113 protein-coding genes and 3 tRNA genes (1 of these 116 only partly in view) are annotated in these 115006 nt (G+C 52.3%); 72 read left to right on the top strand and 44 right to left on the bottom strand.

The features are described from left to right. The first annotated feature begins 65 nt into the window (after positions 1–65). Positions 66–419 carry a DUF4156 domain-containing protein gene (locus tag AC791_RS03165; protein ID WP_049839026.1) on the top strand — a complete coding sequence of 118 codons (354 nt, stop codon included), beginning with the start codon at positions 66–68 and terminating at the stop codon, positions 417–419. A gap of 109 nt (positions 420–528) precedes the next feature. On the opposite strand, the gene epmB is transcribed toward AC791_RS03165, so the two are convergent. After that, positions 529–1557: an EF-P beta-lysylation protein EpmB gene (gene epmB / locus AC791_RS03160; RefSeq protein WP_049839025.1), complete on the bottom strand. Its 1029-nt coding sequence runs from the start codon at positions 1555–1557 to the stop codon at positions 529–531. Between the two features lie 40 nt (positions 1558–1597). Here epmB and efp point away from each other — a divergent pair, with 40 nt between their 5' ends. After that, positions 1598–2164, top strand: a complete 567-nt coding sequence (gene efp / locus AC791_RS03155; protein WP_049839024.1) for an elongation factor P — start codon at positions 1598–1600, stop codon at positions 2162–2164. A 224-nt stretch (positions 2165–2388) separates the two neighbouring features. Next, complete coding sequence (gene ecnB / locus AC791_RS03150) at positions 2389–2535, top strand: lipoprotein toxin entericidin B (protein WP_049839023.1); 147 nt, start codon at positions 2389–2391, stop codon at positions 2533–2535. Between the two features lie 48 nt (positions 2536–2583). Here ecnB and AC791_RS03145 read toward each other — a convergent pair whose 3' ends face one another. Beyond that, positions 2584–3189 (bottom strand): response regulator transcription factor, encoded by a 606-nt coding sequence (locus AC791_RS03145; RefSeq protein ID WP_049839022.1) that lies wholly within the window; start codon positions 3187–3189, stop codon positions 2584–2586. Between the two features lie 256 nt (positions 3190–3445). Here AC791_RS03145 and sugE point away from each other — a divergent pair, with 256 nt between their 5' ends. Next, positions 3446–3763, top strand: a complete 318-nt coding sequence (gene sugE, locus AC791_RS03140) for a quaternary ammonium compound efflux SMR transporter SugE (RefSeq protein ID WP_049839021.1) — start codon at positions 3446–3448, stop codon at positions 3761–3763. Here the strand turns inward: sugE and AC791_RS03135 are convergent. The 5 genes from AC791_RS03135 to frdA all read right to left on the bottom strand — a co-directional run bounded on the left by AC791_RS03135 (position 3760) and on the right by frdA (position 7691). Continuing rightward, the gene (locus tag AC791_RS03135) at positions 3760–4290 is read right to left on the bottom strand and encodes a lipocalin family protein (RefSeq protein WP_049839020.1); all 531 of its coding nucleotides are present in this window, start codon (positions 4288–4290) and stop codon (positions 3760–3762) included. The two genes, sugE and AC791_RS03135, sit on opposite strands and share 4 nt — an antisense overlap. Positions 4291–4397: 107 nt before the next feature. Then, entirely contained in the window at positions 4398–4757 is a 360-nt protein-coding gene (frdD, locus tag AC791_RS03130) for a fumarate reductase subunit FrdD (protein WP_049839019.1), read from the bottom strand. Between the two features lie 10 nt (positions 4758–4767). Next, positions 4768–5163: a fumarate reductase subunit FrdC gene (gene frdC / locus AC791_RS03125; RefSeq protein ID WP_049839018.1), complete on the bottom strand. Its 396-nt coding sequence runs from the start codon at positions 5161–5163 to the stop codon at positions 4768–4770. Positions 5164–5173: 10 nt separating this feature from the next. Further along, on the bottom strand, positions 5174–5908 hold the full coding sequence (locus AC791_RS03120) for a succinate dehydrogenase/fumarate reductase iron-sulfur subunit (RefSeq protein ID WP_049839017.1): 735 nt from the start codon (positions 5906–5908) through the stop codon (positions 5174–5176). Beyond that, positions 5901–7691, bottom strand: coding sequence for a fumarate reductase (quinol) flavoprotein subunit (gene frdA / locus AC791_RS03115; RefSeq protein WP_049839016.1), 1791 nt, complete (start codon positions 7689–7691; stop codon positions 5901–5903). The genes AC791_RS03120 and frdA overlap by 8 nt, the downstream gene beginning before the upstream one ends. 295 nt (positions 7692–7986) lie before the next feature. Between frdA and epmA the strand changes: the two genes are divergently transcribed. Further along, complete coding sequence (gene epmA, locus AC791_RS03110) at positions 7987–8964, top strand: elongation factor P--(R)-beta-lysine ligase (protein ID WP_049839015.1); 978 nt, start codon at positions 7987–7989, stop codon at positions 8962–8964. Between the two features lie 174 nt (positions 8965–9138). Further along, on the top strand, positions 9139–10641 hold the full coding sequence (yjeM, locus tag AC791_RS03105; protein ID WP_049839014.1) for a glutamate/gamma-aminobutyrate family transporter YjeM: 1503 nt from the start codon (positions 9139–9141) through the stop codon (positions 10639–10641). Positions 10642–10676: 35 nt separating this feature from the next. Here yjeM and AC791_RS03100 read toward each other — a convergent pair whose 3' ends face one another. The 5 genes from AC791_RS03100 to rsgA form a co-directional block, all read right to left on the bottom strand. Then, positions 10677–11510: a DUF6708 domain-containing protein gene (locus AC791_RS03100; protein WP_228136867.1), complete on the bottom strand. Its 834-nt coding sequence runs from the start codon at positions 11508–11510 to the stop codon at positions 10677–10679. A gap of 19 nt (positions 11511–11529) precedes the next feature. Continuing rightward, a complete protein-coding gene (locus AC791_RS03095) occupies positions 11530–14619 on the bottom strand; it encodes a T6SS effector BTH_I2691 family protein (RefSeq protein WP_148677740.1) in 3090 nt (1029 codons plus the stop codon). Between the two features lie 235 nt (positions 14620–14854). Continuing rightward, on the bottom strand, positions 14855–18181 hold the full coding sequence (mscM, locus tag AC791_RS03090; protein WP_049839012.1) for a miniconductance mechanosensitive channel MscM: 3327 nt from the start codon (positions 18179–18181) through the stop codon (positions 14855–14857). 20 nt (positions 18182–18201) lie between these two features. Further along, positions 18202–19170 carry an archaetidylserine decarboxylase gene (gene asd, locus AC791_RS03085; protein WP_049839011.1) on the bottom strand — a complete coding sequence of 323 codons (969 nt, stop codon included), beginning with the start codon at positions 19168–19170 and terminating at the stop codon, positions 18202–18204. A 96-nt stretch (positions 19171–19266) separates the two neighbouring features. Beyond that, on the bottom strand, positions 19267–20319 hold the full coding sequence (gene rsgA / locus AC791_RS03080; RefSeq protein ID WP_049839010.1) for a small ribosomal subunit biogenesis GTPase RsgA: 1053 nt from the start codon (positions 20317–20319) through the stop codon (positions 19267–19269). A 129-nt stretch (positions 20320–20448) separates the two neighbouring features. Between rsgA and orn the strand changes: the two genes are divergently transcribed. From orn to AC791_RS03060, 4 genes are all read left to right on the top strand, one after another. Beyond that, positions 20449–20994, top strand: coding sequence for an oligoribonuclease (gene orn, locus AC791_RS03075; protein WP_049839009.1), 546 nt, complete (start codon positions 20449–20451; stop codon positions 20992–20994). A gap of 191 nt (positions 20995–21185) precedes the next feature. Then, positions 21186–21261, top strand: a tRNA-Gly gene (locus tag AC791_RS03070). Positions 21262–21327: 66 nt separating this feature from the next. Beyond that, a tRNA-Gly gene (locus AC791_RS03065) sits at positions 21328–21403 on the top strand. 66 nt (positions 21404–21469) lie between these two features. Next, positions 21470–21545: transfer RNA gene (locus AC791_RS03060), tRNA-Gly, on the top strand. A gap of 272 nt (positions 21546–21817) precedes the next feature. On the opposite strand, the gene queG is transcribed toward AC791_RS03060, so the two are convergent. Further along, complete coding sequence (queG, locus tag AC791_RS03055) at positions 21818–22957, bottom strand: tRNA epoxyqueuosine(34) reductase QueG (protein ID WP_049839008.1); 1140 nt, start codon at positions 22955–22957, stop codon at positions 21818–21820. On the opposite strand from queG, the gene nnr reads away from it, so the two are divergent. The 25 genes from nnr (at position 22956) to rlmB (ending at position 49824) form a co-directional block, all read left to right on the top strand. Then, entirely contained in the window at positions 22956–24482 is a 1527-nt protein-coding gene (nnr, locus tag AC791_RS03050; protein WP_049839007.1) for a bifunctional ADP-dependent NAD(P)H-hydrate dehydratase/NAD(P)H-hydrate epimerase, read from the top strand. The two genes, queG and nnr, sit on opposite strands and share 2 nt — an antisense overlap. Then, positions 24475–24936, top strand: a complete 462-nt coding sequence (gene tsaE, locus AC791_RS03045) for a tRNA (adenosine(37)-N6)-threonylcarbamoyltransferase complex ATPase subunit type 1 TsaE (protein WP_049839006.1) — start codon at positions 24475–24477, stop codon at positions 24934–24936. Before nnr ends, tsaE begins: the two co-directional genes overlap by 8 nt. Positions 24937–24952: 16 nt before the next feature. Beyond that, positions 24953–26317: an N-acetylmuramoyl-L-alanine amidase AmiB gene (gene amiB, locus AC791_RS03040; protein ID WP_049839005.1), complete on the top strand. Its 1365-nt coding sequence runs from the start codon at positions 24953–24955 to the stop codon at positions 26315–26317. 9 nt (positions 26318–26326) lie between these two features. Further along, entirely contained in the window at positions 26327–28162 is a 1836-nt protein-coding gene (gene mutL, locus AC791_RS03035) for a DNA mismatch repair endonuclease MutL (protein WP_049839004.1), read from the top strand. 37 nt (positions 28163–28199) lie between these two features. Beyond that, positions 28200–29105 (top strand): tRNA (adenosine(37)-N6)-dimethylallyltransferase MiaA, encoded by a 906-nt coding sequence (gene miaA / locus AC791_RS03030; RefSeq protein ID WP_416202286.1) that lies wholly within the window; start codon positions 28200–28202, stop codon positions 29103–29105. Positions 29106–29193: 88 nt separating this feature from the next. Beyond that, positions 29194–29505 (top strand): RNA chaperone Hfq, encoded by a 312-nt coding sequence (gene hfq / locus AC791_RS03025; RefSeq protein WP_049839002.1) that lies wholly within the window; start codon positions 29194–29196, stop codon positions 29503–29505. Positions 29506–29579: 74 nt separating this feature from the next. Continuing rightward, on the top strand, positions 29580–30860 hold the full coding sequence (gene hflX, locus AC791_RS03020) for a ribosome rescue GTPase HflX (RefSeq protein WP_049839001.1): 1281 nt from the start codon (positions 29580–29582) through the stop codon (positions 30858–30860). Between the two features lie 100 nt (positions 30861–30960). Next, positions 30961–32217, top strand: coding sequence for an FtsH protease activity modulator HflK (gene hflK / locus AC791_RS03015; RefSeq protein ID WP_049839000.1), 1257 nt, complete (start codon positions 30961–30963; stop codon positions 32215–32217). Positions 32218–32219: 2 nt separating this feature from the next. After that, positions 32220–33224: a protease modulator HflC gene (hflC, locus tag AC791_RS03010; RefSeq protein WP_049838999.1), complete on the top strand. Its 1005-nt coding sequence runs from the start codon at positions 32220–32222 to the stop codon at positions 33222–33224. A 79-nt stretch (positions 33225–33303) separates the two neighbouring features. Beyond that, entirely contained in the window at positions 33304–33501 is a 198-nt protein-coding gene (locus AC791_RS03005; protein WP_049838998.1) for a DUF2065 domain-containing protein, read from the top strand. Between the two features lie 100 nt (positions 33502–33601). Continuing rightward, positions 33602–34900 (top strand): adenylosuccinate synthase, encoded by a 1299-nt coding sequence (locus AC791_RS03000; RefSeq protein WP_049838997.1) that lies wholly within the window; start codon positions 33602–33604, stop codon positions 34898–34900. A gap of 168 nt (positions 34901–35068) precedes the next feature. Further along, positions 35069–35494 carry a nitric oxide-sensing transcriptional repressor NsrR gene (gene nsrR / locus AC791_RS02995; RefSeq protein WP_049838996.1) on the top strand — a complete coding sequence of 142 codons (426 nt, stop codon included), beginning with the start codon at positions 35069–35071 and terminating at the stop codon, positions 35492–35494. A 38-nt stretch (positions 35495–35532) separates the two neighbouring features. After that, positions 35533–37998 (top strand): ribonuclease R, encoded by a 2466-nt coding sequence (rnr, locus tag AC791_RS02990; protein WP_049838995.1) that lies wholly within the window; start codon positions 35533–35535, stop codon positions 37996–37998. Between the two features lie 238 nt (positions 37999–38236). Then, complete coding sequence (locus AC791_RS02985; RefSeq protein WP_049838994.1) at positions 38237–39235, top strand: D-cysteine desulfhydrase; 999 nt, start codon at positions 38237–38239, stop codon at positions 39233–39235. After that, on the top strand, positions 39232–39960 hold the full coding sequence (locus AC791_RS02980; RefSeq protein ID WP_049838993.1) for an aspartate/glutamate racemase family protein: 729 nt from the start codon (positions 39232–39234) through the stop codon (positions 39958–39960). Before AC791_RS02985 ends, AC791_RS02980 begins: the two co-directional genes overlap by 4 nt. 23 nt (positions 39961–39983) lie before the next feature. Next, a complete protein-coding gene (locus AC791_RS02975; RefSeq protein WP_077264587.1) occupies positions 39984–40985 on the top strand; it encodes a glycine betaine ABC transporter substrate-binding protein in 1002 nt (333 codons plus the stop codon). Further along, positions 40982–41752, top strand: coding sequence for an ABC transporter permease (locus tag AC791_RS02970; RefSeq protein WP_049838992.1), 771 nt, complete (start codon positions 40982–40984; stop codon positions 41750–41752). The genes AC791_RS02975 and AC791_RS02970 overlap by 4 nt, the downstream gene beginning before the upstream one ends. After that, positions 41752–42531, top strand: a complete 780-nt coding sequence (locus tag AC791_RS02965; protein WP_049838991.1) for an ABC transporter ATP-binding protein — start codon at positions 41752–41754, stop codon at positions 42529–42531. Before AC791_RS02970 ends, AC791_RS02965 begins: the two co-directional genes overlap by 1 nt. 55 nt (positions 42532–42586) lie before the next feature. Next, the gene (locus AC791_RS02960; protein WP_049838990.1) at positions 42587–43804 is read left to right on the top strand and encodes a M20 family metallopeptidase; all 1218 of its coding nucleotides are present in this window, start codon (positions 42587–42589) and stop codon (positions 43802–43804) included. A 23-nt stretch (positions 43805–43827) separates the two neighbouring features. Then, the gene (locus AC791_RS02955) at positions 43828–45390 is read left to right on the top strand and encodes an ABC transporter substrate-binding protein (protein ID WP_049838989.1); all 1563 of its coding nucleotides are present in this window, start codon (positions 43828–43830) and stop codon (positions 45388–45390) included. A 12-nt stretch (positions 45391–45402) separates the two neighbouring features. Further along, a complete protein-coding gene (locus AC791_RS02950; RefSeq protein WP_049838988.1) occupies positions 45403–46359 on the top strand; it encodes an ABC transporter permease in 957 nt (318 codons plus the stop codon). Then, positions 46356–47216 carry an ABC transporter permease gene (locus AC791_RS02945; protein ID WP_049838987.1) on the top strand — a complete coding sequence of 287 codons (861 nt, stop codon included), beginning with the start codon at positions 46356–46358 and terminating at the stop codon, positions 47214–47216. The genes AC791_RS02950 and AC791_RS02945 overlap by 4 nt, the downstream gene beginning before the upstream one ends. After that, on the top strand, positions 47209–48201 hold the full coding sequence (locus AC791_RS02940; RefSeq protein WP_049838986.1) for an ABC transporter ATP-binding protein: 993 nt from the start codon (positions 47209–47211) through the stop codon (positions 48199–48201). The genes AC791_RS02945 and AC791_RS02940 overlap by 8 nt, the downstream gene beginning before the upstream one ends. After that, positions 48198–48998, top strand: coding sequence for an ATP-binding cassette domain-containing protein (locus AC791_RS02935; protein ID WP_072094277.1), 801 nt, complete (start codon positions 48198–48200; stop codon positions 48996–48998). The genes AC791_RS02940 and AC791_RS02935 overlap by 4 nt, the downstream gene beginning before the upstream one ends. Before the next feature lie 94 nt (positions 48999–49092). Beyond that, complete coding sequence (rlmB, locus tag AC791_RS02930; RefSeq protein WP_049838985.1) at positions 49093–49824, top strand: 23S rRNA (guanosine(2251)-2'-O)-methyltransferase RlmB; 732 nt, start codon at positions 49093–49095, stop codon at positions 49822–49824. 122 nt (positions 49825–49946) lie between these two features. Here the strand turns inward: rlmB and yjfN are convergent, their stop codons facing one another. Beyond that, positions 49947–50210 (bottom strand): DUF1471 family protease activator YjfN, encoded by a 264-nt coding sequence (yjfN, locus tag AC791_RS02925; protein ID WP_049838984.1) that lies wholly within the window; start codon positions 50208–50210, stop codon positions 49947–49949. Between the two features lie 146 nt (positions 50211–50356). Further along, positions 50357–50668, bottom strand: a complete 312-nt coding sequence (gene bsmA / locus AC791_RS02920; protein ID WP_049838983.1) for a biofilm peroxide resistance protein BsmA — start codon at positions 50666–50668, stop codon at positions 50357–50359. A gap of 205 nt (positions 50669–50873) precedes the next feature. On the opposite strand from bsmA, the gene yjfP reads away from it, so the two are divergent. After that, positions 50874–51593 (top strand): esterase, encoded by a 720-nt coding sequence (gene yjfP, locus AC791_RS02915; protein WP_049838982.1) that lies wholly within the window; start codon positions 50874–50876, stop codon positions 51591–51593. Here yjfP and ulaR read toward each other — a convergent pair. Both ulaR and ulaG read right to left on the bottom strand, forming a co-directional pair. Further along, positions 51590–52348 (bottom strand): HTH-type transcriptional regulator UlaR, encoded by a 759-nt coding sequence (gene ulaR, locus AC791_RS02910; protein WP_049838981.1) that lies wholly within the window; start codon positions 52346–52348, stop codon positions 51590–51592. The genes yjfP and ulaR overlap by 4 nt on opposite strands. A gap of 120 nt (positions 52349–52468) precedes the next feature. After that, the gene (ulaG, locus tag AC791_RS02905) at positions 52469–53533 is read right to left on the bottom strand and encodes an L-ascorbate 6-phosphate lactonase (RefSeq protein WP_049838980.1); all 1065 of its coding nucleotides are present in this window, start codon (positions 53531–53533) and stop codon (positions 52469–52471) included. A gap of 357 nt (positions 53534–53890) precedes the next feature. Between ulaG and ulaA the strand changes: the two genes are divergently transcribed. The 10 genes from ulaA to rplI all read left to right on the top strand — a co-directional run bounded on the left by ulaA (position 53891) and on the right by rplI (position 60075). Beyond that, positions 53891–55291, top strand: a complete 1401-nt coding sequence (gene ulaA / locus AC791_RS02900; protein WP_049838979.1) for a PTS ascorbate transporter subunit IIC — start codon at positions 53891–53893, stop codon at positions 55289–55291. Positions 55292–55302: 11 nt separating this feature from the next. Continuing rightward, complete coding sequence (gene ulaB / locus AC791_RS02895) at positions 55303–55608, top strand: PTS ascorbate transporter subunit IIB (protein WP_049838978.1); 306 nt, start codon at positions 55303–55305, stop codon at positions 55606–55608. A gap of 9 nt (positions 55609–55617) precedes the next feature. Further along, on the top strand, positions 55618–56085 hold the full coding sequence (ulaC, locus tag AC791_RS02890) for a PTS ascorbate transporter subunit IIA (RefSeq protein ID WP_049838977.1): 468 nt from the start codon (positions 55618–55620) through the stop codon (positions 56083–56085). Positions 56086–56097: 12 nt separating this feature from the next. Then, positions 56098–56748, top strand: coding sequence for a 3-keto-L-gulonate-6-phosphate decarboxylase UlaD (ulaD, locus tag AC791_RS02885; RefSeq protein ID WP_049838976.1), 651 nt, complete (start codon positions 56098–56100; stop codon positions 56746–56748). A gap of 9 nt (positions 56749–56757) precedes the next feature. Next, a complete protein-coding gene (locus AC791_RS02880) occupies positions 56758–57612 on the top strand; it encodes an L-ribulose-5-phosphate 3-epimerase (RefSeq protein ID WP_049838975.1) in 855 nt (284 codons plus the stop codon). Continuing rightward, the gene (locus AC791_RS02875; RefSeq protein ID WP_049838974.1) at positions 57612–58298 is read left to right on the top strand and encodes an L-ribulose-5-phosphate 4-epimerase; all 687 of its coding nucleotides are present in this window, start codon (positions 57612–57614) and stop codon (positions 58296–58298) included. The genes AC791_RS02880 and AC791_RS02875 overlap by 1 nt, the downstream gene beginning before the upstream one ends. A 337-nt stretch (positions 58299–58635) precedes the next feature. Then, the gene (rpsF, locus tag AC791_RS02870) at positions 58636–59031 is read left to right on the top strand and encodes a 30S ribosomal protein S6 (RefSeq protein WP_049838973.1); all 396 of its coding nucleotides are present in this window, start codon (positions 58636–58638) and stop codon (positions 59029–59031) included. A gap of 6 nt (positions 59032–59037) precedes the next feature. Further along, a complete protein-coding gene (gene priB, locus AC791_RS02865) occupies positions 59038–59352 on the top strand; it encodes a primosomal replication protein N (RefSeq protein WP_049838972.1) in 315 nt (104 codons plus the stop codon). Between the two features lie 4 nt (positions 59353–59356). Beyond that, positions 59357–59584: a 30S ribosomal protein S18 gene (gene rpsR, locus AC791_RS02860; protein WP_000135199.1), complete on the top strand. Its 228-nt coding sequence runs from the start codon at positions 59357–59359 to the stop codon at positions 59582–59584. A 41-nt stretch (positions 59585–59625) separates the two neighbouring features. Beyond that, complete coding sequence (rplI, locus tag AC791_RS02855) at positions 59626–60075, top strand: 50S ribosomal protein L9 (RefSeq protein WP_049838971.1); 450 nt, start codon at positions 59626–59628, stop codon at positions 60073–60075. A gap of 99 nt (positions 60076–60174) precedes the next feature. On the opposite strand, the gene AC791_RS02850 is transcribed toward rplI, so the two are convergent. Continuing rightward, positions 60175–60810: an OapA family protein gene (locus AC791_RS02850; RefSeq protein ID WP_049838970.1), complete on the bottom strand. Its 636-nt coding sequence runs from the start codon at positions 60808–60810 to the stop codon at positions 60175–60177. A gap of 228 nt (positions 60811–61038) precedes the next feature. Between AC791_RS02850 and fklB the strand changes: the two genes are divergently transcribed. Beyond that, on the top strand, positions 61039–61659 hold the full coding sequence (gene fklB, locus AC791_RS02845; RefSeq protein WP_049838969.1) for an FKBP-type peptidyl-prolyl cis-trans isomerase: 621 nt from the start codon (positions 61039–61041) through the stop codon (positions 61657–61659). Positions 61660–61966: 307 nt separating this feature from the next. Further along, the gene (cycA, locus tag AC791_RS02840; protein ID WP_049838968.1) at positions 61967–63379 is read left to right on the top strand and encodes a D-serine/D-alanine/glycine transporter; all 1413 of its coding nucleotides are present in this window, start codon (positions 61967–61969) and stop codon (positions 63377–63379) included. Between the two features lie 85 nt (positions 63380–63464). On the opposite strand, the gene ytfE is transcribed toward cycA, so the two are convergent. From ytfE to AC791_RS02820, 4 genes are all read right to left on the bottom strand, one after another. Continuing rightward, a complete protein-coding gene (gene ytfE / locus AC791_RS02835) occupies positions 63465–64127 on the bottom strand; it encodes an iron-sulfur cluster repair protein YtfE (RefSeq protein WP_049838967.1) in 663 nt (220 codons plus the stop codon). 82 nt (positions 64128–64209) lie between these two features. After that, positions 64210–65169, bottom strand: a complete 960-nt coding sequence (locus AC791_RS02830) for a DMT family transporter (protein ID WP_049838966.1) — start codon at positions 65167–65169, stop codon at positions 64210–64212. 73 nt (positions 65170–65242) lie between these two features. Then, a complete protein-coding gene (locus AC791_RS02825) occupies positions 65243–66067 on the bottom strand; it encodes an AraC family transcriptional regulator (protein WP_049838965.1) in 825 nt (274 codons plus the stop codon). 81 nt (positions 66068–66148) lie between these two features. Continuing rightward, positions 66149–66997: an SDR family oxidoreductase gene (locus tag AC791_RS02820; RefSeq protein WP_049838964.1), complete on the bottom strand. Its 849-nt coding sequence runs from the start codon at positions 66995–66997 to the stop codon at positions 66149–66151. 90 nt (positions 66998–67087) lie between these two features. Between AC791_RS02820 and AC791_RS02815 the strand changes: the two genes are divergently transcribed. After that, positions 67088–67468, top strand: a complete 381-nt coding sequence (locus AC791_RS02815) for a winged helix-turn-helix transcriptional regulator (protein WP_049838963.1) — start codon at positions 67088–67090, stop codon at positions 67466–67468. 145 nt (positions 67469–67613) lie between these two features. Here the strand turns inward: AC791_RS02815 and AC791_RS02810 are convergent, their stop codons facing one another. Then, complete coding sequence (locus AC791_RS02810) at positions 67614–69548, bottom strand: bifunctional 2',3'-cyclic-nucleotide 2'-phosphodiesterase/3'-nucleotidase (RefSeq protein WP_049838962.1); 1935 nt, start codon at positions 69546–69548, stop codon at positions 67614–67616. Positions 69549–69737: 189 nt separating this feature from the next. Here AC791_RS02810 and cysQ point away from each other — a divergent pair, with 189 nt between their 5' ends. Next, positions 69738–70481, top strand: coding sequence for a 3'(2'),5'-bisphosphate nucleotidase CysQ (gene cysQ, locus AC791_RS02805; protein WP_049838961.1), 744 nt, complete (start codon positions 69738–69740; stop codon positions 70479–70481). Positions 70482–70525: 44 nt separating this feature from the next. On the opposite strand, the gene AC791_RS02800 is transcribed toward cysQ, so the two are convergent. Then, on the bottom strand, positions 70526–71083 hold the full coding sequence (locus AC791_RS02800) for a YtfJ family protein (RefSeq protein ID WP_049838960.1): 558 nt from the start codon (positions 71081–71083) through the stop codon (positions 70526–70528). Between the two features lie 325 nt (positions 71084–71408). Between AC791_RS02800 and AC791_RS02795 the strand changes: the two genes are divergently transcribed. After that, positions 71409–71615: a DUF1107 domain-containing protein gene (locus AC791_RS02795; protein WP_049838959.1), complete on the top strand. Its 207-nt coding sequence runs from the start codon at positions 71409–71411 to the stop codon at positions 71613–71615. Positions 71616–71715: 100 nt separating this feature from the next. Here the strand turns inward: AC791_RS02795 and AC791_RS02790 are convergent, their stop codons facing one another. The 6 genes from AC791_RS02790 to AC791_RS02765 form a co-directional block, all read right to left on the bottom strand. After that, complete coding sequence (locus AC791_RS02790) at positions 71716–73053, bottom strand: hemolysin family protein (protein ID WP_049838958.1); 1338 nt, start codon at positions 73051–73053, stop codon at positions 71716–71718. Between the two features lie 178 nt (positions 73054–73231). Further along, positions 73232–74779 (bottom strand): MFS transporter, encoded by a 1548-nt coding sequence (locus AC791_RS02785; protein WP_049838957.1) that lies wholly within the window; start codon positions 74777–74779, stop codon positions 73232–73234. Between the two features lie 79 nt (positions 74780–74858). Beyond that, positions 74859–75881: a Gfo/Idh/MocA family protein gene (locus AC791_RS02780; protein WP_049838956.1), complete on the bottom strand. Its 1023-nt coding sequence runs from the start codon at positions 75879–75881 to the stop codon at positions 74859–74861. Between the two features lie 10 nt (positions 75882–75891). Continuing rightward, on the bottom strand, positions 75892–76959 hold the full coding sequence (locus AC791_RS02775; protein WP_049838955.1) for a Gfo/Idh/MocA family protein: 1068 nt from the start codon (positions 76957–76959) through the stop codon (positions 75892–75894). Then, positions 76956–78140, bottom strand: a complete 1185-nt coding sequence (locus AC791_RS02770) for a Gfo/Idh/MocA family protein (RefSeq protein WP_049838954.1) — start codon at positions 78138–78140, stop codon at positions 76956–76958. The genes AC791_RS02775 and AC791_RS02770 overlap by 4 nt, the downstream gene beginning before the upstream one ends. A 16-nt stretch (positions 78141–78156) precedes the next feature. Then, on the bottom strand, positions 78157–79311 hold the full coding sequence (locus AC791_RS02765) for a Gfo/Idh/MocA family protein (protein ID WP_049838953.1): 1155 nt from the start codon (positions 79309–79311) through the stop codon (positions 78157–78159). 191 nt (positions 79312–79502) lie between these two features. Here AC791_RS02765 and AC791_RS02760 point away from each other — a divergent pair, with 191 nt between their 5' ends. The 3 genes from AC791_RS02760 (at position 79503) to AC791_RS02750 (ending at position 84154) form a co-directional block, all read left to right on the top strand. Then, positions 79503–80573, top strand: coding sequence for a LacI family DNA-binding transcriptional regulator (locus AC791_RS02760; protein ID WP_049838952.1), 1071 nt, complete (start codon positions 79503–79505; stop codon positions 80571–80573). 306 nt (positions 80574–80879) lie between these two features. Beyond that, positions 80880–83474: a hypothetical protein gene (locus AC791_RS02755; RefSeq protein ID WP_049838951.1), complete on the top strand. Its 2595-nt coding sequence runs from the start codon at positions 80880–80882 to the stop codon at positions 83472–83474. A gap of 278 nt (positions 83475–83752) precedes the next feature. Then, positions 83753–84154, top strand: a complete 402-nt coding sequence (locus tag AC791_RS02750; RefSeq protein ID WP_049838950.1) for a hypothetical protein — start codon at positions 83753–83755, stop codon at positions 84152–84154. A gap of 127 nt (positions 84155–84281) precedes the next feature. Here AC791_RS02750 and msrA read toward each other — a convergent pair whose 3' ends face one another. Then, positions 84282–84920, bottom strand: a complete 639-nt coding sequence (msrA, locus tag AC791_RS02745) for a peptide-methionine (S)-S-oxide reductase MsrA (RefSeq protein WP_049838949.1) — start codon at positions 84918–84920, stop codon at positions 84282–84284. A 211-nt stretch (positions 84921–85131) separates the two neighbouring features. Between msrA and tamA the strand changes: the two genes are divergently transcribed. From tamA to mtgA, 6 genes are all read left to right on the top strand, one after another. Beyond that, a complete protein-coding gene (gene tamA, locus AC791_RS02740) occupies positions 85132–86865 on the top strand; it encodes an autotransporter assembly complex protein TamA (RefSeq protein ID WP_049838948.1) in 1734 nt (577 codons plus the stop codon). Continuing rightward, complete coding sequence (tamB, locus tag AC791_RS02735; protein WP_049838947.1) at positions 86862–90638, top strand: autotransporter assembly complex protein TamB; 3777 nt, start codon at positions 86862–86864, stop codon at positions 90636–90638. The genes tamA and tamB overlap by 4 nt, the downstream gene beginning before the upstream one ends. 2 nt (positions 90639–90640) lie before the next feature. Continuing rightward, the gene (locus AC791_RS02730; RefSeq protein ID WP_049838946.1) at positions 90641–90985 is read left to right on the top strand and encodes a gamma-glutamylcyclotransferase family protein; all 345 of its coding nucleotides are present in this window, start codon (positions 90641–90643) and stop codon (positions 90983–90985) included. A 130-nt stretch (positions 90986–91115) separates the two neighbouring features. Beyond that, positions 91116–93443: an aerobic respiration two-component sensor histidine kinase ArcB gene (arcB, locus tag AC791_RS02725; protein ID WP_049838945.1), complete on the top strand. Its 2328-nt coding sequence runs from the start codon at positions 91116–91118 to the stop codon at positions 93441–93443. Between the two features lie 240 nt (positions 93444–93683). Further along, complete coding sequence (gene elbB / locus AC791_RS02720; RefSeq protein WP_049838944.1) at positions 93684–94337, top strand: isoprenoid biosynthesis glyoxalase ElbB; 654 nt, start codon at positions 93684–93686, stop codon at positions 94335–94337. Then, complete coding sequence (gene mtgA, locus AC791_RS02715) at positions 94334–95062, top strand: monofunctional biosynthetic peptidoglycan transglycosylase (protein ID WP_049838943.1); 729 nt, start codon at positions 94334–94336, stop codon at positions 95060–95062. The genes elbB and mtgA overlap by 4 nt, the downstream gene beginning before the upstream one ends. Here mtgA and yrbL read toward each other — a convergent pair. The 11 genes from yrbL to kdsD all read right to left on the bottom strand — a co-directional run bounded on the left by yrbL (position 95059) and on the right by kdsD (position 102889). Further along, positions 95059–95694: a PhoP regulatory network protein YrbL gene (gene yrbL / locus AC791_RS02710; RefSeq protein WP_049838942.1), complete on the bottom strand. Its 636-nt coding sequence runs from the start codon at positions 95692–95694 to the stop codon at positions 95059–95061. The genes mtgA and yrbL overlap by 4 nt on opposite strands. Before the next feature lie 241 nt (positions 95695–95935). Next, complete coding sequence (npr, locus tag AC791_RS02705) at positions 95936–96208, bottom strand: PTS phosphocarrier protein NPr (protein ID WP_049838941.1); 273 nt, start codon at positions 96206–96208, stop codon at positions 95936–95938. Then, the gene (rapZ, locus tag AC791_RS02700; RefSeq protein ID WP_049838940.1) at positions 96208–97059 is read right to left on the bottom strand and encodes an RNase adapter RapZ; all 852 of its coding nucleotides are present in this window, start codon (positions 97057–97059) and stop codon (positions 96208–96210) included. Before rapZ ends, npr begins: the two co-directional genes overlap by 1 nt. A gap of 45 nt (positions 97060–97104) precedes the next feature. Next, positions 97105–97593, bottom strand: a complete 489-nt coding sequence (ptsN, locus tag AC791_RS02695; protein ID WP_049838939.1) for a PTS IIA-like nitrogen regulatory protein PtsN — start codon at positions 97591–97593, stop codon at positions 97105–97107. Between the two features lie 57 nt (positions 97594–97650). Beyond that, a complete protein-coding gene (gene hpf / locus AC791_RS02690; protein ID WP_049838938.1) occupies positions 97651–97938 on the bottom strand; it encodes a ribosome hibernation promoting factor in 288 nt (95 codons plus the stop codon). Positions 97939–97960: 22 nt separating this feature from the next. Next, positions 97961–99394 (bottom strand): RNA polymerase factor sigma-54, encoded by a 1434-nt coding sequence (gene rpoN / locus AC791_RS02685; protein WP_049838937.1) that lies wholly within the window; start codon positions 99392–99394, stop codon positions 97961–97963. A gap of 100 nt (positions 99395–99494) precedes the next feature. Then, complete coding sequence (gene lptB, locus AC791_RS02680) at positions 99495–100220, bottom strand: LPS export ABC transporter ATP-binding protein (protein WP_049838936.1); 726 nt, start codon at positions 100218–100220, stop codon at positions 99495–99497. Positions 100221–100226: 6 nt separating this feature from the next. Then, positions 100227–100781 (bottom strand): lipopolysaccharide ABC transporter substrate-binding protein LptA, encoded by a 555-nt coding sequence (gene lptA, locus AC791_RS02675; protein WP_049838935.1) that lies wholly within the window; start codon positions 100779–100781, stop codon positions 100227–100229. Next, positions 100750–101325, bottom strand: coding sequence for an LPS export ABC transporter periplasmic protein LptC (gene lptC / locus AC791_RS02670; protein ID WP_049838934.1), 576 nt, complete (start codon positions 101323–101325; stop codon positions 100750–100752). The genes lptA and lptC overlap by 32 nt, the downstream gene beginning before the upstream one ends. After that, positions 101322–101888, bottom strand: a complete 567-nt coding sequence (gene kdsC / locus AC791_RS02665; protein ID WP_049838933.1) for a 3-deoxy-manno-octulosonate-8-phosphatase KdsC — start codon at positions 101886–101888, stop codon at positions 101322–101324. Before kdsC ends, lptC begins: the two co-directional genes overlap by 4 nt. Positions 101889–101902: 14 nt before the next feature. After that, positions 101903–102889, bottom strand: coding sequence for an arabinose-5-phosphate isomerase KdsD (kdsD, locus tag AC791_RS02660; RefSeq protein ID WP_049838932.1), 987 nt, complete (start codon positions 102887–102889; stop codon positions 101903–101905). A gap of 584 nt (positions 102890–103473) precedes the next feature. Between kdsD and mlaF the strand changes: the two genes are divergently transcribed. The 7 genes from mlaF (at position 103474) to murA (ending at position 108395) form a co-directional block, all read left to right on the top strand. Beyond that, positions 103474–104286 (top strand): phospholipid ABC transporter ATP-binding protein MlaF, encoded by an 813-nt coding sequence (gene mlaF, locus AC791_RS02655; protein WP_049838931.1) that lies wholly within the window; start codon positions 103474–103476, stop codon positions 104284–104286. Between the two features lie 7 nt (positions 104287–104293). Beyond that, the gene (gene mlaE / locus AC791_RS02650; RefSeq protein ID WP_049838930.1) at positions 104294–105076 is read left to right on the top strand and encodes a lipid asymmetry maintenance ABC transporter permease subunit MlaE; all 783 of its coding nucleotides are present in this window, start codon (positions 104294–104296) and stop codon (positions 105074–105076) included. 4 nt (positions 105077–105080) lie between these two features. Beyond that, entirely contained in the window at positions 105081–105632 is a 552-nt protein-coding gene (mlaD, locus tag AC791_RS02645) for an outer membrane lipid asymmetry maintenance protein MlaD (RefSeq protein ID WP_049838929.1), read from the top strand. Between the two features lie 18 nt (positions 105633–105650). Beyond that, the gene (gene mlaC / locus AC791_RS02640; protein ID WP_049838928.1) at positions 105651–106286 is read left to right on the top strand and encodes a phospholipid-binding protein MlaC; all 636 of its coding nucleotides are present in this window, start codon (positions 105651–105653) and stop codon (positions 106284–106286) included. Next, positions 106286–106579 (top strand): lipid asymmetry maintenance protein MlaB, encoded by a 294-nt coding sequence (gene mlaB / locus AC791_RS02635; RefSeq protein ID WP_049838927.1) that lies wholly within the window; start codon positions 106286–106288, stop codon positions 106577–106579. Before mlaC ends, mlaB begins: the two co-directional genes overlap by 1 nt. A 125-nt stretch (positions 106580–106704) precedes the next feature. Next, on the top strand, positions 106705–106959 hold the full coding sequence (ibaG, locus tag AC791_RS02630; RefSeq protein ID WP_049838926.1) for a BolA family iron metabolism protein IbaG: 255 nt from the start codon (positions 106705–106707) through the stop codon (positions 106957–106959). A gap of 176 nt (positions 106960–107135) precedes the next feature. Then, positions 107136–108395, top strand: coding sequence for a UDP-N-acetylglucosamine 1-carboxyvinyltransferase (gene murA / locus AC791_RS02625; protein WP_049838925.1), 1260 nt, complete (start codon positions 107136–107138; stop codon positions 108393–108395). Positions 108396–108912: 517 nt separating this feature from the next. Here the strand turns inward: murA and sfsB are convergent. Next, positions 108913–109194, bottom strand: a complete 282-nt coding sequence (sfsB, locus tag AC791_RS02620) for a DNA-binding transcriptional regulator SfsB (protein ID WP_049838924.1) — start codon at positions 109192–109194, stop codon at positions 108913–108915. Positions 109195–109383: 189 nt separating this feature from the next. Beyond that, positions 109384–110355, bottom strand: a complete 972-nt coding sequence (gene ispB / locus AC791_RS02615; RefSeq protein ID WP_049838923.1) for an octaprenyl diphosphate synthase — start codon at positions 110353–110355, stop codon at positions 109384–109386. Positions 110356–110612: 257 nt separating this feature from the next. On the opposite strand from ispB, the gene rplU reads away from it, so the two are divergent. The 5 genes from rplU to opgB all read left to right on the top strand — a co-directional run. Beyond that, positions 110613–110924: a 50S ribosomal protein L21 gene (gene rplU / locus AC791_RS02610; RefSeq protein ID WP_015960603.1), complete on the top strand. Its 312-nt coding sequence runs from the start codon at positions 110613–110615 to the stop codon at positions 110922–110924. Positions 110925–110943: 19 nt separating this feature from the next. Beyond that, the gene (gene rpmA, locus AC791_RS02605; RefSeq protein WP_049838922.1) at positions 110944–111201 is read left to right on the top strand and encodes a 50S ribosomal protein L27; all 258 of its coding nucleotides are present in this window, start codon (positions 110944–110946) and stop codon (positions 111199–111201) included. A gap of 98 nt (positions 111202–111299) precedes the next feature. Beyond that, positions 111300–112271, top strand: coding sequence for a DMT family transporter (locus AC791_RS02600; RefSeq protein WP_049838921.1), 972 nt, complete (start codon positions 111300–111302; stop codon positions 112269–112271). Beyond that, positions 112268–113443, top strand: coding sequence for an Obg family GTPase CgtA (cgtA, locus tag AC791_RS02595; RefSeq protein ID WP_049838920.1), 1176 nt, complete (start codon positions 112268–112270; stop codon positions 113441–113443). Before AC791_RS02600 ends, cgtA begins: the two co-directional genes overlap by 4 nt. Before the next feature lie 289 nt (positions 113444–113732). Continuing rightward, positions 113733–115006, top strand: the 5' portion of a protein-coding gene (gene opgB, locus AC791_RS02590) for a phosphatidylglycerol--membrane-oligosaccharide glycerophosphotransferase (protein ID WP_049838919.1). Its footprint extends 1057 nt past the window's final position; 1274 of the gene's 2331 nt are visible here — the first part of the coding sequence; its start codon is at positions 113733–113735; its stop codon lies off the right edge, out of view.

Below are 115006 nucleotides of genomic sequence, written 5' to 3'. Positions count from 1 at the left end.
CATCTTTTTAGTATAAGGTTTAGACACGGACACATTTGTCCCGCTAATTGAAAATGAGGAATAACATGCGCGTAAAAGTCTCAGCAGGGATCGTGGGTGCGGCGTTACTGCTGGCAGGATGTAGCTCCGGCAATGACCTGTCCGCAGGCGGGCAGAGCGTTCGCTTTGTGGAAGATAAGCCAGGCGCGGAGTGCCAGCTTATCGGTATGGCGACGGGTAAGCAAAGTAACTGGCTGTCCGGGCAACATGGTGAAGAGGGCGGTTCAATGCGCGGTGCAGCTAATGCACTACGTAATCAGGCAGCTCAAATGGGCGGTAACGTGCTTTATGGCGTGAGTAGTCCCACACAGGGAATGCTGTCGAGCTTTGTGCCAACCGCAAGTGAAATGCAGGGCCAGGTATATAAATGCCCTAACTGATCGTTTGTCAGGCCCCCACGCGTTGAGGGCTTGCTACACTAACCCGGGATGCTCAGGCCTTTTATTATTCAGGCTGAGCATCCGGGATAAAGACCTAAATAAGCAGCCTTTATTTTTGACGAAGATGTAAATCGATAGGCGTTTTACTGGGCTCACCACCGATCTCACGCGCCAGTTTCGGCACCATATAACCGGAAACCAGCGTCAATAATTCGCGCATCAGCGCTCTGGCCTCATCATCACTCACCATGAAATGAGCCGCACCCTGAACTTTATCCAGCACGTGCAGATAATAGGGCATTACGCTCGCATCAAACAGCGCATTACTCAGTGCTGCCAGCGTGCTGGCATTGTCATTGACCCCGCGCAGCAGAACGCTCTGGTTCAATAGCGTTACGCCAGCCCTGCGCAGCAGCGCCATTGCAGCACGAAAATCATCATCAATTTCATTGGCATGGTTGATATGGTTAACCAGCAGGATTTGCAGCGAGGAGCGGGCAAAGCGTGCGGCCAGCGCGTCTGTGATCCGCGCGGGGATCACTATTGGTAAGCGACTATGAATGCGCAGACGCTTAATGTGGGGGATTGCCTCAAGCGCATCGAGCAACCAGTCCAGCTCGTGATCTTTTGCCATGAGCGGATCGCCGCCGGAGAAAATAATCTCATCAAGTTCGGGATGGGCCGCGATATAGTCCAGCGCGCGTTGCCAGCTACGCTTATTGCCCGGGTTATCAGCGTAGGGGAAGTGGCGACGGAAGCAGTAGCGACAATTTACGGCACAGCCTCCTTTCACCAGCAAGAGTGCACGATTCCGGTATTTATGCAGTAAACCGGGCACCACGCTGTGCTGTTCATCCAGCGGATCGGCGCTAAAACCGGGCGTGACGATAAACTCGTCCTGCGAGGTAAGTACCTGACGCAGCAAGGGATCGTGGGGATTGCCTTTCTCCATTCGCGCGGCAAAAGCACGCGGCACGCGCAGAGCAAAAAGACGTTTTGCTTCGATTCCTGCAAGCATCGCGTCATCAGCGTCTATATTCAGAAGACGCAAGAGTTCATCGGGATTGGTAATAACATCGGCAAGTTGCGTTAACCAATCTTCTCTGGACGGGGTATTTAGGGTTACAATATGCGCCATTTTGTGGCTTAGCTACCATTTAACAATTTCAGAGGGCCTTATGGCGACTTACTATAGCAACGATTTTCGTGCTGGTCTTAAAATCATGATGGACGGTGAACCGTATGCGGTTGAAGCCAGCGAATTCGTTAAGCCGGGTAAAGGTCAGGCGTTCGCACGCGTTAAGCTGCGTCGTCTGCTGACCGGTACCCGCGTTGAGAAAACCTTCAAGTCTACCGACTCCGCTGAAGGCGCAGACGTTATCGATATGAACCTGACGTTCCTGTACAACGACGGCGAGTTCTATCACTTCATGAATAACGAAACTTTCGAACAGCTGGCTGCCGATGAGAAAGCCGTAGGCGAGAACGCTAAATGGCTGCTGGACCAGGCTGAGTGCATCGTGACCCTGTGGAACGGTCAGCCGATCTCCGTAACGCCGCCGAACTTCGTTGAGCTGGAAATCGTTGAAACCGATCCAGGCCTTAAAGGTGATACCGCAGGTACCGGCGGTAAACCGGCTAAGCTGTCTACGGGTGCAGTGGTTAAGGTTCCGCTGTTCGTGCAGACCGGTGAAGTCATTAAAGTTGATACCCGCTCTGGCGAATACGTTTCCCGCGTGAAGTAATCACGCACCGCGTTCGCTTGCATCACCGTTTTTTCGATGTGAGCGAGTGCATATTCCTGGCGTGGTACCAGACTGCGCCAGTATTTTCAGCCATATCTGTTCTTTCCTTACCGCTTCGTTTCTTCTAATACTCCGAAAAATTTTTCCCCCGCCGCCATTTCTCAGAATTTTGTCTATGCTTAAGTTGCTATACACAAATAACACTGCGAATAAAGGAAGAAACTATGTTTAAGAAAACAATTGCTGCGATCTTTTCAGTGCTGGTGCTTTCTTCAGTATTAACCGCTTGTAACACTACTCGTGGTGTTGGCGAAGATATTTCTGACGGTGGTAGCGCAATCTCTGGTGCCGCAACCAAAGCTCAGCAGTAGGGTTATTCCGCGAAATACGCCATGCGGTACGGCTTTTTAGCCGTATCGTTATGACAAGTGTGCTATTGCATTCTCGCCCGATGATAAAAAAGGCGAAAAACGATTATCCATTCGTAGTTTAAGTCGGATATTCCTTTTATAGGTATAGACCGTCTTTCCGCTAATACTGAGCATTCCGGCAATCAGCGGATTGCTGACCCCCTCCAGCCACAGCGATAATACTTTCTCTTCCTGTCGGGTAAGCAATGGGCTTATGGTATGCGTGTAATTCAGCCACGGACGCGCGCTAAGTGCAGACTCAATCATATTCGTAATATGCTGCAATGGGGTTTTCTTCGACAGCGTTAACCGTACCGCATCGTGATTGGCGTAATGTCGGGCCGCACAGTACTGGAGTAAAATAACCTGGCTGCGTTCTCCACAGGCGGTAAAGAGCGCGTTAATCAAATTCGCCTGAGAGAGATCGGCCTGAAAACCATTTAAGTCTGCAATAACCAGGCTGGGTTGCCAGTGCTCAATATGCTCTTTGGCTAAAAAGAGACTGCTAAGGCTGGTGACCATAACGGGGGAATGAAAAGAGTGTCCCTGCGTAAGCCATTTCTCAAGCCCATGGCGACTAAACTGGCAGCGGTCAATAATCAGGATTTTATACATTGGGATTTCATAATGAATAGAAAACGGTAGGTGCTTATCGCGACGGTGATAACATCATCATATTCAAGACCGGGAAAGATAAAGGCGGGATTTACGCTGCGAAATAGAGGTATTTCTGACAATAAGGTTTTGAATAACACTTAAGGTAAATTATTGCGTTTTTATTCGGATTGCGTAAAGTAATGACTTCAATCAGCCTTATGGGACGACCCATAAGCGCTTTCTACAATGGGGACGGCCCCGCGATGGAGCCTATATGTCCTGGTTAATTCTTGTTATTGCAGGTCTTCTTGAAGTTGTCTGGGCGATTGGCCTGAAATATACCCACGGTTTCAGCCGTTTTACCCCAAGCGTTATCACGCTGATTGCCATGTTTTTCAGTTTCGGACTGCTGGCGTGGGCGATGAAAACGCTGCCGGTCGGGACTGCCTACGCCGTCTGGACAGGAATTGGCGCAGTCGGTGCAGCCATTACCGGCATCGTGCTGTTTGGTGAGTCGGCAAATCCGGCGCGCCTTCTAAGCCTTGCGTTAATTGTCGCCGGAATTATTGGTCTGAAACTCAGTACGCCTTAATGCGGCTGGTCGATCCAGAGTAGCTTGCTAACGTCAAAACCCTGCCGGGTCGCGGTATCCAGCATCTGCTGTTTTATCTCTCTGGAGATGGTCGGCGTTCTGGAAAGTATCCACAAATAATCGTGATTCGGCCCGCATACCAGCGCATGTTTATACTCTTTATCCAGCGCAATAATATTGTATCCGCCGTAGAACGGGCCAAAGAAAGAGACTTTCAGGGCGGCCCTGCTCGGATCGCCAGTAAAATACGCTTTACCTGTCGACTGCTGCCACATCCCGCGATCGGGGTTATAACCACGATTAATGACGCGTAACCCCCCATCATCACGCAGACTGTAGGTCGCGGTAACACGCTCTAATCCTCGCTCAAAGCGGTGATCGAAACGGGCAATTTCGTACCAGGTACCGAGATAGCGTTGCGTATCGAAATTATTAATGACCGTGACGCCAGAGGGAGGCGTTGGAGAACTACAGGCAACCAGCAAAAACGCAGCGGCGACGGTGGCAGCAACAGGCAGCAAACGCATAGTATTTTCCTTGCAGGTTTTTTAGCTAAGTGTAGAACCCGTCGGGAAAAATTGCTGTAGTAAACGTGAAAAATAGCCCTCTCACTGTTGCTGAGAGGGCGCGCGGATCACATAAAAATGACGCCGACCAGGGTCACGATCGACAGAATGGCGGCCAGACCGTAAAAAACCCATTTGCCGTGAGGTACGTGGATTTTCAGGTCGTGCATCATATGGTGAATGCGATGCAGGCCACACCATAGCGGCAGGGCAATCATCAGGAACAGGAAGGCACGCCCGATCAGGCTATGCGCAAAAGCCAGAACCCGATCGTAGCCGAGCGCGTCGCCAGGATAGAGGCCCAGCGGCAGCATGATACCGACCAGCAGGATCATCACCGGAGCGACAATGGCGCACCACATGCCGCCTGCGCCGAACAGTCCCCAGAATACCGGCTCGTCAGAACGTTTTGGATTGGGATGGATCATCAGTGTCTCCTTACCAGAACAGGGCAACAGCTAAAATAACGATAGTGACAATAATGGTCGCTATCCAGAGGCCGGAAATGACCGGTGCCGGCCCCAGTTTCTCATCCTTGACGATGATATTGGCCGCCTTCGGTGCCAGCTCGAACCAGGTTTTAGTGTGCAGCAGGGCAGCGGCCAGTGCGATCGCATTCAAAATAACGATCGCCGGGTTTTGCAGAAAACCAACGAATCCGGCCCACTGCTCGGGTCCGTGTTTTAGTGCAAACAGGCCATAAATCAGTTCAATACTGAACCAGACCGCCATGATTGCCGTGCCTTCACGCAGCATATAGAAGCGATAAAACGGCAGACTTTTCCACCAGTTTGACGGCATTGGCCGAACATAGGCTTTGCGTTTAGTCGTCATCGTGCACTCCTTAGCGTGGTTTCAGGGTAGCAATCAGAAAGTCTTTCGAGCTTTCGACTTTACCCTGCTGAATGGCGGCGGCGGGATCGACATGCTTCGGACAGACTTCCGAGCAATAACCGACAAACGTGCAGGTCCAGACCCCGTTTGGCCCGTTAAGCTGTGCCATACGTTCTTTTTTGCCGCGATCGCGGTTATCTTCATTGTAACGATGCGCCAGGGTGATGGCAGCGGGGCCAATAAACTCCGGGTTTAAGCCAAACTGTGGGCAGGCGGCGTAGCACAAACCACAGTTAATACAGCCGGAGAACTGATGGTACTTCGCCATTTGCGCGGGAGTTTGCGTGTTGGGTCCCTGATCTGGCGTGCGCGGATTGCCGATAATATAGGGCTTGATGGCTTCCAGACTCTCAATAAAGTGGGTCATATCGACCACTAAATCGCGCTCGACAGGGAAGTTACCCAGCGCCTCGACTTTCATGCCGCGGGTGTAATCACGCATAAATGTCTTACAGGCCAGTTTTGGCACCTTGTTGACCATCATGCCGCAAGAGCCGCAAATTGCCATTCGGCAGGACCAGCGGTAGCTTAGATCGGGGGCAAGATTATCTTTGATATAACCCAGCGCATCGAGTAGCGACGTTTGCTCGTCATAGGGCACGTCATAAAAGGCGCTGTGAGGTGCGGTATCGGTTTCCGGATTGTAGCGAACCACCTCAACCTTCATTGCTTGCATCTCAGCCATGCGTCGTCTCCTTCTTCTCGGCGGCTTCCGCCTCTGCGCCGTAAACACGTTTCGCCGGTGGCAGAGTCGTGATCTTCACGTCGCTGTAATCCAGACGAGTGGTGCCATCCGCATCACGGAAGGCGAGGGTATGCTTGAGAAAATTAACGTCGTCACGTTCAGTGCAGCCTTCATCAAGACGCTGATGCGCTCCGCGTGACTCTTTACGGGCAAGGGCAGAGTGCGCCATGCATTCCGCTACGTTCAGGCCGTGACCCAGCTCAATGGTGTAGAGCAGGTCGGTATTGAAGACGCTGGAGGTATCGGTGATGCGTACCCGTTTAAAGCGTTCCTGAAGTTCTGCCAGCTTATCGACGGTTTTTTGCATCAGCTCCGGCGTGCGGTAGATGCCGCAGCCTTCTTCCATCGACATGCCCATCTCGTCGCGAATGTTGGCCCAGTTTTCTGTGCCCTGCTGGTTAACCAGATCTTTTAGCCGCTGTTCTGCACCGGCCGCCTGCGCATTCAGCGCGCTATCGCTGGCTGTACCGACAGATGCCGCACGCGCCATCGCCTGTTCGCCAGCCAGTTTGCCAAAGACCACCAGCTCTGCCAGCGAGTTAGATCCGAGACGATTGGCACCGTGCAGGCCAACTGAAGAACACTCTCCGACCGCAAACAGGCCCTGAATGCGCGTTTCACAATTTTGATCGGTCTCAATACCGCCCATAGTGTAATGCGCGGTAGGACGGACCGGGATCGGATCTTTCACCGGATCGACACCAACATAGGCTTTCGCCAGCTCACAAATAAACGGCAATCGCTCAAGGATCTTCTTCTCGCCTAAATGACGCAGGTCGAGATAAACCACGTCACCGCGCGGGGTAGAGATCGTATTGCCCTTACGCCACTCATGCCAGAATGCCTGCGAGACTTTATCGCGCGGACCGAGCTCCATATATTTGTTTTTCGGCTCACCCAGCGGCGTTTCCGGCCCCATGCCGTAATCCTGAAGATAACGATAGCCGTCTTTATTGACCAGAATACCGCCTTCACCACGGCAACCTTCGGTCATTAAGATGCCGGAACCCGGCAGGCCGGTCGGGTGATACTGAACAAATTCCATATCGCGCAGCGGCACGCCATGCGCAAGCGCCATGCCCATACCGTCGCCGGTGACGATCCCACCGTTAGTGTTATAGCGATAAACGCGGCCTGCGCCGCCGGTTGCCATGATCACCGCGTTGGCCCGGATTTGCACCAGCGTGCCTTCCATCATATTCATCGCGACCAGGCCGCGCGCCTGACCGTCATCGACCAGAATATCGAGAACAAAATGCTCATCGAATCGCTGAATTTGCGGAAATTGCAGGGAGGTCTGGAAGAGGGTATGCAGCATGTGAAAGCCGGTTTTATCAGCGGCAAACCAGGTGCGCTCAATTTTCATACCGCCAAAACGGCGCACGTTGATGCTGCCGTCAGGGCGGCGGCTCCACGGGCAGCCCCACTGTTCAAGCTGGGTCATTTCTGTTGGACAATGGTGAACAAAGTAATCCACGACATCCTGCTCGCAGAGCCAGTCGCCACCGGCAACGGTGTCGTGGAAATGATATTCGAAGCTATCATGATCCTGGGTTACCGCAGCCGATCCCCCCTCGGCAGCAACGGTATGGCTACGCATAGGGTAGACTTTTGAGACCAGCGCGATTTTGGCGTCAGGTCTGGCCTGCGCGGCGGCAATAGCAGCGCGTAGTCCCGCGCCACCTGCGCCAACAATGGCAATATCGGCTTGAAAAGTATGCACGACGTTCCTCCAGATTATTGTTATTTCATCGCGCTCACGACGAATGCGATGAAAACGTACCCACTGCTCCTTTATAGGTAACGGATTATACCCGTGGTGAAAGAGGGGAAATTTGACGTGTTCGATTTTTTTGCGGTTCTTTATGATGATTTATCACTATTTCTGATGAATTTAGTGATTCATTCTGCTAGTGAATTATTTATGCCTGCTTTTGGGCAATGTCCTGTACAAAATTTGTCTCCGGATAGAGGAACGAGTAGACTTCGTGCCCTTAGCAAAAAACGGAGACAAAACCATGAGCGAAACGGCAACCTGGCAGCCGAGCGCATCCATTCCTAACCTGTTGAAACGTGCAAAAATTATGACTGAAATCCGTCGTTTTTTTGCCGACCGGGGCGTACTGGAGGTGGAAACGCCGTGCATGAGCCAGGCGACGGTGACAGACATTCACCTGTTCCCGTTTGAAACCCGTTTCGTGGGGCCGGGGCACTCCCAGGGCATGAATTTGTATCTGATGACCAGCCCGGAATACCACATGAAGCGTCTGCTCGCCGCAGGCTGTGGGCCGGTATACCAGCTGTGCCGCAGTTTTCGTAATGAAGAGATGGGGCGTCATCATAATCCCGAGTTCACCATGCTGGAGTGGTATCGTCCGCACTACGACATGTATCGCCTGATGAATGAAGTCGACGATCTCCTGCAGCAGGTGCTTGAGTGTCCGGCGGCTGAAACGCTCTCTTATCAGCAGGCGTTTCAGCGTCATCTGGACATTGACCCGCTGTCTGCGGACAAAACGCAACTTCGTCAGGTGGCGGCGAAGCTCGACCTGAGTAATATTGCCGATACCGAAGAAGACCGTGACACGCTGCTACAGCTCCTGTTTGCGATGGGTGTCGAGCCGCACATTGGTAAAGAGCGCCCGGCGTTCGTCTATCACTTCCCGGCCAGTCAGGCGTCGCTGGCGCAGATCAGTACCGAGGATCATCGTGTGGCAGAGCGCTTTGAGGTCTATTTCAAAGGACTTGAACTGGCCAACGGCTTCCACGAACTGACCGATGCCCGCGAACAGCAGCAGCGTTTTGAGCAGGATAACCGCAAACGTGCGGCCCGCGGTTTACCGCAGCAACCCATTGACCTCAATCTGCTAGAAGCCTTAAAGGCCGGATTACCCGATTGTTCTGGCGTGGCGCTGGGCGTTGATCGTCTGGTCATGCTGGCTTTAGATGCCGAAAGCCTTGCGGAAGTGCTGGCGTTTAGTGTCGATCGCGCCTGATGCGTTGGCCCTCCCTGGCGGAGGGCCAGTGTCGTGGAAATAGACCTTTCCCGTTATTAAAACAGCCATTGTTGCGCTTCACGCGCGCGCTTTCTGGCATGCCCTTTTAAGTCACAATAGTTGTCTGGCCTTCTGCTACCATCCGCCGCTGCTTTATACCCTATGGATGGTTTTATGAGTCATACAATAAAAAAGATGAGCCTGACCGGGCTTGTCCTGATGATATTTACGTCTGTTTTCGGCTTTGCCAATAGTCCTTCTGCATATCTTTTGATGGGCTACAGCGCCACGCCGTTTTATATTCTCTCCGCCCTGTTCTTCTTTATTCCTTTTGCGCTAATGATGGCGGAAATGGGTTCGGCGTATCGCAAAGAGGAGGGTGGGATCTACTCGTGGATGAACGATAGCGTAGGTCCGCGCTATGCGTTTATTGGTACATTCATGTGGTTTTCATCCTACGTCGTCTGGATGGTCAGTACGGCTGCCAAAGTGTGGGTACCGCTGTCGACGTTTCTTTTTGGCTCCGATAAAACGCAGATAGGGTCCTTCGCCGGCCTGAGTTCGACGCAGGTTGTAGGCATTCTGGCGGTATTCTGGATGCTGGTTGTCACCTCTGTGGCCTCAAAAGGCATTAATAAAATCGCCCGCATCACCGCAGTAGGCGGTATCTCCGTTATGTGCCTTAACCTGGTTCTCCTGCTGGTAAGCATTACGATCCTGTGCTTAAACGGCGGCCATTTTGCGCAAGGGATTAATTTTGTTACCTCACCTAACCCGCATTATCAATCCGGGCTGGCGATGCTCTCTTTTGTGGTGTTTGCTATCTTTGCGTTTGGCGGCATTGAAGCGGTCGGCGGGCTGGTGGATAAAACCGAGAAGCCTGAAAAGAACTTTGCCAAAGGGATCATTTTTGCGGCAATCATTATTTCTGTTGGCTATTCGCTGGCGATATTCTTGTGGGGCGTGAGCACCAACTGGCAGCAGGTCCTCAACAACAGCAGCACCAATCTGGGCAATATTACGTATATCCTGATGAACAGCCTCGGCGCAACATTGGGTCAAGCCATGCATTTGTCGCCGGAAAGTGCAGCAATCATGGGGATCTGGTTTGCCCGGATCACCGGTCTGTCGATGTTCCTCGCCTATACCGGCGCATTTTTTACCCTGATTTACTCGCCGTTGAAAGCCATTATTCAGGGCACGCCAAAAGCGCTATGGCCGGCAAAAATGACGCGTCTGAATCAGGGCGGTATGCCTGCCAATGCGATGTGGATGCAATGTACGCTGGTCTGCCTGTTTATCCTGCTGGTGTCTTTCGGCGGCGATACCGCGTCCGCGTTTTATGACAAATTGACGCTGATGGCGAATGTGTCCATGACGCTGCCGTACCTGTTCCTCGCGCTGGCCTTTCCTTTCTTCAAAGCGCGTCAGGGGCTGGATCGCCCGTTTATTATTTTCAAAAATCGTACCAGCACGTTTCTGGCAACCGGCATTGTGGTGCTGATTGTCACTTTCGCCAACATCTTCACGGTCGTTCAGCCTGTGATTGAAGCAGGTGACTGGAGCCGCGCAATGTGGATGCTCGGCGGGCCGATCTTCTTTTCGCTGCTGGCTACGGCGATTTATGAGAACTATCGTTGCAGAATGGCTAAGCAGCCTGAGCGGGCTGTTGGATAAGTGTAAAAGCGTCCGGCAGGGAGACCTGCCGGGCACTACCCCGTTTTATTTGAGCATTTATCGGGGGCTGTCATCGATTCGCGATCCAGATCGTCCGGCCAGCAATACTGATACTCTTCCGGCGTCCAGCTAAATGGCCGGGCAGAGAACATCGGCGTGGCGGGGACTTTGCGGCCCTGCATATACTGGCAAATGTGGCTCCACTCGGCCCAAATCATGCGGATATCGCCGACCACCCGCGTGACCGGAAAGCGGTGCAGCACCTGGCGGGTCCCGGGACTGCAGACGGCGCAGACCAGCTGGCTGCCGAAGGTATAGCGGCCTGGCCAGAAATGGCGCTCGCCATACACATCCTCCCAGTCAAAAACCTTCACCACCACGGGCCAGCGGGCCCACGGATTCCATCTGCGCTGGAACTCATACACGTAGACTTTTTGTCGCTTGCGGTTAAAGCGGATGGGGGTTGAGCGTGGGCTAAATACGACTTCTCGCCACGCAAATAACCAAAATGAAGAAAAAATAAAAAGCGCGAAGGAAAGCATTAAAAGAAAGGGTAAACTAAGAAGCATTTCAAAAGAAATTCCTCCACAAATATATATAGCTATGACAGCTGTTAGCATGAATATTAAGAACCACAGTACACCCCATGATTTATTGGTATAGCAGGGAATTTCCATCCAGGTGCCGTTCATTTTCGTGACCCGGATAAGCTGAGGTTTATAGCTCTGCTTTTCTTCCCGACCCGGCAGATCTTCCTCCCAGTAGTCGGCCTGCGGATACAGTATCGACCGGGCAGGGCGGCTGCGTCTGGCCTGCTCAATATCGGCCAGCTCCTGTGCGGTGATCGGAGGAAGCTTATGGTTTTTCATTGTTTTCTGCACTGTTAACCTACCACTCAGCCATAACTATTAAACTTTCCCGATACTGCGCATTGGTGACATCCGGCCAAAAATGCACGCTCAGCGCAGCGGATGGACATTGCGACTCTCTTATGCTGATACAAATCAGCATAATGACGGCCTCGTCAGTGACGATTCGCGTGCTTTGCGGATTGGTACAGCGGGGATGAATACGGGTAGTGTCTGGCTGTTGGGCAACGTTCAGGGAGACTGACGTCAGTTCCATATCACCGGACGCCAGGGTGTACTGTAAAGCAGATATCCCGTCTTTATAGCCGGGGAGTACCAGCTTAATTTTCACTTCACGATAATATTCGCCGTAAATAATCATCGGCGCACTGAATGCAATTTCTGCCACCGTGCCTGAAATCACGGCGTACCAGGCTTCAAGCATGCGGGGCAAGTCTTCTTTGACGTTGGCATGCCAGACCATATCACTGTCATGGCGATTTTTGCCAAAACAGCTGCAGCGTAGCCAAACTTCCAGCGGCGTGCTGCGATATTGTTCGGCGGCATAGGCAATTCCGGCTCCGACTAATATCAGGAGCGCACCGAGGCCTGCCATACCGGTAAGGGCAAAAACGCCGTTCCAGGAACTGATAACGCCTAGAGTGCCGCCAGCAATGGTACTAATACTACCGAACAAATATAATCCGGAAGACAACGTGTCTCCTGATTTATACGAGCTAAAAGACTGAATAAACATCCGTATCCCATCGATAACCGCAGCCGCCCCGGCAATAATCCCGCCCGCTTTTATCAGCGGATGCACAAATCCCGAATCGTCCAGCGCCTGCCAGCTCATCCGGGTCATCAGCATATGGCTGAATCCACCGATTTCTGACGCCGCGCTCAGCACCATCAAACGATTGATGGCCAGGGTCATCGAGGCATCGGTATGGTTGCCGACGGCCTGAGCGAGATTGTCAGAATTGTGCTGCCAGTCGCTGATTTGCAGGCCCAGCATGACCGCTGAAAGCACCAGTCCCACGCTGTTACCGCTGAGAAAACGACGATTGCGCTCAGTCAGCAGCGTCTCTGGGGGGACAGCGATCGGTGCATTGAGATTGCCTTTTAGCGAGACCGAGGACACGCGCAGGCCATGCATGGCTGATATTTTCTCTGGTAGTGAGGTGTTGTCAGGAAGTGCCTCTAATGCGGCCGTTGCCTGAAGATCGGTGGTCGTTATACGAATGGTCAACGGCAGGTTCAGCAACTTTTCGTCAGTGATGTTTATAAGGCCGCCTGTCGCAGCAGCAAATCCTGTCTCTCCCGGCATAAAGTCGCCGCCGAATGCCGCGCTATTGCGGGCAACGGAAAGGGTTGACCAGGAATTGGGGTGGAGATTTACCAGTCGCTGAAAGCGTTTGAGGGTTGTCTCCATCTCCAGAAGATGAACGGTCTCGCCGGTAATGCTATAAGCCGAACCCTGCAATATGCGGCTGTAACCATTCCGCGTGGCAATATCCAGCTTGCTTTGAAGTCGACTGTAAGCGGCGCTCAGTGCTGCGATGCGCCCCGTGACCAGTAACTGAACATCATCCAGTTTCAGGAAGCTGGCAAACTCATCAGATGCGCCCGCTGTTTTCAGATAAGAGTAGCCTGCCGCGCCGTCAAGAATGGCAGCGGTATCGGGAGCCAGTTCCTGCATGGCTTTCGCTGTCTGCAATTCATTTATACCCGCTATGCCGTCAAAAATAGCCGCATTCTGAGTATGATTTAGCCCCAGCAAGCCGACATAAGCCGGTGAGTCGGGCTTCTTCATCCACTCCAGCCAGACATTATCGCTGTGCTCGAGAGGCCCCCCCTGCAGGCAAACTGACAGTGTTTTCATGTGCAGAAGCCAGTCGCGATTATTTTTTTGCGGGGCATAGTCATGATTCATCGCGATTTGCCATGCCCGTCCTGAGTAGCATGCGGCCAGATCGCGGTCGATCGCCGAAATTTTTTCCTGCCAGCCACCAACACAGCTCTTATATTTTGTCTCGAATTCGAGGCGAGCCGATTCGTTATAACATGCATTTAGTCGGGCAAATTCAAAGGCGGTATTTCTGGTGGCAACGTCTGCGGCAGTAGTGGTCTGCTGCATCGCCACGGGATAGCCTGAATCCGGACGGCCATACTCAGGCTGGCTATTGTTATTAATAGCCTCCTGCACGATTTTAAAGGTATGAGAAATAGCTTGAGAAGTCATATGCTGATGACGAATATCTGTGCGGGAGGTCCAGGCGTGGCAGTCCTCGATAAGTTGCAGGCGACCATAGTTAAGTTCCTGAATGACCCCAACGGCATCATCCAGAATGACAGCCCCGGCAGTGCCATATTTGGCGATAATCTGCCCAACTTTACTGCGCATGGCATGCATTTTATCCTGATCTATCCGCGGATAAAAACCGTGCATTCCGCCTCGTGCGACGTGCTCGCAGGTACCCACGGCAAACCCCGGCTGTGGGGAGAAACCTGTACGAAATTCGGTTACATTTTCGGTTAATGAGGAGAGGCTGTAATCCAGCGCCATCCCGCGTTTCTGACTCTGCGGTGATTGCCTAAATGCTTTCAGGTCGATATGCGTAAAGCGGCCTTCCGGGCGTTTTTTCAGGTAGGCTGCCAGCACTTCCTTGCTCCACGGATCGCTGCTAAACGCTATCTCGGCATGGTTCCATTCGGGATCAATGTTGATAAAACTTGCCGTAATATCATGGTTGATCTCCCGGCAGGCCCGGCTCAGCAGCTCTACGCGCTCACCTTCCGGTCTGTTCTGGTAACAAAATGCACGCATGTGTCCCTCAGCGGTGACCTGATAAGCCTGCCAGACAATTTCATCAAGCAGCACGTAGAGATACCCTTCACGCAGTGTACGCAATGCATATTTATATTCACCGCCGGTCAACTGACTGGTTTGAGTGGGAACATCAGGTTGCCATGAGGGTGCGGTACGGCGGGTGATCGCAGCAATACGCAGCGGGAAGATAGCCAGCCCTTGACGCTGGCAGGCTTTACAGCCGGAGGGCAGTACGGCTGCCTGTCGAGCGGCGACGCTGATTCGCATCGCCTGGTCACGCATTGAGAGAGTATTCATTCCTTTTTACCTTGCAGGTAGAGTGGCGTCCTTGTGGCACTGCATGGCAGGAATATCGTAGGGTCAGATGATGTCCCGGCCTTTGCGGGAGCAGCTTATAGGGTAATTAAGCGACGGCCAATAACGCCTCGCTGAAATGACTCTTTAGCAAATCTTAAAATGTTCAGGAAAATTAATGAATAGGATGAGAGGTCAGTAAGCCTGCCTGTGGTCAGGCAGGCTTACTAAAGATGAGCTAAACGCTTCCTGCCGGACGCGTTCCTCTCCCCGCAGAGCTTAATGTGCGTCCGGTTTGCCGACCTGCCAACGTCTCGAGCCGCATCTGGAACGGCGGGAACGGCATATCAATCCCGTGCTCGCGGAAGCCCGCCAGAATCAGCTGGTGGATTTCGTGACGCAGCGGCATCCGGTGGCCCATTTCGGCCGCATAGATACGTAGTTCAAAGATTTGAATACCCTGCTGGAGATCGACCAGAAATACCTCCGGCGGCGGATTATCAATCACCAGCGAGCAGCGCTGGGCAGCGGTCAGCAGAATTTGAGTAACTTCCTCACTGTTCGCCTCCGACGGGGCTGGAATGGTAAGTACCACACGGGTCACCGAGTCCGACAGCGACCAGTTGATAAACTGCTCGGTGATGAACGCTTTATTCGGCACGATGATCTCTTTGCGATCCCAGTCGCTGATGGTCGTCGCACGGGTATTGATTTTAGTGATGCTGCCGGTCAGATCGCGAATGGTTACCGTGTCGCCAATACGGATCGGCTTCTCAAACAGAATAATCAGGCCGGAGATAAAGTTGGCAAAAATTTCCTGTAAACCAAAGCCCAGCCCCAGACCTAATGCAGCCACCAGCCATTGTAGTTTCGACCACTCAATACCGATCATCGAGAAGCCGACCAGGCCGCCCACCAGCATTAACAAGTATTTTGTGATGGTCGTAATGGCATAGCCGGTGCCGGGCGCAAGTTCCAGATGCTGTAGTAGCGCCAGTTCAAGCAGGGCAGGCAGGTTGCGTACCAGCTGTGTGGTAATAATAAACACCAGAATCGCAATCAGTACCGCGCCGAGAGTAATTGGCTCAATACTTTCCACGCCCTGAAGCGTGGAGGTCGCATCCCACAGCGTGATATTTTCGAGGAAACCAAACGCCGAGTGAATTTCTGACCACAGAACGATCACCGAGAGCAGGGCAATTAACATCAGGATCGAGCGCACCAGCCGCAGCGACTGGGTACTGATCGCATCTAAATCCAGCTCGCTTTCATCGATTTCGACCGCCCCTTCCAGGCTGGTGGCATGAGGCGCATCTTCTTCGCCGCGCGCACGCTGAGCAAGGATCTCCGCCCGGCGGTGTCGGGCACGATCAAAGGCCAGACGACGTCGCTGAATCAGCATCCAGCGGCGAATGATATGGTAAACCACCAGCAGCAGGAACCAGATAGCGACTGAGGTTTCCAGACGCGCCAGCAGCGCCTGCGCAGTGGCCAGATATCCCACTGCGGCGGCAAGAATAGCTATCAGCGGCGCGCCCATCATCATGTTCCACAACATGCTGTTGACCATATTGTCGCTGTTACCCTCTTTGTCGACGTACAGCGGGATACCGGCGCGTTTCAGGCTAAGGGTCACTATCGCCAGCGCGCCGCAAATCAGCATGAAACACAGACGGCCCAGCGAGGCAGAAAATTCCCGATCGTTAAGATTATCAAACATGATCAGCGCCATGATCAGCGGCACAATCAGTCCAATACTCATCAGGTAATAGCGCATGGCGCGGGCAACACGGTTACGCGGCCAGCCAAAGTGGACGACAAACAGGCCGGTTGGACGGGCAAAGGTGGCACAAATCATCACCACCCATAGCAGCGGTACAGTGGCAGTGACACCGTTACCAATGGCCACGGCCAGCGGATAAGGCCACGCTTCGCGCAACCCGTACCCCAGCGTTGCCCACAGTACCGGTAACGGTGAGGCGACCAGAATCGACCAGAATACCGTACGTAACGTCAGCCAAAAGTGATCCTGCGTGACTTTGCCAACGCGAGAGGCAGAGCGTTCCAGAAAGCGGGTAAAATGCCGACGCGAGTAGATACTAAAGCCCACCAGTACCAGCGCGGCAAACAGCGGTAAGAGCGTCTCTTTGCTGGTCAGCATCATAATGCTGGCTTTACCCAGTTGACTAACTGTATCCAGCGAGATCAGACGGCGTAAATCCTGCACAACTTCGAGCGGCCAGGAAATGGTCAGAGGATTGACATCTGCTGTCCAGAACAGGTAGCGATGGGTCGCTTCATTAACCTCTTTCAGCGCATCTTCAAGCTGGCTGTTGGCCACTTTCAGTTTGGTCAGCTCAAGGATCAGGGTATCCCCGCCCTGCAACAGAGACGAGAGCAATTCACGCTGGGTGCGCAGTTGCGCCTCAAGTATCCGACGTTGTTCGGCGGTCAGCGGCTGGCCGTCGGCCTGCTGCGTCTGGCGTAGCTGAGCCTGTTTATTCAGTAAATCCTCATAACGCATCCGGTGGACGCGCAACTGGGCCATTTCGGTATCAAGCTGCTGCGGTTTGGGCATTTCCGGCAGGCGTGCCACCTGCGCACGCAAGGCATCACCCAACATATTCGACATACCGAGCCACTGGGCCTGCTCGCGCAGCGTGTTAAGCGCCTGGCGAACCTGAAGCGTCTGGTTGGTAGCCTGGCGCTGCTGGGAGGCCACCAGGTCCATACGCTGCGCTTGCTGATTTAACGCCTGAGACAGATCGCGGTTGACGGCAAATTGCCTGACGATATCCGGCGGCAGGTTACCGCTGTTTTCAGCCAGCAGTTCGGTACTTTCCAGCGCCTTTTCTGCTTCGCGCTGGCGCTGGCTATTAACCTGATTACGCAGGGTTTGTAGCCAGGCATCCAGTTGCTCACTTTGCTTTTGGGCCAGCGCAGAACGCAGACGTGACAGCTCCTGGCGATTATTTGCCGATAACTGTGCCAGCTCCAGCTCATCAATTAGCGCTTTCAGTTTTGCCGATTCCGCCTGCACAGCCAGATTTTGTGCCTGACTTAGTGCGGCGTTGCCACTTTGCGTACCTGCCCGGCGCTCGACCTCATTAAGCTGACGGCGAGCGTCGGTCTGCTGTTGAGGAAGTTGATTGAGAGAATCAGCAATGTCACGCGCACGCTCCTGCTCCTGCTGCGCCTCGCGGCTTTTATCCAGAAGCTGACTGCTGACCTGAAGAATTTCCTGATTAAGCGCATCGGTCGACATGCCAGCCGGAACGCTACGCGGCTCGTCACGCAGGCTATTAAGCTGAGCGCGCAGGGTTTGCGAAAGTTTGGGGAAGTTATCGATAACCTGCTGATACTGTTGCGCGCGCTCAAGGGAGCCATTTCGCTCCTCAAGCGCGTTAAGTGCAGACTGGAGCGCCTCAATGGCTTCGGGCTGGGCGGGTTTTGCCGCTTTTGCCTGCTCCAGCTCCTGGGTTATCTGTTTGGCATCGGGGGCCGTCGCCGCGTACGCCCCCATACTGAGGCACCAGGCCATCAGAAAAGTGATAATCAGGCGCACGGAAAACCCTTTATGTTGAATTAAATAGTGTCTCGCTTATCGTCAACCAGCGGGCTGGCATCCAGCTCGGCGTTGACGTCTTCTTCCGCCAGCGGCGCGGGTTCCGCATCCGGTTGGACCAGCACTTCCGTTGAAACGGCGAGCGGCTGACCAATTTTTGTGACTGACAGACTGTGTAACGTGTCGACCAGATCCACTTTACCCGGGGCGAATAAGTTAATCACGGTTGAGCCGAGTTTAAAACGGCCCATCTCCTGACCTTTCAGCAGCGCAACCGCGCCTTCACTTTCGCCTTCCGGCCAGGTCCAGCGTTTAATGATCCCTTCACGCGGCGGGGTAATGGTGCCAGCCCAGACGGTTTCAATGCTACCTACAATAGTCGCGCCAACCAGAATTTGCACCATTGGGCCAAATTCCGTGTCGAAAAGACAGATAACGCGCTCATTTCGGGCAAAAAGATTAGGCACATTTTGCGCCGTCAGATGGTTTACCGAAAACAGGTCGCCCGGCACATAAATCATTTCACGCAGGATGCCGTTACACGGCATGTGGACGCGGTGATAATCGCGAGGTGAAAGATAGGTGGTGACAAATGAACCGTTACGGAAACGATCGGCTAACAGATAATTGCCTGCCAGCAGCGCTTCCAGCGAATAGTTATGGCCTTTGGCCTGCAGGATTTTATCGTTTTCGATTTTGCCTAGCTGGCTGATCACCCCGTCAGCCGGCATTACCAGGACGGCGGGATCGGTATTAAGCGGACGCACTTCGTCGCGCAGCGGACGGACGAAGAAGTCGTTAAATGTGCGATAGCTGGCGGTATCAGGCTTCTGCGCCTCTTTCATATCGACGTTGTAGTATTTGACGAACAGATCGATAACCAGTTTCGTCAGCCAGCCTGCGCGTTTGCTTGCGCCCCAGCCCGCCAGGCGAGTGAGCCACAGTTTCGGCAGGATATATTGCAGCGAAAGTTTAAGATCGTTTAACACGATAGCCTCCAGGCCTTTGTTTTGTCGTTCCTGTCCCCGCCTGGTATGCAGGGACATGAAAAAAGGGGACGATTTTAGCGGTGCTAAGCATAAATGTCAGTTATCGGTTTCAGAAAAGTTTTTACGCGTCTTTACCTGCGCCATCGTTTCCAGAATACGGTGATAATTGGCAAAACGGCTCTCGGCGATTTTTCCCTGCTCAACAGCTTCACGGATCGCACAGCCGGGATCGGTATCGTGCTTACAATCACGATATTTGCACAGGCCCAGATAGTCATGAAACTCAACAAAGCCGTGGGTGATCTGATCCGGCTCCAGATGCCAGAGGCCAAATTCACGTACGCCCGGAGAGTCAATGACATCGCCGCCGTGCGGGAAGTGGTACAGGCGCGCGGCTGTCGTGGTGTGCTGACCCAGACCGGAGTTATCAGAAACATCGTTTGTCAGGATCTCAACCGGCAATCCCAGCAGGGCGTTCAGCAGGCTGGATTTACCGACCCCGGACTGACCCGCAAAGATGCTGATACGGTCGGTAAGCGCTTCTTCCAGCGGCTTCAGACCGTCCTGGGTATAACTCGATACCATCAGGACCCGATAGCCAATATTGCGGTAGATATCCATCTGCTCATTCACAAAAGCCAGGCCAGCGTCATCCAGCAAATCAATTTTATTGAGCACGATGATAGGTTCTACATCCAGCGTTTCGCAGGCGACAAGATAGCGATCGATGATGTTGACGGATAATTCCGGCAGGATCGCCGAGACAATCACGATTTGGTTAATGTTGGCAGCAATTGGTTTCACGCCGTCGTAGAAGTCCGGGCGCGTCAAAACGGAGGTACGCTCGTGGACGGCTTCAACGATACCTTTGACGTTAACGCCTTCGGCCGCGGCTTTGCCGGGACGCCAGACCACGCGGTCGCCCGTTACCAGAGAACGGATCGTGCGGCGGATATTACAGCGGTGCGTTTCACCGTCGGCAGATTCAACATCGACATGCATACCAAAGCGGCTGATAACGATGCCTTCTGACGGTTCGCCAAACAGGTTGTCATCGTAATCGGGTTTCTCTGCCGTCGTCTTAAGTCGGCGCTGATGATTGGCATTAACGCGGCGCTGCTGACCTTTGGAGAGTTTATTTTTACTCAATCGTACTGACTCCTGGTCGCCCGTGAAGGGCAAAACCTCTATGATACATACTAACGATTAGGATTACCGACCCGTCATGCATCATACCGGTGACGAGTCCTGAATATAAAATTATGGGTGGAAAATAGCATGAGTGCAGATGAAAACAACCTGATTTGGATCGATCTGGAAATGACCGGGCTCGATCCCGAGCGCGATCGTATCATCGAAATTGCCACCCTGGTGACCGATGCGAATTTAAATATCCTTGCAGAAGGCCCGACTATTGCGGTGCATCAGTCGGCAGAACAACTGGCGTTAATGGATGAATGGAACGTGCGTACGCATACCGGCAGCGGGCTGGTTGAGCGGGTGAAAACCAGCCAGATTGATGACAGAGCGGCCGAACTGGAAACGATCGCCTTCTTGCAGAAGTGGGTGCCGGCAGGTAAATCGCCGATTTGTGGTAACAGTATTGGCCAGGATCGCCGCTTTTTATTTAAATATATGCCGGAACTGGAAGCCTATTTCCATTACCGCTATCTGGATGTCAGCACCCTGAAAGAGCTGGCGCGCCGCTGGAAGCCGGAAATCCTTAAAGGGTTCACCAAACAGGGCACTCATCAGGCAATGGATGATATCCGGGAATCGGTGGCCGAGCTGTCTTACTACCGCGAACATTTTATCCAGTTGTAAACGCCTGTTGGCGCTATGCGGGCAGATTGGCTTGCGAAGCGCCATATCTGACGTTAAATTGTACGCTTTGCTGATAAAAACAGCACTTAATCAAAAAGATTTAAAAATTGCGCTGCGAAGGCTTGCAGCATAAAGGATTTCTCGTATAATGCGCCTCCCGTACCGATGCAGAAATTGCAGCGTTACACAGAGCGGGAATAGCTCAGTTGGTAGAGCACGACCTTGCCAAGGTCGGGGTCGCGAGTTCGAGTCTCGTTTCCCGCTCCAAAATTTGATACCATCCTAATCACAGGATTTCAGGCCGCTATAAGATAGCCTGAAAAACCAGATTAAGCGGGAATAGCTCAGTTGGTAGAGCACGACCTTGCCAAGGTCGGGGTCGCGAGTTCGAGTCTCGTTTCCCGCTCCAAATTTGAATGTCATCCTAATCACAGGATTTCAGGTCGCTACAAGATAGCCTGAAAAACCAGATTAAGCGGGAATAGCTCAGTTGGTAGAGCACGACCTTGCCAAGGTCGGGGTCGCGAGTTCGAGTCTCGTTTCCCGCTCCAAATTTCTTACTCACAAAATACTTTATCCACAGCGGCAACGCCCGTTGAATGGGGTATTTGTTATTTCTGACAAACTTCTGTAAACAGACTTATCCACAGGCTGCTATTGACGCCGCATTGTCACGAAATATTCAACATGTAAATTATTTCGATCTAACTATTTGAAATAGATGCCAAAAATAATATTTCAAAATGTTAATTAGATCGCTTGACGATTTTTTGCGTGTTGAATATCAATAGGTTTTTAATTTTATTCACAAGCTGTGAATGGATCAGGCATCGCGCGGTAGTCCTTTTTCAATCACCCGTACCAGGCGCTGTTTTTTCGGTAATTGCACTTCAACAACGCAGTCATTTCGCTTCGTAATTTGCTGCGCAATCGCCCAGTCTATGTGTTCGTCAAGAAGTGGGTGCTCACCCCGGCGCGTTTCCAGCGCCTGGATATTCGCTTCATCCCACGGCGCATTTCCCAGCGCTACGGCAATATTACGCAGCCAGCGCAAATGACCAATCCGGCGAATAGCCGATCCCTCAGTCACTTTTAAAAACCACGCTTCGCTCCAGCTAAATAATTCAATCAGCTCCGGCGCGTGCAGAGATTTGCGCGGGCTAAAATCCTCTTCTTCGGTAAGTTGCGAATAGCGGTTCCACGGACAGATAAGCTGGCAATCATCGCAGCCATAAATACGGTTACCCATCAGCGGACGGAATTCTTCAGGAATGGCCCCTTCCAGTTCAATCGTCAGGTAAGAAATGCAGCGACGGGCGTCTACCGTGTAAGGTTCGACAATCGCGCCGGTGGGGCAAATGGTCATACAGGCCACGCAGCGGCCGCACCCTTCCTCTACCGGGCTGTCTACGGGCAGCGGCAGGTCGATCAGCAGTTCGCCGAGAAAGAAAAACGACCCGGCATCGCGGCTAAGGATAAGTGAGTGCTTACCTGTCCATCCAAGCCCGGCTTTCTCTGCCAGCGGACGTTCAAGTAGAGGCGCAGAATCGACAAAAGGTCTAAAATTCAGCGACGCGCACTGTTGCTGGATTTTCTCCCCGAGCTTTTTTAAGCGGTTGCGTAACAGCTTGTGATAGTCGCGCCCCAGCGCGTAGCGGCTAACGTAACCCAGAGAGGGATCTTTCAGCGTGCGGGCGAAAGCAGCATTGGCGGGGAGATAGTTCATTCTCACGCTGATCACGCGTAGCGTACCGGGCAAAAGCTCATGCGGACGAGCGCGCATCATACCGTGACGCGCCATCCACTCCATCTCGCCGTGGTATTGCTTATCGAGCCACGCCTGAAGTTTTGGCTCGCTGGCGCGTAAATCGGTGTCGGTAATTCCGACCTGCTGAAACCCGAGTTCAGTGCCCCATTGTTTAATATTTTGCGCTAACTGATTGAGATCGAGGGGCTGAGACATGACGGACCATAAGATGACGGCAAACTCTGCCAGTATACCACACACTGTCTGGCCTGCGCAGGCGCTGCCGCGTCTTGAGCAGGAGGGGGCAGATGCGCTCGGCGTCACATTATATGAATTAATGCAGCGCGCAGGGCAGGCGGCGTTTACCCTGGCCCGTGAGGCATATCCTCTCTCCCGGCACTGGCTTGTCCTCTGCGGCACCGGTAACAACGGTGGCGATGGCTATGTTGTTGCGAGGCTGGCACAGGCGGCAGGTATTCAGGTCAGCCTGATCGCGCTGGAGAATCACAGGCCGCTGCCGGAAGAGGCAGAAGCGGCGCGCCGCGCCTGGCTAAATGCGGGTGGGACAATTCATGCGTTGGATGCGGTATGGCCGGAAAGCATCGATATCATCGTTGATGGCCTGTCAGGTACCGGCCTGCGTAGCGCCCCGCGCGACGCGACTGCGACCCTGATCGATCATGCTAACGCGCATCCGGCACCCGTTGTGGCACTGGATATTCCCTCCGGTCTGCTGGCACAGACGGGCGCTACGCCGGGGGCCGTCATTAATGCCGCCATGACGCTCACGTTTATTGCCCTTAAACCGGGTTTGTTGACTGGCAACGCGCGCGATGTCGTTGGAAAGCTGCATTATCATGCGCTGGGTCTGGAGAAGTGGCTGGCCGGTCAGGAAGCACCCTGGGCTCGTTTTGACGGTATTCAACTGGCACACTGGCTGAAGCCGCGCCGTCCCACCTCGAATAAGGGCGATCACGGCAAATTGCTGATCGTTGGTGGCGATCACGGGACGGCTGGTGCTATCCGTATGACCGGTGAGGCCGCGTTAAGAGCCGGTGCAGGGCTGGTACGAATACTCACTCGTAAGGAGAATATTGCACCCATCATCACCGCACGCCCGGAGCTGATGGTGCAGGAACTGACGCCAGAGAACCTTGACGATAACCTGCAATGGGCGGACGTTGTTGTGGTGGGTCCCGGCCTCGGTCAACAGAAATGGGGCCAGCAGGCGCTGCATAAAATTGAGAATTTTCGCAAACTCATGCTCTGGGATGCGGATGCGCTGAACCTGCTGGCAATCAATCCGGATACACGTCACAATCGCCTGCTGACCCCGCATCCCGGCGAGGCTGCCCGGTTGTTAAATACCAGCGTGGCAGAAATTGAGAGCGATCGCTTACTTTCTGCCCAGCGTCTGGTAAAACAGTATGGTGGCACGGTCGTGCTGAAGGGCGCAGGCACGGTGATAGCCAGTCATGAAGGTGCACTGGGCATTGTCGATGCGGGCAACGCGGGTATGGCCAGCGGTGGCATGGGCGATGTTCTGTCCGGCATCATTGGCGCACTGCTGGCGCAAAAGCTGTCGCTGTATGAGGCCGCCTGCGCGGGATGTGTGGCGCACGGTGTTGCGGCTGATAAACTGGCAGCGCGCTACGGTACGCGTGGCATGCTAGCTACCGATCTTTTTTCCACGCTTGTGCGTGTTGTTAACCCGGATGTGATTGACCCAGACCATGATTAATCAAGTGCTTCCTTTACCCGACGAACAAGCCACCCTCGATCTTGGCGACCGAATTGCTAAGGCCTGCCAGGGGGCAACCGTCATCTATCTTTATGGCGATCTTGGCGCCGGTAAAACCACGTTCAGCCGCGGTTTTTTACAGGCCCTGGGGCATCGCGGCAATGTCAAAAGCCCAACGTATACGTTAGTTGAGCCTTATACGCTCGACGGCCTGATGGTTTATCACTTTGATTTGTATCGTCTTGCCGACCCGGAAGAGCTGGAGTTTATGGGCATTCGCGATTATTTCACCAGCGATGCAATTTGCCTGGTGGAATGGCCGCAGCAAGGGACGGGCGTACTGCCCGAACCCGATATTGAAATACACCTGGAGTACCAGGCGCAGAGTCGTGAGGCGCGTATTGTTGCTGTCTCTACATCGGGTAATTCGCTGCTGGCGCGTGTAGCCGGTTAACCTTAAGGGTGACGGGATGATTTATCGTATGCATAAGTGGTTAGTATCGCTGTTGGTTCTGCTGTGCACGCAGGCTGGCGCGGCAAACCTGTCTGATATCCAGGTCTCTAATGGCGATCGTCAGGCCCGTATTACCTTTAGTTTTATCGGCGATCCCGAGTATGCTTTTTCTCAGGACAACAATCGTACTGTGGCGCTCGATATCAAGCAGACCGGCGTGATCCAGGGATTACCGTTACAATTTAGCGGTGACAACCTGGTAAAAGCAATTCGGTCAGGGACGCCAAAAGATAACCAGTCGCTGCGGCTGGTGGTCGATCTCACGCAAAATGGCAAAACGCGTGCCGTGAAACAGCAAAACGGCGGGAATTATACCGTCGTATTCACCATCAATGCCGATGCGCCACCACCACCGCCACCTGCGCCAGTAGTGGTACAGCCGCGTGTCGTACCGCCTGTTGTGGCACAAAATAGACCGGTACAGCCGGTACAGCCGGTACAGCCAGCACAACCGGCGAAAAATCCGTTTAAAACAGACAGCGATCGTATAACCAGCGTTACCAGCAGTAATACGGTGACGCGGCCTGCGACGCGTGCACGTACCGCGCCGGGCGAGAAAATTATTATTGCCATTGATGCAGGGCATGGCGGACAGGATCCCGGGGCGATTGGCCCGGGCGGTACGCGTGAGAAAAATGTCACCATCGCTATCGCGCGTAAATTACGTACCTTGCTTAATAACGATCCTGCGTTTAAAGCGGTGCTGACCCGCGATGGCGACTACTTTATTTCGGTGATGGGCCGCTCGGACGTAGCGCGTCAGCAAAATGCCAACTTCCTGGTGTCGATTCATGCTGACGCCGCCCCCAATCGCGACGCGACAGGAGCATCGGTATGGGTGCTGTCAAACCGCAGGGCAAACAGTGAAATGGCAAGCTGGCTTGAGCAGCACGAGAAACAGTCTGAGCTGCTCGGCGGCGCGGGTGATGTGCTTGCCAATAGCCAGTCCGATCCCTATCTGAGCCAGGCGGTACTGGATTTACAATTCGGTCATTCACAGCGCGTCGGGTATGATGTCGCCGTGAATATGCTCGGCCAGCTTCAGCGTATTGGATCGCTGCATAAGCGACGTCCTGAGCATGCCAGCCTGGGCGTTTTGCGCTCGCCGGATATTCCGTCCGTGCTGGTGGAAACCGGATTTATCAGTAATAACGGTGAGGAGCGACTGCTCGGCAGCGATGATTATCAGCAGCAGCTCGCCAACGCGATTTACCAGGGCCTGCGCACTTACTTCCAGACGCATCCGATGCAGCCCGGTCCGCAGAGCGGAGCCGGGCAAGTTGCCAGCGCATCGTCGCCAGGTGGGATGCTACTTAACTAAGGAGATTTCATGCCGATTCAGGTTCTGCCGCCGCAGCTTGCAAACCAGATTGCCGCCGGTGAGGTGGTTGAACGCCCTGCGTCGGTAGTGAAAGAGCTGGTTGAGAACAGCATTGATGCCGGTGCAACCCGTATTGATATTGATATCGAGCGCGGCGGTGCAAAGTTAATTCGCATCCGCGATAACGGCTGCGGTATTAAAAAAGAGGAGCTGGCGCTGGCGCTGGCCCGTCACGCTACCAGTAAAATCACGACGCTTGACGATCTGGAAGCGATTATCAGTCTTGGGTTTCGTGGTGAAGCGCTGGCCAGTATCAGTTCGGTTTCGCGTCTTACCCTGACCTCACGTACCGCTGAGCAGACGGAGGCCTGGCAGGCCTACGCAGAAGGCCGTGATATGGACGTGACGGTCAAACCTGCTGCGCACCCCGTCGGGACAACGCTGGAAGTCCTCGATCTCTTTTACAATACCCCCGCCCGGCGCAAATTCATGCGCACGGAAAAAACGGAATTTAACCATATCGACGAGATCATCCGTCGTATTGCCCTGGCGCGTTTTGACGTCACCATCAACCTGAATCATAACGGTAAAATGGTACGCCAGTATCGGGCCGTACAGCCCAACTCGCCACGAGAACGTCGGATGGGGTCCATTTGTGGAACGGCTTTTCTTGAGCAGGCGCTGACCATTGAGTGGCAGCATGGCGACCTGATGCTGCGCGGCTGGGTGGCTAAACCACAGGGAACGACGGCGGCGCTGGCTGAGATCCAGTACAGCTATGTTAACGGACGGATGATGCGTGACCGCCTGATCAATCACGCTATTCGTCAGGCCTGCGAAGACAAGCTGGGAATCGATCAGCAGCCTGCGTTTGTCCTTTATCTGGACATTGATCCGCATCAGGTTGATGTCAACGTCCATCCTGCCAAGCATGAGGTGCGCTTTCATCAGTCGCGGCTGGTTCACGATTTCATTTATCAGGGCGTACTGAGCGTTTTCCAGCAGGACAGTGATGCCTCACTTCCGCTGGCCGAAGAGCACGCGCCTGCACCACGGCATATACCGGAGAACCGTGTCGCCGCCGGACGGAATCAATTTGCCGAACCGGCTCCGGCGCGTGAGGCTCCTGCTGCACGCTCTCCCGCACCTGCGGGCGGGGCAGGCTGGCCTGGCGCCCAGCCGGGCTATCAGAAAAAGCAAGGCTCGCTGTATCGCGAACTTCTGCAAACGCCTGCACCTGCGCGTGAAGCACGGGAACCGAAACCCTCAGCCCCGGCACTTGAAGGACACAGCCAGAGTTTTGGCCGGGTGCTAACTATTTTACAGGCCGAATATGCCCTGATGGAGCAGGAAGGCCGGCTCTATTTACTCTCGCTGCGCGTGGCAGAACGCTGGCTGAGACAGGCGCAGCTTACCCCCGGTAAAAACGAGATTTGCGCCCAGCCGCTGCTCATTCCGCTGCGTCTGAAAGTCGCCTCGTCCGAAATGGCCGCGCTCAATGCTGCGCAGGCGTTACTGGCAAAATTGGGGATTGAATTTCAATCAGATGCGCAATATGTGACAATTCGCGCCGTGCCTTTACCCTTACGGCAACAAAATTTACAAAACTTGATTTCTGAACTGATAGGCTACCTGGCGCAGCACACAACACTTCTTGTGGATGACATTGCGTTATGGCTTGCGCGTAATCTGGCAAGTGAACATAGCCAGTGGAATATGGCGCAGGCTATCGCCGTTCTGGCAGACGTTGAGCGTCTTTGCCCCCATTTAGTCGTGTCGCCGCCAGGCGGATTATTACAACCTGTAGAGATACACACGGCGATGAACGCCCTGAAAGATGAGTAACGTGAAACAAGCAGAACAACCCCAGGCAATTTTTTTAATGGGACCCACAGCTTCCGGTAAAACCGCGTTAGCGATTGAGTTACGTAAAGTTTTGCCAGTAGAGTTGATAAGTGTCGATTCCGCCCTTATCTATCGGGGGATGGATATCGGCACCGCTAAGCCGGACGCAGCAGAACGCCGCGCTGCGCCGCACCGCTTATTAGACATTCTCGATCCTGCACAGTCCTATTCCGCGGCCGATTTTCGTCGCGATGCGCTCAACGAGATGGCAGAGATTATCGCAGCGGGCCGTATTCCGCTGCTGGTCGGCGGAACGATGTTGTATTTCAAGGCGTTACTTGAAGGGCTATCGCCGCTGCCTTCAGCGGACCCACAGGTCAGAGCTACGATTGAACAACAGGCTGCAGAGCAGGGGTGGGACGCATTACATCGGCAACTCCAGGAGATAGATCCGGTTTCAGCCGCGCGTATTCATCCAAATGATCCGCAAAGACTTTCCCGGGCACTGGAAGTTTTTTTCATTTCGGGTAAAACTTTAACGGAACTGACGCAAACGTCAGGAGAGGCTCTGCCTTACAAGGTGCATCAGTTTGCCATCGCCCCGGCGAGCCGTGAACTGCTCCATCAACGCATTGAGCAGCGTTTTCATCAGATGTTAGCTTCAGATTTTGAAGCAGAAGTGCGAGCGCTTTTTGCTCGTGGAGATTTGCATACGGACATGCCTTCCATTCGTTGTGTGGGATATCGCCAGATGTGGTCTTATCTTGAAGGTGAGATTTCATACGATGAAATGGTTTATCGAGGTGTTTGCGCCACGAGGCAGTTAGCTAAACGCCAGGTAACCTGGTTGCGAGGGTGGGAAGGGGTTCACTGGCTGGATAGTGAAAAACCGGAACAGGCGCGCGACGCGGTGTTACAGGTTGTTGGTGCTAACGCTCATTGAATGTGTACAATTGAGTCGAATCGTGCGCAATTTGCAGAATCGTAAGGTTCTAAGTACAAAACAAGCATACATATAAGGAAAAGAGAGAATGGCTAAGGGGCAATCTTTACAAGACCCGTTCCTGAACGCATTACGTCGGGAACGCGTTCCGGTTTCTATTTATTTGGTGAATGGTATTAAGCTGCAAGGTCAAATTGAATCCTTCGATCAGTTCGTGATTTTGTTGAAAAACACGGTCAGCCAGATGGTGTATAAGCACGCCATTTCAACCGTTGTTCCGTCTCGTCCAGTATCCCATCATAGCAACAATGCAACCGGTGGCACTGGCAGCAACTACCATCACGGTAGTAACGCGCAGGGTTCTTCTGCGTCCCAGCAAGACAGTGACGATAACGAGTAAGTTATTCGCTGTTTTTCCAGGCAGGGGAGCTTGTAATTTCAGGTTCCCCGCTGGTCATTAATGAGGGTTTACGCTTGTTTGACCGTTATGATGCCGGTGAGCAGGCGGTACTGGTACACATCTATTTTACGCAAGACAAAGATATGGAAGATTTACAGGAGTTTGAATCCCTGGTCTCTTCCGCCGGTGTCGAAGCAATTCAGGTGATTACCGGTAGCCGTAAAGCACCGCACCCCAAGTATTATGTTGGTGAAGGTAAAGCAGTTGAAATTGCGGAAGCCGTAAAAGCGACTGGAGCGTCAGTCGTGCTGTTTGATCACGCCTTGAGTCCGGCCCAGGAACGTAATCTGGAACGCTTATGCGAGTGCCGGGTAATTGACCGTACCGGTCTCATCTTAGATATTTTTGCCCAGCGCGCCCGTACCCATGAGGGTAAGTTACAGGTCGAGCTGGCACAGCTTCGCCATATGGCAACACGCCTTGTGCGCGGCTGGACGCACCTTGAAAGGCAAAAAGGCGGGATAGGTTTGCGCGGCCCGGGTGAAACCCAGCTCGAAACCGACCGTCGTTTACTTCGCGATCGAATTGTTCAGATCCAGTCACGGCTGGCGAAAGTTGAGAAGCAACGTGAGCAGGGGCGTCAATCGCGTATTAAAGCCGACATCCCGACCGTTTCATTAGTCGGTTATACCAACGCCGGGAAATCGACGTTGTTTAATCAGATAACAGAATCTCAGGTTTACGCAGCGGATCAACTCTTCGCAACGCTGGACCCTACGCTACGCCGCATCGATGTCGCCGATGTCGGGGAAACCGTACTGGCGGACACCGTTGGGTTTATCCGCCATTTACCACACGATCTGGTCGCGGCATTTAAAGCTACGCTGCTGGAAACGCGTCAGGCGACGCTGTTGCTGCACGTTGTTGATGCTGCGGATGTTCGGGTACAGGAAAACGTAGATGCGGTGAATACGGTGCTTGAAGAGATTGACGCGCACGAAATTCCCACGCTACTGGTTATGAACAAAATTGATGCGCTGGACGATTTCGCGCCGCGTATCGATCGTGATGAAGAGAATAAACCGACCCGCGTCTGGCTTTCCGCGCAGACCGGAGCGGGCGTACCACTGCTTTTTGAGGCTTTGACTGAACGGCTTTCCGGTGAAATAGCCCAGCACACGCTACGGCTACCTCCGCAGGAAGGGCGTCTGAGAAGCCGTTTTTATCAGCTTCAGGCAATAGAAAAAGAGTGGTTAGAGGACGACGGCAGTATCAGTCTGCAAATTCGCCTGCCAATTGTTGACTGGCGTCGCCTCTGTAAACAAGAACCTGCTCTGGTTGATTATATTATTTAACCCGACTGAAGCTATTTTCCCTCTTTTGGAGGATGCCCGGGACATTTGCAGCACAGGTGTGCCGGGTATATCACCGCAATAACAAATATGGAGTACAGACATGGCGTGGAACCAGCCCGGTAATAACGGACAAGACCGCGACCCCTGGGGGAGCAATAAACCTGGCGGCAACCCCGGTGGGAATGGAAATAAAGGTGGTCGTGAACAGGGACCGCCCGATCTGGACGATATCTTTCGCAAGCTAAGTAAAAAGCTTGGCGGTTTTGGCGGCGGTGGAAAAGGCAATAGCGGTGGGGCACCACAAGGCCCGCGCACCCAAATGGGTGGCCGCATTGTCGGTATTATCGTTGTGGCGCTGGTTATTTTCTGGGCGGCCAGTGGTTTCTATACCATCAAAGAAGCGGAGCGTGGCGTAGTGACGCGTTTCGGTAAGTTCAGTCATCTGGTTGAGCCGGGTCTGAACTGGAAACCGACATTTATTGATGACGTGACGGCCGTTAACGTTGAAGCCGTGCGTGAACTGGCCGCTTCCGGCGTGATGCTGACCTCTGATGAAAACGTGGTGCGCGTTGAAATGAACGTGCAGTATCGAATTACCGATCCGCGTCGCTATCTGTTCAGCGTGACCAGTGCGGACGACAGTCTGCGTCAGGCAACGGACAGCGCCCTGCGTGGTGTAATCGGTAAGTACACCATGGACCGTATTCTGACCGAAGGTCGTACCGTTATTCGTAGCGATACTCAGCGTGAGCTGGAAGAGACGATTCGTCCGTACAATATGGGGATCACTCTGCTGGACGTTAACTTCCAGGCAGCCCGTCCGCCGGAAGCCGTTCAGGCGGCATTTGACGATGCAATCTCCGCCCGTGAAAACGAGCAGCAGTCAATTCGTGAAGCAGAAGCGTACAGCAACGAAGTACAGCCGCGTGCAAACGGTTCGGCGCAGCGTATTCTTGAAGAGGCCCGCGCTTATAAAACGCGTACCGTGTTAGAAGCACAGGGTGAAGTGGCGCGCTTTGCCAAAATGCTGCCGGAATATAAAGCCGCCCCGGAAATTACCCGCGAGCGTCTGTATATTGAAACCATGGAAAAAGTGCTGAGTCATACCCGTAAAGTGCTGGTGAATGACAAAGGCGGTAACCTGATGGTTCTGCCGCTGGACCAGATGCTGAAAGGTAATAGTGCGTCCTCAGCACAGAACGAGCGCAGCGGTGCGGATACGCTTCTGCGTCAGCCACCTGCGACATCGCGCGGCAACAGCGGTGCAAATAAAACATCGTCTGCCGATCAGAGCGATATCATGGACCAACGCCGCGCTAACGCGCAGCGTAACGACTACCAGCGTCAGGGGGAATAACGATGCGTAAGTCTGTTATTGCGATAATTATCATCGTGCTGGTAGTGCTTTACACCTCATTGTTTGTGGTGAAAGAAGGTGAGCGTGGGATTACCATGCGCTTCGGTAAAGTACTGCGTGACAACGATAACAAACCGCTGGTTTTTGAGCCGGGCCTGCACTTTAAGGTTCCGTTCATTGAATCAGTCAAAATGCTCGACGCCCGTATCCAGACCATGGATAACCAGGCAGATCGCTTTGTCACCAAAGAGAAGAAAGATCTGATTGTTGACTCCTATATCAAATGGCGGATCAGCGACTTTAGCCGTTACTTCCTGGCAACCGGCGGTGGCGACGTTTCTCAGGCAGAAGTGCTGCTGAAACGTAAATTCTCTGACCGACTGCGTTCTGAGATTGGTCGTCTGGACGTTAAAGATATCGTCACTGACTCCCGTGGTCGTCTGACCATTGAAGTTCGCGAAGCCCTGAACTCAGGTTCTTCCGGTGCAGAAGATGAAGTGGCAACGCCTGGTGCAGATAACGAAATTGCCAAGGCAGCAGAACGCGTTTCGGCGGAAACTAACGGTAAAGTGCCGGTAGTGAACCCGAACAGTATGGCGGCCCTCGGTATTGAAGTTGTCGATGTGCGAATCAAGCAGATCAACCTGCCGACCGAAGTATCTGAGGCGATTTATAACCGTATGCGCGCCGAGCGTGAAGCGGTAGCGCGTCGTCACCGTTCACAGGGTGAAGAAGAGAAAGAGAAAATCCAGGCAGCCGCGGATTATGAAGTTACCAAAACGCTGGCAGAAGCCGAGCGTCAGGGACGTATCATGCGCGGTGAAGGCGATGCAGAAGCAGCAAAACTGTTTGCTGATGCGTTTAGCCGGGATCCGGATTTCTATGCCTTCATTCGTAGCCTGCGTGCGTATGAAAGCAGCTTCCAGAGCAACCAGGACGTGATGGTCCTCAGCCCGGATAGCGATTTCTTCCGTTATATGAAGACGCCGACTAACGCTACGCGTTAATATTGCATTAGCAACGAGCTGATTAAAACCACCGTTCCTCTTCGCGAGAACGGTGGTTTTCTTTTTCTACAGGGAAAATATGAACTCCACCATATTACTGGCACTTGCCCTGGTTTTAGTCCTTGAAGGACTGGGACCAATGCTTTATCCGCGTGCATGGCGCAAAATGATTGCTGCAATGACTCAGCTACCCGATACTATTTTACGGCGTTTTGGCGGTGGACTTGTGGTTGCCGGGTTTGTGATCTACTACATGTTGAGGAAAACGATTGGCTGATCAAAAAATGGGCGGGTTTGCTTTTTTTTACGGCTAAAAAGTGCTGTAACTCTGAAAAAGCGGTGGTAGAATCCATTTTTAAGCAATCGGTGATTTTAAAATGGGTAACAACGTCGTCGTTCTGGGCACCCAATGGGGTGACGAAGGTAAAGGCAAGATCGTAGATCTTCTGACTGAACGGGCTAAATATGTGGTGCGCTATCAGGGCGGTCACAATGCAGGCCATACTCTCGTAATCAACGGTGAAAAAACCGTTCTTCATCTTATTCCATCAGGTATTCTCCGCGATAACGTTACCAGCATCATCGGTAATGGCGTGGTGCTGTCGCCTGCTGCGTTAATGAAAGAGATGAAAGAGCTGGAAGACCGTGGTATCCCGGTTCGTGAGCGTCTGTTGCTCTCTGAAGCCTGCCCGCTGATCCTCGACTATCACGTCGCACTGGACGTGGCGCGTGAAAAAGCACGCGGCGCGAAAGCTATCGGTACCACCGGTCGTGGTATCGGGCCGGCTTATGAAGATAAAGTTGCTCGTCGCGGTCTGCGCGTCGGCGATCTGTTCGACAAAGCCACGTTTGCCGACAAACTGAAAGAAGTGATGGAATATCACAACTTCCAGCTGGTGAACTTCTATAAAGCAGACGCTGTTGACTACCAGAAAGTGCTGGACGATGTTATGGCCGTAGCCGACATTCTTACTGCAATGGTTGTTGATGTCTCCGACCTGCTGGACCAGGCACGTCAGCGCGGCGATTTCGTCATGTTCGAAGGTGCGCAGGGTACGCTGCTGGATATCGACCACGGGACTTATCCGTACGTCACCTCTTCCAACACCACCGCAGGCGGCGTAGCCACCGGCTCGGGTCTGGGTCCGCGCTATGTAGATTACGTGCTCGGCATCATCAAAGCGTACTCCACGCGTGTGGGTGCAGGTCCATTCCCGACCGAACTGTTTGATGACACCGGCGAGTTCCTGTGTAAACAAGGTAACGAATACGGTGCAACCACCGGTCGTCGTCGTCGTACCGGCTGGCTGGACGTGGTGGCCATAAAACGTGCGGTGCAGATCAACTCTCTGTCCGGCTTCTGCCTGACCAAGCTGGACGTGCTGGACGGTCTGAAAGAAGTGAAAATCTGCGTCGGCTACCGTATGCCGGATGGCCGTGAAGTGACCGTTACGCCGCTGGCAGCCGACAATTGGGAAGGTATTGAGCCGATTTATGAAACGCTGCCGGGCTGGTCTGAAACCACGTTTGGTGTGAAAACCCGTGATGGTCTGCCGCAGACCGCGTTGGATTACATCAAGCGCATTGAAGAACTGACGGGCGTTCCGGTTGATATCATCTCTACCGGTCCGGATCGTACTGAAACCATGATCCTGCGCGATCCGTTCGACGCATAATGATTTAGCCACTGGCCTGCGACCAAACGCGCAGGCCAGATAAGCTTAACCCGTCCTGAATTCCTGCCTTTTGCCCCTACCCTGAACAAATAAATTAGCGGCCTGACGGTTGGCTGGTTTATCATCACTATTATAAATATCCGTATTTTCCCCTGTTTTGAGGTTGATGTGCAGTTAACGAGTTTTACCGATTACGGACTGCGTGCGCTAATCTATATGGCATCGCTACCGACCGGGCGCATGACCAGCATTTCTGAGGTTACCGACGTGTATGGGGTATCCCGAAATCACATGGTCAAAATTATCAATCAGCTTAGTCGGGCGGGCTATGTCACCGCCGTGCGGGGAAAAAATGGCGGTATTCGGCTGGGAAAACCGGCTGAAACTATTCGTATCGGTGATGTTGTGCGTGAACTTGAGCCGCTTACGCTGGTGAACTGTAACAGCGCATTTTGTCACATTACGCCAGCCTGTCGCCTCAAACAGGCGCTTTCACAAGCCGTGCAGAGCTTCCTCAGGGAACTGGATAATCTCACGCTGGCTGATTTGGTTGAAGAAAATCAACCGCTTTATAAATTATTACTGGTGGAGTAACTATTATTGTCACCAGCGTTGACGACGGAGGAACCGCTATGTCACAAGATCCTTTCCAGAACCGCGAAGCAGAAAAATACGCGAACCCTATCCCGAGCCGGGAATTTATCCTCGAACATCTGACCAAACGTGAAAAACCGGCCAACCGTGAAGAGCTGGCGGTTGAACTTAATATCGAAGGCGAAGAACAGACGGAAGCGCTGCGTCGCCGCCTGCGCGCCATGGAGCGCGACGGCCAGCTGGTTTTCACTCGCCGTCAGTGCTACGCGCTGCCGGAACGTCTTGACCTGCTTAAGGGCATTGTCATTGGCCATCGCGACGGCTTTGGTTTCCTGCGCGTTGAAGGACGTAAGGACGATCTCTATCTCTCCAGCGAGCAGATGAAAACCTGCATTCATGGCGATCAGGTTCTGGCTCAGCCGCTGGGTGCCGATCGTAAAGGTCGTCGCGAAGCGCGTATTGTTCGCGTGCTGGTACCGAAAACCAGTCAAATTGTTGGCCGCTACTTTACCGATGCCGGCGTAGGCTTTGTGGTCCCGGATGATAGCCGTCTGAGCTTCGACATCCTGATCCCGCCGGAAGAGGTGATGGGCGCGCGCATGGGCTTTGTGGTAGTGGTCGAACTGACCCAGCGTCCAACCCGACGTACCAAAGCCGTGGGTAAAATCGTTGAAGTGCTGGGCGATAACATGGGTACCGGCATGGCCGTTGATATGGCGCTGCGCACCCATGAAATCCCGTATATCTGGCCGCAGGCCGTTGAAGAGCAAATAGCCCACCTGAAAGAACAGGTGCCGGAAGAAGCCAAAGTTGGCCGCGTCGATCTGCGCAACCTGCCGCTGGTGACCATTGATGGCGAAGATGCCCGCGACTTTGATGATGCCGTTTATTGCGAGAAAAAACGCGGCGGCGGCTGGCGTTTGTGGGTGGCCATTGCTGACGTCAGCTATTACGTTCGTCCCCCTACGCCGCTCGATCAGGAAGCCCGTAACCGTGGCACGTCAGTTTACTTCCCCTCGCAGGTGATCCCGATGCTGCCGGAGGTGCTGTCCAACGGCCTGTGTTCGCTAAACCCGCAGGTTGACCGCCTGTGTATGGTCTGTGAGATGACCATTTCGTCGAAGGGTCGTCTGACCGGCTTTAAATTCTACGAAGCGGTGATGAGCTCTCATGCGCGTCTGACCTATACCAAAGTCTGGCATATGCTACAGGGCGATCAGGAGCTGCGCGAGCAGTATGCGCCGCTGGTTAAACACATCGAAGAACTGCATAACCTGTATAAAGTGCTGGATGTGGCGCGTGATGAGCGCGGCGGGATCTCCTTTGAAAGTGAAGAAGCTAAGTTTATTTTTAATGCTGAACGCCGCATCGAACGTATTGAGCAGACCCAGCGCAATGACGCCCATAAGTTGATTGAAGAGTGCATGATCCTGGCGAACATCTCAGCGGCACGCTTCGTTGAAAAAGCCGAAGAGCCTGCGCTATTTCGTATTCACGATAAGCCGACGACCGAGGCAATCACCTCCTATCGCTCCGTTCTGGCAGAACTGGGGCTGGAATTGCCGGGCGGTAATAAGCCAGAACCGCGCGACTATGCGGCGCTGCTGGAATCGATTGCCGATCGTCCGGATGCCGAAATGCTGCAAACCATGCTGCTGCGCTCAATGAAACAGGCGATTTACGATCCTGAAAATCGCGGGCACTTCGGTCTGGCGCTGACCTCTTACGCTCACTTTACGTCGCCTATTCGCCGTTATCCTGACCTGTCGTTGCACCGGGCCATCAAATATCTGCTGGCGAAAGAGCAGGGGCATAAGGGTAACAGTACCGATACCGGCGGGTATCACTACTCCATGGAAGAGATGCTACAGCTTGGGCAGCACTGTTCAATTGCTGAACGCCGCGCCGATGAAGCGACGCGCGACGTCTCCGACTGGCTGAAGTGTGATTTTATGCTGGATCAGGTGGGCAACGTCTTCCCGGGCGTCATTGCCAGCGTTACCGGTTTTGGTTTCTTTGTCCGTCTGAGCGATCTGTTTATTGATGGTCTGGTCCACGTCTCGTCACTGGATAATGACTATTACCGTTTTGACCAGGTCGGTCAGCGTCTGATTGGTGAATCTGGCGGTCAGACATACCGTCTTGGCGATCGGGTAGAAGTGCGCGTCGAAGCGGTAAATATGGACGAACGCAAGATCGACTTCTCACTGATCTCCAGCGAGCGCGCGCCGCGTAATGAAGGTAAAACCGCGCGTGAAAAAGCTAAAAAAGGCGCACCGGCTAAAAATGCCGGCAGACGTCGCCAGACCGGCAAGAAAGTCAATTTCGAGCCGGATAGCGCATTCCGTGGTAGCAAAGGCAAAAGTAAACCGAAAACTGAGAAAACGGAAAAAGCAGATGCCAACAAAAGCGTGAAGAAGGCGAAAAAGCCGTCGGCAAAAACGCAAAAAATCGCGGCGGCCACCAAAGCCAAACGCGCAGCGAAAAAGAACGCCGTTGAATAATCCGCTTAAATAACCCTCTTCACCTGAAGAGGGTTATTCTTTTTTCATTGATGCTATACCCTTTCGTTATAGAAACGCCTTTTATCTCCCCTGATTACGTCCTTATCTCAATTCCGGGAATCGATATTTTTAATAGTTTATTAGCGGCTGAAATCAGATGTGTATAGTCAATCACACGATATTTGTAGAGCCGGAAAACAGCGCTCGTTAAATAGAATGTGATTTAAAAGGAGCAATTATGCATCTGGCCCGATTTCCCCGGCTATCCCTTGGCCATTTTCCCACACCATTAGAGCCGCTCACTAATTTAACGCAATTATTAGGCGGTCCGAAAATATGGATCAAGCGCGATGACGCGACGGGTCTGGCGACCGGCGGGAATAAAACCCGTAAGCTGGAGTTTCTGCTGGCCGATGCGCTGCAAAATAATGCCGACGTTATTATTACCCAGGGCGCGACGCAATCTAATCACGTGCGTCAGACGATTGCCGGTGCCGCAAAACTGGGTCTGAAAGCGAAGGTGCTGCTGGAAAAACGGGTGACAGACTTTGGTGAGGATTATCAGCTCTCGGGTAATGTTCAGCTGGACCGATTGCTCGGCGGCGAAATAGTTGCCCATCTGCCGGGCGGAACTGATATGCAGAAGGCGATGGACGATTATGCCGCCGAACTGCGCGAGCAGGGACATAATCCGTATGTGATCCCCGGCGGCGGCTCTAATGCGATTGGCGCGCTTGGCTATGTTGCCTGCGCCGAAGAGTTGCTGTATCAATCTTCACAACAGCGTTTACGCATCGATCACGTGGTTCACGCCACCGGCAGTACCGGGACGCAGGCCGGACTGGTAGCCGGATTTACGGCGACCTATAGCGCTGTTCCGGTGCTTGGGATCAGCGTACGTGCGCCAAAAGAGAAACAGGAAGAAAACGTCTGGAATCTGGCGAGCCGGACTCGTGAGCTGCTCGGCGTACCGGGCGATCTCCCGCGTGAGGCGGTGGTGGCGAACAGCGATTACGTGGGTGACGGCTACGGTCTGCCGACAGACGGTATGCTGGAAGCGCTTCATCTGCTGGCGCAACATGAAGGGATCTTACTGGACCCGGTGTACTCCGGTAAAGGTATGGCCGGCCTTATCGACCTGATCCGCAAAGGCCATTTCAGTAAAGATGATAATGTCGTGTTTATCCATACCGGCGGTGCAGCAGGGCTGTTCGGCTATCGTCAGGTCTTTGAATGACGACGCCGCCGTTCCTTCTGGGCGTACTGGGCGGAATGGGACCGCTGGCCACCGTTGATTTTATGTCGACCCTGCTTGCCCTGACGCCTGCCACTCGCGATCAGGAGCAAATCCCAACGGTAGTCTGGAACGTGCCGCAAATTGCGGACCGGCAGGATGCGCTGGCAGGTCGCGGACCGTCGCCACTCCCTCAGCTATTAAACGGTATTGAGAAGCTCAACCAGGCGGGCGCCAGCCATATTGTCATCCCCTGTAATACGGCTCACCACTGGTACTCTGCGTTAAGCAACGCCAGCCGCGCGCCACTCATCCACATGGTGGACGCGACAATCGCGACGGTAGCGGCAAACGATCCCGTCCCCCGGCGTATCGGCATTATTGCCACTAAAGGGACTCTGGAGGCCGGCTGGTATCAGCATGGACTACAACAGCATGGCATTACGGCAGTGGTACCGGATGAGGTTGAGCTTAATACCTGGTTCGTGCCGGGCTGCTATGCGGTAAAGCGTGGTGAACTCGCAGAAGGGGGGGCTGCTTTTTTACAGCAGGCAAAAGCCCTGTTTGAGCGCGGAGCGCAAAATCTGATCCTTGCCTGCACTGAGGTTCCCGTTGCTCTGCGGGCAGTGAACGCTCCTTTCTTACCGCTGACCTTTGATCCCGCAAGGGCACTGGCCGGACGATGTTCCGCATTATGGCAGGATCACCGCACCTCTTATTTAACGTAACTGAATTACGCAAAGGATAAAAAATGAAAAAAAGTTTCTGCTTATTACTCGCAGCGGGAGGCTTGTGGGCCAACGTCAGCAGTGCACAAACGCCGCCCGAAGTTCGGGTTGCATACAGCGGCGGCTCTCAGGTATTAATGCTGGCGAAAGCGGACGGCTCGCTGGATAAAGCACTCAACAGTAAAGTTAAATGGGTGCAATTTGCCTCCGGCGCGGATGCTTTAAGTTATTTCGCCAGTGACGCTATTGATATTGCGAATTTTGGCTCCAGCCCGGCGACCGCCGGAATTGTGCGTAAATTACCGGTAGAAATTATTGGCGTCTCAGGCGTGATTGCCAGTTACGAACGTTTAATTGGTAAAGACGGTATTCGTAATATTAAGGATATCGAAGGGAAACGCGTGGCATATCCGCCAAATTCCACCGCGCAATATGCGCTGGAAGCGGCAATTAGCGTGAATAAACTCGACCGTAGCAAAATAACGCTGCTGCCGCTGCGTCCGGCGGAAATGGTGGCGGCGTGGAAACGTGGCGATATTGACGCAGGTTACGTCTGGGCACCGTTTGCTCAGGAGCTGGAATCCTCCGGCGGTCATCAGGTGTTTGCCACCAAAGATCTGCAAAAAGACGGGTATCTGATTTACAACAACTACGTGGTGCGTAAAGCCTTTGCGGAGAAATATCCGCAGGCGGTCAGTGCCTTCCTGCGCGTGCATCAACAAAAAGTTGACGAGTTCAAACGCGATCCTGAACGCGCAGCGGGCATCGTCGCCAAAGAAGTTGGTGCGCCAGTGACGACGGCGGCCAATACGCTGGGCGGGCTGGAGTATCCGACCCTGAGCGAGCAGGGAACCGTCGCCTGGCTGGGCGACGGTACACAGACCACGGACAGCGGGATCGGCAAGGCGCTGACCAAAACCTCGAATTTCCTCGCCGGCATCGGTGAAATCCGCAAGCGTGATATCCCTGCCAACTGGGATGCGGCCATCAATTCACGTTATATCCGGGAAGCCGCCGCAAAATGAAATTAGGTCAGCATGTCGCGATAAGCGTGGTGTCGGTGGCGATCTTTTTTAGCCTCTGGCAGATCGCCGCGCTACAGCAATGGGTGGATCCGCTGCTGCTGCCGTCCCTGACGGACATCGGTTTAACCGCCGAAGAACTGCTGGCGGACGGCTATCGCCAGGTGCCGCTGTGGGAGCATATCGCGGTCAGCCTGGCGCGGGCGCTCAGTGCGTTTTCCGTGGCGATTATTATCGGTATTCCACTGGGGCTGCTGATGGGGATGTCGGAAGGCCTGTCCGCCGTCCTTAACCCTTTTGTACAGTTTCTGCGTCCGCTGCCGAAAATCGCGCTGATCCCGCTGGCCGTCGTCTGGCTGGGCATTGGCGAATCGTCGAAGTTTTTCCTGATTTTTATTGCCACGTTTCTCAGCGTGGTGGTGGGCGCCAGCGCAGCGGTAGAACGTATTGGCCGTTCGCGTATCCGCGTGGCGCAGACTCTGGGAGCAAGCCGGCGGCAGATTTTTCTGCGCGTTGTTCTGCCGGATACGCTCCCGGATCTGTTTACGACCGTGCGCTTGTCGATAGGCATTGGCTGGACCTCGCTGATTGCCGCTGAAATGGTTGCCGCCAGCTCAGGGCTTGGCTGGATGGTAATTAATGCCAGCGCCTATCTGCGTACCGACATTGTCATGCTTGGCATACTGCTGCTTGGCAGTATTGGCTATCTGCTGGATTTACTACTCCTGGGGCTGCAACGACTGCTGGTGCCCTGGGCGGGGAAAGAGTGATGACACACCCGATTGCACTGGAAAATGTATCGTTAACGTTTGCGGCAACGCCACAGCCGCTGAATGTACTGGAAGACGTTTCATTAACGCTGACTAAAGGAGAATTTGTGGTCCTGCTGGGGCCGTCTGGCTGCGGTAAATCCACCATCCTCAATCTGGTCGCCGGATTTACCCGCCCGGACAGCGGGCAGGTACTGGCGGGAGGAGAACGGGTACAGCGGCCGGGACCGAGCCGGGGAATGATTTTTCAACAGCCGACGCTGTTTCCCTGGCTGTCGGTTCTCGATAACGTCACCTTCGGCCCGCGCCTGGGGCGACATCATAAACATGAGGTCAATGCGCAGGCCATGGACTGGCTGGCACGCGTCGGGCTTAAAGGCTTTGAAAACCATGCGCCGTGGCAGCTTTCCGGCGGCATGAAACAGCGTGTGGCCCTGGCCCGGGCCTGGCTTCCGGGACCGGAGGTGCTGCTGCTGGATGAGCCTTTTGGTGCGCTGGATGCGCAAACGCGTTTGATGATGCAGGAGTTGCTCTACACCGCATGGCTGGAAACGGACACAACCCTGCTGTTTGTCACGCATGATGTCGACGAAGCGCTCTTTCTTGCCGATCGGATCCTTATCATGTCGGCCCGTCCCGGAAAAATCGTCGAGGAGATTATTCTGCCGTTTGGTCGCGAGCGCGACATTGAAACGTTTGCTGAACATCCACAGTACGGTGAGATCAAACATCACGTGCTGCATCGCGTTCGTCAGGAGGCAAAACGTCATCTGAGCTAATTCGTTATTCCCGTTAGCGGGATCTAATCAACCGTTACTACGTGAGGTGAAAGCCATGAGCACAAGCGAGTTACAACATCGTGTAGACCAGAGTATTCATCAGCGCCGCGACGACTATATTGCGATTGCGAAAGATATCCACGCGCACCCGGAAACCGGGAATAACGAGTATTACGCCAATGAGATCTTAACGACGCTGTTAACGCGGCATGGATTTACCGTTACCTCCAACGTGGCCGGGCACGAAACCGCTTTTTACGCGGTAAAAAGGGGCGCGAAGCCCGGGCCGACGGTGGCCTATCTGGCAGAGTACGACGCACTGATCGATATTGGTCATGCGTGCGGACATAATATTATTGGCGTGACCAGCATTGCGGCAGCGATTGCGCTGAGTGAAACCCTGGATCGCACCGGCGGTAGCGTAGTGGTCCTGGGAACGCCAGCAGAGGAGGGCGGACTGCGCGGCAAAGGCGGCATCAACGGCAATGTCAAAGCTCGCTTTGTCGAGCACGGATTCCTGGATGAAGTTGATGTAGCGCTGATGGTGCATCCGTCAGGAAAAACGCGTCTTACCGGGCCGACGCTTGCCAATAATCATCTCTATTTTCATTTTTACGGTAAACCTTCTCACGCGGGCAGCTCGCCGCATAAAGGCGTCAACGCGCTGGATGCGCTGGTACTGCTGTACAACGGTATCAGCGTATTGCGCCAGCAGCTTCCTGACGGCGTGCGGATCCACGGCATTATTACCAACGGCGGTCAGGCGCCGAACGTGATCCCGGAATACGCTTCCGGGCATTTTTACATTCGCGCCGCCACCCGTGAGCAGGTACTGGCGCTGGAGCCTCGTGTGCGTGCGATTGCAGAAGGCGCCGCGCTGGCAACCGGTACCTCGGTGAAAATAGAACATCAAGTTGGCCCGCGCGACTTCCGCATTAATCATGCGCTCAACGCGGTGCTGCTGGACGAATTCACCGCCGCCGGCGAGTTCGTGGATCTCAATGAGAAGGCGGGATTAGGCTCGACCGACGCGGGGGATATCAGTCATGCGGTACCGACCGCCCATCCTTATATCAAAATTGGACCTGACGATCTGATTGGTCATACCGTCGCATTTCGCGAAGCGGCTAATTCCATCAGGGGCTATGAGGCGCTGATTACCGGCGCGCAGGTGCTGGCGCGTACCGGCCTGCGCCTGCTGACCGACTCCGCGTTGTTAGAGAATATCAAAGTTGAGTTTGCCGGGCGTAAGACGTCCACGCAGGCCGCATAAATCCGAACCGGAGCACGATAATAATGAAAATGCTGTTTTCTGCCGCCGCGCTCATGCTGGCGGCAACATTACCCTGGGGATCCGTGCAGGCGGCAAGTGTGGATCGCAACGCGGTACTGAACATTGCCTATGGCAACCGTCCCGGCACGCTGGATCCGTACCTTACTACTAATAACGCTACGTCGGATGTGGATCGGCATATTTTCGAAACGCTGTTCACCATCAACGCCAAATTCGAGCCCGTACCGGAGCTGGTGCAGAGCTATACCCTGAGTGATGATCGCAAAACCTATACGTTTGTGCTGCGCGAAGGCATTCACTTTCATGACGGGCAGTTACTCACGGCAGATGATGTTGTGGCTTCAATGAACCGCTGGTTGACGACCTCAACTCAGGGAAAAGCCAATCTACCCGGCGTACACTTTGTCAAAGTGGATGCAAAAACGGTTAGCCTGACGCTGCCTGCCCCCTCGCTAATTACCCTGAACGTACTGGCCGATGTCAAAAATATTGCTGCTATTATGCCAAAACGCATTATTGATGCGGCAAACAGCAGTAAAAAACCGGTGACGGAGCTGGTGGGAACGGGGCCTTATCGGCTGGCGGCGTTTAAGCAGGGGGATTACCTGCACCTGACCCGCTTTGATCAATACGTTTCGCGCAGTGAAGCACCCAGCGGCCTTGCCGGGCAGAAAAAAGCGGACGTGAAGGATATCTGGTTTCGCTATATTACGGACGAGTCAACCCGCCTGGCCGGAGCGATGACCGGCGAATACGATCTCGTTTTTCAGTTACCGAAAGACAATATTGAAACGTTGCAAAATGCGCCAGAAATCTCCCTCTTCCAGCCGCAAAGCGGCGGATCGCTGATTACCTATTTGTTTAATAAACATCAGGGGCCGTTTGCTAACGTAAAACTGCGACAGGCGTTTAACCTGGCGCTGGATGTTCATCAGACGCTATTGGCAGGCTACAGCGATCCGCGCTTCTTTAAGGAAGATCCGTCGCTGGGGTTCCCGGATCAGGTGGACTGGTACAGTGACGCCGGTAAACCGTACTGGAACCAGCGCAAGCTGGACGAGGCGCGTAAGCTGGTACAGGATTCCGGCTATAAAGGCGAAGAAGTGGTCATCATCGCCACCAAAGAGTATGCCGAACTGTATAACCTGGCGATTGTCGCCCAGCAGGTCCTGAAGCAGATTGGCGTGAAATCGCGCCTCGATGTCTATGACTGGCCAACGGTGCTTCAGCGTCGTCAGGATCCGAAAAATTTCGATCTCTGCGCGCTGGAGTTTTCCATGCGTCAGGTGCTGCATCAATATCCATTCCTCGACTCGCGAGCCAAATTTCCTGGCCTGAGTAACAGTGCGGAAATCGACGCAACCCTGGATGCAATAAAACAATCGCCCTCGCTGAAAGACGCGAAGGGACTGGTGGACCAGCTTAATGTCCAGCTCTGGCAATACCTGCCGGTCATCGTGCTGGGGCGCACCGCGCCGGATGCGGTGGCAATTAAAACTAACGTGAAAGGGTATCAGGACCTGATTGGTCCGGTGCTGTGGAACGTTAGCGTCAGCAAGACCTGACCGGAGTGCACCATGAGAGGATTTCTTTTTCATCGTCTGCTGGCGCTGCTACCGGTGCTGCTGGTGGTATCGATTGTTGTGTTTTGCCTGGTTCATCTGGCTCCGGGCGATCCGGTGCTGGTGATCCTCGGTAACGATGCCAGCCCCGCCGATATTGCCGGGCTGCGTCAGCAGATGGGACTGGATCAACCTGTGATGGTGCAGTTTTTTCGCTGGTTCGGCGCCGTATTGCGTGGAGATCTTGGGCACTCGCTCTTTCTGGATACCAGCGTGATGGGGCTGTTTTTACAACATCTCGCGCCGACGCTATCGCTGGCGCTTTACGCCCAGGTGATTGCCCTGACTCTGGGGTTGACCGGCGGCGTTATCAGCGCCTGGCAGCATGGACGCCTGGCGGATCGCAGTATTCGCGCGCTGGCAACGCTTGGAATGTCAGTACCGGGTTTTCTGCTGGGACTGTTGCTGATTTTCGTTTTCGCCGTGCAATTACGCTGGTTCCCGGTAGTTGGCTATCGTTCGACCCATAACGATCTGCTGCTCAATCTCTGGTATTTGACGCTGCCCGCCATCGCGCTCGGATTTCGTATAGCAGCGCTGATCGCGCGTATGACGCGGGCGGTGATGCTGGATGTTCTGCAGGAAAATTTCATTAACACTGCCCGGGCGAAAGGGGTGCCTGAGCGGCGGGTACTGCTGCGGCACACGCTAAAAAATGCGCTTATTCCTGTCCTGACCATTTGCGGCGAGTCCTTCGCCGGGCTAATTACCGGAACCATCGTAATTGAAAGCGTCTTTGGGATCCCCGGCGTCGGATCGCTGATTGTTGACTCGATCGAGCGCCGCGACGTGACGGTGATCCAGGGGGTGGTGCTGTTGATCACCGTATGCTACGTGCTGATCAATCTGGCGGTCGATGTGCTGAATTATTTTGCCGATCCGCGACTCTCTCTTGAAGGGGGTGAAAATTGATAACGCCACGACATCCTGGGCTATGGATTTGGCCGCTGCTGCTGGTGGCAATCGTGATACTGTCGTTTTTTGCGAGCGCGATAAGCCACTGGGATCCTTATACTATCGATCCGTTAAGCCGCCTGAAACCGCCGGATGCGACGCACTGGTTTGGCACGGATAACTTTGGTCGCGATCTTTTCGTCCGCGTGATGCTGGCGGTGCGAATATCCTTCAGTGTGGGTGCGGCGGTAGCGGTTATATCGGGCATCGCGGGCATGGTGATTGGTCTACTGTGTGCCTGGTATCGCCCGGTTGACCGCATATTGATGCGTATCTGCGACGGCCTGTTTGCCTTTCCCTCGCTGCTGCTGGCGATTGCCATCGTCGGCGTGCTGGGGCCAAAAATAACCAATGTGGTGCTGGCGCTCTCGCTGGTCTACGTCCCCTGTATCGCCAGAGTGATCCGCGGCGCGGCGATGGTTATCAAAGCGAAAAACTTCATCGAAGCGCTACGGGCTCAGGGCGCATCATCCGCGCGTATTATCTGGCTGCACCTGCTGCCAAATGTGATTTCACCTTTTATCGTGCAGGTCAGCTGGGTATTTTCAGTCGCCATACTCACTGAAGCGGCGCTGAGCTTTCTTGGATCCGGCGTGCCTGCGCCTGTACCCAGCCTCGGCAATTTACTGCTTGAAGGGAAAGCGGTCATTTTTACCGCATGGTGGATGACTCTCTTTCCCGGAGTGGGAATTGTGCTGCTGATCCTCGCGCTGAATATTATCGGCGACGATCTGCGGGATAGCGCCGATCCGGGACTGAAACCGCTTCCGCGCCGCATTTTACGTCGCTTAACACGAGGAGATCAGCATGGCTGAAACGTTGCTTCGGGTCGATGATTTACGCGTTAATTTCGCCACCCGGCACGGCGTGGTAGCGCCGGTGCGCGGCATTTCATTTCAGGTCAACGCTCATGAGACGCTGGGCATTATCGGTGAATCCGGCTGCGGGAAGAGCGTCACCGCGCAGGCGCTGATGGGCCTGCTTCCGCCGCGAACCAGCCGGGTCAGCGGTGATATTACCCTGGCAGGACGCGCTCTCCATTCACTGTCATCCAACGCGCGCAGGCGACTCAACGGGCAGGCAATGGCGATGATTTTTCAGGACCCGCTCTCCAGCCTCAATCCAGTCCTGACTGTCGGTTTTCAGATTGATGAAAGTCTGCGCTTGCATACCGCACTTGATCTTTCTCAGCGGCGCGAAAAAATTCTCACTCTGCTCCAGCAGGTCGGTATTACCGATCCTCAACGCTGCGCCAGCGCGTGGCCGCATGAGCTGTCAGGTGGGATGCGCCAGCGGATCATGATTGCGATGGCAATTGCCAGTTCACCGGCATTACTCATTGCTGATGAGCCTACTACCGCGCTGGATGCAACGATCCAGGCACAAATTCTCGATCTTCTGGATGAGATCAAGCAGCAAACGGGAATGGGGATCGTTTTTATTACGCACGATCTCAGCGTGGTTGCCCGGCTATGTCAGCGGGTGGTGGTGCTATATGCTGGAGAGGTGGTGGAAGAAACCGATGTTCTGACGTTATTTGCCCGGCCGCGTCACCCTTACACTCTTGCGTTACTCGCTGCGCGTCCGTCCGCGGACAGTCAGCCAAAAAGCGAGCTAAGGGAAATTGCCGGGCAGGTTCCCTCGCTGTATACGCCGCCCTCCGGCTGCGCGTTTGCCGACCGCTGCCCGCTGGCTCAACCACGTTGTCGGGCGCAGGGGCCCGCATTACGCTCCGTCGACATTCCTTCTCACCGGGTGCGCTGCTGGCGGGCCGATGAAACCGGAGTCTTATTATCATGATTACACCGCTCTTAACCGTACGCCATTTGTCGAAAACATTTCAGCGTCGTGGCCACAAGGTGCTGGCGGTAGATGATGTCAGCTTTACCATTCAGGCAGGAGAAACCTGGGCGCTGGTGGGGGAGTCCGGCAGCGGAAAAAGCACGACTGGACGCGTGCTGCTCGGGTTGACGCCAGCCTCGGGTGGCGATGTTATCTTTGAGGGCACCTCTCTGCTCTCGCAAAATGCCGGACAGTGGCGCGGCACGCGTAAAGCGTTGCAGATGATATTTCAGGATCCGCTCTCCTCTCTCGATCCGAAACGGAGCATCGGTTATAGCCTGGAAGAACCCTTGATTATTCATGGCATCAAAAATCGCCAGCGGGCCGTGGCGGAGATGTTGACTCAGGTTGGATTGAAAGCCGAAGATGCCAGACGTTATCCGCATGAATTTTCTGGCGGTCAGCGGCAACGCATTGGTATTGCGCGGGCGTTAATCCTTAAACCGAAGCTGATTGTGTGTGACGAGCCCGTCTCTGCGCTTGATGTGTCGATACAATCGCAAATCCTTAATTTACTGATGGCCCTCCAGCGCGAGTATGGGCTTGCCTACTTATTTATTTCTCACGATCTCAATGTCGTTCGACATATTGCCGATCGTGTTGGCGTCATGCACCGCGGTAAAATTGTTGAACAGGGCGACTGTGGGCAAATTTTTGCCCACCCTGCGCATCCTTATACCCGGTACTTGCTGGAGGCGATCCTGCCCGCACATCCCGCGGGCATGCAGGCCGCTGATCTTGTCGCGAACGGATAACCTTCGCGCGGGAGTCGACCTGCGGGCTGTGTCGGTTATAATGGGCAAGTAATCCCGATAACCCGGCGCAACCCGCCTAAAATGAGTACCTTTGATGAGTGAAATGATCTACGGCATCCATGCGGTGCAGGCACTGCTGGAGCGCGCTCCGGAGCGTTTTCAGGAAGTTTTCATCCTGAAAGGACGTGAAGACAAACGTCTGCTGCCGCTTATTCACGCGCTTGAAGCCCAGGGCGTAGTGATCCAGCTGGCTAACCGCCAGTACCTGGATGAAAAAAGCGAAGGCGCAGTGCATCAGGGGATCATTGCACGCGTGAAGCCGGGACGTCAGTATCAGGAAAACGATCTGCCGGAACTGATCGCCTCTCTTGAGCAGCCTTTCTTTTTGATCCTTGATGGCGTTACCGATCCACATAACCTCGGTGCCTGCCTGCGTAGCGCCGATGCTGCTGGCGTTCACGCCGTTATCGTGCCTCGGGATCGCTCCGCGCAGCTTAATGCAACGGCTAAAAAAGTGGCCTGTGGCGCAGCAGAAAATGTGCCGCTGATCCGGGTGACTAACCTGGCGCGCACCATGCGTTTGTTGCAGGAAGAGAATATCTGGATCGTCGGAACGGCGGGTGAAGCGGATCATACGCTTTATCAAAGCAAAATGACCGGCCCGCTGGCGCTGGTCATGGGCGCGGAAGGCGAAGGTATGCGCCGTCTGACTCGCGAACATTGCGATGAACTGATTAGTATTCCAATGGCGGGCAGCGTGTCATCGCTTAACGTCTCGGTCGCGACCGGTATTTGCCTGTTTGAAGCCGTACGTCAGCGCGGTTAATACTCGTGCAATAACAAATCCGGTGGCAGATGTTAACGAGGCAGTAGATCGTTAAACTGTGCCGGATTATCTTCAGACTCGTTCAGATCACTACAAGCGTCGGTACTCTGTCCGCGTCCGTATCAGGCGTAAAGGATAGCCCGGACTCGCCAGTTATCCGGATTCTGCTCCTCATACATCTGGACAATGCGATACCAGGATGCTCCCTGCTCATCTGCTTTACGCGCAACGACACGCTCAACGTCCTGCGGATTGCCAATAATATTGTTTACCGAAATCAGGCCAATTTCGTTGAGTCCGGTAACACAATCCGCGCTGGCAAATTCAGCCGACTGCGCCGATCTACCAACAAATTTTAATGAGGGCAAAGCAAAAGTTCGTTTCATTCTTCGCTCCTTGTCACACCACCCCAACGTTTAGCGAGACGCTCCGCTGCGAGTATTGATCCTGTCATCCAGCTGCAAATAATTTTGGCCAGGAGTTTGTGAATGGACGCAAAGCAGTGTAAAAATCAATAAAGAGTTATCACCTCTTATTTACGATAAAGAATTGCCTGAGAATACCACTGGCCCGGGAATACGGTGTCATCAATCATAATAATCACATAGTAATCCGCTTTGGCCGCAATGGCCTTCTTCTCTATCGCGTCCTCTGCATCCATGGGTGAGCCATAAACCATCGCGCTAACTGTTCCCATCCGCTGTAATCCTTCGGTCTGATTACGCTGGATCTCCTGAGGAGCCTGGGTAACCGGCGGCGGCGCTTTTGGCGTACCTTCCAGCACGCTACAGCCGCTCAACAGTGTTATCAGTATTAACGGGGCCATACGGCGCATAAGTTTCATAACGTGTCTCCTGATAACGCTAGTGTAGTGGGAAACCGCTCTGCATTGAGGGGAATGTTCCCAATTTGTTACCTGTACCGCTATTTTCGAATGAAAAAAAGTGAGAAACGTAAGCAATATCTCAACCTTGCTGTGCACAGGCTTTTTCTGCAGCTTGCTTAACGGCCAGCCGCGTGGCATACCAGATTAAAAGAGGAGAGGGCAGATGATTGAACTTGATGTGCGTATGCTGGCAAATAATGAAATATTACAGGCTTTTCCCGCAGGAAAAGGGAATCAGCCTTTGCCTTGTATTGTGTTTTATCACGGTTTTACCTCTTCAAAGCTGGTGTACAGCTATTTTGCCGTCGCGCTGGCGCAGGCCGGGTTCCGCGTGGTGATGCCAGATGCCAGCGAGCATGGCGCGCGCTATAACGGTGATGAACAGGCGCGAATGGGGCATTTCTGGCAAATATTGCAGGAGAATTTCCACGAATTCAGCGATCTACGTACTGCTATTGTCCAGCAGGGTTGGGTGGACGGGCAGCGTCTGGCGGTGGCTGGCGCATCGATGGGCGGAATGACGGCACTGGGGCTAATGACGCAGTATCCGGATATCGCCTGCGTCGCCAGCCTGATGGGGTCGGGCTATCTCAGTCAGCTCTCACACACGCTATTCCCTGCACCTGACACTGATTTTTCGGCTCAGCTTGCGCGTTGGGATGTCACGCAGCAGCTGCCTGCACTGGCAAATCGACCTTTGCTGCTCTGGCACGGTGAAGATGACGATGTTGTTCCGCCTGATGATACGCTGCGCCTGCAGCAGGCTCTGACACAAAGCGGACTGGATCAAAATCTGACCTGCTGCTGGCAGGCTGGCGTTCGTCACCGAATTACGCCAGAAGCGTTATCCTGCACTGTCGACTTCTTTCGCCAGCATCTTTAAACACAGGTCACTTTTACGCCCTGATCCTGAAGCTTTTTCAGGATCTCCGGATCGGCATTTTTGCCCGTAATTAGCTGGTCAATCTGTGCAGCCTGGCTAAACAGCATTCCCGCGCGCTCGCCGACTTTGCTGCTGTCTACGACCACCACCAGTTTACCCACGACGTTGAGCATTTTCTGCTCCGCCATTGCGGTCAGCATATCCGTCTTATACAGCCCTTCGGCGGTTAGCCCTTTGCCGCTGGTAAACATCCAGTGTCCGGCGTACAGGCTGTTTTCGTTATCCTGAGGGCTAAGCGTAATAGAGTGGCTCTTATTATACTGACCGCCCATGATAATCACGCTTTCGTGCTCCTGGTCGATGAGATAGTTAGCCAGAGGCAGGTAATTAGTAATGATTTGTACTGGCTTACCGCACATTTCATGGCCGAGCAAAAAAGCCGTTGAGCCGCAGTTAATGACCACGCTTTCGCCCGGGTTTACCAGTTGCGCTGCGGCTCTGGCAATGCGCACTTTCTCATCATGATGCTGGGCCTGATGAATGTTTCTGGGCGACCAGCGTGGACGCTGCTGCTGATTAATGGCTTCAGCACCATTGCGGACTTTTTTTAATTTGCCGCTTTCATCAAGTTTATTAATATCACGGCGTGCGGTTGCCGGAGAAATCCCAAGCCGGGCAATAACCTGTTCTACTGTCACAAAGCCAGTGTGGGCCAATAGATCGAGTAAAATTTGATGTCTTTGCGCTTCCGTCATGAGCCGTTCCGATTAAAAATGATAATTAAAGATAATATTTGAAATAGCATGAAATTGCTAAGTGTTCGTCGAAAGACCGCTTAAAAAAACGCTGCTTAAAGCAGCGTCTTATCAGCAACATTACAGGAAAGATTTGAACGGCAAATCAGGCTCTATAGTGAAGCAGTCGTCAAAGCCGCGCGGATAATGATACTCAAAGTTGTCTTTATCCAGAGGCCAGGTAAATTTACCGCCAACCTGCCAGATAAACGGTTTGAAACCGTACTTCAGACGATCTTTTTTCATCTCCCACAGTACCCGAAGTTCCTGCGGGTCAGCCTGGAAGTTTGACCAGATATCATGATGAAACGGAATAACCACTTTGGCGTTTAACGCTTCGCCCATGCGCAGCATGTCAACGCTGGTCATTTTATCGGTAATACCACGCGGATTTTCGCCGTAAGAGCCTAATGCTACATCAATCTGATGCTCGTTACCGTGCTTCGCGTAGTAGTTGGAATAATGGGAATCGCCGCTGTGATACAGAGAGCCGCCCGGCGTTTTGAACAGATAGTTTACGGCGCGCTCGTCCATGCCGCCTGGCAGCACGCCCGCCGCGTGTTGATCGGCTGGCAACGTGATTAATGCAGTGCGATCAAACGCGTCCAGCGCGTGGATTTCGACGTCTTTAATTTTCACAACGTCGCCAGGCTTCATGACGATGCAACGCTCTTTTGGCACGCCCCAGCCAATCCATAAATCGACACAGGTCTGCGGTCCGATAAACGGCACGTCGTCTGCACAATTTTGCATCACGGCAGCGGCCACGTTTACGTCGATATGATCGTTATGATCGTGCGTCGACAGTACAGCGTCAATCTGACGAATAGCGAACGGATCGAGGACGAAAGGCGTGGTACGCAGATTTGGCTGGAGTTTCTGTACGCCCGCCATACGCTGCATCTGATGGCCTTTTTTCATGAGCGGATTGCCGTGGCTCTGTTTGCCTGTGCCGCACCAGAAATCAACGCAGATATTGGCACCACCTTCAGATTTGAGCCAGATACCGGTACAGCCCAGCCACCACATGGCGAAGGTCCCCGGTGCGACCTGTTCCTGTTCAATTTCTTCATTCAACCAGCTCCCCCATTCCGGGAACGTGTTGAGGATCCATGATTCACGGGTAATGGTTTCAACCTTACTCATTGTACCGCTCCTGTTTTCATAATAAATCATTTTGTGATTACGATTGATTTATAGTGACAGCAAGAAATCATCATTGCAATGCAAAAAATCCAATTTTCTACCTGTTCTCACCTCCTGAATCAATTGTTAACCGTATGTTTCATCGTTATTCTAATTGCATTTAAATATCTATATTAATGATTTTATTGGATTTTAATGTTTGTATCGCAAAGTATTACATCTGGACAGGAAATAAAGTGCGGGATGTGTCACAAATAATCAAATACAATCTTTTAGTGATTATTCTTGATTGCTAGAGTGACGACACATCACGCACTACGTCTGCAACACGTTGTGCTCGTACATCTGGAGAGCGCTATGGAGATCCTCTACAACATCTTTACCGTCTTCTTTAATCAGGTTATGACCAATGCGCCGTTGTTATTGGGTATTGTGACGTGCCTGGGTTACATCCTGCTGCGTAAAAGCGTTAGCGTAATTATTAAAGGCACCATCAAAACGATTATTGGGTTTATGTTGTTGCAGGCAGGCTCCGGCATCCTGACCAGCACGTTTAAACCTGTGGTCGCTAAAATGTCCGAGGTTTATGGCATTAACGGCGCAATTTCAGACACCTACGCTTCTATGATGGCCACTATAGAGCGCATGGGCGATGCCTACAGCTGGGTGGGATATGCCGTACTCCTGGCACTGGCGCTGAACATTTGTTATGTGCTTCTGCGTCGGATCACCGGGATCCGCACCATCATGTTGACCGGGCACATTATGTTCCAGCAGGCCGGGCTGATCGCAGTGTTCTTCTATATTGCTGGCTACTCAATGTGGACCACCATTATTTTTACCGCCGTCCTGGTGTCGCTGTACTGGGGGATCACCTCAAACATGATGTACAAACCAACCCAGGATGTGACGGATGGCTGCGGCTTCTCAATTGGTCACCAGCAGCAGTTTGCTGCCTGGATTGCCTGCAAAGTGGCGCCATTGCTGGGTAAAAAAGAAGAGAGCGTTGAAGAGCTCAAAATGCCGGGATGGCTGAACATCTTCCACGACAACATCGTTTCTACCGCGATCGTGATGACCATTTTCTTCGGCGCGATCCTGCTCTCCTTTGGTGTGGATGTTGTGCAGGCGATGGCGGGTAAAACCCACTGGACGATTTATATCCTGCAAACCGGCTTCTCGTTCGCGGTGGCAATTTTCATCATCACCCAGGGCGTGCGGATGTTCGTTGCCGAACTGTCCGAAGCATTTAACGGTATCTCCCAGCGCCTGATCCCGGGGGCCGTGCTGGCGATTGACTGTGCAGCTATTTATAGCTTCGCACCTAACGCCGTCGTCTGGGGCTTTATGTGGGGCACAATCGGTCAGCTGATTGCCGTCGGTATTCTGGTGGGTTGTGGCTCATCAATCCTGATTATTCCAGGCTTTATTCCTATGTTCTTCTCTAACGCCACCATTGGTGTCTTCGCCAACCACTTTGGCGGATGGCGTGCCGCGCTCAAGATTTGCCTGGTGATGGGCATGATTGAAATCTTCGGCTGCGTATGGGCGGTAAAACTGACGGGAATGAGTGCATGGATGGGCATGGCGGACTGGTCAATTCTGGCACCGCCGATGATGCAGGGCTTCGCCTCCATTGGCGCCGTGTTTATGGCCGTCATCATCGTTATTGCTCTCGCTTACATGGTCTTCGCAGGACGCGCGCTGCGTGCTGAAGAAGATGCAGAAAAACAACTGGCAGAAACCTCTGCTCAATAAGGAGTTTGATTATGACCGTACGTATTCTGGCCGTATGTGGTAACGGACAAGGTAGTTCCATGATCATGAAAATGAAGGTGGACCAGTTCCTGACCCAGTCGAAAATTGATCATAGCGTGAACAGCTGTGCCGTCGGTGAATATAAAAGTGAATTGAGTGGCGCGGATATCATCATTGCTTCCACCCATATCGCCGGTGAAATCACCGTCACGGGTAACAAGTATGTCGTGGGTGTGCGCAATATGCTATCGCCTGCCGATTTCGGACCAAAACTGCTGGAAGTGATCAAAGAACATTTCCCGCACGATATGCAGTAAGGGGGCGCCATGAAACTACGTGATTCGCTGGCAGAAAATAACTCTATTCTACTGCAGGCCGATGCCAGTACCTGGCAGGAAGCGGTGAAGTTAAGCGTTGATTTACTGGTCAAAGCCGATGTGGTTGAACCGCGTTACTACCAGGCCATTCTGGACGGTGTGGCACAACACGGACCCTATTTCGTTATTGCGCCGGGGCTGGCAATGCCGCACGGCCGGCCGGAAGAAGGTGTGAAAAAAACGGGCTTTGCGCTGGTAACGCTAAAAACGCCGCTGGTGTTTAACCATGAAGACAACGACCCGGTCGATATCCTGATCACCATGGCGGCGGTAGATGCCAACACGCACCAGGAAGTGGGCATTATGCAAATCGTCAATCTGTTTGAAGATGAAGCCAACTTCGACCGTTTACGTGCCTGCCGCACCACCCAGGACGTTCTCGATTTAATTGACCGCACTACTGCGGCATCCGCTTAAGAGGGAATTTACATGTCACTACCTATGTTGCAGGTTGCGCTTGATAACCAGTCAATGTCTTCTGCCTATGAAACGACCCGCCTGATTGCGGAAGAGGTGGATATTATAGAAGTTGGTACGATCCTTTGCGTTGCGGAAGGCGTGCGCGCCGTACGCGATTTGAAAGCGCTATACCCGCATAAAATTGTGCTGGCAGACGCCAAAATTGCTGATGCAGGCAAAATTCTTTCTCGTATGTGCTTTGAGGCTAACGCTGACTGGATCACCGTCATTTGCTGTGCTGACATCAACACCGCCAAAGGCGCGCTGGATGTGTCAAAAGAGTTTAATGGCGATGTTCAAATTGAACTGACCGGCTACTGGACCTGGGAACAGGCGGCCGAGTGGCGTGCAGCCGGAATTCAGCAGGTGGTTTATCACCGCAGTCGTGATGCACAGGCCGCAGGAGTAGCATGGGGTGAAGCCGATATCACCGCTATCAAACGTCTGTCTGATATGGGCTTCAAAGTCACCGTTACTGGCGGCCTGGCGCTGGAAGATTTACCGCTGTTTGCGGGCATTCCGATCCACGTCTTTATTGCCGGTCGTAGCATCCGTGATGCCGCTTCCCCGGTAGAAGCCGCACGCCAGTTCAAACGCTCTATCGCCCAACTCTGGGGCTAAGGAGCGGTTATGCTGTCGAAACCGATCCCGCTGGGGATCTACGAAAAAGCGCTCCCCGCCGGGGAGTGCTGGCTGGAACGCCTGCGGCTGGCAAAAACGCTGGAGTTCGATTTTGTTGAGATGTCTGTCGATGAAACCGACGAGCGCCTGTCGCGCCTTGACTGGACCCGTGAGCAGCGCCTGGCGCTGGTGAATGCGATTGCGGAAACGGGCGTACGCGTGCCTTCTATGTGTCTCAGCGCCCATCGTCGTTTTCCGCTGGGTAGCGAAGATGATGCTGTGCGTGCAGAAGGGCTGGAGATCATGCGTAAAGCCATCACTTTTGCGCAGGATGTCGGGATCCGCGTTATCCAGCTTGCCGGATACGACGTTTACTATCAGCAGGCCAATAATGAAACGCGCCGCCGTTTTCGTGACGGGCTGAAAGAGAGCGTTGAAATGGCGAGCCGTGCCCAGGTGACGCTGGCCATGGAAATCATGGATTATCCGCTGATGAATTCAATCAGTAAGGCACTTGGCTATGCCCACTACCTTAATAATCCGTGGTTCCAGCTTTATCCTGACATCGGTAATTTGTCGGCGTGGGATAACGACGTGCAAATGGAATTGCAGGCCGGTAAAGGGCATATCGTCGCGGTACATGTCAAAGATACGAAACCCGGCGTGTTTAAAAACGTGCCGTTTGGTGAAGGTATTGTGGATTTTGAGCGCTGTTTTGCAACGCTCAAAGAAACAGGCTATTGCGGACCATACCTGATTGAGATGTGGAGCGAAACGTCTGACGATCCGATGCGGGAAGTGGTGAAAGCTCGCGACTGGGTGAAAACCCGTATGGCACGCGCCGGTCTTGGGGAGGCAGCATAATGCAAACGCTAAAGCAGCAGGTATTTGATGCCAATATGGATTTGCCGCGCTACGGTCTGGTGACCTTTACCTGGGGCAATGTCAGCGCCATCGATCGCAAGCGTGGACTGATGGTGATTAAGCCCAGCGGTGTCGCCTATGAAACCATGAAAGCGGATGACATGGTGGTGGTCGATATGAGTGGCAAAGTGGTAGAAGGGCGCTATCGTCCGTCCTCCGATACGGCTACTCATCTGGCGCTGTATCAACGTTACCCGTCATTGGGTGGGGTGGTGCATACTCACTCGACGCATGCGACGGCGTGGGCGCAGGCAGGGCTGGCAATCCCGGCGCTCGGGACTACGCACGCGGATTACTTCTTCGGCAACATTCCCTGCACCAGGGCATTACGCGAAGAGGAAGTTCAGGGCGAATACGAGCTGAATACCGGCAAGGTGATTATCGAAACCGTTGCTGACGCTGAACCGCTGCATACCCCTGGCATTGTGGTGTATCAGCACGGCCCGTTTGCATGGGGGAAAGATGCCCATGATGCCGTGCATAATGCTGTCGTTATGGAGGAGGTGGCCAAAATGGCGTGGATCGCGCGGGGGATTAACCCGGCTCTGCACCCGATTGACGGCTATCTGATGAATAAGCACTTCATGCGCAAACATGGTCCAGACGCCTACTACGGGCAGAAGTAAACATTATGCTCCGGAATTTGTACTCCCACGGGATGTTACTGGTCGGGTTCCGGAGCATTCTTTAATGATGACCCACCATAAAGACCGCTATTTCTTTTAGTCTGGTAGCGTTTTTTTAAGGTGAACGCGTCAAACCCGCCTGCTTTTAACATCGGCAACGATCGCCCTCGCACGTCCGCACGCGTTGTGCAAACTTTATGTGCAATTCGCTTGAGTTTATTGGGGGGCGCTAGTACTATGACGCGTCATTTTTCGGCCGACCTTTAACACGTTCCTTGCCTCCATGGGCCTCGGCTGACCCAGACAGGAGGCTGAATAATCCGTAAGGAGCAATTCGATGCGTCATTACGAAATCGTTTTTATGGTCCATCCTGACCAGAGCGAACAGGTTCCGGGCATGATCGAACGCTACACTGGTGCAATCACTGCAGCAGAAGGCACGATCCACCGTCTGGAAGACTGGGGCCGCCGTCAGCTGGCTTACCCGATCAACAAACTGCACAAAGCACACTACGTTCTGCTGAACGTTGAAGCGCCGCAGGAAGTGATCGATGAGCTGGAAACAAACTTCCGCTTCAACGATGCCGTTATCCGTAGCATGGTAATGCGTACTAAAAACGCGGTTACCGAAGCATCTCCGATGGTTAAAGCGAAAGACGAGCGCCGTGAGCGTCGCGATGATTTCGCAAACGAAACCGCAGATGATGCTGATGCTGGGGATTCTGAAGAGTAATTTCTGATGACCAACCGTCTGGTGTTGTCCGGCACCGTGTGCAGGATGCCCCTTCGAAAGGTCAGCCCATCAGGAATTCCTCATTGCCAGTTCGTGCTTGAGCATCGTTCTGTGCAGGAGGAAGCCGGTTTTCACCGGCAGGCGTGGTGCCAAATGCCCGTTATTATTAGCGGACACGAAAACCAGGCCATTACTCACAGTATAACGGTCGGTAGCGCAGTAATCGTTCAGGGGTTCATTTCTTGCCACAAGGCAAAGAACGGCCTGAGCAAAATGGTTCTGCATGCCGAGCAGATTGAATTGATAGATTCTGGAGACTAGCCATATGGCACGTTATTTCCGTCGTCGCAAGTTCTGCCGTTTCACCGCGGAAGGCGTTCAAGAGATTGACTATAAAGACATCGCTACGCTGAAAAACTACATCACCGAAAGCGGTAAGATTGTCCCGAGCCGTATCACCGGTACCCGTGCAAAATATCAGCGTCAGCTGGCTCGCGCAATCAAACGCGCTCGCTACCTGTCCCTGCTGCCGTACACTGATCGTCATCAGTAATCGGTCACGGTCCATTAATACGACTTTGAGAGGATAAGGTAATGCAAGTTATTCTGCTTGATAAAGTAGCAAACCTGGGTAGCCTGGGTGATCAGGTTAACGTTAAAGCGGGTTATGCTCGTAACTTCCTGGTACCGCAGGGTAAAGCTGTTCCTGCTACCAAGAAAAACGTTGAATTTTTCGAAGGCCGTCGCGCTGAACTGGAAGCCAAACTGGCTGACGTTCTGGCTGCTGCCAATGCACGTGCTGAGAAAATCAACGCACTGGAAACCGTCACCATCGCGTCCAAATCTGGCGACGAAGGTAAACTGTTCGGTTCCATCGGTACTCGCGACATCGCTGACGCTGTAACTGCAGCTGGCGTTGACGTAGCTAAGAGCGAAGTTCGTTTACCGAACGGCGTTCTGCGTACCACTGGCGCACACGAAGTGGACTTCCAGGTTCACAGCGAAGTGTTCGCTAAGCTGACTGTAAACGTAGTTGCAGAATAAGTTTTTATTCTGAAATACGCGTAAAAACGCCGACCCTGGGTCGGCGTTTTGCTTTTCTGACGTGTGCTTCGGTGCGTACTGCACGGAAGATCCTGCTTATTATTGCGCGCGGATAAAATTCCCGTCCGGCTGGCGAGTAAACAACGCCTGCTGCCCGTTGCCCATATCAATTGTCAAACCGGTTACCACACCGCTGGCGTTTTGCCGGATCTTCACCATCTGACCCGATTGCAGCGTACTAAGCGGCTTGCCTGCACCCTCGACCTTCGCCATGGCATACACATCCGTTGGTGGAAGATTATGATCGCGGAATACCTGCGCCAGCGTTTTACCTGCGCCAACGCGATAAGCGCGCCACTGCTGGTCAATACCGGGTGTTGATGCTTGCTGTGTGTTCTCCGGCTGCGTCTGAACCTGTACCTGGTCGTCTGGCAGCTCCTGAATAGGCTCCGGCTCTACAGGAGCCACTGCGCCAGGATCGTTAGACGGCGCGACCAGCTGGGTCGGCATTGGCTGTTGCTGCGGCGAAGTCTGAAGATCCAGCTGTGCGTCGCGCGTAACCGGCTGAGAGGCCGTGTCGTCGCCGGACGGTAGCAGGAAGCCAATAACCACCACCAGCGCAGCAATAATAATTCCCCGCCGATGCATCGGCGGGAGCGGGTCCATCAGGCGAAAGTGATCCGGTGCATACCAGATCCTCGCCAGGGTAGATTTTAGGTCAACGCGCCCGGGCATGGCTTTCCTCCTGCTCCGCATATTTTAATCCTGTTACATCAGTATAGTTGGCTAACTGTCTGATGTACGCAGTAAAGAAAGACTGGGCAACATCAGAATGGGAAAACGCCTGCTCGCATATTGTTTCTGTTTCAGTGCGATTTGTCATCATTCCTGCGACAAAGTTTTACCCGATGCGGCGTGACTGATATGCTGCCCGCTACTTAAACTGCATGAAAAGGAAAGACGATGACGACCCCAACTTTTGACACCATCGAAGCGCAGGCAAGTTACGGTATCGGTTTACAGGTAGGACAGCAGCTGAGCGAGTCTGGCCTGGAAGGGCTGCTGCCAGAAGCGCTGGTTGCGGGTATCGCCGATGCACTGGAAGGCAAACATCCGGCCGTACCCGTTGATGTTGTGCATCGTGCGCTGCGTGAAATTCATGAGCGTGCGGACGCCGTACGTCGCGAACGTTTCCAGTCAATGGCGGCAGATGGCGTTACGTATCTGGAAGAAAACGCGGCGCGTGAAGGCGTTAACAGCACCGAGTCTGGCTTACAGTTTCGCGTAATTACTCAGGGCGAAGGCGCTATTCCGTCACGCACCGATCACGTTCGCGTACACTACACCGGCAAACTGATTGACGGCTCGGTGTTTGACAGCTCTGTCGCGCGCGGTGAGCCGGCTGAATTCCCGGTAAATGGTGTGATCCCAGGCTGGATTGAAGCCCTGACTCTGATGCCGGTTGGCTCTAAATGGGAACTGACTATTCCGCAGAACCTGGCCTATGGCGAACGCGGCGCGGGTGCCTCTATTCCACCGTTCAGCACGCTGGTTTTTGAAGTCGAACTGCTGGAAATTCTGTAAATGTCATTTGCCCTCGTATGACGTCGTACGAGGGCGCTTTCAGTGCAAGATGCTTAAATCAGAACAATACTGGTGTTTTATCTTGCAAATACGTTCACTGAGTGTATTTTTGTGAGCTGTTTATCATTATCTCAGTGATATAACACTCAGTTTAAACATAAATTTAACATTAGCGCCATTTCCAGGTATTCATCCTGCCGATTCTTCCCTACTATCGATGGACCCTGTAACGGGAACGTCAAAAAAGACACATTAAAAGGCCATCAGAGCCTGAACAACACAGACAGGTACACAGGAAGATAATCACATGGTAGATCAAATAAAAACCGTTGCCGATGAACCGGCATCCGGCGAGCAGTCTCTGCGGCGTAATCTCACTAATCGACACATTCAACTTATTGCCATTGGTGGCGCAATCGGCACCGGCCTGTTTATGGGTTCCGGTAAAACCATTAGCCTTGCCGGACCGTCGATCATTTTTGTGTATATGATTATCGGTTTTATGCTGTTTTTCGTTATGCGAGCAATGGGTGAGTTGCTGCTGTCGAATCTCGAATACAAATCCTTCAGCGACTTTGCCGCGGATCTGCTTGGCCCGTGGGCTGGCTATTTTACCGGCTGGACCTACTGGTTCTGCTGGGTGGTGACCGGCATGGCCGACGTGGTGGCGATCACCGCCTATGCGCAGTTCTGGTTTCCCGGTCTGTCGGAATGGGTCGCTTCACTTGCGGTGATCCTGCTGCTGCTGGGACTAAATCTTGCCACGGTAAAAATGTTCGGCGAGATGGAATTCTGGTTTGCGATGATTAAAATCGTCGCCATCGTTGGTCTGATTATTGTGGGCCTGGTGATGGTCCTGATGCATTTTCAGTCGCCAACCGGCGTTGAAGCCTCCTTTACCCACTTGTGGGATAACGGCGGCTGGTTCCCGAAAGGCATTAGCGGATTCTTTGCCGGGTTCCAGATTGCTGTTTTTGCCTTCGTCGGCATTGAACTGGTCGGGACTACCGCTGCAGAAACTAAAGATCCCGAAAAATCCCTGCCGCGTGCCATTAATTCTATTCCGCTGCGCATCATCATGTTCTATGTGCTGGCCCTGATCGTCATTATGTCAGTGACGCCGTGGAACTCCGTAGTGCCGAATAAAAGCCCGTTTGTGGAACTGTTCGTGCTGGTGGGCTTGCCGGCAGCGGCGAGTATCATCAACTTTGTGGTGCTGACGTCGGCCGCCTCGTCGGCCAACAGCGGCGTATTTTCTACCAGCCGTATGCTGTTTGGCCTCGCGCAGGATGGCGTCGCGCCGAAAAGCTTCCGTAAACTGTCAAAACGCGCCGTTCCGGCAACCGGGCTGACCTTCTCCTGCGTCTGCCTGCTGGGCGGTGTAGTGCTGATTTACCTGAAGCCGGATGTGATCGCCGCCTTTACCCTGGTGACGACTGTCTCAGCGATCCTCTTTATGTTCGTCTGGACCATCATCATGTGTTCGTATCTGGTGTATCGTAAAAAACGCCCACATTTACATGCACAGTCAACATTCAAAATGCCGCTCGGCAGGCTGATGTGCTGGGTTTGTATGGCCTTTTTTGCGTTTGTGCTGGTTCTGTTGTCGCTGGAAGATGATACCCGTCAGGCGCTGATGGTGACGCCGCTGTGGTTCGTGGTACTGGGTGCGTTCTGGCTGTTGATGCGTAAAAAACGGCTGGCACGTTCAGGTCGTTAATACGGCTAAGTATTATAAAAAAGGCCGCTTTTAGGGCGGCCAGAAACGTCCATAAATGAAGGTGCCTCAGGGCACCTTTTTTATATTATTCGCCCGCCAGCGCGCGCGGGAATAACACGTTATTTTCGAGGCTGATATGCTCCATTAGATCATCGATCATCTCGTTGATGCCTTTATACATCGCTTTCCAGGTGGTACAGGCCTCCGCCGGCGGCGTCACATTCTGCGTTACATGCTTGATCACCTCGACCAGTTCGCCCGCGTCGTCATGCTCGCTTTCCATTACGGAAATCGGGCCTGCGGCCTGGCGGCCCATGCCTTGTTTGATCATCGGAAACAGGATCTGCTCCTCTTTCATCATGTGGCTGGATAATTCCTGATGCAGCGCGGTCAGGTATTTGGTCAGGCCGTGCGGGACGCCGGGTTTATCGGCATGAACGCGTTCCACTTTAGTCGCCTGAAGGATCAGCTCCGGCAGTTGCTCGCGGTGTCTGTCATGATAACGCACGATAATGTGATCGATGATGTCTGCCAGCGGCACAACGCGCCAGTCTTTTTCAATTGGCTGCTCAGCCAGCGCAGCCAGCTCGTCTTCGATAACCGCTACGTTAAGCTCTTTACGTTGTGCAGCGCGCGCCAGCGTCTGTTTGCCGCCGCAGCAATAATCCAGATCGTATTTACGAAACAGCGCGGAGGCGCGCGGAATAGAGAGCGCCAGCTCACCTAAAGCCTGGTCACGGTAGGTCATAGCAGTTACCTCATCATCAAAAATATAAGATGCATTTTAAATGCATCTTTAGTGAGAGGAAATACCCCTTTGGGATAGTCAGCTACGTTATTTCTTGTGTTAGCGGTCTGTCGGGCTTTGCCCGCACTGCCAGTACAACCCCAAGCGCCAGCAGAATAATTCCGCTGAGAGTGAGCAGCGGCGGCAGGCTCTGACGTAGCAGAAAGGTATACAACAATCCGGCCAGGGTCTCGAATACAATGAGTGGGCCGACAATCACCGTAGGCAAGCGCTGGCTGGCGATGTTCCAGCATAGCGCCCCAACCCATGAGCAGAGAATGGCGATAGTCACCATCAGCGTGATAAATAGCGCCGGGCGTGGCCCAAACGGCAGGTCGAACGCCGGTTGCTGGCCTTCCAGCCAGATACAGGCGACGATATACCCGATGAGTGATACCGGCAGCGTAACCAGTGCCTGTGCAGTAGCCCACATCATCGGATGTTTGTCCGGGTTTTCACGTAGCCACCGCGCATTACGTAAGGCGAACCATGCCCAACAAACTACAGCGATCAGTGCGAGACCGACGCCTGAGCCATACCGCTGCCAGCTAAAATCAGGCAAACCGTGACGCAGTTCAGCGATATTGACGCAGACTAATCCCACGGCAATAAACACCAGAGAGGGGGCCAGCCGCCGCCACGAGAGTTTTCCGTCGCGCTGGCTGTACAATAGATTGGCAAATACCGGGAGCACGACCGGCAGGGTGCCGATGATCATGGTCGATACCGGCGCGCCCGTTCGCTGGATAGCGCTGGCAAGGCAGGCGTAATAGATCAGATTTCCCATCATGGTTAATGCCAGCGCGGTCAGCCAGTCGCGACGAGCAAGCTGTTTTAACCTTGCGCGGCCGAACCAGGCCAGCGGCAGGGCAATCAGCCCCAGCGCCAGATAACGTCCCATCGACTGGAGTATTGCCGGGTATTCAGGCACGATCAGTGGTCCGACAAAAATCAGTCCCCACATTAAGCCCGCCAGTAAGGCATACAGCACACCACTAATCATTATTGTCCCCGTTTACGTATCGATGGGCGAGTGTAAACGTCAGATGCAGCCGAATATTGTATGAGATTGCGCATTAGCGCCGGGCGACCTGCTTTTGATAGCGAACCGGGGTTATGCCGTAGCGGTGAGTAAAGGCACGGGTTAGATGCGACTGATCGCTCAGCCCGGTGGCCGCCGCCACTTCAGCAGCAGGCATACCGTGAGTCAGGAAATTTTTCGCGCGCCACAGGCGGATAGCCATCAACATTTGATGCGGAGTGACATGAAAATGGGATTTGAACTGGCGCTGAAAATGGTAAGGACTGAGGGCCACCACCTGAGCCAGCTCGTCCAGCGTCACCGCCCGCATGTAGTTATCATGCAAGTACTCCCGCGCACGTTCAAAGCGGTGAGTAGCTTCGTGAGCAACCGGAGAATGACGGGCGAAAGGGCGGAACGTATCGATCAAATCCAGCAGATGTCCCTTCTGGGCCAGCGGATCGTCAGTCAGCCATAACGTCTGGATCAATGTGCAAATTTGCCGGGAGCACAGTGGATCAAGCCGCGTTACCTCATCAAACCGCCAGTGACGAATGCCGGTGACCTCTTCAAGCAAACCGGGATCGAGGTAGACCATCCGGTAACGCCAGCCCTCGGCCGTTTCCGCTTCCCCGGTATGCAGTTCATCCGGATTCATGGTAACGACAGAATTGACGGAGGCAACGTAATGCGTGCCGCGATAGCGAAAGCGTTCCGCACCGGATTCAATCGCGCCGATGCCAAACGCTTCATGCGTATGCGGTTCAAAAGCATAACGTGAAATATGCGCGTGATAGAGTTCAACGCCGGGCACCTGCGCCAGATGGCGAAAGCGGGCGCTGTCTTTCTCATCAATGAACTGTTCGGGAACACCTTGCACGACGCATCTCCACGCGGACCATTTCGTTATTATCGAAGAGGGTCCGCGCGATGGCTACAAAAATTAACTATTTTGTAACGCTTACAGGATAGTGTTGATGCTTTCTGCCAGCGAGGTCGTCGGGCGACCAATCAGCTTACTCAGGGTATGACTGTCATCAAATAATCCGCCTTTTGACGCCCCGGTATCGGAGTCCGCCAGCATGTCGGCCAGTCCTGCGGGCAGCCCCACGTCTTTTAACGCGCCGGCAAAATCGGCTTCGCTGAGATTTTGATAAACCACACGTTTACCGCTTTGGACGCTAAGTTGGGCTGCAAACTCGTTTAGTGTCCACGCGTCATCGCCTGCCAGTTCATAAACGTTCCCGGCGTGCCCATCTTCGCGAATAACGCGTGCAGCCGCGGCCGCATAGTCAGCGCGAGTGGCCGCCGCAATTTTACCGTCGCCCGCTGCGCCAATAAACACCCCATGTTCCAGCGCCGCCGGCGCGCTGGCCAGATAGTTTTCGCTATACCAGCCGTTACGCAGCAGAGTGTAAGGAATACCGGACGCGGCAAGCGCTTTTTCAGTAATCACATGTTCAGTATGCAGCCCCAGCGGGGAGGTATCAGCATGTAACAGGCTGGTGTAGGCAATGAATTGAACGCCTGCGGCGACGGCAGCGTTAATCGCGTTCTGATGCTGAATAGCGCGCTGTCCGACCTCGCTGGACGAGATAAGCAGCAGCTTTTCAACATCTTTCAGCGCGAGCGTTAACGCCGCTTCATCGGCATAATCCGCCTGGCGGATAACAATACCCTGTTGTTTTAGCGCATCGGCTTTAGCGGGATCACGCACAATCGCCACCAGCTGACTGGCAGGCACGGTTTTTAACAGGTCATTAATAACGAGCTGGCCAAGATGACCAGTAGCACCGGTAATTGCAATCATGGGATATCTTCCTTCAGGTTTGTCTTGTGTTGACGTACGCTAACATCTAAACTTACTTTTAGTAAGTACGTACAAAAAGGTAAGTATTAAATGGCAAATTTAACGCTCAGCGAACAGCTACGGGCTGGCAATCTGTTTGCAGAACAGTGCCCCTCCCGCGACGTGCTTAAACATGTCACCAGCCGCTGGGGAGTATTAATTCTGGTTGCGCTGCGCGATGGAACGCATCGGTTCAGCGAGCTGCGGCGTAAAATGGGTGGCGTGAGTGAGAAAATGCTGGCCCAGTCGCTGCAGGCGCTGGAGATGGATGGTTTTGTGAATCGGGTTTCCCGGCCGGTAGTACCGCCGCATGTGGAATACAGCCTGACGCCACGTGGCGAGCAGGTTAGTGAAAAAGTGGCAGCACTGGCCGACTGGATCGAACTAAATCTGCCGGATGTGCTGGCAACGCGTGATGCCCGGGTCGCGTAACGACTGTCGCAGAGACAGCAATGAAAATGCCCGGTGGCGCTACGCTTACCGGGCCTACAGAACGATGGTTCAGGTCCTGGCACAGGCCGGGTAAGACGCAGCCGCCGCCCGGCATAAACGGCGGATAAACGCTGTTACTCCACCGCTATTTACGCAGGTCCAGCTGATAAATAGCAAAGCCAATATCGTCGGTCGCCACCTGATGCATCGGGTACTGCGCTTTATCCTTAATAAACGCCGCGGCCTTTTCAGAAGGTGACGTTTCAAAGCGGATATCCAGCGCGGTATCACTGTCAATCGGAGCCAGACGCCAGTTATTGTCCGCCGCCGGATGAATTTCTCCGGCCCGTTTTGATTCTGCTGCAATCCACATAATCAGCGCCGTGCGGTTCTCATCCGGGGCAGCGAAAGCGATATGATCTTCACCGGTCCCGGCAAATTTGCCGCCGTATGCCCGGTAATTATTGGTGGCGACCAGGAAGGTTGCACTGGGATCGACAGGCTTACCGTTAAACGTCAGATTTTTAATCCGTTCGGCCTGCGGATGAATACTCTGACATTCACCGTCATAGCGCGCGGGCTGCGTCACATCAATCTGGTAATTGACACCATCAATGACGTCAAAATTGTAGGTGCGAAAACCGTCCCAGTTAATCAGCGCCTGCGGTTTTGTGCTGTGCGGATCGATTTGATTAAACTGGGCGGCTGAACACTCAAGCCACTCTTTAACCTCTTTACCGCTGGCTTTAACCACCACCAGCGTATTGGGATAAAGATATAAATCCGCGGCATTACGGAAAGTCAGCTGGCCTTTCTCGACTTCAACATAACTCGCCGGATCGTTCTTACGTCCGCCTGCCTTAAACGGTGCAGCGGCAGAAAGTACCGGCAACATTCCGAGGTCCGGATCGTTTTCAATGTAGTGTTCCACGTAAGCTTTTTGCGCGTTGTTAACGACCTGGACGGTAGGATCGTCCTGGACCAGCGACAAATAGCTGTACATGTTATCGGCAGACTTGCCAATCGGCTCGCTCACAAACGCGCGGGTGGCATCGTGATCGGCTTTTAAAATGTCCACCAGTTTTGCATCTTCTGCCGCCAGCGATTTTTTCGCTGCGGCATCGTAAATCGGGCGGGCTTCCGCTTTTGCCTGGCTGACCTGCCATTTTCCGCCGTCGTTGTTTAAAACTAAATCCACAACGCCAAGATGATCGCCCCACATGCCGGGCATAACTGCCGGTACACCGTTGAGCGTGCCTTTTTGTATATCTGCGCCTTTAATACCGGCAAACTCTTTTGACGGGAAAACCGCGTGGGCGTGACCAAAGAGAATGGCATCTACACCAGGCACCTGGCTGAGATAGTAAACTGAGTTTTCTGCCATCGCCCGATAAGGATCGGCTGATAAACCGGAGTGAGCAATCACCACCACCACATCCGCACCTTCTTTACGCATCTGTGGAACGTACTGACGCACGGTTTCGGTGATGTCATTAACCGTCACTTTGCCGGAAAGATTTTTGCTGTCCCAGGTCATGATCTGCGGTGGCACTACGCCGATATAACCAATGCGCAGCGGATGCGCATTTCCCTGCTGATCTTTTACCTGTATCTCTTTAATCAGATAAGGCGTAAACAGGGGTTTATGGGTTTTCACGTCAATGACGTTGGCATTTACATAAGGGAATTTTGCACCTTTCAGCGCATTTTGCAGATACTCAAGCCCGTAATTAAACTCATGATTTCCGAGGTTACCTACGGTGTAATCCAGCGTATTCAGCGCCTTATAGACCGGGTGGGTTTTTAGCTTTTTCGCGGCGGCATAATCGGCCAGCGGGCTGCCCTGAATGATATCGCCGTTATCCACCAGCACGCTATTGGTCGCTTCGGTGCGGGCGGCATTAATCAGAGTAGCCGTACGGACCAGTCCGAATTTTTCCGTTGGCGCATCCTTGTAATAATCAAAATCCATCATGTTGCTATGTAAATCAGTGGTTTCCATGATGCGAAGATCCACCGTTGCGGCATTTACACTGGCTGCAATCAACGTCGCAAGCAGCGTTACACTAAACTTAATCATCAGAGACATCCTTTTTGATCTGATACACAAAAGAAAATGTATATACGTTTTGTTGCTTACAGAAGTGTGAATCTTGCCACGTATTTTAGTAACAAAAACGCAACCATTATCACAGATGGCGAATTATTTTCGGATAGGGTATAAATAAAACAATGAGTTAATACCACTATCGTATGAGTGAGGTGGAAAATGCTACAACAAATATGTGAGCTTGCCCGGAACGCGGGTGATGCCATTATGCAGATTTATGATGGCGCGCAGCCGATAGAAGTCACCAGTAAGTCGGATGACTCGCCGGTTACAACGGCGGATATTGCAGCGCATAAAGTCATTGTTGAAGGGCTGAAAACGCTGACGCCTGACATCCCGGTATTGTCGGAAGAAGATCCGCCAGCCTGGGAAGTGCGTCAGCACTGGCAGCGTTTTTGGCTGGTCGATCCGCTGGACGGAACTAAGGAATTTATCAAACGTAACGGTGAGTTTACCGTCAATATTGCGCTGATCGAGCAGGGCAGGCCGGTACTGGGCGTGGTGTATGCCCCGGTGCCAAATGTTATGTATAGCGCCGCTGAAGGCAAAGCGTGGAAAGAAGAGTGCGGCGTGCGCAATCAGATTCAGGTTCGCGATGCGCGACCGCCGCTGGTGGTCATTAGCCGCTCACATTCAACGGATGCGGAATTGCAGGAATATCTCCAGCAGCTGGGTGAGCATCAGACCACCTCCGTTGGCTCCTCGCTGAAGTTCTGCCTGGTGGCGGAAGGACAGGCGCAGCTTTACCCGCGCTTCGGGCCAACGAATGCCTGGGACACTGCCGCAGGCCACGCCGTTGCCGTTGCTGCCGGGGCGCACGTTCACGACTGGCAGGGAAAAACCCTTGATTACACGCCGCGTGAATCCTTCCTTAATCCTGGCTTTCGCGTCTCTCTTTACTGAGCTAACGCTGCTGCCCTCATTCATAACAGAGGGCAGCATTTTATTTATTTTGCCAGAAGCTGACGAATCAGGTTTACGACCTGCTGCACTTCCTGCTGGGAGAGCGCGCCGTCTTTTGCCCAGCGCACGCGTCCTTCTTTATCCAGCACCACCACTGCCGATCCTTTCTCTTCCAGTTGCCAGGCCTTACGTGCCGCGCCGTTGCTGTCGATAATAAACTGTGACCACGGGTAGAGCTTTTTATTGCTCTCTATACTGCTGCGCACAAACATCGCCGAGCCGGGTATCGCGTCATCGGTATTGATGATTGTGGTGGTCTGGTAATTATCGTGAGGGAAATTTGCCGTTTTGATTGCTTCGACGAGGTTGGCATTCTTCTCTTTAGCCGAGGTACGGCCCGCAATATGTTGCAACAGCCGCACTTTTCCGGTGAGCTGAGCGCTATTCCAGTTTTTATAGCTAAATTTGTCATTACTCAGAATAAGCTCGCCGCGATCGGCGATGCCGACAGGGGGCACGCGCTGGTTGTCTTTAAAGTTTTCAGCAGAGGCCATCATCGGCAGTATCAGGCATACGGATGCCATCAAGGTTCGTAGTGTCATGCGAGCTTCCTTTTTTCTAAGCAGGTGATCCGACCACTTACGGCGGAATGTTAATAATATGTGCTATTTTAACCTTTACCCGCAAGCGTAATGCCAATTTGCGGGAGAGCGCACATATCGGTTAAAAAATGAAGGCTTATACTGCGTTTATGACATGTCTGAAAGAAAATTCTGATTAATTGTAATCAAACGGTAAATAAACTTATACACACTGGGTGTGTCGGTGGTTCTGGTCTATAGTCATAGGGCATTAAATTTGCGTCTCAAAACAGTTGGTCCAAATGTGGCACCACAAGGGCGTAATCTTCAGCAGGAGTAAAGAAGAATGAAAATTTTCCAGCGTTACAACCCTCGCCAGGTAGCGAAATACGTGAAGATCCTGTTCCGTGGACGGTTGTACATCAAGGACGTAGGCGCTTTTGAATTTGATAAGGGAAAAATCCTTATCCCTAAAGTGAAGGACAAGCAGCATTTATCTGTGATGTCTGAAGTCAATCGTCAGGTGTTGCATCTGCAAACTGAGATGGCTTAATCAACGTGCTATGCAGTGAAAAATCTACGCAGTGAAAAAAACTAAGCGGTAAAAAATGACGGCCCCAGAAGGGGCCGTTGATGTTTATGCGCGATGGGGATCAGATGTCGCTTCTTTCTTCTGCATCCGGCAGTTTCGGCGTAAGCACTGTGGGTTTACTGTCAATACGGGTCACCAGCAGCTGATCGATACGGTAATTATCGATATCCACTACCTCAAACTTATAGCCCGAGAATTTAACCGAGTCAGTACGTTTGGGGATCTTACGCAGCATGTACATCATAAAACCGCCAATAGTTTCATAGTTGCCGGACTGCGGAAAATCGTCGATATCCAGGGCACGCATTACATCTTCAATCGGCGTTCCGCCGTCAATAAGCCATGAATTTTCATCACGTGCCACAATCTGCTCTTCCATTCCCTGGCCGATCAGATCGCCCATCAGGGTAGTCATGACATCATTCAGGGTGATGATACCAACGACCAGAGCATATTCGTTCATAATGACCGCGAAGTCTTCGCCGGCAGTTTTGAAGCTCTCCAGCGCTTCGGAGAGGGTCAGTGTATCCGGTACAATCAGCGTATTACGCAGTTGCAGGCCGCTGCTCAGGGCCAGGCTTTGGTTAGCCAGCACGCGATTCAGCAGATCTTTTGAGTCAACATAACCAATGATATGGTCAATATCTTCCTTACACACCAGAAACTTAGAGTGCGGGTGCTCGGAGACTTTCTTCTTCAGGCTCTCTTCATCTTCATGCAGATCGAACCACACTACGTTTTCACGCGAGGTCATGGAAGAGGGAACGGTACGGGACTCCAGTTCAAATACGTTCTCAATCAGCTCATGTTCCTGCTTACGTAATACCCCTGCCAGCGCACCTGCTTCCACTACTGCATAGATATCATCTGAGGTGATATCGTCTTTGCGCACCATTGGCAGCTTAAACAGCCGAAAAATGTTGTTTGCCATACCGTTAAAAAACCATACCAGCGGCATGAAGACAAACAGACAGAAGCGCATCGGGTTGATGATACGTAAAGCCACGGCTTCAGGCGAAATCATACCGATGCGTTTCGGAGTCAGGTCAGCAAACAGAATGAACAGGCTGGTAACGAGAGTAAAGGAGATGATGAAGCTCAGCTGTTCCGCCAGTTCTGGTGAAACAAAGCGAATTAACATGTCATAAAATGCCGGAGAAAACGCAGCATCGCCGACAATACCGCCAAGAATGGCGACGGCGTTAAGGCCAATCTGTACGACGGTAAAGAAGGTTCCTGGGTTCTCCTGCATCTTCAAAATGCGTTGAGCGTTAATATTGCCATCATCGGCAAGGAGTTTGAGTTTTATCTTTCGTGAGGCGGCAAGCGAGATCTCAGACAACGAGAAAAATGCACTCACGGCTATCAGGCAAAGTATTACTAAAATACTGTTTAACATAGTTTATCCGGCTTCTCGCCAGATCCTCGGAAGGGAAGTTTGGATAATACGATAAGCCGCGCCGAAGGCACTGGCGTGGCAATTTCATCGGTAGTATAGCGTAAGGAAGGGGAGGCCTGCCAGAGGGTGAGAATACCCTGATCAGGCGATCAGGGCAGTTAACACAGCGGTGTTACGCTTATTCGACCACTGAGATCGGCGTTTTCTCGCTAAAACGACGACTGGCTTCTCCACCCCATACCTGGTCATAGTCGTAGCCAGTGAGCTGTTTAATCACCTGCCGGGTTTCGTCGTCGCAGTCACGATAGTCGCCGCCCAGTTTGCGGCGGGCGATCTCTTTGATCAGTAACTTGTGTGTTTCACGGGTCAGTTTAAAGCGATAGGTGGCGTAAAAACTGACCGACAACAGCGCTGCGGTAGCGAAAATCATCAGTCCAATAATGGCATGTAGAGCGCTTTGCGGCTGGATACCATTGCCTTTTACAAAACCGGCTTCCTGCAATACAAGGCCGATAATAAGAATGGCCAGCGCCACCGTACTTTTGCGCGTCAATACCATGACGCCGGCAAAAATACCTTCCCGTCGCTGTTGGGTGACCATTTCGTCGATATCAGGAATAAAGCTGTAAATATTCCACGGAATATAATAAAGCCCGGCTCTGGCGGCACCCAGTAAGATAAATACGCCGGAGAGCAGCAGGGCAGGCACGCTAATGGCAGTAAGATAGACGGTAAATAAGAAGGCGAGCACCAGAAAAATGCAGCCATAGGCGAGCCGTAATGCACCTGATGGAGTGACATTAAATCGATTAAGTAATTGCATAAAACCGAAAGTACCGGGTATTGAAGCGAAAGCAGCAATACTTAGCCAGCCAGATACGGCAGAAGCATCCTGGCTCAGGCAGTAAACAACGTAGTAGGTAAATACTGAGCCGAAAACATCCATCGCGGTAAATGAAAATATATAAATGATAATGTGGAGACGAAAAGCACGAATGCGAAACGAGGACAGCAGATCCAGTATCAGATATTTCAGATGATTTAGTAAGCCACTACTGCGATTCAACTGCGGCTGGAAATGATTTTCCTCCTGAACGTCTTTGGCTTCCCAGGTACACCACCACGTTGAAAACACTGCCAGACAGAATATAACGGAAAAGATCAGGCCGGTCAGGGTGTACGTGAACGAGTTGTCTTTGCCGGTGAACTGCATAATCAGGCCCGGTACGGAGACCGCCAGAAAACCACCTAATTGGGAGCAGATCATGCGTACACCAGAGAGGCGGCTACGTTCGTTATAGCGATTGGTCATTTCCGCCGCCAGCGTTTCCCAGGGAACAAGAACCATGGCTGAAAGCAGTTCAATAGAGAGATAAGTTCCCAGATAATACCAGTAACCCATATCGGTAACCCACAATAAAGCATATAAGAACATAAGCGGGCTGCTAATTAATAAGAAGAACCGACGGCGACCAAATTTCTTACCCAGCCAGGTATTGCCAAAGTTATCGGTAATGTACCCCATGATCGGGCTGAGAACGGCGTCAATAACCCGGGCAATCGCAAATATCGATCCGGCTTCCAGAATCGATAATCCACAATAGGTTGTATAGAAAAACAGAAGCCATGTTCCAATAATGGCGAAAGCGCCTCCGCCAAATAAATCCGTTACGCCATAGCCAATCGCTATGCCATAACCAACTCTTCTTTCCGTTGGTTTAACCATTTTTTTATTTCCAGATCGATGTAGGGTTTATAGCGGCTCATAAATAATAAGTCGCACTTTAATACTGGAATCAGTAATGTTAATTCAGAATGTCAATCCATTGTCTTAATTGTGATGAACGATATATTGCCTCCACGATTGAAAGTGATTTTGCAGCCTGTTCAATATCAATATATTCGCTGCCAGGCTTATATTGAATCGCCTGATAAAATTGCTCTATAGCCTTTTGGTGACCCGCCCCCCAGTAATTTTTGCCCTGACCCACTGGAGAGTTATCCGTCGCGAGGGCTTTTTTTTCACCGTCACAAATCTGCCACAGGATGCTATCCCTGAGTTGTAACTCGCCATTTTCACAATGTATATCCAGCATTAGCGGCGAGTCTGTAGTGTGATTATTCGTCGCCCAGAACAGGCCGCGTGCGCCGTTGCGTAGAGAAAATGTTGCCATCGCGCTATCTTCGGTATCAATTGTGCCAGCCAGAAGACTGCTCTCAACGACGCCTTTTACGCTATCGACTCCCCCGGCGAACCACTGCATCAGATCCAGAGTATGAATAGCCTGATTGATCAACAGGCTCCCACCCTCGGTGGCAAAACGCCCGCGCCACGGGCTATGGGTGTAATAACTGCCTGAGCGCGACCAGGTGAGAACCGCTTTTATACAGAGCATTTTCCCCAGTGCGTTTGAGGCGATGATGTCCTGGATCGCCTTGCTGGTCGGGTTATAGCGATTCTGGTAACACACGCCCAGCAGAGATGTTGCGCAAGCTGCGGCGGCGGCAATCTCGGCCACCTCCAGGCTATTCATTCCCACGGGCTTCTCGCTAAAAACTGCCTTGCCAGCCTCCAGCGCCGCAACGATCATCGTCTTATGCAGATAATGCGGGGTGCAAATATGCACGACTTGAATGTTTTTATCCTGCAACATCTCCCGGTAGTCGTGATAAAAGTCACATCCGTACGCCGCCGCCAGAGCATGTCCTTTTGCGATATTGGTGTCTACAATAGCGTGCAAACGCGTGCCCGGTATCTGTCTCAGCGCTTCTGCATGGTTGAGATGAATCGCGCCACAACCAATAATTGCCGCATTTATCGACCTCATTGGTGGCTCCTTAGCGGCTGGCATTAGCCAGCATTTGTGCTTTAACGCAAAGTTCGGCTGCCTTAAAGGCGTGCGCCTGGCTCATGGCGTTTTCGCTGCGATTAAGGCAATCTTTGATCAGTTCACCAAAGAACGGGAAGCCAACTTGTCCGGCGACCGGGTAGCGGAATTCCCCCTTTTTATTGACCAGATACACCACATCCTGCTCGCCGCGGGTTATATCAACGTATTTACGGATCTCAATGTAGCCTTCAGTACCCAGTAGCGTCAGGCGGCCGTCTCCCCAGCTTGAAAGGCCATCCGGGGTGAACCAGTCGCAGCGGAAATAGCCCGTTGCGCCGTTTTCCCCTGCCAGCATGGCATCACCAAAATCCTCAAACTGCGGATAGTCTGGATGATTGACGTTGCGCACCTGGCTTGCTACGACGCGAGCGTCGCTGTTGCCGGTATAAAACAGAAACTGTTCGATTTGGTGACTGCCGATATCGCACAGTATCCCGCCAAAAAATGCTTTGTCATAAAACCAGGCCGGGCGACCCTTACCTTCCCGGTGCGGCCCGGTCCCGAGCGTTTGAATGACGCGACCAATGGCACCCTGCTGTACCAGTTGACCCGCGAATACCGCACTTTCGACGTGCAGACGTTCGCTATAATAGACCGCATATTTACGTCCGGTTTCAGCGACTTTACGCTTTGCTGCCTCCAGTTGGGCAAGGGTAGTCAGCGGGGCTTTGTCAGTAAAATAATCTTTGCCGGCATCCATTACCTTCAGGCCCAGAGCACAGCGTTGCGAAGGGATAGCGGCCCCGGCAACAAGCTGGACGCCAGGGTCGTTCAAAACGATGTCCAGTGAGTCGGCGATTTGCACCTGAGGATACTGTTGAACAAAGGCATCGATTTTCGCCGGATCGGGATCGTATACCCATTTTAATGTCGCCCCTGCTTCGATAAGCCCGTTACACATTCCATATATATGGCCGTGATCCAGCGCGGCCGCCGCGATAATAAATTCGCCTGATGCTACAACCGGCTGCGGTTTGCCTTTGGGGGCATAGTTCATTCCGTCATTAAGGCTCATTTTCGTGCTCCTGTATCAAGGTCTTTTCCCAGTGGAATGGCACCCACTTCACTAAAATTTTTTACTGAGGCAGCTTTTTCATAAAAACGCGGGGCCAGTGAGAACAGTCCACCCGTGTGGTACCAGGGATCGTCAGTGCTGATAGGCAGTGCCACTACCTGCCGGGTGATCGACGATTTATAGATAGCAGTGATGATTTCCAGTGAACGCTTGCCCTGGACTCCGTCAATCAGCGGTGAAGCACCATGCGCAATAGCGCTAAGCACGTTATCGATTTGCCCGCTGTGCAGGGTCCACGCCAGCGCCGGGGTTGAATGAAAGAGAGTATTAAGACAGGCTTCTCGCTGAAGATCGTGCTCTGGCTGAGGAAAACCGTTATCAGCTGAAACGCTGGCCCAGATATCCCACGGCGCACTGATGCGGGCTTTGTCACCCTGAATCACTATTTTCTGATCTTCACCATGATGGACCACCGACGCGGTAAGCTGTGTTAGTGCGCCGTTGGGATAGCGAAAAATGGCAGCCGAGAGATCTTCCACTTCGGCATTATCGTGAGCTACGTTGGTCATCATGGCTACCACCTCTGAGGGAAAGCCCAGCATCCATTGAATAGCGTCAATGTGGTGTACAGCATGATTAAGCGTGCAGCCGCCGCCCTCTTTTTCCCAGGTGCCACGCCACCACAAATCGTAATAGCAGCGGCCACGCCACCAGAACGAGTCCACCTGTGCATGACAGATTTTACCGATTTCGCCCGAGTCGACGGCTTTTTTGAGTCGCCAGAAGGCATCGGAAAAGCGATTTTGCGCGACAACAGAGAGAATTTTCCCGCATCTGTTTTGCGCGGCAATCATGGCGTCGCACTCCTGAAGAGAGGCTGCCATCGGCTTCTCACATAGCACGTGTTTTCCGGCATCCAGCGCGTGAATAGCTATTTCAGCATGGACGTAAGGTGGCGTGCAGATATCGACAATATCTACCTGAAGTTCGGCTTCCAGCATCGCTTCGTGGCTGCTGTATACCTGCGCATTGGTTAGTCCATAGCGCTGTTTTTTCTCCTCGGCTTTTTCAGGATAGATATCCACCAGGGCGACAATTCGGCAGCGGTCGGCAAACTGTAAATAACTCTGGATATGGTTATGAGCAATATTGCCGGTGCCCACAATGGCAACGTTCAGCATACTATTTCCTCCTTAGTTACCAGGTGCCTGAAGCATCAAGCGTGCGATTAGCCGATGTTTTTTCCACGGAAGAGGCTATGCGATCCTCGAGCAGCGACAGGTAGCGAGCCTCATCAATGGGAAGTTCGACCCAGTCGTCCAGCCAGGTTGAAAGGTGCATGGCATTCGAGAGCGTAAGACCGTTTATTCCTTCTTCACCCGGGGCAATCAGCGGCGCGCCATGCAGGATCGCGGCGGTAAAGTTGGCGGTGATAACGTGGTGTTCGCTGCATTCCGCGGCGACGGGAAGCGTAACTTCCCAGCATTCCGGTTCGCCAAAACCATTTTGCCAGCGGGCATTGAACGCCGTTTCAGATTCGCGAAGCCGCCAGAAACGCAATTTGCCTTCTTCAACAACTACTTTGCCGCGATCGCCTGCGATCTCCAGACGGTTGGTACCGGGTGCTTCAGCGGTGGTGGTAATAAATACTCCGGTTGCGCCGCTGGCGTATTCGGCGTAAGCCGTCACCTCGTTTTCGACCTCAATCTGGCGATGTTTACCGAACTGACAGAAAGCGCGGATGCGCACGGGCATTCCCACCAGCCACTGCCATAAATCGAGCTGGTGCGGGTCCTGATTAAGCAGAACGCCGCCGCCTTCACCTTTCCATGTTGCCCGCCAGCCGCCAGAGTTATAATAACTTTGCGATCGATACCAGTTAGTGATGATCCAGTTTGATCGACGGATCGCGCCAAGCTCGCCGCTATCAATCAGGTCTTTGACTTTCTGATAAAGCGGATTGGGGCGCTGGTTATACATGATGCCGAACACCACATTGCTGCGCCCGGCAAATTCATTCATCTCACGAACTTGTGCGGTATAAACACCTGCGGGTTTCTCGCACAGCGTATGAATTCCGTGACGCATGGCCAGCATTGAAAGTTCAGGGTGGGCATAGTGAGGCGTGGCTACAATGACCGCATCAATAAGCCCGCTTTTAAGCAGGGTTTCTGCGTCGTTGAAAAGGGTGACACTTTCACCAACCAACTGACGTATTGCCTCGTGTTTAGCCGCATCGTGGTCACACACTGCCAGCAGACGGGCTTCAGGCACGGCACCTGCCAGTAAATAACGCGCATGAACAGTTCCAATATTCCCTACGCCGATAATGCCGAAACGAACGCTTTTCATGTCACATCCTGTTATCGCTTAAATAAACACTGTCTGGAAAATAAAAAAGCGCGTTGCTCAGAACAAACACAATTTGTGAGAATGCTCGCAGGGATAAGACAAAGTTGTCATGGGTAAGAAGAAAACGCTTTAAAATCATGCGATTGTTTTTGCAAGAATTTGCAGATATTGATTGCGAGCGGGGTCACACTATGGCAGGAAGGCTAAAAATCAATCAAATCGCAGCGGAAACTGGCTACTCGATTAGCACGGTCTCACGGGTATTAAATGGCAAATCCTACACCAGCGATAATGCGCGGGAAGCTATTGTTCAGTGTGCACGTGAAATGGGGGTTCTGGATGAACTCACCAGTGGCCGCTTATATGTCAAAAGCATCGCGGTTTTTGCACCCCAGCGAACGTTCAACGCGCGCGGTGACGTTTTTTATCTTGAAGTCACTAAAGGTATTGCCGAAGCAACCGCCGCTCAAAATGTCTATTTAAGTTATTACGCACTTGAAGAGCAGCGACCCGACCTGAAATTATTCCTTGAAAAAGCCAGTAATAAAGATATCGACGCGATTATTATTATCGGAACTGACGACCCAACGATATTCAAGCTGACTGCTACCCTGAATAAACCCTGCGTTTTAATTAACTCAGTAGATCGGGATATGACTCTGGATTGTGTTTCACCGGACCATCAGGCTATTGGTTTTAGCGCCGCCCATTATTTACTTGAACGCGGTTATCAGCACATTCTCTCGTTAACCTGTCTGCGACGAGAAACATTGCGCCGCCGTCTGGAGGGCATTAAAGAGGCTTATCGTTATTTTCATAAAACGTTTGATCCACAACATGATTTAGTTATTACTGAAACGTTCTCTCCTCAGGAAGCCGCCGCCGCGATTGCTGCGTGGCTGAATGAACATCCCAAAGAACACTGGCCGGAAGCTATTTTATGCGGTAGCGTAGAGATGGCCGGCGGAATAATGCAGATTCTGCATAAGCATAATTTACAGGTTCCCGAACAGGTATCGCTAATGGTAACCGACTTTGCCTGGCATCTGGAAAAGAAAATGGGCAGAGGACTAACGGGTATTATCGTGCCGTGCCGTGAATTGGGTATCGAGGCAGTCCATCTGCTTCAGAATCGGCTTAATCGCCCGCAGGCGGCGGTATTTAATTTATTGTTACAGGGTAAAGTTGCTGAATATGGCACGGTACTGAATGCCACCCGCTACGCGGCCAGGGCTGAGCAGAGCAGGCCTGCGATAGAGTGATATTCCTGATGTTTTCAATTTTTTTTCTTAAAATAGAAAACATGATATTTCAGGAGGAATATGCGATCGCTGTCGCCGTTTTCTTTCTCATTTTTAAATCATATTGCATCTCGGTTTTATCATGAAATGAAATGAGGTTTTAACAGGCTAAAGTAGATTAATCGCTAATGATAATCTTAAATCAAAGAAAATCATTTCACTGACAATGCCAGTGCATTTTCTTTTTCTATTGTTTATAAATAAACGTGACTGGATGCTTAACTGCATTCATTTCTTGACGCTGAATAATTTTATAAAGGATAAAAAATGCAATTAGATTTCACTCTTAATTTCAGTAATGATGTCTGGTATCCGACTGTGGATATTAGCGACTTCAAATCGATTTCCGGTGGTAATGTCGATATTAAAGAAAAAATGGTCCTGACATTTAGCGCGCCAGGAAAAATGACTGTCGGAGATATCAACGTTTCAACCAATCCGTGGATGTCATTAAATACTCAGGTCGAATCAAGCGAAATTTCGTCAGGTATCTACGATATCAAACTGACAATTACGTCAGCTGACGGTAGTGCTATTGGTAATTCGATTGCACAAATCCATATGGGTGTTAACGTCTCCTCCGATACAGCGCCAAAATTCGACGCTTTCCGTGATTCTTTCGCTATTGCAGCGGATGAAGATACTCAGGTGGCGGGCGAGTTAGTCGTCAACTGTTCCGCATTCCCTGCCGGACTGGAAAATACCGAACTTGAACTGGTTTTGATTCGCGGTGAGAAAAGCGAAGTGCTACACCCTAAAGCCGGTTCCACTTCTTTCACCATTACTGCCGGTACTTACAATGCATCCGTTGCCGAACTGCGCACTATCGACGGCACCGTGCGTGCAGCAGCAATACTCAGCGCATCTGAATTGATCATCGTTAAAGGCCAGCGCACCGGGCTTGCAATCTCTTTCGCTCCGGCCAGGCGTAGCACCACCGTAGATATTTCTGTAGATTTACCTGCAACACATGCGCTGTACAATGAAGATCTACGCGTCGTATATCTGGAAAATGGTGTCGAAAAACAGAGCATCATCATGCGTTCGGGTCAGCAGCAGCGTCTGGAACAGTTACCCTGTACAGGTAACTATTCAGTACACATTGATGATGTAAGACTGAACAACGTTCATTCTGTTTTTGATGCGATGAATGGCGCCCTGGATAACCGCCTGCATACTGTTGCGTTCACCCATCAGCAGATCCGTCAAAGCGATGATACGCAAACCGGATCGGCAAAACTGACCATCAATGTGACCGCAGAGAAACCCGTCGCTGACGCTTTTGACCTGCGCCTTGTCGACGGCTCACGTCAATACCATTTCACCGATCTGCCGATGCAAAATGGCAGCCATGTACAGCCCGTGCTGCTGGCACCAGGCGCGTACCAGATTGCGTCCGGATCGCTTATCCATGACGGCGTGGTGTATTACATTGACGTGGTTCCACAGCTTCTGCATGTTGAGAACAATGCGGCGCAAACGCTGACGGTTACTATTACCGAAGGCGCGAATCTGCGGGTTAAAGGTTTCCCTGACTACCTGAGCTTTGGCGGCTGTGCCGATATGTCTCCCTCCAACGTTGACGATTTGGCCGAGGCACGCGTTTCTTCTCTCTTTAAATACTCCGGCGATGACGGTATGGGCGATGCCTCTGGTTACCTGGATCCAGCTAAAGAGCCGACGTCAAAAATTATTGAAATGGCACGTAACGTCTCTGCCAAAACCAATGATAGCGTACTGCCGGTAATGGTCTCTTATACCTGTAACCTGTCACTGGGTGACGTTGAAAACATCATTGACGATCCGGTTCGTCACGAGTTCAGCTTTGCCAACTTCATCCAGGCGCTGCAAATGGCGCAGGCGATGAAAGATGATGCGCATCCGGTTCCTGCGGGCTTTATTGTTAACCCGGACTACCTGGGCGAGTGTCAGAAGTACGGTTTCTCGCCGGATTATCCGATCCCTGTTCGTCAACCGTTGGCCAAAGCACTGGCGCATCACGGTGTTAACATCACCGTTCCGGCAGGCATTACCGATACCCTGAAAGGCTATATCAAAGGCGTAAACTGGTTAGTTCGCGTTGTCGCTCCTGATGTGGTCCTTGGCTGGCAGTTAAACCTGTGGAGCGTTGGCGGTTCACAGTGGGTCTACAACGATTTCACCTATGACGATGTGTTCGATCCTGTTGATGGCGTGAAAAAGAGAATGACCATCGATCCTGCACTGGCTGGCAAACTCTCCGCTGAGTACGCGCTGTTGGTCGGTGTGTTTGAAGAGACGCCATATACGCGTGCCGATGGCACTACCGCTGTCGCTAAAGGCGCTGACTTTATGGCGGCTGACCGCTATGAAGCGGACGACATGACCGGGCGCGCCTATAAGAATGGCTACTGCTACTCACCGTATGAGTGGGATCGTACGTTTGATTTTTGTGCCTCCCTGAGCCGCCACTTACGTCAGCCTGTTCTGCCGTGGCAGATGCCTGCCAGCCGTCTGGCTACCGTCGCTGAAGAGGTAGGTGAGCTGGAAGAACAATTCTGGGGCACCGGCGGCAGCTATCTTATGGGCCATCCGGAAATCGGCAGCTCTATTGAGGCTATTCACCCGCGGTTATTGAGCATCGAATTCCTCGATGTTCACGCGAGCATGATGGGGCACAACCCGAAAGAGTTGTTCAGCCGTCATGAGTGGGATTTCACCACGCCGAAATATATCGACTTCCCGTCACGGGGTATTTTCCATGTTCAGGTCGGCGGTGGGGCAACTACCGGTGTTGTCAGCGCGGTTAACCACAACAGCAGCCGCTGGATGCGTGCGAAGCTGGTGGCTTATCGCAATAACCCTGTAAAATTTAACAAGTAACTTTTTGAAGGATTATCCGCGAAAAGGCGGATAATCCCTGGTTAATAAGCGGGATGCCTTTTAAAGAATATTGAAATACTATGGGGCAGAGGGAAGCCAGTCCATGTTGGTCAGGGGGAGCATAAAAGGTCAGCTATTGATAGAGATATAGAGAAGATAAGGAATGACGTATATATCAAAAAAACGACCTGATGGCCCTGAGAGATTTGTCGCGCTGGTTGAATCTGTGACGGGTATGGATATCGGGATTATTTTTTCTCCATACAGAATGGTGGACTATGAAACAATTATTTACCCGCATGATCCAGGGCATTATAAGTGATGTTGTGGTTTCTGGATACATTGATGCTAAAACGCCTCCCGTTTTTCATCCCATGTATGAAAGACTGTATTTCATGGTAAATGATGACATCTTCGAATTATATATTGATGACGGAATTATTCGCTATCATCCATTAAAAAACATAAATGCATGGTTTGATGTCGATGAAGATGACAAATTTTCTTTGATGTCTCTATATTCACAGCTATTTAAGACTGAACAGGAAGTGAGAATCACTCAAGTTAACTACGACGCAACTCCGTTTTCCACCATTGAGATTAATTATAAAAACGGGGAAAATGAAAGGCAATTATTTTTAGATCCAAATAATTTCTTCGGTTTTACTTATCATAATTAATAGAAAAGTCGGGGGGGTAAACATTACCGACTTTTCTATTGGATGCGGTACAACCTGAAAGCGTTGTGCCGCCGACATGAATGTGATTTCTCCATGCCACACTATCTGGACTTACCTTCTCATTCTGTTATGCCTGCGGCGGCAGACACACGCCAATCCCGCCGATCCCACAGTATCCGTACGGATTCTTATGCAAATACTGTTGATGATCGTCTTCTGCGTAGTAAAACGGCGTGGCGGTTTTGATTTCGGTCGTCACCTGACGATCGTCTCCGGCAGCGCGCATGGCGGCCTGAAAACGCGCAAGGCTGGCATGTGCTTCCGTATCCTGCTCCGGGGTCAGCGGATAGATAGCCGAGCGGTATTGCGTACCATGATCGTTACCCTGACGCATGCCCTGAGCCGGATCGTGATTCTCCCAAAAAACGTGCAGCAGCTCTTCGTAGCTGATAGCGTGCGGATCGTATACCACGCGTACCGCTTCCGCGTGTCCGGTCTCACCGGAGCAGACTTCGCGATACGTCGGATTAGGCGTATAGCCGCCGCAATAACCGGCTGCGGTACTGTAGACGCCGGGTAATACCCAGAATAAACGTTCAACGCCCCAGAAGCATCCCATCGCGAAAATAGCGGTTTCCATACCGTCCGGCACGTTAGTCATTGAGTGCTGATTAACCGCATGAAGCGTGGCTACTGGCATAGGCGTATTGCGTCCGGGTAGCGCATCAGCCTGAGAAACAAACTCTTTTTTGTCGAATAAACTCATGATGCTGTTCTCCCGAAACAGAAATCGTTGTTAGGGTTGTAACGCGGCGTGTCTTTTAACACAATAAATACGCTGAATCAGTCTAGATTTAAACATAAGAAATATTTGGGATGTTGACTGTTTTTCAAGTCCTGTTGTTGGGACTTTGTTACGCTATGGATCGGCAGTTCGTTTCCAGCAGGGGTGGAGACAAGGATATTCAGGAGAAAATGTGCCACAAATCCGCCAGTTATGTTGGACCAGTTTACTGCTGCTTAGCGGCGTAGCCAGCGCGGCTAACGTTCGTCTGCAGGTTGAAGGGTTAACCGGTCAACTACAAAAAAACGTTCGCGCTCAGCTTTCGACCATCGAAAGTGATGAAGTGACGCCGGACCAGCGCTTTCGTGCGCGCGTTGATGATGCCATCCGCGAAGGGTTAAAGGCGCTGGGTTACTATGAGCCGACCATTGATTTTGAATTGCGCCCGCCACCGGAAAAGGGGCGACAGGTGCTGATTGCCCGCGTCTCGGCAGGAGAGCCGGTGCGTATTGGCGGGACAAATGTGATCCTGCGCGGCGGCGCGCGGACCGATGAGGACTATCTGGAGCTACTGAATAAGCGTCCGGCAATCGGAACCGTATTGGATCACGGTGATTACGAACACTTTAAAAAAGGGCTGACCAGCGTCTCACTGCGTAAAGGCTATTTTGACAGTGAGTTTAAAAAGAGTCAGTTAGGCGTTGCGCTCGATCGTCATCAGGCATTCTGGGACATAGATTATGACAGCGGCGAGCGCTATCGCTTTGGTGCCGTCACTTTTGAAAACTCACAAATTCGCGACGAATATTTGCAGAACCTGGTGCCCTTTAAAGAGGGCGATTACTACCAGTCGAAGGACCTGGCTGAACTGAATCGCCGGCTCTCGGCCACCGGCTGGTTTAACTCGGTGATCGTCGCGCCTGAATTCGATAAAGCACGCCAAACAAAAGTGTTGCCGCTGCACGGCGTCGTCTCTCCGCGTGTCGAAAACACCATTGAAACCGGGGTGGGCTATTCCACGGACGTGGGACCGCGGGTGAAAGCGACGTGGAAAAAGCCGTGGATGAACTCATACGGTCACAGCCTGACGACCAGCGCCAGTATTTCTGCGCCTGAACAGGTACTGGATTTTAGTTATAAAGTGCCGCTGCTGAAAAATCCGCTTGAACAATATTATCTGGTACAGGGCGGGGTGAAGCGTACCGACCTCAACGATACTGAAGCAGACTCCACGACACTTGCGCTATCCCGCTACTGGGATCTGTCGAGCGGCTGGCAGCGCGCCATTAACCTGCGCTGGAGCCTCGATCACTTTACACAAGGTAATGAAACCCACACCACCATGCTGCTCTATCCGGGCGTGATGATTAGCCGTACCCGCTCGCGCGGTGGTCTGATGCCGACGTGGGGCGATTCCCAGCGCTACTCCATCGATTATTCCAATACCGCATGGGGTTCCGACGTTGATTTCTCCGTTTTCCAGGCACAGAACGTCTGGATACGTTCGCTGTATGATAAGCACCGCTTTGTGATGCGCGGTAATCTCGGCTGGATCGAAACCGGTGATTTTAATCGGGTGCCGCCAGACCTGCGTTTCTTTGCCGGGGGCGATCGCAGTATTCGCGGTTATAAATATAAATCCATCTCGCCGGAAGACAGCGACGGCAAACTTAAAGGTGCATCGAAACTTGCCACTGGCTCTCTCGAGTATCAGTACAACGTGACCGGTAAATGGTGGGGCGCGGTGTTTATCGACAGCGGCGAAGCGGTAAGTGACATCCGTAAAAGCGACTTTAAAACCGGCTCAGGCGTTGGTGTTCGCTGGCAGTCACCGGTGGGGCCGATAAAACTCGATTTTGCCGTGCCGGTGGGCGATAAAGATAAGCACGATTTACAGTTTTATATCGGTCTGGGGCCAGAATTATGAGTTTATGGAAGAAAATAAGCCTCGGGGTGCTGATTTTTATCCTGCTATTGCTCGGAACCGTCGCGTTCCTGGTGGGCACCAAAAGCGGGCTTCATCTGCTGTTCAGCGCGGCTAACCGCTGGGTTCCCGGGCTGGAAATCGGTCAGGTGACTGGCGGCTGGCGCGATCTGAACCTGAAAAATATTCGCTACGACCAACCCGGCGTGGCGGTTAATGCCGGTCAGGTTCATCTCTCCGTCAGTCTTGCCTGCCTGAAGCAAAGCAGCCTGTGCGTGAACGATATTACGCTTTCCGATATCAATGTAACGGTTGATACGAAAAAATTGCCGCCGGCTGAAAAAGTCGAGGAAGAGGATAACGGCCCGCTGGATCTCTCTACGCCGTATCCGATTACCCTGAGCCGCATCGCGCTTAATAACGTCAATATCAATATCGATGACACTACCGTGTCGGTGATGAATTTTTCTTCCGGGCTGGCATGGCAGGACAAAAATCTGACCGTTACGCCAACCTCGCTGCAAGGGCTGCTAATTGCGCTGCCGAAAGTTGCCAAAGTGGCGCAAGAGCAGGTGATCGAGCCGAAGATTGATAATCCGCAGCCGGATGAGAAGCCGCTGGGTGAAACGCTAAAAGATCTGTTCGCTAAACCGTTACTGCCAGAGATGACTGATGTTCATCTGCCGCTGAATCTGAATATTGAAGAATTCCGTGGGGAGCAACTGCGCCTGACCGGTGATACCGACGTCACCGTGCGCAACATGCTGCTGAAAGTCAGCAGTATTGACGGTAACACGAAACTTGATGTGCTGGATATCGATGCCAACGAAGGCACGTTAAATGCCACCGGCACCGCCCGGCTGGCAGATAACTGGCCGGTCGATCTGACGCTCAACAGCACGCTAAACGTCGATCCGCTGAAAGGCGAGAAGGTGAAGATCAAGGTGGGCGGTGCCCTGCGGGAACAGCTTGAACTGGGTGTTAATCTCTCAGGACCGGTTGATATCGTCCTGCGTGGCCAGACGCGTCTGACGGAAGTCGGTTTGCCGCTCAATCTGGATATTACCAGCCAGCAACTCTACTGGCCGTTCACCGGTGAAAAACAGTACCAGGCTGATAACCTGAAGCTCAAGCTGACCGGCAAAGCAACGGATTATACGCTTTCATTCCGCACGGCGGTGAAAGGACAGGATGTACCGCCAGCCACCATTATGCTTGATGCCAAAGGCAACGAGCAGCAAATCAATCTGGATAAACTTACCGTTGCCGCACTGGAGGGGACGACTGAGCTGAAAGCGCTGCTTGACTGGCAGCAGGCTATTAGCTGGCGTGGTGAACTGGCACTGAAAGGAATTAATACCGCGAAGGAGTTCCCGGACTGGCCGTCGAAACTGAATGGCCTGATCAAAACGCGCGGTAGCCTGTACGGCGGCAGCTGGCAGATGGATATCCCGGAGATCAAACTCTCCGGTAACGTGAAGCAAAATAAAGTGGCAGTAGACGGTTCTGTTAAGGGCAACAGCTATTTGCAATGGGTCATTCCCGGTCTGCATCTTGCGCTGGGCCGTAACAGCGCAGATGTGAAAGGAGAGTTGGGGGTAAAAGATCTTAACCTCGACGCCACCATTGACGCGCCCGGCCTCGATAACGCGCTACCGGGTCTCGGGGGTACAGCGAAAGGCTTGCTGAAAGTACGCGGCACGGTAGAAGCGCCACAGTTGCTGGCGGATATCACGGCCCGGGGCCTGCGCTGGCAGGAACTCTCCGTGGCGCAAGTGCGGATTAACGGGGATATCAAATCCACCGATCAGATTGCCGGCAATATGGACGTGCGCGTGGAGCGTATTGTCCAGGGTGACATCAATGTTCGCTCGCTAACCCTGGAAGCCAAAGGCAGCGAGAAACAGCATCAGCTGCAACTGCGTGTACAGGGCGATCCGGTCTCCGGACAGTTAGATCTGGCGGGAAGTTTTGATCGTCAGGCGCAGCGCTGGAAAGGAACGTTAAGCAATACCCGTTTCCAGACGCCGGTAGGGCCGTGGTCGCTAAATCGCGCCATTGCGCTGGACTACCGTAATGAAGAGCAGAAAATCAGTATCGGGCCACATTGCTGGACTAACCCGAACGCTGAACTGTGCGTGCCGCAAACTATTGATGCGGGTGCTGAAGGCCGGGCGGTGGTCAATCTTAATCGCTTCGACTTAGCCATGCTCAAGCCGTTTATGCCGGAAACCACTCAGGCCAGCGGGGTATTTAGTGGTAAGGCTGATGTCAGCTGGGACACCACCAAAGAAGGGTTGCCGCAGGGTGCCGTGACGTTATCTGGTCGTAATGTAAAAGTAACGCAGATAGTCAACGATGCGCCGCTGCCGGTAGCGTTCAGCACGCTCAATCTGAAGGCCGAACTGCGTAATAATCGTGCGCAGCTGGAATGGTTGATGCGTCTGACGAACAACGGTCAGTTCGACGGGCAGGTGCAGATTAGCGACCCGCAGGGACAACGTAATCTCGGCGGCAATGTGAATATCCGTAATTTCTCGCTGGCGATGATCAATGCCATCTTCTCCCAGGGTGAGAAAGCCGCGGGAACGCTTAACGCTAACCTGCGGCTGGCGGGCAACGCGCAAAGCCCGCAGCTGTTTGGTCAAATGCAGCTTAACGGCGTAGATCTGGATGCGAACTTTATGCCGTTCGACATGCAGCCAAGCCAGCTGGCGATGAATTTTAACGGCATGAGTTCAACGCTTCAGGGCGTGGTCCGTACGCGTCAGGGCGAAATCGCGCTAAATGGCGATGCCGACTGGAGCCAGCTCGACAACTGGCGCGCGCGGATCGCGGCGAAAGGTAGCCGGGTGCGGATCACCGTACCGCCAATGGTGCGCCTCGACGTCTCGCCAGATATCGTGTTCACTGCCACGCCGCAGCTGTTTACGCTTGATGGCAGCGCTGATGTGCCGTGGGCACGTATAGTGGTTCATGACCTGCCGGAAAGTGCGGTGGGCGTCTCCAGTGATGAAGTCATGCTGAATAACGATTTGCAGCCGGAGGAGCCGAAAACCGCGGCCATTCCGATTAACAGCAATCTGACTGTTCATGTCGGCAATAATGTCCGCCTGGATGCTTTTGGGCTGAAAGCCAGACTGACGGGCGATCTGAAAGTCGCTCAGGATAAGCAAGGGCTGGGTCTGAATGGGCAAATCAATATTCCGGAAGGACGTTTCCACGCCTACGGCCAGGATCTGATTGTGCGTAAAGGCGAGCTGCTGTTCTCCGGTCCACCGGATCAGCCTCTGCTAAATATTGAAGCCATTCGTAACCCGGAATCGACAGAGAACGACGTTATCGCCGGCGTACGTGTAACCGGCACCGCTGATGAACCGAAAGCTGAAGTTTTCTCAGATCCGGCAATGTCGCAGCAGGAAGCACTCTCCTATCTGCTTCGCGGTCAGGGTCTGGACAGCGAACAGAGCGACAGTGATGCAATGACATCAATGTTAGTCGGTCTGGGGGTTGCACAAAGTGGGCAGGTTGTGGGTAAAATCGGGGAGACATTTGGCGTCAGTAATCTGGCGCTGGATACCCAGGGAGTAGGTGACTCCTCCCAGGTGGTCGTCAGCGGTTATGTGCTGCCGGGTCTACAGGTGAAATATGGTGTAGGTATTTTTGACTCACTGGCGACTCTCACGTTACGCTATCGCCTGATGCCTAAGCTATATCTTGAAGCGGTGTCTGGCATAGACCAGGCACTGGACCTGCTCTATCAGTTTGAGTTTTAGCAATGCGAATATTTGTCTACGGCAGTTTACGAAGTAAGCAAGGCAACAGCCACTGGATGACCAACGCTCAGTGGCTGGGCGATCACCGCATCGATAACTACCAGTTGTATAGCCTGGGCCACTATCCAGGCGCGGTACCCGGTAATGGCACCGTACATGGGGAAGTTTATCGTATTGATGCTGCAACGCTTGCCGAGCTTGATGCGCTACGCACAAAGGGCGGCGAATACGCACGTCAGTTGATTCAGACTCCTTACGGGAGCGCATGGTTGTACGTTTATCAGCGGCCTGTTGATGGCTTAACGCTGATAGACAGCGGTGACTGGTTAGACAGACACCGGAACTAATTATCACGCCACCTTAGGGTGGCGTTATTTTTTGCGCGTCTGCGGATCCACTCTACATTTTTTAACCAATCTTCAACCTGTTGCCCAAAATTGGGTATGATTGAGCCATGCTGGGGTGAAGGAACCTTTTATGAAACAAATCCGTTTACTGGCGCAATATTACGTCGATCTAATGATGAAGCTGGGGCTGGTGCGATTTTCTCTGCTGCTGGCACTGGTGCTGGTCGTACTGGCCATCGCGGTACAGATGGCCGTGACCATGGTACTGCGCGGGCACGTTGAAGAAATCGACATTATTCGCTCCATTTTCTTTGGCATTCTGATTACGCCCTGGGCCGTCTATTTTTTATCCGTCGTGGTTGAACAACTCGAAGAGTCGCGGCAGCGCCTTTCCCGGCTGGTTGAGAAACTGGAAGAGATGCGCGAGCGGGATCTCAAACTGAACGTTCAGATGAAGAACAACATCGCCCAGCTCAATCAGGAAATCGCCGATCGAGAAAAGGCCGAGGCCGAACGGCAGGCGACCTTCGAGCAGCTTAAAATCGAGATGAAGGAGCGTGAGGAAACGCAAATTCGGCTTGAGCAGCAGTCGGCTTTTTTACGTTCTTTCCTGGATGCTTCACCCGATCTCGTTTTCTATCGTAATGAAAGCAAAGAATTCTCTGGCTGTAACCGGGCAATGGAACTGCTGACGGGCAAAAGTGAAAAGCAGTTGGTGAACCTGAAGCCACAGGATGTCTACACGGATGAAACCGCGGCGAAAGTGATTGAAACCGATGAAAAAGTTTTCCGACATAACGTCTCGTTGACCTACGAGCAGTGGCTCGATTACCCGGACGGACGTAAAGCCTGCTTTGAAATTCGTAAAGTGCCTTATTACGATCGCGTCGGCAAACGTCACGGACTGATGGGATTTGGTCGTGATATCACCGAGCGTAAGCGTTATCAGGATGCACTGGAGCGCGCCAGCCGCGATAAAACCACCTTTATTTCAACCATCAGCCATGAACTGCGCACGCCGCTGAACGGAATTGTGGGGCTGAGTCGCATTCTGCTGGACACCGATCTCAGTGTCGAACAGGAAAAGTACCTGAAAACTATTCATGTCTCGGCAGTTACCCTGGGCAATATTTTTAACGATATTATCGACATGGATAAAATCGAGCGCCGTAAAGTGCAGCTTGATAATCAGCCGGTCGATTTCACCAGTTTCCTGGCCGATCTTGAAAATCTCTCCGGGCTACAGGCGCACCAGAAAGGGCTGCGCTTTGTGATGGAGCCGAGCCAGCCATTGCCACTCAAAGTGATTACCGACGGTACGCGGCTGCGCCAGATCCTGTGGAATCTGATCAGTAATGCAGTCAAGTTCACCCAACAGGGGAAAGTGACGGTGCGGATCCGCTACGAGGGCGGGAAGACGCTGCGTTTTGAAGTCGAAGATTCCGGCATCGGCATTCCGCAGGACGAGCAGGACAAAATTTTCGCCATGTACTATCAGGTAAAAGACAGTAACGGCGGCAAACCTGCGACCGGGACCGGTATTGGTCTGGCGGTATCACGGCGGCTGGCGAAAAATATGGGCGGCGATATTACCGTCACCAGCCAGGCAGGGAAAGGTTCGATATTTACGCTGACAGTCGAGGCGCCAGCGGTGGTGGAAAAAGTCGAGGATGCTCTCAAAGACGAGGAAATGCCGCTTCCTGCCCTGCACGTGTTGTTGGTTGAAGACATTGAGCTGAACGTGATTGTGGCGCGTTCGGTGCTTGAGAAACTGGGTAACAGCGTTGATGTCGCGATGACCGGTACAGCGGCGCTGGAGATGTTTACCCCGAGCGAATACGATCTGGTTTTGCTCGATATCCAGTTGCCCGATATGACCGGGCTGGATATCTCCCGTCAGCTGACGCAGCGCTATCAACGTGACCAACTGCCTCCGCTGGTGGCATTAACAGCCAACGTGCTGAAAGATAAACAAGAATACCTTGATGCCGGTATGAATGATGTCTTAAGCAAACCGCTGGCAGTTCCGGCATTAACTGCCATGATTAAGAAGTTCTGGGACACTGCTAACCACGAGGAGAAGAGAGTGACTTCCATGGATAATGGCAAAACACACGAGCTGTTAGATATCCCCATGCTGGAGCAGTACATTGAGCTGGTCGGGCCGAAATTAATCACTGACGGTCTCGCCGTTTTTGAAAAAATGATGCCTGCCTATCTTAGTGTGCTGGACTCAAACCTGACCGCACGCGATCAAAAAGCGATTGCGGAAGAGGGGCATAAAATCAAAGGCGCGGCGGGATCGATTGGTCTGCGCCATCTGCAACAATTAGGGCAGCAAATACAGTCGTCCGATCTTCCTGCCTGGTGGGATAACGTGGGTGAATGGATTGAAGAGCTGAAGCAAGAGTGGCAGCACGATGTCGCGGTATTAAAAGAGTGGGTTGCCCAACGGTAATAAAAAATGACCCCGGCCTGGCCGGGGTGCGCTAATACTGCGCCAACACCAGGGAAATCATGGCTGCGCCTGTTTAATTAGCGTTCTTACACAAGGCACAGCGGAAAGACTTGGGACGCACGTTCATTAAGATAGCAAATCTTAAATTATTTGTTACACGAATCAGTTAAATATGTGAAGCACAGCGGTTAAATCATGTTTTCTGCTGAGTGCTCATCAGTTATGAAAAGGAATAGCCAGATGAAAAAAGTTGGGGTTGTCCTGAGCGGATGCGGTGTCTATGACGGAACGGAGATCCACGAGGCGGTCATTACCTTGTTAGCACTTGCCCGTCAGGACGCTCAGGCAGTCTGTTTCGCACCGGATAACATCCAGTCTGAGGTGATCAACCACCTCACTGGCGAAGTCATGGCTGAAAGCCGCAATGTATTAATTGAAGCCGCGCGTATTGTACGGGGCGACATCCAGCCGCTGGCACAGGCCCGGGCGGATGAACTGGACGCGTTGATTGTCCCCGGCGGCTTTGGCGCAGCCAAAAACCTGAGTAATTTTGCTACTCAGGGCGCGGCGTGCGAGGTCAATAGCGAATTAAAGGCGCTGGCGATAGAAATGCACCGTGCCGGTAAACCCCTGGGATTTATGTGTATTGCGCCTGCAATGCTGCCCAAAATCTTTGCTTTCCCGCTACGCCTGACCATTGGTACGGATATTGATACTGCTGACGTGCTGGATGAAATGGGAGCGGAGCATGTGCCCTGTCCGGTGGATGACATTGTGGTCGATGAAGACAATAAAATAGTGACCACGCCTGCCTGGATGCTGGCGGAGAATATTGCAGAGGCCGCGACGGGCATCGAAAAACTGGTCGCACGCGTACTGGCTCTGACCGAATGAGTAAAAAGCGTTCCCCGCTGTTTATTTCTCTGCGTCGACTTGTGGGGCGTACACTCCTGGCTCTCGCACTTTTCTGGGGAGGCGGTATTGCGCTGTTCAGCGTGGTGCCCGTACCTTTCTCTGCCGTCATGGTTGAGCGGCAAATCAGTGCCTGGCTGACCGGCGATTTTGGCTACCTCGTTCACGCCGACTGGGTGGACATGGATAACATCTCGCCCTATATGGGCCTTGCGGTTATCGCGGCAGAAGATCAGAAATTCCCGGGCCACCATGGATTTGATATGGCGGCGATTGAAAAAGCGCTATCGCATAATCAGCGGCATGAAATGCGGATCCGCGGCGCATCAACCCTTTCACAACAGACGGCAAAAAATCTGTTTCTGTGGGATGGCCGTAGTTGGCTGCGTAAGGGTCTGGAAGCCGGCCTGACGGCAGGCATTGAAACGGTGTGGAGCAAAAAGCGGATACTGACGGTCTATCTTAATATTGCCGAATTTGGCACGGGTATCTTCGGTGTGGAGGCGGCAGCGCAGCATTATTTCCACAAGCCTGCCAGCAAGCTAACCCGTTCTGAAGCCGCGCTGCTGGCCGCGGTGCTGCCGAACCCGATCCGCTTTCACGCGAATGCGCCTGACGGCTACGTGCGGAGTCGTCAGGCGTGGATTATGCGTCAGATGCAGCAATTAAGCGGAGAAGCATTTATGGCGACCAACAATCTGTATTAGGCCCGATGCGAGGTCAGCGTTACTGACATGCCCGCTTTCTGGCCATCATCACCGTTTTCAGATGCGGCGGCCAGCGCGGGCTGCTGCATAAAGCGTTGCCACAGCCGCGCCTGCTTGCGATGGCAGAACCAGGCAGACCACGTGGCCAGCGGAACGATCGTGCTCTCGCCAATATTATCGCACACCACCGGTATCACTTCTGACTCACTCACCCGGCGACACAGAATATTTTGCGGCTTCAGCGTCATGGTGACGATATGGTTATCATGCAGGTAGCGTTTAAGCTTTCTCAGCACCTCGCGCAGCATGACAACATCCCGGTCATAACAGCACTGAGCCGCAAAAGCTTTTAAAGTGACAGATGGCTTACCGTCGAAATCGGTAATTACGTCATAAACATAGCCGGTACCAAGATCGGTTTCTACCATACCGTAATATTGCGGAATACCGCTCCAGTCTTTGAGATAGCCCGACAGGTGCGCATAATAGCGCAGCTCACGCTTAGTTTCTTTTAGACCGCCCTGGCTGGCATGATAAATAATTTTAATGCAGCGTTGAGCATTTTCCGGATGTAAATAGCACTGGCGATGCCGTCCGGTTCCCAGCGGAGTTTGGTTTGATAGGTGGATCATAAAGCCGTCCTGAAATATGTGCTCATACCGGGTCAGTATGGCCGACAAACTTAAATGGAACTTCAACGAAATGTTAAGGTTTTCTTAAGTTGCTTTTTAAACATATAAACAGCACGGAATGTAAAATTATATTCAGCTATTTTATTTTTGAAATAATAACGCAGCGATATAAAAATTTAATGCGGAATGACACATCACAGTGTGTTTTTGCAGGGTATCCTGTCCCGGAAGGGACAGGTTATTATTCTTCGTCGAAACCGGAATTAAACAGCGCGATAACCGCTGCCAGCGCTTCAGCCTCCTGTGGCCCCGTCGCTTCAATCTCAATCTGACGGCCTTTAGCTGAGTCGAGCATCAGCAGTGCAATCACGCTATTAGCCTCTGCCTCTGCGCCTTCATCATTGCGCAGCAGGACTTCAGCGTCGAAGCCCTGCATCAGCTCAAACAGCTTCATCGCCGGGCGGGCGTGCATACCCAGCTTATTGGTCACTTCCACGATCGTTTTAACCGTCATTATTTACGTTTTTCCAGCGTGCGATGGCGGGATTGAACGTTCTTGCCGCGCGAGCGGAAATAGTCGGCCAGCTGTTCTGCAATATACACCGAACGGTGTTTACCGCCGGTACAGCCAATCGCCACGGTTAAATAACTACGGTTGTTGGTTTCCAGCATCGGCAGCCACAGTTCAAGATAGCTTCGCGTCTGATAGATAAAGTTGTGCACTTCAGTATGCCTGTCGAGGAACGCCGCGACGGGTTTATCAAGGCCGGTCATCGGGCGTAGTTTCGGGTCCCAGTGCGGGTTTGGCAGAAAACGCACGTCAAACACGTAGTCGGCATCAATAGGGATACCGTGCTTGAAGCCGAAAGACTCAAACACCATCGTTAATTCGCGCTCACGTTTGCCAAGCAGACGCGTACGCAGCATTTCGGCCAGTTCGTGAACCGACATCTCAGAAGTATCGACGATCAGATCGGCGCGTGAGCGCAACGGCTCAAGCAGGTCACTTTCCTGATCGATAGCACTCTCCAGCGACAAATTTTTACTGGAAAGCGGATGCAGACGGCGGGTATCACTGTAGCGACGGATCAGCGTGTTACGATCCGCATCAAGGAACAGCAGCTGCGGCGAAAAAGCCTCGGGCAGATTTTGCATTGCCTGCTCAAATATTTCCGGCGATTCCGGCATATTACGCACGTCGATGCTGACCGCGGCAGACGTTTGACGATCAACCAGGCTTCTGGCCAGTTCGGGCAATAGCACGACGGGCAAGTTATCAACGCAGTAGAATCCCATATCTTCCAGCGCCCGCAGAGCAACGGATTTCCCGGAGCCTGAGCGACCGCTGACGATCATCAGTACCATGTACCGTTTCTCCTCAGTACAGCAAAGGGTAAAGCGTTATCCCTGCTACACATCATCACTGTGTTCAGTTTCAGTGATGATTTGATACAGCTCTTCATCACTTTGCGCCGCCCGAAGACGACGACAAATGGTTTTATCTGCCAGCCGTTTGGCCACCAGTGAAAGGGTATGCAAATGCGTTTTTGTCTGATCGGCAGGCACCAGAAGTGCAAACAGCAGATCAACCGGCTGGTTGTCGATGGCATCAAAAGCAATCGGCGTTTCCAGTTGCACAAACACGCCAACGGCACGCAGCGTATCTTCTTCCAGCTTGCCATGAGGAATGGCGAGGCCATTACCGATACCGGTACTGCCCATTTTTTCACGCGTAAGGATGGCTTCGAATACCACCTGCGGCGCCAGGCTAAGCTGCTTAGCCGCCAGCTCACTGATAATTTCCAGGGCGCGTTTTTTGCTCTGGCAGTGGACGTTACTGCGGGTACATTCCGGGTTAAGAACGGTACTCAGTTGTAGCGCTGTATCATTGTTTATCATAATTTCACCTAAGCTTCGCCTGACAGCATGTGTGATATCAGGCGAACGCCCGGACAATCAGTGTTTTTTCAGTTTATCTTTATGTTTGGTCAGCTGTCGCGCGAGCTTATCAATTAAACCGTCGATAGCTGCATACATGTCCTGCCCTTCCGCACTGGCATGAATTTCCCCCCCGTTAACATGCAGGGTGGCATCCGAAATGTGAGTCACTTTCTCCACTTTCAACACAATGTAGACCTGATTGATGCGGTCAAAATACTGTTCCAGCTTAGCAAATTTCGTGCTGACAAAATCGCGAAGTCCATCAGTAATCTCGACATTGTGTCCAGTGATATTGAGCTGCATAGTGTCTTCCTTATCGGTTGGGTCATACCAGCTGCTTACGCTGGTTAGACGGCGGAATGGATAAAGACTCTCGATACTTCGCCACGGTACGACGTGCAACCATGATCCCCTGATCGGACAGCATTGTGGTTAATTTGCTGTCGCTCAGCGGTTTCGCGGGGTTCTCCGCAGCGATTAACTTTTTCACCAGCGCACGAATCGCGGTCGACGAGGCTTCGCCACCGCCTTCGGTATTTACATGGCTGGAGAAAAAATATTTCAGTTCAAAAATGCCGCGCGGGCTATGCAAATACTTCTGCGTAGTTACGCGAGATATCGTGGATTCATGCATCTCAACGGCCTGGGCGATATCGGCCAGCACCATGGGTTTCATATACTCTTCACCCTGCTCAAAAAACGCCTGCTGCTGCTCAACAATGCAGCGGCTAACGCGTAGCAGCGTATCATTGCGACTCTCCAGGCTTTTAATCAGCCACTTCGCTTCCTGGAGATTACTGCGGATGTACTGGTTATCTGCATCGTTGCGGTTACTGCCGCTCATCGCGGCATAGTGCTGATTAATTTGCAGGCGTGGAATGCTATCGGAATTCAGCTCGACCAGCCATTGACCGTTCACTTTGCGCACCAGCACATCCGGGATCACATACTCCGGCTCTCCGGTCTGGATCGACTGGCCAGGGCGCGGGTCCAGAGACTGAATAAAATTCACTGCATCTTTGAGTACGTCTTCTTTAAGACGCGTAACGCGCATTAAAGTTCGGAAATCATGATTGGCGAGAAGATCAAGGTGATTACTGATGATCAACTGTGCTTCAGCGATCCACGGCGTATTTTTAGCAAACTGCGAAAGCTGGATCAGCAGGCAGTCGCGCAGATCTTTGGCGGCAACACCGACAGGATCGAATCGCTGTACCCGCTTGAGTACCGCTTCCACTTCGTCAAGCCCAATGTCGCCATCGCCCATACTGTCGAGAATGTCCTCGACAGAGAGGGTCAGGTAGCCGGTGTCATCTACCGCATCGACGATCGACGTGGCAATCGCCCGATCGGTGTCGGTGAAAGGCGTCAGTTCAACCTGCCACATCAGATAATCCTGCAAGGACTGGGTGGTTTCGCCCTGATAAACGGGTAATTCGTCGTCCTGGTAATCCACGCCGTTACCGGAAGGCGTTCCGGCGGTGTAGATTTCGTCCCAGCTGGCATCCAGCGGCAGCTCTTCGGGCATCTCTTTTTGTTCCAGCGCGTCCACGCTGTCCAGCGTTTCGTTATCCGGAGATTCTTTGGCATCTATCTCTTCATGAAGATCGGTTTGCTCAAGCAGTGGATTGCTTTCCAGCGCCTGTTGAAGTTCCTGCTGTAATTCCAGCGTTGAGAGTTGCAGCAGGCGAATGGCCTGTTGTAACTGCGGCGTCATAGCAAGCTGTTGACTAAACCTTAATTGCAAACCTTGCTTCATATTCAGAGCGATTCTCTCCCGAGTTTACGTCGCTGACTTCTTACGCTTTATTCATCAGGCCGCTTCCGGGGCATGACGAGGATAGGATAAACACACCCTATCAGAGTCTGAAGTCTTCCCCAAGATATACGCGCTTAACCTGTTCGTCTTTAAGGATTTCGTCTGGCTTACCGTGCGCAATCAGATGGCCCTGGCTCACAATATAAGCGCGTTCGCACACCGCTAACGTTTCGCGCACGTTATGATCGGTAATCAGCACGCCAAGACCACTGTCGCGCAGATGCTCGATAATGTGTTTGATGTCGATAACGGAAATGGGATCAACACCGGCAAACGGTTCATCGAGCAGGATAAATTTAGGATTTGCGGCCAGCGCACGGGCGATTTCCACGCGGCGACGTTCACCGCCGGAGAGCGCCTGACCCAGACTGTCGCGCAGGTGTTCAATATGGAATTCTTCCATCAGCTCGTTAGCGCGATCTTGCCGTTGTTCAGCCGTCAGATCGTCACGAATTTGCAGGACCGCCATCAGGTTATCAAATACGCTAAGGCGACGGAAAATGGAGGCCTCCTGAGGAAGATAACCAATGCCCCGACGTGCGCGCGCATGAAGTGGCAGCAGACTGATATCTTCATCATCAATGATAATGTTGCCGGCATCGCGCGATACAATACCCACGACCATATAAAACGTGGTGGTTTTACCCGCGCCGTTAGGGCCGAGTAGCCCAACAATTTCACCGGATTTCACGGTCAGACTAACGTCTTCTACTACCCGGCGGCCTTTATAGGCTTTCGCGAGATTCTTTGCAGTTAATGTAGCCATATTGGATTAGTTACTCTTTTTCTGAGCCGGGGCCTGATCGTTACTTTTATTTTGCAGCTGCGATGGTACCAGAACGGTAGTGACACGTTTGCCTTTCTCGCTGAATGCCTGCATTTTCTGCTCTTTTACGAGATAGGTAATTTTGTCGCCCTGGATATTGCTGTCCACCTGCTCAAGAAAAGCTTTACCGGTAAGAACCACGAAATCATTTTGCAGTTCATAGTGCATTTGTGACGCACGGCCTTTCACCGGTTTGCCGTTATCCTGCATCTGGTAGAACGTCGTCGGGTTACCGTAGCCGTCGATCACTTCTTTGCCTTTTTCGCCGCCCGGACGCGTTACAACGACTTTATCAGCATTAATCTTGATCGTTCCCTGAGTTACAACAACGTTACCAGTGAACGTCACGATATTGCCCTGCATATCCAGCGACTGCTGATCGGACTCAATATGAATAGGCTGTTCGGTATCACCCGTTTTAGCCAGCGCAGGCAGGCTGGCGGCCAGAAGCGTACTGGCCAGTACAAGCTTAAGGCTGAGTTTGTTTGTTTTGAATTTCATATGAGGTCCTAACCTTTTCAATCAGCTCGGCAGTTTTATTGCGTAAATTTCCGCGCATTTTCAGGCCGCTGGAATTAAATGTCGTACCGTATAACGTCACCAAATCGTCAGAGGTTACATCCTGCGTGATCAGGTTTATCGTGGCGTTATCCGTTGTAATTTTGCGTAGTTGAGCATCCGGAGTCAGGGCGTTTACCTCAACGTGGCCGTAAAGATACAGCATCCGATCGTTAGTTAGCTTTGCTTTATCCGCTTTAATTGACCAGGTTTCAGTTTTAGTGGTGTCATACGTTGTCAGTAACGGTTGGGTAAACCACGTAATGGCCTGATCTGAAAAATACTCAACGTGCTGAGCAACCAGCTTATAACTGAGCGCACCTTCCGGACTGTACACCAGCGTACTGGTATGCTCACTCCGGTAGGTTGGATCGTTTGAAGATACCGTGTTTGTTTCAGTATCATCGTTACTCGCCAGGTTTACGCCGATTAAAATCAGCGCAATCAGCGACAGCAAAATGATAACCCAGCGTCTGGTTTTACTCATATCGATTGCCCTTTGGCTTCATCAAGCTTGCCCTGCGCCAGGAGTAATAAATCGCAGACCTCACGTACCGCTCCACGCCCGCCGTCAATACGCGTGACATAGTGCGCGCGTGGCAGTAAAAGCGGATGTGCATCCGCTACCGCGACGCTAAGCCCAATCTCGGCCATTACCGGCCAGTCAATGAGATCGTCACCGACATAGGCGACCTCGTCTGGCGACAGCGCCAGTTTCTCCAGCAGTTCGCGGTAGGCCAGCAGCTTATCTGATTGTCCCTGATAAAGATGCGTGATGCCGAGCGTGGCGCAACGGTCTTCTACTAGTTTAGCTTTACGCCCGGTAATAATGGCAACATTGATACCGGAGGTGAGCGCGCAGCGAATGCCATAGCCGTCACGCACGTTGAATGCCTTTAACTCTTCGCCATTATTGCCCATATAGATAAGCCCGTCGGACAATACGCCATCCACATCAAGGATCAGCAGGCGTATTTTTTTTGCCTGCTCCAGCATCTGCGCACTTACCGGCCCATAGCAGGTTGCCACAACGGCACCAGCATTACTCATTCTTTTATCCTTTCTTACACTACGCCTGCGCGCAGCAGATCATGCATATGTATCACACCCAGCAATTGGTCGCCATCGGCAACCATGACGCAGGTAATGTGGCGGGTCTGCATCAGGTTCAGCGCATCAACCGCCAGCGTACCCGGGCGAATACGAACGCCGCCTGGCGTCATTACCTCGGCAATGTTCAGGCTGCGCAGGTCTTCACCGTTATCAAAGATGCGGCGTAAGTCACCGTCGGTAAAGATCCCTTCGATCTTCATATTGTCATCGCAAACGACGGTCATACCGAGATTTTTACGGGTGATCTCCAGCAGCGCATCGCGCAGGGAAGCCTCTTTTGCCACTTTCGGGATGTCGCGGCCGGTGTGCATGATGTCGTTCACCCGCAATAACAGTTTACGGCCAAGCGCACCGCCCGGATGAGAGAGCGCAAAATCTTCGGCAGTAAAGCCCCGCGCTTTCAGCAGCGCAACGGCCAGCGCATCACCCATCACCAGCGCAGCGGTCGTGCTGGTCGTGGGAGCCAGCCCCAGCGGGCAGGCTTCACGCGGTACTTTGACACACAGGTGAATATCAGCGGCGCGACCCATGCTGCTTTCCGGACGACTGGTCATGCAGATTAACGGCACGCGCAGACGTTTTAGTACCGGAATAAGCGCCAGGATCTCATTAGATTCACCAGAGTTTGACAGAGCAATAACGATATCCTGCGGCGTTACCATCCCCAGATCGCCATGTGCCGCTTCACCCGGATGGACAAAAAACGCCGAGGTACCGGTGCTGGCAAAAGTGGCTGCCATTTTTCTACCGATGTGGCCGGATTTCCCCATCCCCATCACGACAACTTTGCCCGCGCAGTGAAAAATGCGCTCGCAGGCCCGGCTGAAATCCTGATTGATGAAGCGATCAAGTTCAGTTAAACCTTCACGTTCAATCTCCAGCACCTCTTTACCGGCCTGCTGAAAGTCAAAATCTGGCTGTAAATCTAGTTGCGACATAGTACGTGTCCGTTTCAATACATAAAAATCGGCGGCAGCCGTACAGCAAGACGGCCGTGCTATAAAAAAACACCCGTTGATAGCGCCAGGGCACCGTTATCTGTCAGTCATTTACCCCGGCAGATGGGCGATTTTAACAATGAATAGCAGAATACAGCCAGTCCCGGCAGACAAATGCCGTCTATTCTGAAGGGATTGCTGCGTTCATTTGCCACCTGTCTCAGCGAACATATCATTAACAGTAGCGGCAATTTGCGTCGCAGGATATCAGAATGCACGGGAAATAGGTGCAGTAAAAGGCTCAGGAAAGAGGCGGTTAATGATATTGCTAAACCGATTATTAACAGAGGCGACGGGAAAAGCATCATATCTCTTTTCTTCAGGTATAATCCCCCGCTTGCTCTATTCAACCGAAGCGGCCAGGAAGAACCGGGGCAGGGTAGCGATTTTAACGTTATGTGCCGTAGCCATAAAACAGGTGCCTGTTTCGCTTACCCGGCAGGTAACATTTGGTAAAAATGCCGGGATTGTAGCGTTACAACGCTTCACGCTTCCTCTGAGAGGTCTAATGAAAGGAACAATCGATGAGTCAGACTATGGCGAATTTAGTCGATATTAAGGGCGTCAGCTTCTCACGCAGTAATCGCCTGATTTTCGATAATATCTCGCTGTCGGTGCCTCGCGGGAAGATCACTGCGATCATGGGACCGTCGGGGATCGGTAAGACGACGCTGCTGCGGCTGATTGGTGGACAAATTCCTCCTGATTCGGGGGAGATCCTTTTTGATGGCGAAAGCGTGCCTGATATGTCACGTTCACGGCTGTACATTGTGCGTAAGCGCATGAGTATGCTGTTTCAATCTGGCGCACTGTTCACCGACATGAACGTATTCGATAATGTCGCTTACCCGCTGCGTGAACATACGCATCTGCCTGCGGCATTACTGAAAAGCACGGTAATGATGAAACTTGAGGCTGTCGGATTACGCGGAGCAGCTAAACTGATGCCGTCCGAGCTGTCAGGCGGTATGGCTCGCCGGGCGGCGCTGGCACGGGCAATTGCGCTTGAGCCGGATCTTATTATGTTCGACGAGCCGTTTGTGGGTCAGGATCCTATTACGATGGGCGTTCTGGTGAAGCTGATTTCTGAACTAAACAGCGCGCTCGGCATTACCTGCATTGTGGTTTCACACGACGTGCCTGAAGTATTGAGCATTGCTGACGATGCGTGGATTGTGGCGGACAAGAAAATTGTCGCCCACGGCAGTCCACAGGTGTTACAAAATAACGCCGATCCCAGAGTGCGACAATTTCTGGACGGTATTGCAGACGGCCCGGTGCCGTTCCGCTATCCCGCTGGCGACTATCACCACGATTTACTCGGCACAGGGAGTTAAGTTACTCATGCTGTTAAATGCACTGTCTGCGCTCGGACATCGCGGTATCAAGACAATATCTACGTTTGGGCGCGCCGGGTTGATGTTATTCAACGCGCTGGTGGGCAAACCCGAATTTCGTAAACATGCGCCGCTGCTTATGCGTCAGCTATACAACGTTGGCGTACTGTCGATGGTGATCATTCTGGTTTCCGGCTTTTTCATCGGCATGGTGCTGGGACTTCAGGGCTATCTGGTTCTCACTACCTATGGCGCTGAAACCAGCCTCGGAATGCTGGTGGCGCTATCGCTGCTGCGCGAGCTGGGGCCGGTGGTTGCCGCGCTGTTATTTGCTGGCCGTGCGGGTTCTGCCCTGACGGCTGAAATCGGCTTGATGCGCGCCACGGAACAGCTCTCCAGCCTTGAAATGATGGCGGTCGATCCCCTGCGTCGGGTGATCTCACCGCGTTTTTGGGCAGGAGTGATCTCGCTGCCGCTGTTAACCATCATTTTTGTCGCGGTCGGGATCTGGGGCGGTTCGCTGGTTGGCGTAAGCTGGAAAGGTATTGACGCCGGATTTTTCTGGTCGGCAATGCATAGCGCCGTCGATTTCCGTCTCGATCTGATTAACTGTCTGATTAAAAGCGTAGTGTTCGCCATTACGGTTACATGGATTGCGTTATTTAATGGTTATGACGCGATCCCTACTTCTGCCGGGATCAGCCGGGCCACTACGCGTACGGTTGTTCACGCTTCGCTGGCCGTTCTTGGTTTGGATTTTGTGCTGACTGCACTGATGTTTGGGAATTGAGTTCATGCAAACGAAAAAGAGTGAAATATGGGTGGGTATTTTTCTGCTGGTCGCGCTACTGGCAGCACTGTTTATTTGTCTGAAAGCGGCAAATGTCACCTCCTTACGTACCGAACCCACTTACCGCGTTTACGCAACCTTCGATAACATCGGCGGTCTTAAATCCAGTTCACCGGTACGGATCGGCGGCGTGGTGATTGGTCGTGTGGCGGATATCGCCCTCGATCCGAAAACTTACCTTCCGCGTGTTACCCTGGATATTGAAGATCGCTACAACCAGATCCCGGATACCAGTTCCCTGGCAATTCGCACCTCTGGCCTGCTTGGCGAGCAGTATCTGGCGCTGAACGTAGGTTTTGACGATCCGGAGCTGGGAACGTCTATGCTTAAGGAAGGAAGCACGATTCAGGACACCAAATCCGCGATGGTGCTGGAAGATCTGATCGGCCAGTTCCTTTACAACAGTAAAGGTGGCGACAATCAGAATACAACCGATGCACCGGCAGCGGCTGACGGCCATACTGATGCCGCTACCCCCGCTGGTACGACGAATTAATTTCAGGAGAAACGAGACATGTTCAAACGTTTACTAATGGTCGCCATGCTGGTAATTGCGCCACTTACCGCCGCAACCGCTGCCGATCAGTCCAATCCGTATAAGCTGATGGAGCAGGCCGCGCAAAAAACTTTCGATCGCCTGAAAAATGAGCAGCCGAAGATCCGCTCCAACCCTGACTACCTACGCGAAGTGGTCGATCAGGAACTGCTGCCCTATGTGCAGGTAAAATATGCCGGTGCGCTGGTACTGGGACGCTATTACAAAGAGGCTACGCCTGCGCAGCGTGAGGCTTATTTCGCCGCGTTCCGTGAATATCTGAAGCAGGCATACGGTCAGGCTCTGGCCATGTACCACGGCCAGTCTTATCAGATTGCCCCGGAAAAACCGCTGGGCGATGCGACTATCGTACCTATTCGCGTAACCATCGTCGATCCTAACGGTCGTCCGCCGGTTCGCCTGGATTTCCAGTGGCGTAAAAATTCCCAGAGCGGTAACTGGCAGGCTTATGACATGATTGCCGAAGGCGTCAGTATGATCACCACCAAACAGAACGAATGGAGCGATCTGCTGCGCACTAAAGGCATTGATGGCCTGACTGCCCAGCTACAGTCGATTTCTCGCCAGAAAATTACCCTGGATGAGAAAAAATAATGACGCAGCAACTCAGCTGGACACGGGACGGTGACACGCTGGCGTTAGCGGGAGAGCTGGACCAGGACGTGCTGACTCCCCTGTGGGAGGCACGCGAGGACGCGATGCATGGCGTAACACGCATCGATCTTAACCAGATTTCTCGTGTTGATACCGGAGGGCTGGCGTTGCTGGTCCATCTGGTTGCCCTGGCAAAACGACAGGGCAGAACGATTTCACTCGACGGCGTCGACGAGAAGGTTTACACCCTGGCGCAGCTTTATAATCTGCCGGATGATGTTCTTCCTCGTTAACATTATCAATCCGTTAAATCCGATAGCCTCGCCTGTTTTGCATGCGAGGCTTTTTGCTTATTTAAGACAGCGCCACTTTGCTCTAAGATGTTGGGCTGTTTTACTACCAGATGATACTAGAGCCCATGGAAAATCATGAAATTCAGACCGTGCTGATGAATGCACTCTCTCTTACAGAAGTCCACGTTTCCGGCGATGGCAGCCACTTTCAGGTTATTGCCGTGGGTGAGTTATTCGACGGCATGAGCCGGGTTAAGAAGCAGCAAAGCATCTATGCCCCGCTAATGGAGTACATTGCGGACAATCGCATTCATGCTCTGTCGATCAAAGCGTACACGCCGCAAGAGTGGGCGCGCGATCGTAAACTCAATGGTTTTTAAGCGACTGGCATAAGCGAGTTGCTATTCACATTGCTGACCGCGCTTTCTGCTGTCCGGCCGCCCGATTTACCGACCTGTATCATCTTTGATGCAGGCCGGGTAAGTACCGTGCCATTCGACAAATCAGCATAGCGTTGTTATCAGCCTCATCCACGAATTTACAAGAGACACGATCAATGGATAAATTTCGAGTTCAGGGTCCGACCCGGCTCCAGGGCGAGGTCACCATTTCAGGTGCCAAAAATGCGGCCCTGCCGATCCTCTTCGCCGCACTGCTGGCAGAAGATCCGGTTGAGATCCAGAACGTACCTAAGCTGAAAGATGTCGATACCTCAATGAAATTGCTCAGCCAGCTTGGGGCAAAAGTTGAACGCAATGGCTCCGTGCACATTGATGCCAGCGAAGTGAACGTTTTCTGTGCACCGTACGATCTGGTCAAAACCATGCGTGCGTCGATTTGGGCGCTGGGACCGCTGGTCGCCCGCTTTGGTCAGGGACAGGTTTCTCTGCCAGGCGGATGCACCATTGGTGCGCGTCCGGTCGATCTGCATATTACGGGTCTTGAGCAACTCGGCGCGACCATTAAGCTGGAGGAAGGATATGTAAAAGCCTCCGTTGATGGTCGCCTGAAGGGCGCGCATATTGTGATGGATAAGGTGAGCGTCGGCGCAACCGTAACCATTATGTCTGCGGCAACGCTGGCTCAAGGAACAACGGTCATCGAAAATGCTGCGCGCGAGCCGGAAATTGTCGATACGGCCAACTTCCTCAATACCCTGGGAGCAAAAATTACCGGCCAGGGTACCGACCGCATTACCATCGAGGGCGTTGAGCGTCTGGGTGGCGGTGTCTACCGTGTTCTGCCGGACCGTATTGAAACCGGGACCTTCCTGGTGGCTGCGGCGATTTCAGGCGGCAAAATTGTGTGTCACGGCGCACAGCCGGCCACGCTTGATGCGGTGCTGGCCAAACTGCGTGAAGCCGGTGCTGACATTGAAACCGGTGAAGACTGGGTAAGCCTTGATATGCACGGCCAGCGCCCGAAAGGCGTTAATGTGCGTACCGCTCCGCATCCAGGGTTCCCAACCGATATGCAGGCGCAGTTTACCTTGTTAAACCTGGTGGCCGAAGGTACCGGCGTGATCACGGAAACTGTTTTCGAAAATCGCTTTATGCATATTCCGGAACTTATCCGCATGGGGGCGCATGCCGAAATCGAAAGCAATACCGCGATTTGCTATGGCGTAGAGCAGCTTTCCGGGGCACAGGTTATGGCGACCGATCTGCGCGCGTCTGCGAGCCTGGTACTGGCAGGGTGTATTGCTGAGGGAACCACCGTAGTCGATCGTATTTACCATATCGATCGTGGCTACGAGTGCATTGAAGATAAACTGCGTGCGCTGGGTGCCAACATCGAGCGTATTAAAGGCGAGTAATCGCTTTATAATTAAAAGCTCCCGACAGTCGGGAGCTTTTTTAATGACTACTGTGAAGTCGTAAGGTACGTACTGATATTTTCATTAAAGCGAGTTGCCGCTGGAATACCGGAAGTGTTTATATCTGGTACGGTGAAAGGCAATAATAATTTCCAAAAATAAATAAACTTTTTTATTTATCATGCATACATTTTTTATGTAGCAAAGCCTCATTTTAGCTGTCATGGCGCATGCTTTTCCTGCCGCTTCTGAACCTGGTTTTCGCTATAGGTAATGGAGATTGCTTTGCCACATATATAGTTAATACTAACAATTTAATGAGGTTAACTTCTGTTTATTCGGAAGGGATTTCTGAAATAAAGACGCAAGTGTAAATATAACAGCAGAAATAAAAACGGGAAAGCGTCGGGTTATTGATTATTTATTGAGTCCTTTGCAATCAACCATTGATAACAGCTTTATTGAGCGCTGACAAAAATTTATTTCCAGTGGCCCGTACGGGCCACTTACCCAGAAATTACTCTATATCTTGCTTTTTCTTACGATTACGCATCAAAATACTTCGGTCAATAAACTCATGCGTGACGGGATCGTGATAACGTGAAGGCCATATAGCCCATGGCTCGGTATCCAGAGCTTTAGCAATAATTAGCTCTCCTTTCGGCCACGGTCTGGCTAATGTATTCGCCAGTGTAGAAGAACTCAGCCCGTTTTCACGTGACACCGCTGCCATAGATGTCCCTTTTTTATGCAGGCTGGCAATGATGTCAGCTGGATGCCAGTCGATGAACTTTTCCATAATATCTCCCTGTGAATATTGCCTGAACATTGGCGCGTTCAGCAACTATGCCATTATAGGCTTAGAGAGAGTTTAGTTCTAAAAAGTTCTAGTAAATGCCAGTTGTTTCAGACTATGTTTAGTGTCTCAGGATTATTTTACTTTATGCTGGAACTTATTAGAACTTTCTCGCGCTATACGCGAGAAAGCTTAATGGTTGCGTTGAACCGCAATATGCGCCAGAGCAATCAGTGCTTCACGCCAGGGGTTTTCAGGAATGATTTGTAGTGCAGTGATTGCCTTATCAGCTTCTTCTTCTGCACGCTGGCGTGTCCACTCCAGCGAACCACAGGTTGCCATCGTTTCCAGTACCGGTTCAAGCAAATGACGACCGTTACCCTGCTCAATGGCTGAACGGATCATGGCAGCTTGTTCAGCGCTACCGTGTTGCATAGCGTGCAGTAACGGTAATGTCGGTTTACCTTCATTCAGATCGTCACCCACATTCTTACCTAACGTTTGTCCATCAGCACTGTAGTCCAGCAAATCATCGATTAGCTGAAAAGCCGTGCCGAGGTAACGCCCGTAATCCTGTAGCGCACGCTCTTCTTCTGGTGAACAGCCGGCCAGAATACCTGAGCATTGGGATGCTGCTTCAAACAAACGCGCTGTTTTACTGTAGATAACACGCATATAGTTTTCTTCAGTAATATCGGGATCGTTAACATTCATCAGCTGTAGGACTTCGCCTTCCGCAATGACGTTAACGGCCTCAGACATAATATCCAGTACCTTTAGCGAACCCAGACGCGTCATCATCTGAAATGCGCGGGTATAAATAAAATCCCCTACCAGCACGCTGGCCGCATTGCCAAATGCGGCGTTGGCAGTGGCCTTACCTCGACGCATGTCAGACTCGTCAACAACATCATCATGAAGCAGCGTTGCTGTGTGGATAAACTCGATTAATGCCGCCACAGTAATGTGGGCATTGCCCTGATAACCCACGGCACGGGCGGCCAAAACAGCAATCATTGGCCGGATACGCTTGCCACCGCCGCTGATGATATAGTATCCAAGCTGGTTAATAAGCGTCACGTCCGAGCTGAGTTGCTCAAGAATGATTGTATTGACACCCGCCATATCCTGCGCGGTTAACTCATTGATTTTATCTAAATTCATCGCAAAAGCCGGGCTTAATGTCCTGTTTACCACATGTCAAAATGGGATAACAAAGGTTTAATGATGGAACAATAGTGTGGATTGTACTGTAAAATTGCGCCAGATAAACGTTGTAGTGATTGTTGTGTTTTTTTTCTGCATGGAGTGATGATCGCTCTTGTCAAAGGCTCGCGTTTTGCGTAATATTCGCGCCCTATTGTGAATATTTATAGCGCACTCTGTATCACATAAAGATGTGCGCGGAAGCGGAGTTTTTTATGTACGCGGTTTTCCAAAGTGGTGGTAAACAACACCGAGTAAGCGAAGGTCAGACCGTTCGCCTGGAAAAGCTGGACATCGCAACTGGCGAAGCTGTTGAGTTCGCTGAAGTTCTGATGATCGCAAACGGTGAAGAAGTTAAAATCGGCGTTCCTTTCGTCGATGGCGGCGTAATCAAAGCTGAAGTTGTTGCTCACGGTCGTGGCGAGAAAGTTAAAATCGTTAAGTTTCGTCGTCGTAAACACTATCGTAAGCAGCAGGGCCATCGTCAGTGGTTCACTGATGTAAAAATTACTGGCATCAGCGCCTAAGACCTGAGGAGAGATTTAAATGGCACATAAAAAGGCTGGCGGCTCGACTCGAAACGGTCGCGATTCAGAAGCTAAACGTCTTGGCGTAAAACGCTTTGGCGGCGAAGCAGTTCTGGCAGGTAGCATCATCGTTCGTCAACGTGGTACTAAATTCCACGCTGGTAACAACGTTGGTTGTGGCCGTGACCACACTCTGTTTGCAAAAGCTGACGGTAAAGTGAAATTCGAAGTGAAAGGCCCGAAAAACCGTAAGTACATCAGCATCGTTGCTGAATAAGTTTTTCGCGTCCCGGTAACGGATGAAAGCCCTGCACACGTTGCGGGGCTTTTTACATTCGAGCGTCAGAAAGACGATGCTCTGGCAGGGAAGAGGGTATGAAGCAACAGGCTGGCATTGGTATTGTTTTAGCGCTCGTCACGGCCATGTGCTGGGGAGCGTTACCCATTGCCATGAAGCAGGTACTGGAAGTGATGGAGCCGCCCACGGTGGTGTTTTATCGCTTTCTGATGGCGGCGATTGGGCTGGGCATTATTCTGGCCTGTAGAGGGAAGCTGCCATCACTGCGCTTATTCCGGACACCGCGCTGGCTGTTGATGCTGATCATCGCAACCTGTGGACTGGCCGGTAATTTCATTCTGTTCAGTTCCTCTCTGCAATATTTAAGCCCGACCGCTTCACAAGTTATTGGCCAGCTTTCGCCGGTCGGTATGATGGTTGCCAGCGTGCTCGTTCTGAAAGAGAAGATGCGTGGTACGCAGATCTTCGGTGCCATAACGCTGTTAAGCGGCCTGGTGATGTTTTTTAATACCAGTCTGGTGGAAATTTTTACCCGACTAACGGATTACACCTGGGGTGTTATTTTCGGCATTGGAGCCGCCTCGGTATGGGTAAGCTATGGTGTGGCGCAAAAAGTATTATTACGACGCCTGGCCTCCCCGCAAATTCTGCTTTTGTTGTACACTTTATGTACAATGGTGTTGTTGCCGCTGGCTAAACCTGCGGTCATAATGCAGTTGAGCAACTGGCAATTACTGTGTCTACTCTTTTGTGGACTTAACACGCTGGTCGGTTACGGTGCACTGGCGGAAGCCATGGCGCGCTGGCAGGCGGCTCAGGTGAGCGCGTTGATTACCCTGACGCCGTTATTTACCCTGTTATTTTCAGATTTATTATCACTGGCCTGGCCCGATTTCTTCGCCAGACCGATGTTAAACCTTTTAGGTTATCTCGGTGCGTTTGTCGTGGTTGCGGGCGCGATGTATTCCGCCATTGGTCATCGTCTATGGGGGCGGTGGCGTAAGCATGATTGTCCCGCTCAGGCGAATGATTTACGGAGAGTAAAATGAAGTTTGTTGATGAAGCATCCATCCTGGTAGTTGCAGGTGATGGCGGCAATGGTTGCGTGAGCTTCCGCCGCGAAAAATATATTCCCAGAGGTGGCCCGGACGGCGGTGATGGCGGTGACGGCGGTGACGTCTGGCTTGAAGCGGACGAAAACCTTAATACGCTGATTGATTATCGTTTTGAAAAATCTTTCCGTGCTGAGCGTGGTCAGAATGGTCAGAGCCGCGACTGCACAGGCAAACGCGGCAAAGACGTTTCAATTAAGGTGCCGGTAGGCACGCGTATTATCGACCAGGGTACAGGTGAAACCATGGGTGATATGACCCAGCACGGTCAGCGCCTGATGGTCGCTAAAGGTGGCTGGCACGGTCTGGGTAATACCCGTTTCAAATCTTCTGTTAACCGTACTCCACGTCAGAAAACGATGGGGACGCCGGGCGATAAGCGTGATTTACAGCTGGAGCTGATGCTACTGGCCGATGTGGGCATGCTGGGTATGCCTAACGCCGGTAAATCCACCTTTATTCGTGCGGTATCCGCAGCGAAGCCGAAAGTGGCGGATTATCCGTTTACGACATTGGTTCCAAGCCTCGGCGTAGTGCGCATGGATACTGAAAAAAGCTTTGTGGTTGCTGATATCCCGGGGCTTATCGAAGGCGCGGCTGAAGGCGCCGGGCTGGGTATTCGCTTCCTGAAGCATCTTGAACGCTGCCGGGTATTATTGCATCTCATCGATATCGATCCTATTGACGGCTCCGATCCGGTGGAAAATGCCCGTATCATTACTGGCGAGCTGGAAAAATACAGCGAAAGCCTGGCATCAAAACCGCGCTGGCTGGTATTCAACAAGATTGACCTGCTCGATAAAGCAGAAGCTGAAGAGAAGGCAAAAGCTATTGCTGAAGCATTAGGCTGGGAAGATAAATATTACCTTATCTCCGCTGCCAGTCAGACCGGCGTTAAAGATCTCTGCTGGGATGTCATGACATTCATCATTGAGAATCCAATTTCTCAGGCGCAGGAAGAGAAACAGCCTGAGAAAGTTGAGTTCATGTGGGATGATTACCACCGCCAGCAGCTTGAAGAAGCTGAGGTCGAGGAAGACGACGAAGAGTGGGACGACGACTGGGACGAAGACGACGAAGAAGGCGTTGAGTTCATCTATAAACGTTAACGTCTGGCTTACTTATTCCCGGGACGCTATTGTGCCGGGAATTGTCATTTGATGAGCCGTTTGGATGTTCAGCAGCCAGTTTGAGTTACGTCCGACCATAAAGCATTTATAAGCCCTATTAAAGTTGTTATTTATATTACTAGTACTTGTGCATTAGCGCTAAAATTGCTCTTAATATAATCCTAAAATTACGTTACCGCATAGGTTGGCCTGATTGTTAGCGGTAATATTGCTTTTCTGTCCTGACGCATAATGTGCGCCATGTATCTTCTTTCAGGAAGAAAAGATAATGTCTTTTTATTTACTTGCCATCTCTGGCATTAGCCTGTTCCTGTCTGCGATTATATTCAGATTTAAAGCAAAGAAAAATAGTAGCTTGCTCTGTATTTTTTTTATACTCACGGTCACGGCCGTAGTGTTGAATGCATTCTGGATAATCTGCCAACAGTTTACCGGAGACGGGGTTAATCAGTCGGTGCTTTATACGTTGAGCAATACGCTTGTCGGGGCTGATTTTAGCGACTTTATCATGCCCGTATTAGTGGCTATTGTAAGCTGTATTATTATCTCCATTCTCATTTATCTGTTACTTTGTTACAAACTACCCGAAACCAGCAGACATCATCTTTACTCATTGCTGGCCTGCGCACTGATTGCCATTTCGTTAGTTTCCTCCCCAACGATTACACAGGTAAGTGGTAGCACATTGTTAACTAAATCGGTGGATGGCTCTGATTTTGCTAAATACTATATTAAGCAAGAGTCGATTATAAAAAATCCGCAGTATAATATTATCTATATTTATGCTGAGAGTTTAGAAAGAACCTATTTTGATAAGACGATTTTCCCCGACCTGTTACCCGACTTAGATCCCCTTCGCAAAAAAAGCCTGGACTTTGCGGGTACCCAACAGATGCCTGCAACAGACTTTACGATTGCTGGTATTGTCGCTTCACAATGTGGTATACCCCTGTTCAAACCCTCTACTTTTAATGATTCAAACGTCGTCAGCAGTTTTTATCCGACAGCTATTTGTCTGGGCGATATCCTGAAGAAATCCGGTTATCAAAACTGGTTTTATCAGGGAGCCAATCTACGTTTCGCTGATAAAGACAACTTTTTCAAAACCCATGGTATTGATAATGTCTGGGGGCTGGAAGAATCAGGTTTGCAGGATGATTTTTCTGTACAGAATAACTGGGGGCTATACGATAATATCGTATTAGATAAAGCATGGGATAAATTCGAACAGCTCTCTGCTGCAGGTAAACCCTTTGCTTTGTTTGCTTTAACCGTAGATACCCACCCGCCAAAAGGGTACATATCGCCAGGTTGTCAAAAGAATAACTATGTTATGAGAGGGCAAAAAGTCGATGCACTCAGCGCCGTATTATGCAGCCAGGAAGACATTGCACGCTTTGTCAGAAAAATACAGTCGTCACCGTGGGGAAAAAACACACTCGTCGTCCTGAGCTCCGATCATCTGGCGATGCCCAGCACAGCTGTAGCGGTAGATTATTTAAATAAACAGCAGCGTAAAGATCTCTTTTTTGTCCTGGGCGA

It is taken from the genome of Klebsiella sp. RIT-PI-d (assembly GCF_001187865.1).
Taxonomy (GTDB): domain Bacteria; phylum Pseudomonadota; class Gammaproteobacteria; order Enterobacterales; family Enterobacteriaceae; genus Superficieibacter.
The sequence above is the reverse complement of the archived record's forward strand: the minus strand, read 5'-3'. Positions and strand labels throughout refer to the sequence as shown.

Excerpts from the sequence above, each read along its gene's own strand:
- AC791_RS03165 (WP_049839026.1), top strand. The coding sequence starts at position 66 with ATGCGCGTAAAAGTCTCAGCAGGGATCGTGGGTGCGGCGTTACTGCTG.
- epmB (WP_049839025.1), bottom strand. The coding sequence starts at position 1,557 with ATGGCGCATATTGTAACCCTAAATACCCCGTCCAGAGAAGATTGGTTA.
- efp (WP_049839024.1), top strand. The coding sequence starts at position 1,598 with ATGGCGACTTACTATAGCAACGATTTTCGTGCTGGTCTTAAAATCATG.
- ecnB (WP_049839023.1), top strand. The coding sequence starts at position 2,389 with ATGTTTAAGAAAACAATTGCTGCGATCTTTTCAGTGCTGGTGCTTTCT.
- AC791_RS03145 (WP_049839022.1), bottom strand. The coding sequence starts at position 3,189 with ATGTATAAAATCCTGATTATTGACCGCTGCCAGTTTAGTCGCCATGGG.
- sugE (WP_049839021.1), top strand. The coding sequence starts at position 3,446 with ATGTCCTGGTTAATTCTTGTTATTGCAGGTCTTCTTGAAGTTGTCTGG.
- AC791_RS03135 (WP_049839020.1), bottom strand. The coding sequence starts at position 4,290 with ATGCGTTTGCTGCCTGTTGCTGCCACCGTCGCCGCTGCGTTTTTGCTG.
- frdD (WP_049839019.1), bottom strand. The coding sequence starts at position 4,757 with ATGATCCATCCCAATCCAAAACGTTCTGACGAGCCGGTATTCTGGGGA.
- frdC (WP_049839018.1), bottom strand. The coding sequence starts at position 5,163 with ATGACGACTAAACGCAAAGCCTATGTTCGGCCAATGCCGTCAAACTGG.
- AC791_RS03120 (WP_049839017.1), bottom strand. The coding sequence starts at position 5,908 with ATGGCTGAGATGCAAGCAATGAAGGTTGAGGTGGTTCGCTACAATCCG.
- epmA (WP_049839015.1), top strand. The coding sequence starts at position 7,987 with ATGAGCGAAACGGCAACCTGGCAGCCGAGCGCATCCATTCCTAACCTG.
- yjeM (WP_049839014.1), top strand. The coding sequence starts at position 9,139 with ATGAGTCATACAATAAAAAAGATGAGCCTGACCGGGCTTGTCCTGATG.
- AC791_RS03100 (WP_228136867.1), bottom strand. The coding sequence starts at position 11,510 with ATGAAAAACCATAAGCTTCCTCCGATCACCGCACAGGAGCTGGCCGAT.
- AC791_RS03095 (WP_148677740.1), bottom strand. The coding sequence starts at position 14,619 with ATGAATACTCTCTCAATGCGTGACCAGGCGATGCGAATCAGCGTCGCC.
- orn (WP_049839009.1), top strand. The coding sequence starts at position 20,449 with ATGAGTGCAGATGAAAACAACCTGATTTGGATCGATCTGGAAATGACC.
- nnr (WP_049839007.1), top strand. The coding sequence starts at position 22,956 with ATGACGGACCATAAGATGACGGCAAACTCTGCCAGTATACCACACACT.
- queG (WP_049839008.1), bottom strand. The coding sequence starts at position 22,957 with ATGTCTCAGCCCCTCGATCTCAATCAGTTAGCGCAAAATATTAAACAA.
- tsaE (WP_049839006.1), top strand. The coding sequence starts at position 24,475 with ATGATTAATCAAGTGCTTCCTTTACCCGACGAACAAGCCACCCTCGAT.
- amiB (WP_049839005.1), top strand. The coding sequence starts at position 24,953 with ATGATTTATCGTATGCATAAGTGGTTAGTATCGCTGTTGGTTCTGCTG.
- mutL (WP_049839004.1), top strand. The coding sequence starts at position 26,327 with ATGCCGATTCAGGTTCTGCCGCCGCAGCTTGCAAACCAGATTGCCGCC.
- miaA (WP_416202286.1), top strand. The coding sequence starts at position 28,200 with ATGGGACCCACAGCTTCCGGTAAAACCGCGTTAGCGATTGAGTTACGT.
- hfq (WP_049839002.1), top strand. The coding sequence starts at position 29,194 with ATGGCTAAGGGGCAATCTTTACAAGACCCGTTCCTGAACGCATTACGT.
- hflK (WP_049839000.1), top strand. The coding sequence starts at position 30,961 with ATGGCGTGGAACCAGCCCGGTAATAACGGACAAGACCGCGACCCCTGG.
- hflC (WP_049838999.1), top strand. The coding sequence starts at position 32,220 with ATGCGTAAGTCTGTTATTGCGATAATTATCATCGTGCTGGTAGTGCTT.
- AC791_RS03005 (WP_049838998.1), top strand. The coding sequence starts at position 33,304 with ATGAACTCCACCATATTACTGGCACTTGCCCTGGTTTTAGTCCTTGAA.
- AC791_RS03000 (WP_049838997.1), top strand. The coding sequence starts at position 33,602 with ATGGGTAACAACGTCGTCGTTCTGGGCACCCAATGGGGTGACGAAGGT.
- rnr (WP_049838995.1), top strand. The coding sequence starts at position 35,533 with ATGTCACAAGATCCTTTCCAGAACCGCGAAGCAGAAAAATACGCGAAC.
- AC791_RS02985 (WP_049838994.1), top strand. The coding sequence starts at position 38,237 with ATGCATCTGGCCCGATTTCCCCGGCTATCCCTTGGCCATTTTCCCACA.
- AC791_RS02980 (WP_049838993.1), top strand. The coding sequence starts at position 39,232 with ATGACGACGCCGCCGTTCCTTCTGGGCGTACTGGGCGGAATGGGACCG.
- AC791_RS02975 (WP_077264587.1), top strand. The coding sequence starts at position 39,984 with ATGAAAAAAAGTTTCTGCTTATTACTCGCAGCGGGAGGCTTGTGGGCC.
- AC791_RS02970 (WP_049838992.1), top strand. The coding sequence starts at position 40,982 with ATGAAATTAGGTCAGCATGTCGCGATAAGCGTGGTGTCGGTGGCGATC.
- AC791_RS02965 (WP_049838991.1), top strand. The coding sequence starts at position 41,752 with ATGACACACCCGATTGCACTGGAAAATGTATCGTTAACGTTTGCGGCA.
- AC791_RS02960 (WP_049838990.1), top strand. The coding sequence starts at position 42,587 with ATGAGCACAAGCGAGTTACAACATCGTGTAGACCAGAGTATTCATCAG.
- AC791_RS02955 (WP_049838989.1), top strand. The coding sequence starts at position 43,828 with ATGAAAATGCTGTTTTCTGCCGCCGCGCTCATGCTGGCGGCAACATTA.
- AC791_RS02950 (WP_049838988.1), top strand. The coding sequence starts at position 45,403 with ATGAGAGGATTTCTTTTTCATCGTCTGCTGGCGCTGCTACCGGTGCTG.
- AC791_RS02940 (WP_049838986.1), top strand. The coding sequence starts at position 47,209 with ATGGCTGAAACGTTGCTTCGGGTCGATGATTTACGCGTTAATTTCGCC.
- AC791_RS02935 (WP_072094277.1), top strand. The coding sequence starts at position 48,198 with ATGATTACACCGCTCTTAACCGTACGCCATTTGTCGAAAACATTTCAG.
- rlmB (WP_049838985.1), top strand. The coding sequence starts at position 49,093 with ATGAGTGAAATGATCTACGGCATCCATGCGGTGCAGGCACTGCTGGAG.
- yjfN (WP_049838984.1), bottom strand. The coding sequence starts at position 50,210 with ATGAAACGAACTTTTGCTTTGCCCTCATTAAAATTTGTTGGTAGATCG.
- bsmA (WP_049838983.1), bottom strand. The coding sequence starts at position 50,668 with ATGAAACTTATGCGCCGTATGGCCCCGTTAATACTGATAACACTGTTG.
- yjfP (WP_049838982.1), top strand. The coding sequence starts at position 50,874 with ATGATTGAACTTGATGTGCGTATGCTGGCAAATAATGAAATATTACAG.
- ulaR (WP_049838981.1), bottom strand. The coding sequence starts at position 52,348 with ATGACGGAAGCGCAAAGACATCAAATTTTACTCGATCTATTGGCCCAC.
- ulaG (WP_049838980.1), bottom strand. The coding sequence starts at position 53,533 with ATGAGTAAGGTTGAAACCATTACCCGTGAATCATGGATCCTCAACACG.
- ulaA (WP_049838979.1), top strand. The coding sequence starts at position 53,891 with ATGGAGATCCTCTACAACATCTTTACCGTCTTCTTTAATCAGGTTATG.
- ulaB (WP_049838978.1), top strand. The coding sequence starts at position 55,303 with ATGACCGTACGTATTCTGGCCGTATGTGGTAACGGACAAGGTAGTTCC.
- ulaC (WP_049838977.1), top strand. The coding sequence starts at position 55,618 with ATGAAACTACGTGATTCGCTGGCAGAAAATAACTCTATTCTACTGCAG.
- ulaD (WP_049838976.1), top strand. The coding sequence starts at position 56,098 with ATGTCACTACCTATGTTGCAGGTTGCGCTTGATAACCAGTCAATGTCT.
- AC791_RS02880 (WP_049838975.1), top strand. The coding sequence starts at position 56,758 with ATGCTGTCGAAACCGATCCCGCTGGGGATCTACGAAAAAGCGCTCCCC.
- AC791_RS02875 (WP_049838974.1), top strand. The coding sequence starts at position 57,612 with ATGCAAACGCTAAAGCAGCAGGTATTTGATGCCAATATGGATTTGCCG.
- rpsF (WP_049838973.1), top strand. The coding sequence starts at position 58,636 with ATGCGTCATTACGAAATCGTTTTTATGGTCCATCCTGACCAGAGCGAA.
- priB (WP_049838972.1), top strand. The coding sequence starts at position 59,038 with ATGACCAACCGTCTGGTGTTGTCCGGCACCGTGTGCAGGATGCCCCTT.
- rpsR (WP_000135199.1), top strand. The coding sequence starts at position 59,357 with ATGGCACGTTATTTCCGTCGTCGCAAGTTCTGCCGTTTCACCGCGGAA.
- rplI (WP_049838971.1), top strand. The coding sequence starts at position 59,626 with ATGCAAGTTATTCTGCTTGATAAAGTAGCAAACCTGGGTAGCCTGGGT.
- AC791_RS02850 (WP_049838970.1), bottom strand. The coding sequence starts at position 60,810 with ATGCCCGGGCGCGTTGACCTAAAATCTACCCTGGCGAGGATCTGGTAT.
- fklB (WP_049838969.1), top strand. The coding sequence starts at position 61,039 with ATGACGACCCCAACTTTTGACACCATCGAAGCGCAGGCAAGTTACGGT.
- cycA (WP_049838968.1), top strand. The coding sequence starts at position 61,967 with ATGGTAGATCAAATAAAAACCGTTGCCGATGAACCGGCATCCGGCGAG.
- ytfE (WP_049838967.1), bottom strand. The coding sequence starts at position 64,127 with ATGACCTACCGTGACCAGGCTTTAGGTGAGCTGGCGCTCTCTATTCCG.
- AC791_RS02830 (WP_049838966.1), bottom strand. The coding sequence starts at position 65,169 with ATGATTAGTGGTGTGCTGTATGCCTTACTGGCGGGCTTAATGTGGGGA.
- AC791_RS02820 (WP_049838964.1), bottom strand. The coding sequence starts at position 66,997 with ATGATTGCAATTACCGGTGCTACTGGTCATCTTGGCCAGCTCGTTATT.
- AC791_RS02815 (WP_049838963.1), top strand. The coding sequence starts at position 67,088 with ATGGCAAATTTAACGCTCAGCGAACAGCTACGGGCTGGCAATCTGTTT.
- AC791_RS02810 (WP_049838962.1), bottom strand. The coding sequence starts at position 69,548 with ATGATTAAGTTTAGTGTAACGCTGCTTGCGACGTTGATTGCAGCCAGT.
- cysQ (WP_049838961.1), top strand. The coding sequence starts at position 69,738 with ATGCTACAACAAATATGTGAGCTTGCCCGGAACGCGGGTGATGCCATT.
- AC791_RS02800 (WP_049838960.1), bottom strand. The coding sequence starts at position 71,083 with ATGACACTACGAACCTTGATGGCATCCGTATGCCTGATACTGCCGATG.
- AC791_RS02795 (WP_049838959.1), top strand. The coding sequence starts at position 71,409 with ATGAAAATTTTCCAGCGTTACAACCCTCGCCAGGTAGCGAAATACGTG.
- AC791_RS02790 (WP_049838958.1), bottom strand. The coding sequence starts at position 73,053 with ATGTTAAACAGTATTTTAGTAATACTTTGCCTGATAGCCGTGAGTGCA.
- AC791_RS02785 (WP_049838957.1), bottom strand. The coding sequence starts at position 74,779 with ATGGTTAAACCAACGGAAAGAAGAGTTGGTTATGGCATAGCGATTGGC.
- AC791_RS02780 (WP_049838956.1), bottom strand. The coding sequence starts at position 75,881 with ATGAGGTCGATAAATGCGGCAATTATTGGTTGTGGCGCGATTCATCTC.
- AC791_RS02775 (WP_049838955.1), bottom strand. The coding sequence starts at position 76,959 with ATGAGCCTTAATGACGGAATGAACTATGCCCCCAAAGGCAAACCGCAG.
- AC791_RS02770 (WP_049838954.1), bottom strand. The coding sequence starts at position 78,140 with ATGCTGAACGTTGCCATTGTGGGCACCGGCAATATTGCTCATAACCAT.
- AC791_RS02765 (WP_049838953.1), bottom strand. The coding sequence starts at position 79,311 with ATGAAAAGCGTTCGTTTCGGCATTATCGGCGTAGGGAATATTGGAACT.
- AC791_RS02760 (WP_049838952.1), top strand. The coding sequence starts at position 79,503 with ATGGCAGGAAGGCTAAAAATCAATCAAATCGCAGCGGAAACTGGCTAC.
- AC791_RS02755 (WP_049838951.1), top strand. The coding sequence starts at position 80,880 with ATGCAATTAGATTTCACTCTTAATTTCAGTAATGATGTCTGGTATCCG.
- AC791_RS02750 (WP_049838950.1), top strand. The coding sequence starts at position 83,753 with ATGAAACAATTATTTACCCGCATGATCCAGGGCATTATAAGTGATGTT.
- msrA (WP_049838949.1), bottom strand. The coding sequence starts at position 84,920 with ATGAGTTTATTCGACAAAAAAGAGTTTGTTTCTCAGGCTGATGCGCTA.
- tamB (WP_049838947.1), top strand. The coding sequence starts at position 86,862 with ATGAGTTTATGGAAGAAAATAAGCCTCGGGGTGCTGATTTTTATCCTG.
- AC791_RS02730 (WP_049838946.1), top strand. The coding sequence starts at position 90,641 with ATGCGAATATTTGTCTACGGCAGTTTACGAAGTAAGCAAGGCAACAGC.
- arcB (WP_049838945.1), top strand. The coding sequence starts at position 91,116 with ATGAAACAAATCCGTTTACTGGCGCAATATTACGTCGATCTAATGATG.
- elbB (WP_049838944.1), top strand. The coding sequence starts at position 93,684 with ATGAAAAAAGTTGGGGTTGTCCTGAGCGGATGCGGTGTCTATGACGGA.
- mtgA (WP_049838943.1), top strand. The coding sequence starts at position 94,334 with ATGAGTAAAAAGCGTTCCCCGCTGTTTATTTCTCTGCGTCGACTTGTG.
- yrbL (WP_049838942.1), bottom strand. The coding sequence starts at position 95,694 with ATGATCCACCTATCAAACCAAACTCCGCTGGGAACCGGACGGCATCGC.
- npr (WP_049838941.1), bottom strand. The coding sequence starts at position 96,208 with ATGACGGTTAAAACGATCGTGGAAGTGACCAATAAGCTGGGTATGCAC.
- rapZ (WP_049838940.1), bottom strand. The coding sequence starts at position 97,059 with ATGGTACTGATGATCGTCAGCGGTCGCTCAGGCTCCGGGAAATCCGTT.
- ptsN (WP_049838939.1), bottom strand. The coding sequence starts at position 97,593 with ATGATAAACAATGATACAGCGCTACAACTGAGTACCGTTCTTAACCCG.
- hpf (WP_049838938.1), bottom strand. The coding sequence starts at position 97,938 with ATGCAGCTCAATATCACTGGACACAATGTCGAGATTACTGATGGACTT.
- rpoN (WP_049838937.1), bottom strand. The coding sequence starts at position 99,394 with ATGAAGCAAGGTTTGCAATTAAGGTTTAGTCAACAGCTTGCTATGACG.
- lptB (WP_049838936.1), bottom strand. The coding sequence starts at position 100,220 with ATGGCTACATTAACTGCAAAGAATCTCGCGAAAGCCTATAAAGGCCGC.
- lptA (WP_049838935.1), bottom strand. The coding sequence starts at position 100,781 with ATGAAATTCAAAACAAACAAACTCAGCCTTAAGCTTGTACTGGCCAGT.
- lptC (WP_049838934.1), bottom strand. The coding sequence starts at position 101,325 with ATGAGTAAAACCAGACGCTGGGTTATCATTTTGCTGTCGCTGATTGCG.
- kdsC (WP_049838933.1), bottom strand. The coding sequence starts at position 101,888 with ATGAGTAATGCTGGTGCCGTTGTGGCAACCTGCTATGGGCCGGTAAGT.
- kdsD (WP_049838932.1), bottom strand. The coding sequence starts at position 102,889 with ATGTCGCAACTAGATTTACAGCCAGATTTTGACTTTCAGCAGGCCGGT.
- mlaF (WP_049838931.1), top strand. The coding sequence starts at position 103,474 with ATGAGTCAGACTATGGCGAATTTAGTCGATATTAAGGGCGTCAGCTTC.
- mlaE (WP_049838930.1), top strand. The coding sequence starts at position 104,294 with ATGCTGTTAAATGCACTGTCTGCGCTCGGACATCGCGGTATCAAGACA.
- mlaD (WP_049838929.1), top strand. The coding sequence starts at position 105,081 with ATGCAAACGAAAAAGAGTGAAATATGGGTGGGTATTTTTCTGCTGGTC.
- mlaC (WP_049838928.1), top strand. The coding sequence starts at position 105,651 with ATGTTCAAACGTTTACTAATGGTCGCCATGCTGGTAATTGCGCCACTT.
- mlaB (WP_049838927.1), top strand. The coding sequence starts at position 106,286 with ATGACGCAGCAACTCAGCTGGACACGGGACGGTGACACGCTGGCGTTA.
- ibaG (WP_049838926.1), top strand. The coding sequence starts at position 106,705 with ATGGAAAATCATGAAATTCAGACCGTGCTGATGAATGCACTCTCTCTT.
- murA (WP_049838925.1), top strand. The coding sequence starts at position 107,136 with ATGGATAAATTTCGAGTTCAGGGTCCGACCCGGCTCCAGGGCGAGGTC.
- sfsB (WP_049838924.1), bottom strand. The coding sequence starts at position 109,194 with ATGGAAAAGTTCATCGACTGGCATCCAGCTGACATCATTGCCAGCCTG.
- ispB (WP_049838923.1), bottom strand. The coding sequence starts at position 110,355 with ATGAATTTAGATAAAATCAATGAGTTAACCGCGCAGGATATGGCGGGT.
- rplU (WP_015960603.1), top strand. The coding sequence starts at position 110,613 with ATGTACGCGGTTTTCCAAAGTGGTGGTAAACAACACCGAGTAAGCGAA.
- rpmA (WP_049838922.1), top strand. The coding sequence starts at position 110,944 with ATGGCACATAAAAAGGCTGGCGGCTCGACTCGAAACGGTCGCGATTCA.
- AC791_RS02600 (WP_049838921.1), top strand. The coding sequence starts at position 111,300 with ATGAAGCAACAGGCTGGCATTGGTATTGTTTTAGCGCTCGTCACGGCC.
- cgtA (WP_049838920.1), top strand. The coding sequence starts at position 112,268 with ATGAAGTTTGTTGATGAAGCATCCATCCTGGTAGTTGCAGGTGATGGC.